At 41.7% G+C, this 115,343-nt stretch carries 117 protein-coding genes, 2 pseudogenes and 3 riboswitches (1 of these 122 cut by a window edge); of the genes and pseudogenes, 89 read left to right on the forward strand and 30 right to left on the reverse strand.

Annotation, left to right across the window (positions count from 1 at the left end; genetic code table 11):
• The 4 genes from B5354_RS03680 to B5354_RS03695 form a co-directional block, all read left to right on the forward strand.
• Positions 1-328, forward strand: partial view of an ArsR/SmtB family transcription factor gene (locus tag B5354_RS03680; RefSeq protein WP_079526020.1) — the 3' portion only. 20 nt of this gene lie to the left of the window's left edge; only the last 328 of its 348 coding nucleotides appear in the window; its start codon lies beyond the left edge, outside the window; the stop codon is at positions 326-328.
• A 10-nt stretch (positions 329-338) separates the two neighbouring features.
• On the forward strand, positions 339-1,637 hold the full coding sequence (locus B5354_RS03685; protein ID WP_079526022.1) for an arsenic transporter: 1,299 nt from the start codon (positions 339-341) through the stop codon (positions 1,635-1,637).
• A gap of 41 nt (positions 1,638-1,678) precedes the next feature.
• On the forward strand, positions 1,679-2,098 hold the full coding sequence (gene arsC / locus B5354_RS03690; RefSeq protein WP_079526023.1) for an arsenate reductase (thioredoxin): 420 nt from the start codon (positions 1,679-1,681) through the stop codon (positions 2,096-2,098).
• A 243-nt stretch (positions 2,099-2,341) separates the two neighbouring features.
• Positions 2,342-2,662, forward strand: a complete 321-nt coding sequence (locus B5354_RS03695) for a M28 family peptidase (protein ID WP_139377047.1) — start codon at positions 2,342-2,344, stop codon at positions 2,660-2,662.
• 158 nt (positions 2,663-2,820) lie between these two features.
• Here B5354_RS03695 and B5354_RS03700 read toward each other — a convergent pair whose 3' ends face one another.
• A complete protein-coding gene (locus tag B5354_RS03700) occupies positions 2,821-4,155 on the reverse strand; it encodes a sugar porter family MFS transporter (protein WP_079526027.1) in 1,335 nt (444 codons plus the stop codon).
• A 274-nt stretch (positions 4,156-4,429) separates the two neighbouring features.
• Positions 4,430-6,469: a bifunctional metallophosphatase/5'-nucleotidase gene (locus B5354_RS03705; RefSeq protein ID WP_079526029.1), complete on the reverse strand. Its 2,040-nt coding sequence runs from the start codon at positions 6,467-6,469 to the stop codon at positions 4,430-4,432.
• Between the two features lie 261 nt (positions 6,470-6,730).
• On the opposite strand from B5354_RS03705, the gene B5354_RS21035 reads away from it, so the two are divergent.
• From B5354_RS21035 to B5354_RS20195, 6 genes are all read left to right on the forward strand, one after another.
• On the forward strand, positions 6,731-6,853 hold the full coding sequence (locus B5354_RS21035) for a nucleoside triphosphate pyrophosphohydrolase family protein (RefSeq protein WP_425432087.1): 123 nt from the start codon (positions 6,731-6,733) through the stop codon (positions 6,851-6,853).
• Positions 6,854-7,005: 152 nt separating this feature from the next.
• Positions 7,006-7,767: an SDR family oxidoreductase gene (locus B5354_RS03715; RefSeq protein ID WP_079526031.1), complete on the forward strand. Its 762-nt coding sequence runs from the start codon at positions 7,006-7,008 to the stop codon at positions 7,765-7,767.
• 97 nt (positions 7,768-7,864) lie between these two features.
• Positions 7,865-8,389, forward strand: a complete 525-nt coding sequence (locus B5354_RS03720; protein WP_079526033.1) for a hypothetical protein — start codon at positions 7,865-7,867, stop codon at positions 8,387-8,389.
• A gap of 58 nt (positions 8,390-8,447) precedes the next feature.
• Positions 8,448-8,666 (forward strand): hypothetical protein, encoded by a 219-nt coding sequence (locus tag B5354_RS03725; protein WP_139377048.1) that lies wholly within the window; start codon positions 8,448-8,450, stop codon positions 8,664-8,666.
• Between the two features lie 41 nt (positions 8,667-8,707).
• Entirely contained in the window at positions 8,708-9,217 is a 510-nt protein-coding gene (locus B5354_RS03730; RefSeq protein ID WP_079526037.1) for a GNAT family N-acetyltransferase, read from the forward strand.
• A gap of 103 nt (positions 9,218-9,320) precedes the next feature.
• Positions 9,321-9,752 carry a YmaF family protein gene (locus tag B5354_RS20195; RefSeq protein ID WP_176142399.1) on the forward strand — a complete coding sequence of 144 codons (432 nt, stop codon included), beginning with the start codon at positions 9,321-9,323 and terminating at the stop codon, positions 9,750-9,752.
• A gap of 230 nt (positions 9,753-9,982) precedes the next feature.
• Here the strand turns inward: B5354_RS20195 and B5354_RS03740 are convergent, their stop codons facing one another.
• Both B5354_RS03740 and B5354_RS03745 read right to left on the reverse strand, forming a co-directional pair.
• Positions 9,983-10,390 (reverse strand): hypothetical protein, encoded by a 408-nt coding sequence (locus tag B5354_RS03740; protein WP_079526759.1) that lies wholly within the window; start codon positions 10,388-10,390, stop codon positions 9,983-9,985.
• Between the two features lie 40 nt (positions 10,391-10,430).
• Entirely contained in the window at positions 10,431-10,889 is a 459-nt protein-coding gene (locus B5354_RS03745) for a CBO0543 family protein (protein ID WP_079526041.1), read from the reverse strand.
• Positions 10,890-11,303: 414 nt separating this feature from the next.
• On the opposite strand from B5354_RS03745, the gene B5354_RS03750 reads away from it, so the two are divergent.
• Together B5354_RS03750 and B5354_RS03755 are read left to right on the forward strand one after the other, a co-directional pair.
• On the forward strand, positions 11,304-11,399 hold the full coding sequence (locus B5354_RS03750) for a YjcZ family sporulation protein (protein WP_079526043.1): 96 nt from the start codon (positions 11,304-11,306) through the stop codon (positions 11,397-11,399).
• An 89-nt stretch (positions 11,400-11,488) separates the two neighbouring features.
• Positions 11,489-12,022, forward strand: coding sequence for a hypothetical protein (locus B5354_RS03755; protein ID WP_079526045.1), 534 nt, complete (start codon positions 11,489-11,491; stop codon positions 12,020-12,022).
• Positions 12,023-12,201: 179 nt separating this feature from the next.
• Here B5354_RS03755 and B5354_RS03760 read toward each other — a convergent pair whose 3' ends face one another.
• Complete coding sequence (locus B5354_RS03760; RefSeq protein WP_079526047.1) at positions 12,202-13,080, reverse strand: pirin family protein; 879 nt, start codon at positions 13,078-13,080, stop codon at positions 12,202-12,204.
• A 220-nt stretch (positions 13,081-13,300) separates the two neighbouring features.
• Between B5354_RS03760 and fosM the strand changes: the two genes are divergently transcribed.
• From fosM to B5354_RS03795, 7 genes and pseudogenes are all read left to right on the forward strand, one after another.
• Positions 13,301-13,723, forward strand: a complete 423-nt coding sequence (fosM, locus tag B5354_RS03765; protein WP_079526049.1) for a FosM family fosfomycin resistance protein — start codon at positions 13,301-13,303, stop codon at positions 13,721-13,723.
• A gap of 214 nt (positions 13,724-13,937) precedes the next feature.
• The gene (locus tag B5354_RS03770; RefSeq protein ID WP_079526051.1) at positions 13,938-14,168 is read left to right on the forward strand and encodes a spore coat associated protein CotJA; all 231 of its coding nucleotides are present in this window, start codon (positions 13,938-13,940) and stop codon (positions 14,166-14,168) included.
• Complete coding sequence (locus B5354_RS03775; RefSeq protein WP_079526053.1) at positions 14,161-14,424, forward strand: spore coat protein CotJB; 264 nt, start codon at positions 14,161-14,163, stop codon at positions 14,422-14,424. The genes B5354_RS03770 and B5354_RS03775 overlap by 8 nt, the downstream gene beginning before the upstream one ends.
• Before the next feature lie 29 nt (positions 14,425-14,453).
• Complete coding sequence (locus B5354_RS03780; RefSeq protein ID WP_079526055.1) at positions 14,454-15,023, forward strand: manganese catalase family protein; 570 nt, start codon at positions 14,454-14,456, stop codon at positions 15,021-15,023.
• Between the two features lie 143 nt (positions 15,024-15,166).
• On the forward strand, positions 15,167-15,364 hold the full coding sequence (locus B5354_RS03785; RefSeq protein WP_079526057.1) for a DUF2197 domain-containing protein: 198 nt from the start codon (positions 15,167-15,169) through the stop codon (positions 15,362-15,364).
• A 23-nt stretch (positions 15,365-15,387) separates the two neighbouring features.
• Positions 15,388-15,917: pseudogene (locus tag B5354_RS03790) on the forward strand (GNAT family N-acetyltransferase).
• 153 nt (positions 15,918-16,070) lie between these two features.
• Entirely contained in the window at positions 16,071-16,775 is a 705-nt protein-coding gene (locus B5354_RS03795; protein ID WP_079526761.1) for a polysaccharide deacetylase family protein, read from the forward strand.
• Positions 16,776-16,912: 137 nt separating this feature from the next.
• Here B5354_RS03795 and B5354_RS03800 read toward each other — a convergent pair whose 3' ends face one another.
• Positions 16,913-18,709 (reverse strand): glycoside hydrolase family 13 protein, encoded by a 1,797-nt coding sequence (locus B5354_RS03800; protein ID WP_079526059.1) that lies wholly within the window; start codon positions 18,707-18,709, stop codon positions 16,913-16,915.
• Between the two features lie 186 nt (positions 18,710-18,895).
• A complete protein-coding gene (locus B5354_RS03805; RefSeq protein ID WP_139377068.1) occupies positions 18,896-20,986 on the reverse strand; it encodes an alpha-amylase family glycosyl hydrolase in 2,091 nt (696 codons plus the stop codon).
• A 411-nt stretch (positions 20,987-21,397) separates the two neighbouring features.
• On the opposite strand from B5354_RS03805, the gene B5354_RS03810 reads away from it, so the two are divergent.
• The 6 genes from B5354_RS03810 (at position 21,398) to B5354_RS03835 (ending at position 27,605) form a co-directional block, all read left to right on the forward strand.
• Positions 21,398-22,678: a sugar ABC transporter substrate-binding protein gene (locus B5354_RS03810; RefSeq protein ID WP_079526063.1), complete on the forward strand. Its 1,281-nt coding sequence runs from the start codon at positions 21,398-21,400 to the stop codon at positions 22,676-22,678.
• A gap of 406 nt (positions 22,679-23,084) precedes the next feature.
• A complete protein-coding gene (locus tag B5354_RS03815; protein ID WP_079526763.1) occupies positions 23,085-24,332 on the forward strand; it encodes a carbohydrate ABC transporter permease in 1,248 nt (415 codons plus the stop codon).
• Positions 24,332-25,171 (forward strand): sugar ABC transporter permease, encoded by an 840-nt coding sequence (locus tag B5354_RS03820; protein WP_079526065.1) that lies wholly within the window; start codon positions 24,332-24,334, stop codon positions 25,169-25,171. Before B5354_RS03815 ends, B5354_RS03820 begins: the two co-directional genes overlap by 1 nt.
• A gap of 92 nt (positions 25,172-25,263) precedes the next feature.
• The gene (locus B5354_RS03825) at positions 25,264-26,286 is read left to right on the forward strand and encodes a LacI family DNA-binding transcriptional regulator (protein WP_139377049.1); all 1,023 of its coding nucleotides are present in this window, start codon (positions 25,264-25,266) and stop codon (positions 26,284-26,286) included.
• Between the two features lie 58 nt (positions 26,287-26,344).
• Positions 26,345-26,821: a glutathione peroxidase gene (locus B5354_RS03830; protein ID WP_079526067.1), complete on the forward strand. Its 477-nt coding sequence runs from the start codon at positions 26,345-26,347 to the stop codon at positions 26,819-26,821.
• A 157-nt stretch (positions 26,822-26,978) separates the two neighbouring features.
• A complete protein-coding gene (locus tag B5354_RS03835; protein ID WP_139377050.1) occupies positions 26,979-27,605 on the forward strand; it encodes a hypothetical protein in 627 nt (208 codons plus the stop codon).
• A 447-nt stretch (positions 27,606-28,052) separates the two neighbouring features.
• Here B5354_RS03835 and ald read toward each other — a convergent pair whose 3' ends face one another.
• Positions 28,053-29,183: an alanine dehydrogenase gene (gene ald, locus B5354_RS03840; RefSeq protein ID WP_079526071.1), complete on the reverse strand. Its 1,131-nt coding sequence runs from the start codon at positions 29,181-29,183 to the stop codon at positions 28,053-28,055.
• A 106-nt stretch (positions 29,184-29,289) separates the two neighbouring features.
• Positions 29,290-30,540, reverse strand: coding sequence for a PucR family transcriptional regulator (locus B5354_RS03845; protein WP_079526073.1), 1,251 nt, complete (start codon positions 30,538-30,540; stop codon positions 29,290-29,292).
• Positions 30,541-30,746: 206 nt separating this feature from the next.
• Here B5354_RS03845 and B5354_RS03850 point away from each other — a divergent pair, with 206 nt between their 5' ends.
• The 3 genes from B5354_RS03850 (at position 30,747) to B5354_RS03855 (ending at position 33,559) form a co-directional block, all read left to right on the forward strand.
• Positions 30,747-32,417, forward strand: a complete 1,671-nt coding sequence (locus tag B5354_RS03850) for a peptide ABC transporter substrate-binding protein (RefSeq protein ID WP_079526075.1) — start codon at positions 30,747-30,749, stop codon at positions 32,415-32,417.
• 245 nt (positions 32,418-32,662) lie between these two features.
• On the forward strand, positions 32,663-32,761 hold the full coding sequence (locus B5354_RS21040; RefSeq protein ID WP_163528826.1) for a putative holin-like toxin: 99 nt from the start codon (positions 32,663-32,665) through the stop codon (positions 32,759-32,761).
• Positions 32,762-33,259: 498 nt separating this feature from the next.
• Positions 33,260-33,559, forward strand: a complete 300-nt coding sequence (locus B5354_RS03855) for a TIGR04104 family putative zinc finger protein (protein WP_079526077.1) — start codon at positions 33,260-33,262, stop codon at positions 33,557-33,559.
• Between the two features lie 65 nt (positions 33,560-33,624).
• Here the strand turns inward: B5354_RS03855 and B5354_RS03860 are convergent, their stop codons facing one another.
• Complete coding sequence (locus tag B5354_RS03860; RefSeq protein WP_079526079.1) at positions 33,625-34,923, reverse strand: ArgE/DapE family deacylase; 1,299 nt, start codon at positions 34,921-34,923, stop codon at positions 33,625-33,627.
• Between the two features lie 279 nt (positions 34,924-35,202).
• On the opposite strand from B5354_RS03860, the gene B5354_RS03865 reads away from it, so the two are divergent.
• Together B5354_RS03865 and B5354_RS21045 are read left to right on the forward strand one after the other, a co-directional pair.
• Positions 35,203-35,817, forward strand: a complete 615-nt coding sequence (locus B5354_RS03865) for an NUDIX hydrolase (RefSeq protein ID WP_079526080.1) — start codon at positions 35,203-35,205, stop codon at positions 35,815-35,817.
• A gap of 301 nt (positions 35,818-36,118) precedes the next feature.
• Positions 36,119-36,196 (forward strand): putative holin-like toxin, encoded by a 78-nt coding sequence (locus B5354_RS21045; protein WP_425432090.1) that lies wholly within the window; start codon positions 36,119-36,121, stop codon positions 36,194-36,196.
• A gap of 201 nt (positions 36,197-36,397) precedes the next feature.
• Here the strand turns inward: B5354_RS21045 and B5354_RS03870 are convergent, their stop codons facing one another.
• Positions 36,398-37,084 (reverse strand): DNA-3-methyladenine glycosylase family protein, encoded by a 687-nt coding sequence (locus B5354_RS03870; protein ID WP_079526082.1) that lies wholly within the window; start codon positions 37,082-37,084, stop codon positions 36,398-36,400.
• 166 nt (positions 37,085-37,250) lie between these two features.
• On the opposite strand from B5354_RS03870, the gene B5354_RS03875 reads away from it, so the two are divergent.
• Complete coding sequence (locus tag B5354_RS03875) at positions 37,251-37,757, forward strand: DUF1643 domain-containing protein (protein ID WP_079526084.1); 507 nt, start codon at positions 37,251-37,253, stop codon at positions 37,755-37,757.
• Between the two features lie 68 nt (positions 37,758-37,825).
• Here B5354_RS03875 and B5354_RS03880 read toward each other — a convergent pair whose 3' ends face one another.
• A complete protein-coding gene (locus B5354_RS03880) occupies positions 37,826-38,695 on the reverse strand; it encodes a thermonuclease family protein (RefSeq protein ID WP_079526086.1) in 870 nt (289 codons plus the stop codon).
• 265 nt (positions 38,696-38,960) lie between these two features.
• On the opposite strand from B5354_RS03880, the gene B5354_RS03885 reads away from it, so the two are divergent.
• The 3 genes from B5354_RS03885 to B5354_RS21050 all read left to right on the forward strand — a co-directional run bounded on the left by B5354_RS03885 (position 38,961) and on the right by B5354_RS21050 (position 40,340).
• Positions 38,961-39,662: a TVP38/TMEM64 family protein gene (locus B5354_RS03885; RefSeq protein ID WP_079526088.1), complete on the forward strand. Its 702-nt coding sequence runs from the start codon at positions 38,961-38,963 to the stop codon at positions 39,660-39,662.
• A gap of 158 nt (positions 39,663-39,820) precedes the next feature.
• Entirely contained in the window at positions 39,821-39,913 is a 93-nt protein-coding gene (locus B5354_RS20850; protein ID WP_281252721.1) for a DUF2071 domain-containing protein, read from the forward strand.
• Positions 39,903-40,340 (forward strand): DUF2071 domain-containing protein, encoded by a 438-nt coding sequence (locus tag B5354_RS21050; RefSeq protein WP_425432091.1) that lies wholly within the window; start codon positions 39,903-39,905, stop codon positions 40,338-40,340. The genes B5354_RS20850 and B5354_RS21050 overlap by 11 nt, the downstream gene beginning before the upstream one ends.
• Before the next feature lie 322 nt (positions 40,341-40,662).
• Here the strand turns inward: B5354_RS21050 and B5354_RS03895 are convergent, their stop codons facing one another.
• Positions 40,663-42,399 (reverse strand): ABC transporter ATP-binding protein, encoded by a 1,737-nt coding sequence (locus B5354_RS03895; protein WP_079526091.1) that lies wholly within the window; start codon positions 42,397-42,399, stop codon positions 40,663-40,665.
• A gap of 256 nt (positions 42,400-42,655) precedes the next feature.
• A riboswitch (purine riboswitch) is annotated at positions 42,656-42,759 on the forward strand.
• Positions 42,760-42,924: 165 nt separating this feature from the next.
• On the opposite strand from B5354_RS03895, the gene B5354_RS03900 reads away from it, so the two are divergent.
• From B5354_RS03900 to B5354_RS03935, 9 genes are all read left to right on the forward strand, one after another.
• Positions 42,925-43,812, forward strand: coding sequence for a 5'-methylthioadenosine/S-adenosylhomocysteine nucleosidase (locus B5354_RS03900; protein ID WP_139377052.1), 888 nt, complete (start codon positions 42,925-42,927; stop codon positions 43,810-43,812).
• A gap of 190 nt (positions 43,813-44,002) precedes the next feature.
• The gene (locus tag B5354_RS03905; protein ID WP_079526768.1) at positions 44,003-45,544 is read left to right on the forward strand and encodes a BCCT family transporter; all 1,542 of its coding nucleotides are present in this window, start codon (positions 44,003-44,005) and stop codon (positions 45,542-45,544) included.
• A 159-nt stretch (positions 45,545-45,703) separates the two neighbouring features.
• A complete protein-coding gene (locus B5354_RS03910) occupies positions 45,704-46,609 on the forward strand; it encodes an ABC transporter ATP-binding protein (RefSeq protein WP_079526093.1) in 906 nt (301 codons plus the stop codon).
• Position 46,610: 1 nt separating this feature from the next.
• Entirely contained in the window at positions 46,611-47,351 is a 741-nt protein-coding gene (locus B5354_RS03915; protein WP_079526094.1) for an ABC transporter permease, read from the forward strand.
• Positions 47,352-47,457: 106 nt separating this feature from the next.
• Complete coding sequence (locus B5354_RS03920; protein WP_079526096.1) at positions 47,458-47,859, forward strand: DUF4181 domain-containing protein; 402 nt, start codon at positions 47,458-47,460, stop codon at positions 47,857-47,859.
• Between the two features lie 75 nt (positions 47,860-47,934).
• Positions 47,935-48,123, forward strand: coding sequence for a hypothetical protein (locus B5354_RS03925; RefSeq protein ID WP_079526098.1), 189 nt, complete (start codon positions 47,935-47,937; stop codon positions 48,121-48,123).
• A 78-nt stretch (positions 48,124-48,201) separates the two neighbouring features.
• Positions 48,202-48,366, forward strand: coding sequence for a hypothetical protein (locus B5354_RS20415; protein WP_176142401.1), 165 nt, complete (start codon positions 48,202-48,204; stop codon positions 48,364-48,366).
• 136 nt (positions 48,367-48,502) lie between these two features.
• On the forward strand, positions 48,503-48,826 hold the full coding sequence (locus B5354_RS03930) for a hypothetical protein (RefSeq protein ID WP_079526099.1): 324 nt from the start codon (positions 48,503-48,505) through the stop codon (positions 48,824-48,826).
• A 373-nt stretch (positions 48,827-49,199) separates the two neighbouring features.
• Positions 49,200-51,119 carry an LTA synthase family protein gene (locus B5354_RS03935; protein WP_079526101.1) on the forward strand — a complete coding sequence of 640 codons (1,920 nt, stop codon included), beginning with the start codon at positions 49,200-49,202 and terminating at the stop codon, positions 51,117-51,119.
• A 114-nt stretch (positions 51,120-51,233) separates the two neighbouring features.
• Here the strand turns inward: B5354_RS03935 and B5354_RS21055 are convergent.
• Positions 51,234-51,617, reverse strand: a pseudogene (locus tag B5354_RS21055) (DUF2254 family protein); the annotation flags it as partial.
• A gap of 212 nt (positions 51,618-51,829) precedes the next feature.
• Here B5354_RS21055 and B5354_RS03945 point away from each other — a divergent pair.
• The 7 genes from B5354_RS03945 (at position 51,830) to B5354_RS03975 (ending at position 55,555) form a co-directional block, all read left to right on the forward strand.
• A complete protein-coding gene (locus B5354_RS03945; RefSeq protein WP_079526106.1) occupies positions 51,830-52,039 on the forward strand; it encodes a hypothetical protein in 210 nt (69 codons plus the stop codon).
• 221 nt (positions 52,040-52,260) lie between these two features.
• On the forward strand, positions 52,261-52,446 hold the full coding sequence (locus B5354_RS03950) for a hypothetical protein (RefSeq protein ID WP_079526107.1): 186 nt from the start codon (positions 52,261-52,263) through the stop codon (positions 52,444-52,446).
• Between the two features lie 157 nt (positions 52,447-52,603).
• Positions 52,604-52,909, forward strand: coding sequence for an antibiotic biosynthesis monooxygenase family protein (locus tag B5354_RS03955; protein WP_079526109.1), 306 nt, complete (start codon positions 52,604-52,606; stop codon positions 52,907-52,909).
• Positions 52,906-53,271: a hypothetical protein gene (locus B5354_RS03960; protein WP_079526111.1), complete on the forward strand. Its 366-nt coding sequence runs from the start codon at positions 52,906-52,908 to the stop codon at positions 53,269-53,271. Before B5354_RS03955 ends, B5354_RS03960 begins: the two co-directional genes overlap by 4 nt.
• A gap of 5 nt (positions 53,272-53,276) precedes the next feature.
• Positions 53,277-53,930, forward strand: a complete 654-nt coding sequence (locus B5354_RS03965) for a cobalamin B12-binding domain-containing protein (protein WP_079526113.1) — start codon at positions 53,277-53,279, stop codon at positions 53,928-53,930.
• Positions 53,917-54,678 (forward strand): STAS domain-containing protein, encoded by a 762-nt coding sequence (locus tag B5354_RS03970; RefSeq protein WP_079526115.1) that lies wholly within the window; start codon positions 53,917-53,919, stop codon positions 54,676-54,678. Before B5354_RS03965 ends, B5354_RS03970 begins: the two co-directional genes overlap by 14 nt.
• A 178-nt stretch (positions 54,679-54,856) precedes the next feature.
• Positions 54,857-55,555 (forward strand): DnaD domain-containing protein, encoded by a 699-nt coding sequence (locus tag B5354_RS03975; protein ID WP_079526117.1) that lies wholly within the window; start codon positions 54,857-54,859, stop codon positions 55,553-55,555.
• Positions 55,556-55,749: 194 nt separating this feature from the next.
• Here the strand turns inward: B5354_RS03975 and B5354_RS03980 are convergent, their stop codons facing one another.
• Positions 55,750-56,190 (reverse strand): YaiI/YqxD family protein, encoded by a 441-nt coding sequence (locus tag B5354_RS03980; RefSeq protein WP_079526119.1) that lies wholly within the window; start codon positions 56,188-56,190, stop codon positions 55,750-55,752.
• A 253-nt stretch (positions 56,191-56,443) separates the two neighbouring features.
• On the opposite strand from B5354_RS03980, the gene B5354_RS03985 reads away from it, so the two are divergent.
• The 5 genes from B5354_RS03985 (at position 56,444) to B5354_RS04005 (ending at position 61,269) form a co-directional block, all read left to right on the forward strand.
• Entirely contained in the window at positions 56,444-58,027 is a 1,584-nt protein-coding gene (locus tag B5354_RS03985) for an ATP-binding protein (protein WP_079526121.1), read from the forward strand.
• Positions 58,028-58,037: 10 nt separating this feature from the next.
• Positions 58,038-58,718 carry a response regulator gene (locus B5354_RS03990; RefSeq protein ID WP_079526123.1) on the forward strand — a complete coding sequence of 227 codons (681 nt, stop codon included), beginning with the start codon at positions 58,038-58,040 and terminating at the stop codon, positions 58,716-58,718.
• Positions 58,719-58,958: 240 nt separating this feature from the next.
• The gene (locus B5354_RS03995; protein WP_079526125.1) at positions 58,959-60,281 is read left to right on the forward strand and encodes a CitMHS family transporter; all 1,323 of its coding nucleotides are present in this window, start codon (positions 58,959-58,961) and stop codon (positions 60,279-60,281) included.
• 103 nt (positions 60,282-60,384) lie between these two features.
• Positions 60,385-60,594 carry a biotin/lipoyl attachment domain-containing protein gene (locus tag B5354_RS04000; RefSeq protein WP_079526129.1) on the forward strand — a complete coding sequence of 70 codons (210 nt, stop codon included), beginning with the start codon at positions 60,385-60,387 and terminating at the stop codon, positions 60,592-60,594.
• Between the two features lie 414 nt (positions 60,595-61,008).
• Positions 61,009-61,269, forward strand: a complete 261-nt coding sequence (locus tag B5354_RS04005; protein ID WP_079526131.1) for an alpha/beta-type small acid-soluble spore protein — start codon at positions 61,009-61,011, stop codon at positions 61,267-61,269.
• Positions 61,270-61,309: 40 nt separating this feature from the next.
• Here B5354_RS04005 and B5354_RS04010 read toward each other — a convergent pair whose 3' ends face one another.
• Positions 61,310-61,501, reverse strand: a complete 192-nt coding sequence (locus B5354_RS04010) for a gamma-type small acid-soluble spore protein (protein ID WP_079526133.1) — start codon at positions 61,499-61,501, stop codon at positions 61,310-61,312.
• A 135-nt stretch (positions 61,502-61,636) separates the two neighbouring features.
• Between B5354_RS04010 and B5354_RS04015 the strand changes: the two genes are divergently transcribed.
• The 7 genes from B5354_RS04015 to B5354_RS04050 all read left to right on the forward strand — a co-directional run bounded on the left by B5354_RS04015 (position 61,637) and on the right by B5354_RS04050 (position 66,721).
• Complete coding sequence (locus B5354_RS04015; protein ID WP_079526135.1) at positions 61,637-62,188, forward strand: uracil-DNA glycosylase; 552 nt, start codon at positions 61,637-61,639, stop codon at positions 62,186-62,188.
• Between the two features lie 117 nt (positions 62,189-62,305).
• Positions 62,306-62,458 (forward strand): T7SS effector LXG polymorphic toxin, encoded by a 153-nt coding sequence (locus B5354_RS04020; protein ID WP_079526137.1) that lies wholly within the window; start codon positions 62,306-62,308, stop codon positions 62,456-62,458.
• Positions 62,459-62,507: 49 nt separating this feature from the next.
• Entirely contained in the window at positions 62,508-63,389 is an 882-nt protein-coding gene (locus tag B5354_RS04025; RefSeq protein WP_079526139.1) for a pre-toxin TG domain-containing protein, read from the forward strand.
• 2 nt (positions 63,390-63,391) lie between these two features.
• The gene (locus B5354_RS20975; RefSeq protein WP_139377053.1) at positions 63,392-63,559 is read left to right on the forward strand and encodes an HNH endonuclease; all 168 of its coding nucleotides are present in this window, start codon (positions 63,392-63,394) and stop codon (positions 63,557-63,559) included.
• 3 nt (positions 63,560-63,562) lie between these two features.
• Entirely contained in the window at positions 63,563-64,033 is a 471-nt protein-coding gene (locus tag B5354_RS04035) for a DUF6985 domain-containing protein (protein ID WP_079526141.1), read from the forward strand.
• A gap of 579 nt (positions 64,034-64,612) precedes the next feature.
• Positions 64,613-65,389 (forward strand): 3-hydroxybutyrate dehydrogenase, encoded by a 777-nt coding sequence (locus B5354_RS04045; protein WP_079526143.1) that lies wholly within the window; start codon positions 64,613-64,615, stop codon positions 65,387-65,389.
• A 42-nt stretch (positions 65,390-65,431) separates the two neighbouring features.
• On the forward strand, positions 65,432-66,721 hold the full coding sequence (locus B5354_RS04050) for a GntP family permease (RefSeq protein WP_079526145.1): 1,290 nt from the start codon (positions 65,432-65,434) through the stop codon (positions 66,719-66,721).
• A gap of 121 nt (positions 66,722-66,842) precedes the next feature.
• On the opposite strand, the gene B5354_RS04055 is transcribed toward B5354_RS04050, so the two are convergent.
• The 6 genes from B5354_RS04055 to B5354_RS04080 all read right to left on the reverse strand — a co-directional run bounded on the left by B5354_RS04055 (position 66,843) and on the right by B5354_RS04080 (position 74,377).
• Positions 66,843-67,664 (reverse strand): carbohydrate ABC transporter permease, encoded by an 822-nt coding sequence (locus B5354_RS04055; RefSeq protein WP_079526147.1) that lies wholly within the window; start codon positions 67,662-67,664, stop codon positions 66,843-66,845.
• Between the two features lie 12 nt (positions 67,665-67,676).
• A complete protein-coding gene (locus B5354_RS04060; protein WP_245804723.1) occupies positions 67,677-68,519 on the reverse strand; it encodes a carbohydrate ABC transporter permease in 843 nt (280 codons plus the stop codon).
• 199 nt (positions 68,520-68,718) lie between these two features.
• The gene (locus B5354_RS04065; RefSeq protein WP_079526151.1) at positions 68,719-70,008 is read right to left on the reverse strand and encodes an ABC transporter substrate-binding protein; all 1,290 of its coding nucleotides are present in this window, start codon (positions 70,006-70,008) and stop codon (positions 68,719-68,721) included.
• 34 nt (positions 70,009-70,042) lie between these two features.
• Positions 70,043-72,154 carry an amylo-alpha-1,6-glucosidase gene (locus B5354_RS04070; RefSeq protein ID WP_079526153.1) on the reverse strand — a complete coding sequence of 704 codons (2,112 nt, stop codon included), beginning with the start codon at positions 72,152-72,154 and terminating at the stop codon, positions 70,043-70,045.
• 73 nt (positions 72,155-72,227) lie between these two features.
• On the reverse strand, positions 72,228-73,244 hold the full coding sequence (locus B5354_RS04075) for a LacI family DNA-binding transcriptional regulator (RefSeq protein WP_079526155.1): 1,017 nt from the start codon (positions 73,242-73,244) through the stop codon (positions 72,228-72,230).
• 251 nt (positions 73,245-73,495) lie between these two features.
• Positions 73,496-74,377, reverse strand: coding sequence for a glycine betaine ABC transporter substrate-binding protein (locus tag B5354_RS04080; protein ID WP_079526157.1), 882 nt, complete (start codon positions 74,375-74,377; stop codon positions 73,496-73,498).
• A gap of 442 nt (positions 74,378-74,819) precedes the next feature.
• On the opposite strand from B5354_RS04080, the gene betB reads away from it, so the two are divergent.
• The 4 genes from betB to B5354_RS04100 all read left to right on the forward strand — a co-directional run bounded on the left by betB (position 74,820) and on the right by B5354_RS04100 (position 79,217).
• Complete coding sequence (gene betB / locus B5354_RS04085; RefSeq protein WP_079526159.1) at positions 74,820-76,313, forward strand: betaine-aldehyde dehydrogenase; 1,494 nt, start codon at positions 74,820-74,822, stop codon at positions 76,311-76,313.
• Positions 76,314-76,463: 150 nt separating this feature from the next.
• Positions 76,464-78,149, forward strand: coding sequence for a choline dehydrogenase (gene betA / locus B5354_RS04090; RefSeq protein WP_079526161.1), 1,686 nt, complete (start codon positions 76,464-76,466; stop codon positions 78,147-78,149).
• A gap of 534 nt (positions 78,150-78,683) precedes the next feature.
• Entirely contained in the window at positions 78,684-78,776 is a 93-nt protein-coding gene (locus tag B5354_RS20655; protein ID WP_245804699.1) for a hypothetical protein, read from the forward strand.
• Positions 78,777-79,217: an SMI1/KNR4 family protein gene (locus B5354_RS04100; RefSeq protein WP_079526163.1), complete on the forward strand. Its 441-nt coding sequence runs from the start codon at positions 78,777-78,779 to the stop codon at positions 79,215-79,217.
• A gap of 475 nt (positions 79,218-79,692) precedes the next feature.
• Here the strand turns inward: B5354_RS04100 and B5354_RS04105 are convergent, their stop codons facing one another.
• From B5354_RS04105 to B5354_RS04115, 3 genes are all read right to left on the reverse strand, one after another.
• Positions 79,693-79,968 (reverse strand): substrate-binding domain-containing protein, encoded by a 276-nt coding sequence (locus tag B5354_RS04105; protein ID WP_079526165.1) that lies wholly within the window; start codon positions 79,966-79,968, stop codon positions 79,693-79,695.
• Between the two features lie 95 nt (positions 79,969-80,063).
• Positions 80,064-81,107 carry a thermonuclease family protein gene (locus tag B5354_RS04110; RefSeq protein ID WP_079526167.1) on the reverse strand — a complete coding sequence of 348 codons (1,044 nt, stop codon included), beginning with the start codon at positions 81,105-81,107 and terminating at the stop codon, positions 80,064-80,066.
• Positions 81,108-81,118: 11 nt separating this feature from the next.
• A complete protein-coding gene (locus tag B5354_RS04115; RefSeq protein WP_079526169.1) occupies positions 81,119-82,237 on the reverse strand; it encodes a PH domain-containing protein in 1,119 nt (372 codons plus the stop codon).
• 431 nt (positions 82,238-82,668) lie between these two features.
• Between B5354_RS04115 and B5354_RS04120 the strand changes: the two genes are divergently transcribed.
• From B5354_RS04120 to B5354_RS04150, 6 genes are all read left to right on the forward strand, one after another.
• Positions 82,669-82,992 carry a nucleoside triphosphate pyrophosphohydrolase gene (locus tag B5354_RS04120; RefSeq protein ID WP_079526171.1) on the forward strand — a complete coding sequence of 108 codons (324 nt, stop codon included), beginning with the start codon at positions 82,669-82,671 and terminating at the stop codon, positions 82,990-82,992.
• Complete coding sequence (locus B5354_RS04125; RefSeq protein ID WP_079526173.1) at positions 82,989-83,186, forward strand: phospholipase D-like domain-containing protein; 198 nt, start codon at positions 82,989-82,991, stop codon at positions 83,184-83,186. The genes B5354_RS04120 and B5354_RS04125 overlap by 4 nt, the downstream gene beginning before the upstream one ends.
• Before the next feature lie 326 nt (positions 83,187-83,512).
• Entirely contained in the window at positions 83,513-83,785 is a 273-nt protein-coding gene (locus tag B5354_RS04130; RefSeq protein ID WP_079526175.1) for a hypothetical protein, read from the forward strand.
• 329 nt (positions 83,786-84,114) lie between these two features.
• Entirely contained in the window at positions 84,115-85,098 is a 984-nt protein-coding gene (locus tag B5354_RS04135; protein WP_079526177.1) for an HNH endonuclease domain-containing protein, read from the forward strand.
• A 409-nt stretch (positions 85,099-85,507) separates the two neighbouring features.
• Entirely contained in the window at positions 85,508-85,744 is a 237-nt protein-coding gene (locus B5354_RS04145; RefSeq protein WP_079526179.1) for a hypothetical protein, read from the forward strand.
• Between the two features lie 461 nt (positions 85,745-86,205).
• Entirely contained in the window at positions 86,206-87,741 is a 1,536-nt protein-coding gene (locus tag B5354_RS04150; RefSeq protein ID WP_079526181.1) for a malate:quinone oxidoreductase, read from the forward strand.
• 295 nt (positions 87,742-88,036) lie between these two features.
• Here B5354_RS04150 and B5354_RS04155 read toward each other — a convergent pair whose 3' ends face one another.
• Positions 88,037-89,374, reverse strand: a complete 1,338-nt coding sequence (locus B5354_RS04155) for a GTP cyclohydrolase IIa (protein WP_079526183.1) — start codon at positions 89,372-89,374, stop codon at positions 88,037-88,039.
• A gap of 166 nt (positions 89,375-89,540) precedes the next feature.
• Between B5354_RS04155 and B5354_RS04160 the strand changes: the two genes are divergently transcribed.
• From B5354_RS04160 to nhaC, 4 genes are all read left to right on the forward strand, one after another.
• Positions 89,541-90,656, forward strand: coding sequence for a mandelate racemase/muconate lactonizing enzyme family protein (locus tag B5354_RS04160; protein ID WP_079526185.1), 1,116 nt, complete (start codon positions 89,541-89,543; stop codon positions 90,654-90,656).
• Positions 90,657-90,686: 30 nt separating this feature from the next.
• Entirely contained in the window at positions 90,687-91,400 is a 714-nt protein-coding gene (locus B5354_RS04165) for a hypothetical protein (RefSeq protein ID WP_079526187.1), read from the forward strand.
• A 3-nt stretch (positions 91,401-91,403) separates the two neighbouring features.
• On the forward strand, positions 91,404-92,525 hold the full coding sequence (locus B5354_RS04170; protein ID WP_079526770.1) for a M20 peptidase aminoacylase family protein: 1,122 nt from the start codon (positions 91,404-91,406) through the stop codon (positions 92,523-92,525).
• Between the two features lie 61 nt (positions 92,526-92,586).
• Positions 92,587-94,017, forward strand: a complete 1,431-nt coding sequence (gene nhaC, locus B5354_RS04175) for a Na+/H+ antiporter NhaC (protein WP_079526189.1) — start codon at positions 92,587-92,589, stop codon at positions 94,015-94,017.
• Positions 94,018-94,110: 93 nt separating this feature from the next.
• Here the strand turns inward: nhaC and B5354_RS04180 are convergent, their stop codons facing one another.
• A complete protein-coding gene (locus tag B5354_RS04180; RefSeq protein ID WP_079526190.1) occupies positions 94,111-95,493 on the reverse strand; it encodes an LLM class flavin-dependent oxidoreductase in 1,383 nt (460 codons plus the stop codon).
• 112 nt (positions 95,494-95,605) lie between these two features.
• Positions 95,606-95,709, reverse strand: a riboswitch (SAM riboswitch).
• A gap of 373 nt (positions 95,710-96,082) precedes the next feature.
• Positions 96,083-96,191, forward strand: a riboswitch (SAM riboswitch).
• Positions 96,192-96,409: 218 nt separating this feature from the next.
• Between B5354_RS04180 and B5354_RS04185 the strand changes: the two genes are divergently transcribed.
• From B5354_RS04185 to B5354_RS04200, 4 genes are all read left to right on the forward strand, one after another.
• Positions 96,410-97,912, forward strand: coding sequence for a sodium:solute symporter family protein (locus B5354_RS04185; RefSeq protein ID WP_079526192.1), 1,503 nt, complete (start codon positions 96,410-96,412; stop codon positions 97,910-97,912).
• 41 nt (positions 97,913-97,953) lie between these two features.
• On the forward strand, positions 97,954-99,414 hold the full coding sequence (locus B5354_RS04190) for a CoA-acylating methylmalonate-semialdehyde dehydrogenase (RefSeq protein WP_079526194.1): 1,461 nt from the start codon (positions 97,954-97,956) through the stop codon (positions 99,412-99,414).
• 463 nt (positions 99,415-99,877) lie between these two features.
• Complete coding sequence (locus tag B5354_RS04195; protein ID WP_079526196.1) at positions 99,878-100,330, forward strand: thiol-disulfide oxidoreductase DCC family protein; 453 nt, start codon at positions 99,878-99,880, stop codon at positions 100,328-100,330.
• Positions 100,323-100,808, forward strand: coding sequence for a hypothetical protein (locus tag B5354_RS04200; RefSeq protein WP_245804700.1), 486 nt, complete (start codon positions 100,323-100,325; stop codon positions 100,806-100,808). The genes B5354_RS04195 and B5354_RS04200 overlap by 8 nt, the downstream gene beginning before the upstream one ends.
• Before the next feature lie 421 nt (positions 100,809-101,229).
• Here the strand turns inward: B5354_RS04200 and B5354_RS04205 are convergent, their stop codons facing one another.
• Positions 101,230-102,435, reverse strand: coding sequence for a metallophosphoesterase family protein (locus B5354_RS04205; protein WP_079526200.1), 1,206 nt, complete (start codon positions 102,433-102,435; stop codon positions 101,230-101,232).
• Positions 102,436-102,651: 216 nt separating this feature from the next.
• Between B5354_RS04205 and B5354_RS04210 the strand changes: the two genes are divergently transcribed.
• The gene (locus B5354_RS04210) at positions 102,652-103,560 is read left to right on the forward strand and encodes an endonuclease/exonuclease/phosphatase family protein (RefSeq protein WP_139377054.1); all 909 of its coding nucleotides are present in this window, start codon (positions 102,652-102,654) and stop codon (positions 103,558-103,560) included.
• A gap of 59 nt (positions 103,561-103,619) precedes the next feature.
• On the opposite strand, the gene B5354_RS04215 is transcribed toward B5354_RS04210, so the two are convergent.
• Positions 103,620-104,831, reverse strand: a complete 1,212-nt coding sequence (locus B5354_RS04215) for a PLL family lectin (protein ID WP_079526202.1) — start codon at positions 104,829-104,831, stop codon at positions 103,620-103,622.
• Positions 104,832-105,160: 329 nt separating this feature from the next.
• Between B5354_RS04215 and B5354_RS20420 the strand changes: the two genes are divergently transcribed.
• The 6 genes from B5354_RS20420 (at position 105,161) to B5354_RS04240 (ending at position 111,799) form a co-directional block, all read left to right on the forward strand.
• Positions 105,161-105,313 carry a hypothetical protein gene (locus B5354_RS20420; RefSeq protein WP_163528907.1) on the forward strand — a complete coding sequence of 51 codons (153 nt, stop codon included), beginning with the start codon at positions 105,161-105,163 and terminating at the stop codon, positions 105,311-105,313.
• Positions 105,314-105,366: 53 nt separating this feature from the next.
• A complete protein-coding gene (locus tag B5354_RS04220) occupies positions 105,367-105,807 on the forward strand; it encodes a DUF5392 family protein (RefSeq protein WP_079526204.1) in 441 nt (146 codons plus the stop codon).
• Between the two features lie 584 nt (positions 105,808-106,391).
• On the forward strand, positions 106,392-107,762 hold the full coding sequence (locus tag B5354_RS04225) for a sigma-54 interaction domain-containing protein (protein WP_342742962.1): 1,371 nt from the start codon (positions 106,392-106,394) through the stop codon (positions 107,760-107,762).
• Between the two features lie 155 nt (positions 107,763-107,917).
• On the forward strand, positions 107,918-109,294 hold the full coding sequence (locus tag B5354_RS04230) for a YjiH family protein (RefSeq protein WP_139377055.1): 1,377 nt from the start codon (positions 107,918-107,920) through the stop codon (positions 109,292-109,294).
• 18 nt (positions 109,295-109,312) lie between these two features.
• Entirely contained in the window at positions 109,313-110,617 is a 1,305-nt protein-coding gene (locus B5354_RS04235; protein ID WP_079526208.1) for an aspartate aminotransferase family protein, read from the forward strand.
• Positions 110,618-110,659: 42 nt separating this feature from the next.
• Complete coding sequence (locus tag B5354_RS04240) at positions 110,660-111,799, forward strand: alpha-hydroxy-acid oxidizing protein (RefSeq protein ID WP_079526210.1); 1,140 nt, start codon at positions 110,660-110,662, stop codon at positions 111,797-111,799.
• A gap of 89 nt (positions 111,800-111,888) precedes the next feature.
• On the opposite strand, the gene B5354_RS04245 is transcribed toward B5354_RS04240, so the two are convergent.
• Entirely contained in the window at positions 111,889-113,283 is a 1,395-nt protein-coding gene (locus tag B5354_RS04245; protein ID WP_079526212.1) for an FAD-binding oxidoreductase, read from the reverse strand.
• 270 nt (positions 113,284-113,553) lie between these two features.
• Here B5354_RS04245 and B5354_RS04250 point away from each other — a divergent pair, with 270 nt between their 5' ends.
• Positions 113,554-114,528 carry a cation diffusion facilitator family transporter gene (locus tag B5354_RS04250; RefSeq protein WP_079526214.1) on the forward strand — a complete coding sequence of 325 codons (975 nt, stop codon included), beginning with the start codon at positions 113,554-113,556 and terminating at the stop codon, positions 114,526-114,528.
• A gap of 191 nt (positions 114,529-114,719) precedes the next feature.
• Positions 114,720-115,196 carry a ribonuclease E activity regulator RraA gene (rraA, locus tag B5354_RS04255; RefSeq protein WP_079526216.1) on the forward strand — a complete coding sequence of 159 codons (477 nt, stop codon included), beginning with the start codon at positions 114,720-114,722 and terminating at the stop codon, positions 115,194-115,196.
• Positions 115,197-115,343: the final 147 nt, after the last annotated feature.

Raw genomic sequence — 115,343 nt, forward strand, 5'->3', positions numbered from 1 at the left:
GCTAGAAAACGCTGCCCAAACATTGAAACTTCTGGGTGATAGAACACGCTTAACCATTATGGGATTAATAAAAGATGGAGAGTGCTGCGTGTGTGAATTTGTGGAAGTACTCCAAATGAGTCAGCCTTCCATTAGCCAGCATTTAAGAAAGCTTCGCGATGCTGGGCTTGTGAAGGAACAACGGAGGGGGCAATGGATCTTTTACACAATAAACACTGCTCATCCAACATCTCCGATCGTTCAACAGATTTTAGAGCAGATTCCAGATCAAAAAGAGAAATTACGCGCATTGGAAGAAGCGGGTTTACGTATACAATGCGGTTCGTAGGGGGATTCAATTGAACTTAGCTATTATAGCAACAATTATTTTTATACTTACACTAGTGTTAGTGATTTGGCAGCCGAAAAACTTGGGGATCGGCTGGTCTGCATGTGGTGGAGCGATTCTGGCGTTACTTTTCGGTGTGGTTGATTTTCAGGATGTCGCAGCGGTAACGGACATTGTGTGGAACGCCACTTTAGCGTTTATCGCCATTATTATTATTTCACTAATCTTGGACGAAATCGGCTTTTTCGAGTGGGCTGCTCTTCATATGGCTAGAGTAGCCGGTGGAAATGGGAAGAAGATGTTTGTGTATGTCATTCTTCTAGGAGCGGTTGTTGCTGCATTGTTTGCTAACGATGGAGCTGCACTGATCCTTACCCCGATCGTGCTGGCGATGGTGAGAAATTTGAATTTTAAGGAAGCGATGATTTTGCCATTTATTATGGCAAGTGGATTTATCGCGGATACGGCTTCGCTGCCGTTAATCGTGAGTAACCTGGTTAACATCGTGTCAGCAGATTTCTTTGGCATAGGATTTATTGAATATGCAACGCGGATGGTTGTTCCAAATTTCTTTTCTATAGGTGCGAGTATCCTCGTTCTTTATTTGTTTTTCCGGAAAAGCATTCCAGAAAATTATGACCTCAATCAGTTAAGGGAACCGAAGCAGGCGATTCAGGATCATAAAATGTTCCGGTTATCCTGGGCCGTGCTGGCGATTCTGTTAGTTGGTTATTTTGCAAGTGAACCTTTAGGCATTCCAGTGTCGATTATCGCAGGAATTGTGGCGATTTTCTTCCTCCTGATGGCCAGAAGAAGTACCGCGGTAGAGACGACAACAGTAATAAAAGGTGCTCCATGGGCAATTGTCTTTTTCTCAATCGGGATGTATGTCGTTGTTTACGGACTTCGCAATGTCGGGTTAACGGATGTGCTTGCAAATGTTATTCAATATACTGCTGAACAAGGGTTATTTGCAGCGACTATCTCGATGGGTTTCATTGCAGCCATTTTGTCATCGATCATGAATAATATGCCGACGGTGATGATCGATGCGCTTGCGATTGCCGAAACGAACACCTCTGGCGTGATGCGTGAAGCGCTAATCTACGCTAACGTCATCGGTTCTGATTTAGGGCCGAAAATTACACCGATTGGTTCGTTAGCGACACTACTATGGCTGCATGTTTTAGCAACAAAAGGGTTTAAGATTTCATGGGGCTACTATTTTAAAGTGGGTATTTTGCTCACGATTCCAACACTGTTCATTACGTTAACAGGACTGTACCTATGGTTAGGGCTCATTTTATAACGATGAAAAATAAGAAATTCAAGCGAAAAAGGAGAACTTACATGGCTAAAAAGATCATTTACTTTCTATGCACAGGAAACTCTTGCCGAAGTCAAATCGCTGAAGGCTGGGCGAATAAACATCTAGGAGAAGATTGGGATGTCAAAAGCGCTGGAATCGAAGCCCATGGATTAAATCCAAATGCTGTTAAAGCAATGAACGAGGTAGGTATCGATATTTCAAGCCAGCAATCGGATGTGATTGATCCTGATATTTTTAACAAAGCCGATTTAATCGTCACGTTATGCGGGGATGCCGCAGATAAGTGTCCAGTCACACCTCCTCATATTCAACGAGTACACTGGGGTTTTGATGACCCTGCTAAAGCTGAAGGCACGGATGGGGAAAAATGGGCGGTCTTCCAGCGTGTTCGCGATCAAATTGGGGAGCGAATTCATCGGTTTGCAGAAACAGGGGAATAAGAACCATAAGAATAGCCAGAACGCTAAGGTTCTGGCTATTCTTAGTATGGTTGGGAAAAGTGAATTACTTTTCTCCTTCCCAGGCGATTAGGACTTTGCCGAATTCTTTTTCAAGAGTTTCTAATTTTTCTCGTTCAGTCTCTGAAAGAGTTGCCAGCTGGTAGTCATTCTTCATAGTAAAACCTCCTAACTAAATTCTTTTTTTAAGTATTCGTTACTAAGCAAAAACTATTCTGTGCTGCTGTGTTTGCTTATGAGAAATTATTGAAGCCAGAAATCAATCACATAAAGGCCATGATTAACTTGGACAGTCTTGCCGCGGGAGATAGGAGATACGTCCATGGAAACGCTGGTAAAAAAGGATGGGTCAGAGAACTAGCGCTAGATATCAGTAATGAGTTAGACCTCGATCTCCAAGTGAATCCCGGACTGAATCCGCATTATCCCAAGGGAACAACAGGAGACTGGAGCGATCATGCTGCTTTTAAAGAAGCGGGGATTCCGTTTGCAATCCTATTCTCATATTTTTACAGAACTTGTTCAGCGAGTTCAGCCGAACAGTAAAGGACAGTATATACCGCGGGCAAGTGAGCAATAATTTTTATATTAGATTGAGTTGTCTTACAAAAAGGAATTAAAAGAGCCTTTCCTCCAGTGCTTAAAGGCACGTAAAGAAAGGCTCTTTTAATTCCTAGAAAAAACTGATAGAAGGTCCTGGTTCCTTAATGGCTTCCTCGCAGATCACGCTCAATGTCCTCCAAGCTTCTTCCTTTCGTCTCAGGTACGTATTTCTTGACGAAAGTAAAGGCAAAAACACCAATAATCGCAAAGAGTACGAATACCCATGCGGTGCCAATTGCACCTAGCAAAACAGGGAAGAAGAGGGAGACAACCAGGTTGGCCGCTGATAAAAGCAAGGTTGTAAACCCTGTGGCAGCACCTCTTGCCTTCAATGGGAAAAGCTCAGGGAGCATGACCCAAACGACCGGCCCCCACGTCGCCGAGAAAAACACGATAAACAGGCCGAGGAATAATACGATCAGCCAAGCGATGGTGGTCGTCATTTGGAACGTGAACAAGATGGTCGCCAAAACGGCTAAACTCAAGGTCATTCCCACATTTCCAATCAACAGCAGCTTCTTTCTGCCCAATTTGTCAATCGTGGCAATCGCCACCAGCGTCATTAAAACGTTGACAATCCCAATGCCTAACGTCCCAAGAATGGAAGCAGAATTTCCTAATCCTGCTTGCGTGAAAATGGTAGGCGCATAGTAGATGACTGCATTGATCCCGATTAACTGTTGAAAAACCGCGATACCACTGCCTATCAGAAGCATCGGTCGAACCCACTTTGACTTCAGTACATCCATCGTACTTTCCTCTACTTCTTCAATCTTTTTCATTTGCTCAATTTCATCGTCAATTTCATTTTGTTTCCTCGTTAATGCCATAATATCTCGGGCTTTTTTTTCTCGATTATGTTTAATTAAGAATCGAGGACTTTCAGGCATAAATAGGACGCCAATCATTAGAATAATCGCCGGTACTGCGGCGAGGCCCAACATCCAACGCCAGCCTTCCATAGAGGAGAAAGCGTAATTGACTAGATAGGCGAGCACAATCCCGATTGTAATCATCAGTTGGTTGAGAGAGGCAAGTGCCCCTCTCGATTGAGTGGGAGCCATTTCAGATAAATACACGGGTACAATAGCTGTCGAGCCCCCAACGGCAAGGCCTAAAATAATTCTACCTGTAATCAGAACCCAAGCGTTTGGGGAAAAGGCTAACACGAGGGAACCAATCAGGTAGATGAGAGCGATCACGAAGACCACACGTCTTCGGCCAAATTTATCGGCTACATAACCACTCATCCCGGCACCTACAATAGCACCACCCAGTAAAGAACTGACGACTAGTCCTTCAAGAAAATTAGAAAGAGGGATATCCTGGCCGATAAACAGCAAGGCACCAGAAATAACCCCCGTATCATATCCATAAAGGAGGCCGCCGAGAGCCCCAAAGAAAAAGATCCATCCTTTATGTAAATTTTTATTCATGATTATTCCCACCTTTGAAATACAACATCTGTCTAATCATTTTCCCACTTATAAGGGAAGCGCAAACATGAAGGTTTTCTCAGGCAGGAGGCTTTTTAGATGTTTTGTTGTAGATGCGGGGGAGGATTGTTCTCTAACTAAAATCGAGCGTGTATGTTCGAATAGGGTGCTGGTCTCAGATGTCAACCCTCATGCAACTTAGCGGCATTATCAAATAATCCACAGAAAAAGCCAGCAGAATCCCCACATTCTGCTGGCTTTCATGATCAATCTATTATTTTTCAATCAAACGACCGTCAAACGCATCAGCAGGATCAATCGTTTCACCATTAGCTTGCTTCTCACGCAAGTAATCAGCAAACAGCTCTCGCTGGAAAGCAGGCTGTGACGTCCATTCTACTTCACCAAATGTTGTGTAGCCGTCGCCTTCGCCTGTAGATAGGAAGTTGTTCGTCACCACCGTAAACGTTTGATCAGAGAACTCGCCATTTGTATAAACAGGCGTTCCATCCGTTAACTTAATCGAAGTGACGCGTTCACCATCTGATTTAGCAGGATTATAGACAACATCCATGCCGGAGAACTGAATCTTCATGAAGTTCCAATCATCGGGTGCCGGTCCTTCAAGGATTTCTTTGATTTGCTGACCAGTCATCTGGGCAGTTACGTTATAGTTGTCAAAAGGAAGCACTTCGAATACTTCTCCATAAGTAATTTCACCAGCGTTAATGTCAGCACGAATCCCGCCGCTGTTTTGAAAAGCAATATCCGCATTCGCGCGTTCACGCATTGCATCCGTGATCATATTTCCAAGCTGGCTGACACCAAGCTCGCCATATTTACGATCACGAGTCAGCGGTCCTTCGGTCGTAGATACGACTTCACTTTTTACTTCTTCAACTTGTTCCTTATAGTAATCTACAATCTCTTGAACACTTTCATCCTTACCAGCGAGATGCTCATATGTTTCTAGCATATCGACTTCAGAATCATAGATTTCTTCTGTTTCGGGATCGACAAATAACTGAATGTGTCCCATGGCATTGGTATAACGGCTTGCTTCAACAACTGGGATATCGTTGACATGCCCGGCCACTCGCTCATGTGAGTGCCCGCCGACAAGGGCATCAAGTCCACCTTCAGAGGAATTTGCCAACTGAGCAAGTTCACCCATAATTTTTTCGGTTTCTTTTTCATGCCATCCAGGAAGGTGGGACGTAACCATGACCATGTCAGCACCTTTTGCCTCAAGTTCTGCCGCCAGCTCTTCAGCAATTGGAGCAGGGGTAGGAAATTCTAAACCTTCCACATGAGTCGATAAGGTTGTTTGTGGTGTTTGCGGTGTCGCAAAACCGATAATTCCAATTTTATAACCGCCTTTTTCTACAATCGTATAAGGCTTGGCCCACTCAGGACGCTCTCCTGTAGTTTCTTCGAAAATATTCGCGCCAAGTATAGGATAGGAGGCATCATCTAAGCGCTGCTCCAGCACATCGATTCCCCAATCAAACTCATGGTTCCCGATTGCCCCTGCATCATATTGAATATCATTTAACGTTTCAATAGTAGATTTTCCGTCAAAAGAATTAGAGATCAGCGTTCCTTGCATTGTATCGCCGCCATCGACAACGACCGTTCCATCAGCATTAACGGAGCGAAAATCTTCAACAATACCGCCGATTATCGCCATACCGCCTTGCTGGTATTGTTGATTTTGAGTAATATGACCATGAATGTCGTTAGTAGAAAGAATATCAATCACATCAAAGACGAGTGGTTTGAATGTTTTGGCCACTTCTTCAAGTGTCATTGGCTCATTTGGATGGAATGCTTCCTCAAAAGTAATGTCGAATCCGCCAGCCAGAGTGGCATAGGCTACATATGGCTTCGCTTCTTCAGGAATGGAATCTACATCCGTGAAATTATTTAATACTTCAAGATCTACTTCGGGAATCTCGCCATTATTCATGGCAAGTGTAAATACTTTGGCCATATCAATACGTGTAATTGGTTCCTTAGGACTAGCGCCTTTGGACTTATTCGATGAATCGGAGAAAAATATATCTTTCGGATTTAATCCCTTCATCTCATCCGCACGCTTCAACATTTTCATCACTTCGAGGCGCGTCACATAAGGGTTATTATGTATTTGAACCTGCTGTTTCTGCTTAATAATGTCTTGCTCGATCAAAAGCTCTGTATCACTTAACTGGGTCATGTCGAAATTCGTTTCTGCTGATACCTCATCTGCCTGAAATAACGAGAAAGCCATGACTGGAGCGGCTAAAACAGTTAACAACTGTCTTTTCTTCATCCGTCTTTTTCCCCCTTAAAATTGTAATAGAACCGTATACAATGTACCAAATTGGAAGAATATTTTAAATCATGCAATCTATCTATTTTTTTACTAATGATAGGAGGATTTTGATAGAAAAATGTCTAATTATGTATTTAATATGGTTTGGGAGTGAGAAAACGTGCCCGTATACCATAAACTCGTTCGTGATCGAATTCCTGAAATTATCAAAGAATCAGGGAAGGCGTTTTGCACACGTGACCTAAGTGAAAGTGTTCTTTGAAAGATAAGATTGAAGAAGAGTTAAACGAATATTTAGCCGCAGAAAGCGACCACGAAGCGTTGGAGGAGTTAGCTGATTTACTATTCATGCTGCTTCGAAAACCCATGGATCTGCGTTAAAACTAGTGGAAAGGATACGTCGTGAAAAGTGTAAGCAGCTAGGAGGATTTGAAGGAAGAGTTTTTCTAGTTGAGGTTGGGGATTGAGATGTTGGGGAAGGAGAAGGACAACAGTTTAATTTTTCACAGAATCTCGTAATAGGAGGAACTTTGATGAAACTTCAGGATAAAGTTGCAGTAGTAACCGGAGCAGCATCTGGCATGGGGAAAGCCATTGCAGACTTATATGCAAAAGAGGGAGCAAAAGTTGTTGTAGCCGACCTAAATAGTGAAGGAGCTGAAACGGTTGCAAGAGACATCAATAGTCATGGTGGAGCGGCTAAGGCAGTAAAGGTGAATGTTGCAGAATTGGAAGATATCGAACATATGATTGATACAGCTGTAAATGAATATGGAACGCTGGACATATTGGTTAATAACGCGGGAATTATGGATGGGATGGAGCCTGTCGGGGATATTGAGGATGAAAAGTGGGACCTCATTTTTGATATTAATACAAAAGGTGTCATGCGTGCGACACGTAAAGCGTTGCCGATTTTCCTGGAGAAAGAAAGTGGGGTTATCGTGAATACAGCATCTTCGGGCGGATTAAATGGTGCTCATGCAGGGGCAACTTATACAGCATCAAAACATGCGGTAATTGGACTAACGAAAAATACCGGTTATATGTATGCAGAGAAAGGAATTCGCTGCAACGCGATTGCCCCCGGCGGCGTGGAAACAAATATTGCTTCATCGATAAAGAATTTCAATGAGTTTGGAGCCAGTCGTACAAGAGCTGCCCAGTCTGTCATGCCGCGCACGGGTAAACCAGAAGAGATTGCGAAGGCTGCCCTATTTTTAGCATCTGATGACTCAAGTTTTGTAAACGGTACGGTAATAACAGCCGATGCGGGCTGGACTGCTGCTTTTTAACATTACTCATTTCTATTAGACAAAAATCGTTAGTCCTATTGAAACCAACATGACTCATGTTCGTAGTTATAGTGAGGTTTACTTGGGAGGTGCTATTTTGATAGCAGAAATGTATAAACGTAGAGAAAAGCTAGCCTATGTTCTTACAGGGCTGGTTGCTCTGGTTGTAGCAGGATATTTAGTATTGGAAAGGCCTGAAACTACTAGTAGTTGGGTGGAGGCATCCGCTTTCCTGGCCCCGTTGGGATTTTTGGCAGCTATAGCCATAACGAGCCGACAGAAGTATAACAAGGTTAAAGATTTTTCAATCCCTTATTCCAATACATCTATTTTGGAGATCGATCATCTTGTCTTAAAGCAAGATGCTGCGCTAATACCACGATTGCTCAGTTTTGAGAAAAACGGACATTTTGTGGGTGCATATAAACCTGTACACATACCCTGGTATCTTTACCCACTATTAACTTATAAAAGTTCCTTATTAACGGTGCTCCCGTTAACCATCGCATTCATTTCACATAAAGGGGAAACCATGTTTACGTTTAAGCGCCGTGGGTTCAAGGAGAGTGTAATATCCGTCTATGACAGTGAGGATCAATACTTGGGTCCAAGAAGAATTTAAGAGCCTTTTTCATATAAAAGGTGAGCTAATGAACAGCCATGATGAGGTGGTTCTACCTGTGAAGACCTCGGGGTTCTCGGGTGATTTCAGCTTGAAAGATACCAATGATCACCGTTGGGCTTACTTTTTTAACGGTCGGTTTCCACATGAGTATACGGGAATTTTCCGGGATGTCGATAATGATATTGTAGAGCTATCTGATGATCTATCTATAGAACACAAGATGCTTTTGTTAGGAATGATTGGTTATTTGTTCATAGCTAGGAATAATAGATGAGTTAAAGTGAGCTCAAACATTTGACCCGCGGAGGGAGAAAAATGGTTCATGTTGTAAAAGCACAACCGAATCACGTACAAGGAATAGCTGACGTGTGTTCAAGCGCTACACGGGCAACATATAAAGACATATATACTCAGGAATATACCGACAGGATCATAAAAGAGTTTTACAACCCGAAAAGAATTCTAAAGGAAGTCAAGCATGCCACTAAGCAGTGGGGAGGGTATTTTGTAGCTTTGGAAAACAGGGTAGTAATTGGAGCGTGTGGAGGCGGAATGGTTAGCGAAACGGCTGGAGAAGTGTTTGTGCTCTATTTAGATCCTAACAGGCGTAATGAAGGAATTGGCACAAAGTTACTAGAAGCAGTCACCACTCAGCAAAAAGAAAGCTTCCACGCCACTGAACAATGGGTTTCTGTTCAAAAAGGGAACTTAAAAGGTATTCCTTTTTATGAAGCTAAGGGATTTGTCTATAAACACGAACAAAATGGGTACGCGAATAAAGAGTCTGACGACTATAGATCATTAAGATATTATCGGAAATTATAAAACATGTACTTTTCGATTAAAACAGATTCGGTGAGGGAAAATAGTTCTGATGCAGCGACCGTTACATACCTTAATATGGAATATCCAAAAAGGAGATGAACGGATGTATAACAGGTATGTTCCTCACCCTTATGTTAGTCCGTCTGGAGTCCCTTATTCACCTGGAGTGGGATATCCTCACCTGCCCCAAGCACCCAATCCGAATTATAGACATACAAATCAAAATTCCATGAGTCCAAATGAAAGAAGTGGTCATACCCACGGACATGGTGGGGCAACGACATGTCAGGATGAGCATGTTCACTTGCACCCGGGAGTAACTGGTACGCCGATTGAGACAGAAGGGGGCCATGTCCATAAAATGTGGGGGAACACAACCTTTGATGACGGTCACATTCATTATTACGAAACTTTTACCAGTACGCCAATTGCTTTACCTAATGGGTACCACACCCATTATGCAGAGGTGAAAACAACAGAGGATGATGGTCATATTCATATCATCAAAGGATTTGTGGATCCTTCTATGAGTTAAATGATTGTCCTATTCATATTATCGTACAACAATAACCACCATGACGTGAATACGTGCAGGTGATTATTTTATGTAGGAGAGATTTTATATTGTGTCTAGTATGAGCTTAAAGCAGGGATGTGGAGTGTTTACATCTTAATTAGAACGCAAGATTCCACAACAGATCTTGCATTTTTAATCTGGATAGTTATAACTACAATTAGTAACTACTCAGACAATATAAAAAAAGCTCATCTGCTATCCAATATATCTTCAATAATAGCAATGTGAAAAGAAGCCCACGCTTTTTCACGAAAATGAAGAATGACACTTAAAGTAAGGACAATGATATAAGCAACTGCGAACACAATACCCCATGTCATACCTTTAGTGAAAATGAATTCTTGCAGCTGATCCGAAAACAAGAATAGCAGCCACGGCCCCGTGGAGACAAAAATGGGAATCATTCCTGAGCCGTTCTTTTCTTTTATCATGCGGTATGAAATTTTCTCCAATGTATTTGAATCAAGATCTGAATAAAAGGACTGAACTTCTGTAACTTCATTAATTTCCTCCAATTCACCAAAAGGAATATCGGCTTCACGCGTCTTTTTTAATTTTAAGTATAATTTATGTGCATCACCACGAAACAAATTCATTGCCCCCTCCATTGGATTTCTTCCCTGAAAATTTTAACTTTTATGGTGTCCGGGTACGAAGCAGCTGCAATAGAACTCGTATAAAGATCATAAAAATAAGGACACTAAAAAATGTATGGATTCCCGTCCATGTACTATACTCAACTAGGCTTGTGTATCTCTCAATTGTTAATTCCATAGCGGTTAAAGCAACTGAATATAAAGCAGCTTGTAACAAAATTCCGATACGAGAAGAGTGATAGGATGTTCGGTAAAAGAATAAGCACACGACTGGAAACAGCAGATACTCAAATAGCAGGCTAGAGTCAAAGTGATTTTGTAAGAACTTATCAGGGTAGTCAATCATTTTTTCTTCTACTACAAGTACTCCAATGACAATGGCAAAATAGGATGTTAGTAAATACCCGAAAAGAAACTCCTTAAAGGGTAATTTTGTCATAATGAAAACCAATAAGGTTAATCCAATGATTAGTAAAAACCATAATATAATGGGTTCCATAGTCATGCCCCTTCACTAGCCTAATCTACTCCATACGTTTTCATTTGTGCAGCGTTTTTGCGTTATAAGCAGTACTCATATTTTTTGCAAGCTTGTCACATTTATTCAATGGATTAGTATTTAATCGGCATTTGATCTGGCAGATAAAAAAGACAGACCATATGTCATAGACCGTTTAAACTAGTATCTGCCCGTGAGGAAACATACGGAATGGGGTATTTATTGCGCTAAGCCAGACGTCTTTCTATTTAGAAGGGCGTCTTTTTCATTATGCTTTAGGGCTGTTTTCCATTTAGCATCCTGATTCTCCTCATAAATCTATGAATTTTTAGCAAAAACTCAGCGGATTTCCTCTCCAAAGTTCGACCTTCCTGCATAGGATATCTTAATGGATATACAGGGAGGTGGGTTGTAATGGGATATGGACATAGAAACAATTTTGCATTGATCGTGGTGCTGTTTATTTTGCTCATTATTGTGGGAGCAAGCAGCTTCGGAAGACGCTACTAAGATTAGTTTATGGAGAGTACAAAATGAGTCAGGACAGCAGCTTTCGTCCTGGCTTGTTTAAGAGTCGCGCTTCTAAGAGGAGGAGCTTTATGAGACAGATGTCCAAGGGGAATACACATTCTATTTTAACCGACAAGGAATGGCGATCGATTGAGCATTGGTTATCCATAATGGAAAAATACGGACATTATAATGATGAAAGAATTGCGAGAAAGGCAAAGAAGAAAATGGGACTCAGCTATGACGTGCTTGGTTATGGAACCTTCCGAATTGTTTTTGATCTTAACAATGGATATGTGTTAAAAGTGGTCACTCGTAGAATGGGTTTCCTTTCCAATGAACTTGAAGTTAATTTGTTTCGAGACTGTCCTAACCATTTACGGAACTATTTATGCCCTGTGAAAGAATTTGGACATGGCTGGATAATCATGAGAAAAATGACTCGAAAAGTATCGATGGAGGAGCGAGACCATAGGAAAAAGCTAGTGAAGTTGGAGGATGCCTTCTTGAAAGAAGGCATACATCCGGGGGATTTAAATGAAGAGAACCTGGCTTTATCGCATAAAGGTGATCTCGTTGTCATTGATTACGGTCATTTTAGCAGAGCTGATTTCTGGTGGTAGACTCATTAGTACTCAATGTCATAACTTCAGCTTGAGGTAAAATGAGTCGCCAACAGCTTCATTAAATATGTACATACTTAATGTTTAAAAAGATGACTTAAGCCACTAAAAAAGATGACCGGATCCATACTTCGGTCATCTTTCTCCTTTCCGTAGCACGCCTTATCCTAACGTTGCCTTTAGATTGCCGGCGGACCAAATTTCCCGTCATGGAAATCCTTGAAAGCTTGTTTGATTTCTTCCATTGTATTCATCACGAACGGACCATAAGGAACAATGTGTTCTTTTATTGGAGCTCCTGAGTAAACGAGGATCTTGGTTCGGCGTTTGTTAGATTTTATGTTTAGCTCGCTGGAGTTTGCCTCGTCGCCATCGTCATTAAACGACAATGTGGCCGCCCCATGTTTCTTCAGATTGATTTTATTTTTCCCGACGTCAAGATCTCCAGCTAACACATATAAAAATGCATTATGGTTTTCCGGTAACGGAAGCACGTACTCGGCTCCCTCAGATAAGGTGATCTCGGTAAGGGTGATCGGGACGATGGATTCCAACGGACCCTGGACACCGGCAATTTTCCCGGAAAATACTTTAACAGATCCTCCTTCAATAGGAACGACCGGGGCTTCTTCTGAGTACACATTCTGATACATCGTTTTTGTGTTTCGTTTGTCTTTAGGAAGGTTCAGCCACAATTGGAGCGTGTGTGCAATATCATCCTCGACACCATCTTCTGCATGGCGAGCCGCCCATCCAGCATTCATATATTGGACATCTCCGGGCTCAAGGATATCGCGCCCGCCTCCATTATCGATATGTTCTAATCTTCCGTCCACCACATACGTCACGGTCTGAAACCCACGGTGAGGGTGATCTGGAAAAGTCCCCTTCTTGAACCAATCTTCCGCCATTAATATGAAGGGATCAAATTCAGCCCAGCGATCAACTGGTAAAACCCATCCCTTCTGTATCGAAGGAAATCCCATTTCATTGTACGTTACATACCAGTGGTCTTTGACTTCTCTTTGTAAGGGTTGATATTTATCTTCTTTTGCCATATGAACTCCTTGCTTGACCATTATTTTTATGATGCAGCCTGTTTTTCAACAGTCTGTTGCACATAGGATTTAACACGACCTAAGTATAGACAGTTGGTGAAATGAGTGTCAACAAACTGAACTTATTCTAAACATCGAACCTTTTCTGGAACCAATCTTCAGGAAGGATGATTTTGTTGTATGATGGAAATATTAACTAATTTATAGGTGAGGTGGTAATGTGACGATTAAGGGAATTAATCATTTCTTATTTTCAGTCTCTGATTTGGAGAACTCGATCGCTTTTTACCAGGAGGTGTTTGATGCGAAGCTGTTAGTAAAAGGGAGGAGCACCGCCTATTTTGATGTAAATGGAATGTGGTTTGCTTTGAATGAGGAAAAAATGATTCCGCGAAATGACATCTCGCAATCTTATACCCATATTGCTTTTTCAATTGAGGAAAACGACTTTGATAAGATGTATGAAAAACTCCAGAAATTAAACGTAAATATCTTGTCGGGAAGGCCAAGGGATAAGAAGGACAAACCATCGATTTATTTTTTGGATCCAGATGGTCATAAATTTGAATTCCATACAGGCACACTGCAGGATAGGTTAACCTATTATAAAGAGGATAAGCCGCATATGACATTTTTTGACTGAAAGGACCGCGAAACCTCGATATTTAAGAATCCTAAATAGTTATTTAAGAATCACTTAGAAAACACGAGTAAACAATCATCACGGACGCTGTCTTGAAAAAGGCAGCGTCCGTTTTATTATGGATGCGCTCATTACAAGATGTAGGTGTGAATAGGAATAGGGTTGGTCTCATATATATGAGGTGATGCATTTATCAATGGGAAGGAGGGTGTTTATGTACACACAGTATAAATATTGGAGGCCCTATTACAGTCCGTTTGATCCGTGTCCGCCCATGAAAATAAAGAGTTACTCCACCCCGCCTCAGTTGTACATGGGATTCCAGCCATATGGATTAGCCCAGTACCAAACGCCTAAAGAGGCTCTGTTCAGTGGAACTTTATGGCCGCAGCTTTTTAGTCCGTATCCAAATCCACACAAGAGGGGGAGTGAAGAGAATGAGTAAGAAGATGCCTCCTGAATACTATCAGCAGCTTGAGGAAATTCAGGCCATTGATTTCGTCTTAGTCGAATTGAACCTTTACTTAGATACACACCCCAATGATTATGATGCCATTCATCAATTTAATGAATTTACCAGGAAATCGATGGAACTTAAGGCTCGTTTTGAGAGCAAGTTTGGCCCGCTGATGCATTTTGGCAGAAGCTTCGTAAGCTATCCTTGGAACTGGGATGATACACCCTGGCCGTGGCAGGTTTAAACAGAACGAACTGATGGGAGGAATAGTGAATGTGGTATTACGAGAAGAAACTTCAATATCCCGTAAAGGTACGGGATTGCAATCCAATGTTAGCAAAATTCCTGATTGAACAATATGGCGGGGCCGACGGGGAATTAGCTGCGGCACTACGGTATTTGAATCAACGGTACACGATCCCTGACAAGGTCGTAGGTCTGCTAAATGACATTGGAACAGAGGAGTTCGCCCACCTCGAAATGATTGCGACGATGGTTTATAAGCTCACGAAAGATGCCACAGCTGAGCAAATGAAAGAGGCGGGTCTTGGAGCTCATTACGCTGATCATGATAAAGCACTCTTCTACCATAATGCAGCGGGTGCACCATTTACAGCGACGTACATTCAAGCAAAAGGTGATCCAATCGCCGATCTCTATGAAGATATCGCAGCGGAAGAAAAGGCGCGGGCAACCTACCAATGGATCATTAATTTGTCGGATGACCCTGAATTGAATGACAGTTTGAAGTTCTTGCGGGAAAGGGAAGTCGTCCATTCGCAACGCTTCAGGGAAGCAGTAGAGATACTGAAAGACGACCGTGATCAGAAGAGGGTTTTTTAGTAAAGGTTTTTTATAAAAAATGCTTTAAGGCGCTGGTCCGAATTACCCCGGAAGGCGTCTTTTTGTATTCAATAAAAAGGGTTATAGAATAAGTTGGAGAACTATTACAGTATAGAGATCGTAAAGGTAGGAGGAGAGACGTAATGCTGAAGACGATTTGTTTTTTCTGTAAAAAGAACTATACAATTGATCGCTCAGATACTCAGTATCAAAGGATTCTTAAAAATCCTGAAACGCGTTATGTGTGTAAAAGCTGCAACCAATCCATGCAAAAAGAAGCCCAGGCAAGCAGCGGGTTAAATCCGGATGATCTTGATAAATATGATAAGTATTTGCGCTAGAATATGAGAAATAGGTGATGAGGATGTTCAGTAGTAACAGAATAAACTTAAGGAAAGTAACTGAAGACGATGCGCCCATTTATTATAAATGGAGAAATAATCCAGTGGTAATGGAGAACACGAGTCCAAACTTAGATGTTTACACTCAAGAAGAGACGGAAGGTTTCATAAGGGAGATTATAATTCCATCGATTCAAAATGTTACATGATTGAACTAAAGGATCAAGATCATTCGATAGACATTGTCTCTTTAATTAATATCGATTATAAGAATCGAAACGCAGAGTGCATAATTGATATTGGAGAGAAAGATTATTGGAGTAAATGATATGGTCGGGAAGCTATGGAGCTAGTGTTAAACTATAGCTTTACAGAAATGAATCTACATAAAGTGTATTTGAGATTCTTTTCGTTCAATCATAGAGCGATGAAGTTGTACGAGAAGTTAGGATTCGTGAAGGAAGGGGAGCAAAAAGAACATATATTCAGGAATGGACAGTGGCATGGGGTTACCTTTATGGCTATTTTCCAAGGAGATTATTTGAAAAGCTGAGGGTCAAAACAGAAAAGACATAGGAAGGATAACAGTCCTAACCTTTCTAAACATATATATCCCTATATCAGCTGCCTGCTTTAGCTAATCATAAACTAATAGAGTACTCTTAATAGGAATTGTTCTCTATTTTTGCAAGTGAGGGGGATTTTTATTAAAAAGAAATGGGTCGTAGCTGGGATGATTTTAACAGCCCTCCTATTTTCCCTGTATGGGACTTATAAGCTGATGAATGCAAGGACGGTTCAGTTATTTGGAGGGTTAACAAACAGAGTAGTAACAGATGAGAAAGTGGTGGCTCTAACGTTTGATGATGGCCCCACAAAGAATGTAGAAGACATTCTGCCTCTACTCGACAAATATCAGGCCAAAGCTACCTTTTTTGTAGTAGGAAAAGAATTGGAGAGCAACCTTGATATAGGAAAACAACTAGTGGAAGCGGGTCATCAAATTGGAAATCATACCCATTCTCACGAACGCATGATCTTCAAAAGGTACTCCACGATAAAAGAGGAGGTTGAAAGGACTAACCAAGCCATACGGGCAACGGGCTTTAAAGGCGAGATTGATTTTCGTCCCCCGTATGGTAAAAAGCTTGTCGTCCTGCCATATTATCTAAATCAACATCAGGTAGAAACGATCATGTGGGATCTTGAGCCGGATACTTATTTCTCTTCAGTGGAGGATAAAGTGAATTACGTAAATGAAAATATCCAGCCAGGTTCAATTATTCTGCTGCATCCTATGTATGACCAGACTAGGAATGAATGGAGAACGATTGAAGGGATACTGCGTTCTTTGACTCAAAAAGGATATGAATTTGTTACGGTTAATGAATTGCAAGCTATGGGTGAGTAATTGAAAACCATAGATTTCCTGTTTCAAAAAGATTAAGGAAGAATCTATGGTTTTAACTGACTGGTAACGCCAACGAACTAGTACTTATTTGGTTGTAACTTCCATTCGTTGCAGGAAAGAAGGTCTGTGCTCACTTACTATAATTTATTAGCCTGTTTCAGCTCAAAAATCCGAAATTCATATCGTTGAAGTTCTATTTGTGATAAGTTAGCCTTCATTTTTTTATTAAGTGTCGATCCATCGGCTATCGTCCACTCTGTTAGTTGCTCATAATTGGTAGAGAATACTTGTTTACTGGACAGTACTTTAGCACTTTCACTATTGTTTATTATAAAAATAAGACTGTGTTCCGAATTGAATTTTTCATAAGCGATACAGTTCTGCTCATCATCTGAAAAGATAAACCGGAACTTGCCGCCATTTCCAAACACAGGGTTATTTTTACGGAGATTGATAAGCATGTGTACATATTGAAGCATTTCCCTGTCCTGATTCTGTTCATCCCATTCCATGCACCCTCTGCAGCCGGGATCATGTCCGCCAGCCATTCCAATTTCATCCCCATAATAAATGCAAGGTGTGCCGACAAAGGACATCTGGAACAAATAGAGAAGCTTCACCCGTTCTCGTTCCGCATTTGCGAGTGTAAGAATTCTTGGTGTGTCGTGACTATCAAGTAGATTAAATGAAACCTCATTCACATTAGCTGGATACATGTGGAGAACCTTAGTGATGGAACTCATGAACTCCGAAGCCTTAATTTCTTCCTTCGCAAAAAAATCAATAGCCCCATTTGTGAATGGGTAGTTCATAACGGCATCAAATTGATCTCCTTGAAGCCAAGGCATAGAGTCATGCCAAATTTCACCGAGAATATAAGCATCAGGCTTTACACTTTTTACCGCTTGTCTGAATTCCCGCCAGAACGCGTGATCCACTTCATTGGCAACATCTAAACGCCAACCATCTATATCAAATTCTTCGACCCAATACTTTGCTACCTTCAGTAAATAATCCTTCACATGGGGGTTTTCTGTATTAAGTTTCGGCATCGACGGGACGAATCCGAATGTGTCATAATTCGGTTGGCTCCCTTCAGGTGATGTCGGGAAATCCCATAAATGGAACCAATTCTTGTATTCGGACTGCTCCTGTTTTTTCAATACATCTTGAAATGGTGGGAAATAATAGCCGCTATGGTTAAATACTGCATCCAGCATAATACGAATTCCGCGTTTATGGCATTCTTGAACTAAACGCCGGAACGTTTCCTTATCCCCAAACTGAGGATCTATTTCCATGTAATCGATCGTATCGTATTTGTGATTGGAATACGCTTTAAAAATAGGAGTAAAATAGATTCCGTTAATGCCAAGCTCCACTAAATAATCCAGGCGATCGATCACACCTTGGAAATCTCCCCCGAAAAAGTTTGTGGGTGTTGGTTGATGGCTGCCCCAGGGTAAAGTACCTTCAGGGTTTAGGTTGGGATCCCCGTTCTCAAAGCGTTCCGGAAATATTTGATACCATAATGTGTCTTTCACCCAGGAAGGGGCATGAAATACATCAATAGGGTTTACATACGGGAAACAGAAGTAGTTTGCAATCTCCTCAGGCAGGGAGGAGAATATGCCGCCCTCTGTATAAAAACACGTTTCAGAATCATTCGTACACTTAAACCCGTATCGAAGCCGATGGAATTCTGGTTTAACGTCGATAAACCAATAGTCATGAAGACTGGTCGACCCGGATTTTATCATGTTTCTGCTCGCTGTCTGCCATTGTTCATTTTTCCAGTCATATGGATCGCCGAACACAAGTGACACAGCGTCCATATCGTTTTTCTTTGTCTGTAGTGTAATGTGAAGGGTATTGGCGTCATACGCATAGGCGAAGTTATCTTTTGGACGATGGTAAATGGCTTCTTTTATCATGTGAAACTCTCCTTTCATAAGTACAAAAGCTTCTGAATGTTATAGTGGAATGTTGCTTGATCACATAGAAGATAGAAAAACACCCCGCTTTCCAGACAGGAAAACGGGGTTGTTGTTACAACAAAGCATTGCCCTCATATTAGATACTATTAACTTAGTGAAAGCACTCTATCTTGTCAATGAACTTTATTGCCAATTTACGATGACTGTATCCGTTCCTTTGGCAGGTGTTGTGTAGGTATGGTTTGAACCGCTCTCCCAAACTACATTCCCAGAGCTATCTTTTTTAATAAATTTGTATTCTATTTCTTTACCGGCTGGGACACTAATATCGTAGTACCAAGTAGGATAGTTATAAACTACTTGATTAAACATTGGCCCGATTGCTTTATCAGGATCCCAATCGCCTAGCTCGTTAACATTACCAACTATATAAACATTTTCTCCAGGCTCTGTATAAGCATTATTTACACCAAATCTTACGGCTATTTGTTTGCCTGTTAATACTTCAAATTCGTCGTACTTGTTGCTGCGAATATCATTAGCACTTGTCACAGTAATAGGATACTTTCCTGCGGTTACATCTGGAACACTAACTTTAATTTCTGTATCAGACCAGGATAGGATGTCTGCATTTGTAGAACCAAATTGAACACTGCCTTCTGATGAGCCAAAACCTTCTCCACTAACTGTAATTGTGTTTCTTGCTTTTCCTGTCATCGGTCCAACATGTCCAATGATTGGAGTTGCAGAGGGATCTTTAAATTGCCAAACGGCTACACTTTTTGGACTTAACTGAAACGAATCAACAGCACCATCTTGATTCACTGAAATAGCATTGCCGTCTAATATCTGGTCAAGTTCATCACTATAAGTACCCTCGGGTAAAGAGGTCTTTAAATTAGTGATGTTTTGAGGGGAATCTCCACTGTTTACAGCCGTTAGTACAATGTTATTGCCAAATTGTCTTTCATAAATATAAACATTAGAATTGATCCAACGTTCTTCGGTATCCCCATAGCCAAGTGCAGGGTTTGATTGTCTCACCTGTGCTAATTGGCTGATGATTTCATAGGAACTTGTGGATCTGTCGAAATTCTTCATAGGCTTTCGGTTATTAGGATCATGACTGCCTGTCAAGTACTGTTCAGTCCCATAATAAATGGTAGGTACGCCGCGGGATGTCAATAAAACTGCTAAAGCCATATCCGTGGATCGGTTTGAGGAATTTTCGTCAGAAAAACGACTCATGTCATGGTTATCAATAAACGTTACCTGGTCAATAACCTCATCATAATTTTCTGCTGTATTCTGAATCATTGAATTAAAATCATACCAATTGGCTGAACCATTTTTTAATACCTCTCTAATAGTTTGCCCATATCGAAAGTCAAGCAGGCTCATTCCGCTTTCATTAGCGAAATAATGATTTTGTTGAGAGACTTCTCCTTTGCCTAAAAACCATTCACCGAAAGTGAATACAGGACGGTGGCTGTAGATTTCGCTCATCAATGATTCTTGCCAACCTTGTGACATGTGTTTAACTGCATCTACTCTAATTCCATCAATACCTCTGTCCAGCCAGAGCTTAATAGATTCTTTTAAATATTGGTCGACTTCTTCATTATTTAAATTATAATCTGCTAAATCGTATAAGTTTCGATAAATACTGTCTTCATAAGAGGAGAAATCAGTTCCGCCATTATGATGAAAAAAATTCTCATTATCGTTTGAATAGGAAGCTAGTAAATTTCCGTTATCATAGACGGCTCCGTTTTCTGCATAAGCAGGGTCTGTCTCAAGAGCCGGAGAAGAGTGGTTCGGGGTGAAATCCATAATCACCTTAATTCCATTTGCGTGCGCTGTGTCAACTAATCGATCAAAATCGGAAAGGCTTCCAAAATACGGGTTTGATTTTTTGTAGTCCCTTGCCCAGTATCCATGATAAGATGTATAGCCACTTGGGTGTAAGGCATAAACGTTTTCTACCGGCTGGGATATCCAAATAGCTGTAATTCCCATATCTGTTAAATAGCCGTCGTTTATTTTTTCAATGATTCCTTGCCAGTCACCACCGCAATATTTATGAAGATTACTGCAATCTTCACTGTAAATATCACCCGTAGGATTATTCTCTGGATTACCATCATAAAATCGATCCGTTACAATTTGATAGATTACATCGTTAGAGTAGTCGACATCACTTGATGCTTCGGCATGGATGGACGACAACATAAACGTACTGAGGAATAAAAAAGTTAGAGCAAGCGATTGCATAAAAATGCTGATTACTTTAGCCAACAGAATCTCCTCCTTAATTAATGTATCCTTTTTTGGTTAATCCTCCTTTCCATAAAATAAACCCCGACTTTTAAATTAAAAGTCGGGGTTGTTTGCAGAGAACAAAAGCATGGCCCTCGGATTTTATAAATGATTGTTCTGATAATTCTATTAATACGCGAATTTGACACGATTGTACATAGGTTAATATACCTATTTATTAAATGTCCGAATAATAACCCTACAACACAGCGAATCTTTTCAAAAAAATCAGATATTTATCTGAAACCGCTTGCAACTAAATTGGATTAACTGTAAAATGATTTTCAAATTGGCAGGCAAGCGATTGCACAAAACTTTCGCAAGTTCTGCTTAAGGTACAAATCTATTTTTAAAAGGAGAGATCGCATGGGAGGAAGAAGGTCATTTATTTCGTTTTTTGCATTTCTATCATTACTGTTTTTGTTAGTGGCGTGTGCGCCAGATCGTGAAGAGGTAACAAGTGAGCAAGACACAAGTTCCGATGGGACTGCTGAAAAACCTGAAGAGCTGACGATTTGGGCAAATGATGAGGAGAAACAATTGGCAGCTATTGAAAAGATTGCAGCAGATTACGAAGAGCAGGAAGGAATTAAAGTAAATGTCGTACCAAAATCAATGCTGGATCAAGTGCAGGAATTATCGCTGGCTGGTCCAGAGGGGAACGGGCCGGATTTATTCTTCCAGCCTCATGATCAAATTGGAAATATTGTAGCGCAGGGGCTTGCAGAACCTCTTGATTTATCAGACGAAGAGTTGAGTGGATACAGTGACGTGGCTGTTGAGGCTGTTAGTTATAAATATGAAGGTGAAACCGCTATTTATGGAGTTCCGGCTGTTCTAGAAACGTATGGTGTTTTTTACAATAAAGACATCGTATCGGATGCACCTGAAACGATTGATGATTTAAAAACGATTCTTGAAGAGCATACCAATCCATCAAAAGACGAATATGGATTCTTAATGAAACCTAATGATCTATATTTTGCTTTTCCTTTCTTTAAAAACTTTGGGGGGTATATATTTGGCGGTGATACGGGTGAATTTGATACGACAGACATTGGTTTAAACAACGAAGGATCCGTAAAAGGCGGTAAACTGTTCCAGTCCTTTTTTGGATCAGAAAAAATTCCACCAGGAACAACGACAGATGTTGTAGATGGTCTTTTCACGGCTGGAAAAGTAGGTGCAGTGATTAATGGACCGTGGAGTATCGCCGGATATAAAGAAGCTTTGGGTGACAGTCTTGGCTTTGCACCATTTCCAAAAATAAATGGGGAGACTGGTAAGACATTGGTAGGAGTGAAATCATGGATGGTTTCTTATTACTCTGAGAATAAAAATTGGGCTCAAGATCTGGCTCTATTTATGACCAACGAAGAAAATCTCCAATACTATTTTGAAACGGCTGGTGAATTGCCAACCAATACCAATGCCCTTGAATCGATTGAGGATCCAATCTATAACGTATTTGCGGAACAAGTGAAATACGGCGTACCTATGCCTAGTACACCGCAAATGTCTCAAGTGTGGGAACCAATGAATAATGCATTACAGTTCATAGCAGAAGGAGAAGATGTACAAGCTGTTTTGGACGAAGCTGTGAATCAGATTAACACCAAAATACAATCTAGCGGGGCAAGTCAATAAATCTATGTTGAAGAAGGAGTGGCTGGGACAAAAGTGTTTTATCAATTGAAAATCCGAACTAAGCAGAAACTACGATTGCGTGTAAAACTTGCTACGAAAATATACTTCGCTTTCCGCGGGCGGCTGTTGAGTCTCCTCGTGCTGGCGCACTGCGGGGTCTCACCTAGGCCTTTCCTCCCGCGGGAGTCTTCGTATATTTTCTCCGCTAAACCATTACACCGTTCGTCTTTCACTTAAAAAGTAAAGTGATGTCCCAGCTCCTTTCTTTTCAATCTTCATCAAAGTAGATAGTATTCCAGACGTATGAAAGGAGGCCTATTCATTGGCTATACCAGATCTGAAAGAGTACGAAGATAAATCAAAGAGAAAAAGTCCGAGGAAAAAACAACATAATCCCAAAGTGGCCATGATTTTGTCCATACTATTTGCAGGGCTGGGACAACTGTATAACCGCAGATTATTAAAAGGGTTCACTTTTGTTATCGTTGAATTGGCTTTTATAGTAACGCTGCTAGAATCGATAAATTATGGACTATGGGGCTTACGTACCCTGGGAACCATTCCGGGGACTGATCATTCTATCCGGTTATTAGTTTTCGGGGTTCTTTCTTTAATTGGTGTTTTCTTTGCTTTATCGCTTTATATTTATAATGTGGTGGATGCAAGGAACCAGGCGCGTAAGATTCAGAATGGCTGGAAACCAATGGGCTTGAAAGAGAGTATGAGGACGTTTTATGATCACGCGTTTCCGTATTTAATGACATTCCCTGGGTTAGTCCTCATGATTTTTGTCGTGATTTTTCCGTTGCTATTTTCAGTGTTATTAGCGTTTACGAACTACAACCTATATAATTCTCCACCTCGAAACTTAGTAGATTGGGTAGGCTTCGAAAACTTTGTGAATTTAGCTACCGTACCTATTTGGCAAGACACGTTCATCAGTGTATTTTCATGGACAATTGTCTGGACAGTGGTAGCCACTACACTTCAAATTGGTCTTGGTCTATTTCTTGCTTTGCTTGTTAACGATCCGCGCATTAAATTTAAAAAATTGATTCGTACGATTCTAATTCTGCCATGGGCCGTACCTGCATTTGTTACGATTCTGATCTTTTCTGCTATGTTTAATGATGATTTTGGTGCCATAAACAGGGATATTATCATTCCCCTCCTTGGTGGTGACGGCCTCCCATGGCTAAGTGACCCGTTTTATGCCAGAATTGCGATCATTATGGTACAGACGTGGCTGGGATTTCCATTTATTTTTGCATTATTTACAGGTGTTCTGCAAAGTATTTCGAAGGATTGGTATGAAGCAGCAGATGTAGATGGCGGTTCCCGTTTGCAGAAATTCAGACATATTACACTTCCACATGTCATGTTTGCAACGGCACCATTACTCATTATGCAATATGCCCAGAACTTTAATAACTTCAACGTGATCTACCTGTTTAATGAAGGTGGACCTCCTGTGCGAGGGCAAAATGCCGGCGGGACAGATATCCTCATCTCCTGGGTGTATAAACTAACTTTTGACACCAACAATTACAGCATGGCAGCAGCTATTTCCATCATTATGGGCTTATTTGTTTCGGGATTTGCGTTTTATCAGTTTAGACGAACGAGATCATTTAAAGAGGAGGGGGAAATATAATGAATCAAAAAAAGAAATCAGTTTGGGAAGTTACAGCCATTTATATCATACTCGCGATCGTGGCTATTATTATATTTTACCCTCTGGCATGGACAGTTGGGATGTCCTTTAACCAAGGAAGTAGTTTATATTCTTCCTCGATCATCCCGGAATCCTTCTCTTTAGACCATTATGAGTGGCTGTTTAGTGAAGAAAGTGATTATTTATTATGGTACAAAAACTCTCTGATTGTCTCTTTAGCAACTGCTATAGGCAGTGTGATTCTGACATCACTGGTTGCCTATGCTTTTTCCCGCTATCAATTTGTAGGAAGAAAAAATGGATTATATGTATTTTTGCTTTTACAAATGTTTCCTGTCATGATGGCGATGGTTGCTCTATATATTTTCTTAAATATGATTGGCTTGCTTGATACACTTACAGGCTTAATCCTTATCTATTTGGGCGGACAGATCCCTTTTAACGCTTGGCTTGTTAAGGGGTACTTTGATACGATCCCTCGCGAACTGGACCAAGCTGCCCGGATAGATGGTGCTGGTCATTTAAGAGTGTTCTGGAGTATTATGCTTCCGTTGGCCAAGCCGATTTTGGCGGTTGTTGCCTTATTTAACTTTATGATGCCTTTATTTGACTTTCTGCTTCCAACCATAGTGCTTTCAAGCGCGGACAATTATACATTGGCGGTTGGACTGTATAATTTTATTAACGACCAGTTTGCTAACAATTTTACGAGATTTGCTGCAGGATCGATTCTAGTGGCGGTTCCTATCGCGGCTGTGTACCTTTACCTTCAGCGATTCCTTATCTCCGGATTAACAGCCGGAGGGTCAAAGGGATAAACTTATACATGAGAAGCATGTCTAGGTTATTAGAAGGTCAGAATGGTATAATAAATCACACATATATAGAAAATTTTTAGTAGAGGGTGAGAATGTTGGTAACAATTAGTGACGTAGCAAAGGCAACGGGTGTATCATCCTCTACTGTGTCCAGAGTCATTTCAGATAATCCAAGGATCAGTTTGGCTACTAAGAAGAAGGTGCGTAAAGCGATGAAGGATTTGGGGTATTATCCCAATATTAATGCGCGCAACCTTGTCGTGAAGTCAACAAAGGCCATTGGAGTGATCATGCCAGCATCGGCTGATAAAGCTCTGCAAAATCCATTTTTCCCGGAGATTTTGCGTGGAATCAGTTCTGTGACACATGACATGCAATATTCCCTTACCCTTTCAAGTGGGAAAACGGAAGATGAAATATTTACTGAAGTTCAGCGAATGGTATATGGAAGTTACGTAGATGGTGTCGTCTTGCTGTATTCACGAGTTAATGACAGGGTAATGAATTTCCTGCGGGAAAAGGACTTTCCTTTTGTTATGGTAGGAAAACCTTATGAACACAGTGCTGAAATTACACACGTTGATAATGATAATCTAACAGCGGGGAAAGAGATTACAGAACATTTGATTGAGCAGGGCCATGAGCGGATTGCTTTTATTGGCGGTTCAAAGGATTTATTTGTAACGATGGATCGTGAAACAGGCTATGAGGAGGCCATGGCCAACCTCGATATTCCAAACTTAGAGGAATACAAAATCCATACTGAATTTCTGAAGTCAGGTGGACGCGAAGCTGTTGAACAATTATTGTCGCTTAAGGTGCGGCCAACTGCTGTTGTGGTTAGTGATGATTTAATCAGCCTCGGTGTTTTAAGTACACTGGAAGAATACGGTCTTCGTATTCCACAGGATATGTCGCTGGTTAGTTTTAACAATGTTTATTTATCTGAAATTACCCGGCCTGCTTTAACTACGGTTGATGTGAATATTTATGAACTCGGTGCCCAATCTGCTAAGGCATTAATCGAGAAAACAGTAAATAAACAAGAGCCTGCGAAGCGAATCATAATTCCTTACAAGTTTGTTTACAGGGATTCGGTTAGTAAACTTACGTGAGATGGGTTTTGTCTGTTACAAAAAAAGGAATGATGGAACTAAAGAGGAGGAGAGTCCATTGTCTACTGTATATGACTATGAGGTGAAAAAAACGGATGGTGAGATGAAATCATTGCTGGATTTTAAAGGCAGGCCGATGATTATTGTGAACACCGCGAGCAAATGCGGTTTTACACCTCAATTTAAAGGACTTCAGGAACTGTATAACGCCCACAACGATGAAGGGTTGGAGATTTTAGGGTTTCCTTCCGATCAATTTAATAACCAAGAGTTTGATTCGATGGATGAAACGATGCAATTCTGCCAGAGAAACTATGGGGTCAGTTTTTGGATGTTTGATAAAATCAATGTAAAAGGGGAAGAAGCAGATCCGTTGTTTACATTTTTAACGAACCAGCAAAGGGGAATTCTCTCATCGACCATCAAGTGGAATTTCACCAAATTCCTGATTGACCGTAATGGGCAGGTTGTGGAACGCTATGCTCCTACGACTGACCCGAAGAAAATCGAAAAGGATTTGAAAAAGGTATTATAGCTGAATGAGAACCACACAAATGGAGTGTGGTTTTTTATATTTTGAAGCATAGGGAAAAGGTGAACAAGGAATCTATTAGAAAGTGACTGGCTGACTAAAAAATAGCGAAAAGGTGATCACTTTGGTCTATGAACTATTCAGCTTTTATAAGGAGAACATGTCTTTTTGGAATGTGTATTTTAAACATATGAAAAAATGGCTGTTTATTCTTTTATTTTTAATGGCTGTCGTAGTGTCGCTGGGATTACTTTATGTTTCCTATTGGCTGGGGATAGAGTGGTTAGTGCTGTTATCCTTTATTCCGATTGTGTTATTTATGCTTTACGTAAGGAGTGAAAAAAGCAGGATTGCGAAGGAAGTCTACCATCAGAAATCACCTTTAGATGTTTTCTATAAAAGGAAAGAAGATTTCGCAGAGCATCTTCAACAAAGCGGTATTGTGGAACCGTATCAGTTCGAGTATTTGATACAGTTAGTTGATAAAAAAGCTCAAGATTTAAAGGTCCCTTTTTTAATCAATTGGGGTATTATGGCGGCCATCGCAGCTCCCGTCTGGATCCAGTATATTCAGTATGTATTTTCAAATGAGATTACCAGTCTTGAGGAAGCTACGGGGACCATGGGGATTTTAGTATTGTTTATTATAGTTTTGCTGTATGTTGGTTCCCTTATCAGGTCTTTCGTAGTGGGTGAGCTGCTCAATGGCGAATATAATCTGATGCGGCAAATGGGAAATCTGGTGAGAGATATTTATCTTGTTAAATTAAGCAAGGGAAGGAAATAAGGGTTGCTGTGCAATACACTATTTGGAAAACAGCCACTATTTCAGTTATTACGGAATAGAAATTTTTGCTATAATAGAATAGTGTAATAAGGCTTGTTCATGGGTGGAGGTTCACTTCCTTTTTTGAAAGGGGGTGATGCCGCATGACAGTATTCGAGACCTTGTTTCTTATGATCTCGTTTGCAAACCTTGGTTGTTGCCATATTGTCAAACAAAAAATAACCACCCTAGCCTAGCAAGCGATTAGGTGGTTATCTTTATCCCTAACGTGAGCCGCCCTCTTGAAGGGCTATTGCACACTCAGGCTGAATGGTGTTCCAGCACCGTTCAGTCTTTATTATTATATAGTTATCTATTTATAGTGTACCTCATTTTCTGTAATTATTAACATAAACAAATCAGGGGTTTTTGATTAGAAAGGACTGTCCATAGAGACAGCCCCATTCCTTATGCGTGTGTAAATTCTTTTAATGCGTCTTTAACAGGCACATAGTCATAACCGAGGTCGCGGGCTACAGCTTCATACGTAAGGTTTCCGTTTACGGTATTTAATCCTTGTTCGATCGCTTTGTTTTCCTCAATGGCCTTGACAACGCCCTTAGAGGCAATTTGTAACGCATAAGGAGCAGTTACGTTTGTTAATCCAATGGTAGCTGTGCGCGGAACAGCCCCTGGAATGTTGGCAACCGCATAATGAAGAACGCCGTGTTTTTCGTAAATTGGATCGTCGTGTGTTGTGATGTGATCAACGGTTTCAAAGTTACCGCCCTGGTCGATCGCTACGTCTACGATAACAGAGCCTGGTTTCATGGATTTGACCATATCTTCTGATACCAGTTTAGGTGCTTTAGCTCCTGGGATCAGGACAGCGCCAATAACGAGGTCGGAATCTTCCACTGATTCAGCAATATTGAATGGATTAGACATCAGTGTCTGCACGTCAGAACCGAACAGATCATCCAACTCGCGTAAACGATTCGGGTTCAAGTCGAGAATGGTAACGTGTGCGCCCAGTCCAACAGCAATTTTGGCAGCATTTGTACCAACAATTCCGCCACCGATGATTGTTACTTTTCCACGATTAACACCAGGGATGCCGCTTAAGAGGATTCCTTTTCCGCCGTAAGATTTCTCAAGATATTGGGCACCGATTTGTGAAGCCATGCGTCCCGCTACTTCACTCATTGGTGTCAGCAATGGAAGGGTATTGTTAACGGTAACTGTCTCGTACGCGATGGCAGTTACTTCATTTTCGACTAAAGCTTTCGTTAATTCAGGCTCTGCTGCAAGGTGCAAATACGTAAATAAGATGAGGCCTTTGCGGAAATAGACATATTCAGAAGGAAGAGGTTCCTTCACTTTCATAACCATTTCTGATTTTGTCCAAACGTCTGAAGCGCTTTCAATAATGGTGGCGCCAGATGCTTTATATTCTTCATCTGTAAAATTACTGCCAACTCCTGCATTCGTTTCAACTAGAACTGTATGCCCAGCCTTCATGATGTTGACGACACCTGATGGGGTGATGGCCACGCGGTTCTCATTGTTCTTAATTTCCTTCGGGATGCCAATAATCATCTCTATTCCCCGCCTTTCATAGTACATGTTACAGCTAGTATATCTCGCGTTTTCGTTTTTTGATTTAGGAAGATTACACAAAATAAAAGAGATGGTTTGTGTAAAATCACAAATCATCTCTTTCCATTTCGTGAATAAGTAAATCTAAATATAAGGTGGTTTTCTGATTAGGATCTTTTAAATCAATCGCGCCGATTTCTTTGATCCTTTTCAGTCGATAATTCAATGTATTGGTATGAATGTGCATGTCTTCGGCAGCCTTATGCACATTGCTGTTACAGTCTAGAAAAACTTTCAGCGTTCCGACAAGTTCCGACTTGTGCTTGCGATCATAGTCAAATAGTTTTTCAAGAAAAGCATTACGATACTGCTCGCGGCTGCGGAGGGAGGCTAACTCATTTATAAATTGATAAATCCCAAGCTCCTGATAACTGGAAACGTGCTGCAGGGCCCGAGGGAATTGTTCTTTCAGCTCGAGAACTTTCAGAGCTTGCTTGTAGCTGTCACTAACGTGTTCCGGCGAATCGTAAATGATCCCAAATGATCCTTTCACGTCTTCAAATTGTAAGCGTTCCTTCATCTTCTGTGTAAAATCATGAATAAAGGTATCACAGATACGGGCAGCGTCTTCCGTTTCGTCAGATCGTACTAATAAGATCAACTGATTTTCGTCAAAAATTCGGCTGACGATTCGGGTTTGTTGAAGGGTTTCCGTTAAGTAATACGCGTGACGTTCGACTGACTGAGTCATATTCTCATCGAATTCAAATACAGCCACACAAAGCTGCCCTGATACTCTAGTTCCAAATCGTTTGGCATGACGAATAATTTCCGGCTTGTAGCGAAGAGTGCCAGTCAAAAGCTGCCAGAAAAATTCCCTCTGATTTTCTTCGGACTTTCTTTTTTTAACTTGATGATGAAGCAGGTGGCGACTGACTAGCTTAGCAGCGTCCTTGATCAACTGTAAGTGGTGGTCGGTAATCGTCACCTCATTCGCCTGGGCCCAAATAAACCCGAGCACATCTTTATTTTTTCGAACAGACACAGCAATCCGGTTCCCGAGACCAATTTCATCTATCGGGTCAACTACAATCGGTTCTCCGCTTGCGAATAATTGCGACATAACCCCATGCTTCCACAATCCATTAATGACACGTTCTGGAACCTTGCGCCTCATGATGGTAGCCGTTCTCGCTTCATCCACATTATGTTCATGCTTACTATAAGAAACGATTCGATGGTTAGGGTCCTCAATGGTGACAGGACAGCCAAGAATCTCTGCGATTCGATCGGCCAGGCCGTCTGGTGACTCCGGTCCATCTGAAAATCCGGTTAATTGACTTGATGAATGGCTCATACCTGTGGCTCCTTCACTACCTGATTACTCTCATCTTACCATGGTTTTCGGGTGGGCAAAACATCTGCCTTAAGAACCAGTCTTGCGAATGTCCCGCTTTTTGAATTTAACGACTTATTATCTGACCGTGCTCATAGGGCTATCAAAATAGTTAGAAAATTAGTATAATTACTGTTGGTAGATAAATATTTTTGGGGGTTTTTTTCATGATAAAAACAAGGTGGTTGTGGTTAGCGATGTTAGTAATGCTGACCATGATTCTGGGAGCATGCAGTAGTGGTGAAGAAGAGACGAGTTCAGGCAGCGGCGATGGCGAAGGTACCGAAGGGTCTGGTGAAAGTGAACAAGTTCTAAACATTATAGAAAGTGCGGAAATACCGACGATGGATTCATCATTGGCCGCTGATGCTGTAACTATGCAGTGGCTGGCGACGACAATAGATGGATTGTATCGGCTAGGGAAAGGTGCCGAACCAGAGCCGGGAATTGCTACAGAACACACTGTGAGTGAAGATGGCCTGACTTGGACGTTCACATTGCGTGAGAATGCAACATGGTCCAATGGAGATCCCGTTACTGCGCATGATTTCGTGTTTGCATGGCAGCGGGCGGTTAATCCAGATACGGGATCTGAGTATGGCCCTTACATGATGGGCGGCGTGATCAAGAATGCTGCTGAGATCTCTAAAGGCGAGATGCCAGTGGAAGAACTAGGGGTTAAGGCTTTAGATGATTTTACCTTGGAGGTAACGCTAGAAAAACCGACACCGTATTTTGAATCAATGACTACATTTGGGACGTTTCTTCCTTTAAACCAGGAGTTTGTTGAAAAACATGGAGATGATCATGGTCTTGAAGCGGACACAGTCCTTTCTAACGGACCATTTAAGCTTACTGAATGGAAGCATGGACAGAAATTTGTACTCAAGAAGAATGAAGATTACTGGGATGCTGATCAAGTTAAATTGCAAAAAATCAACGTTAGCATTGTTAAAGAAACAGCATCAGCAGTTAATTTATATGAAACAGGCGAAGTAGACAGGGTGAATTTAACCTCGGAATTCGTTGATGAGTATCGTACTTCAGAAGAATTTCGTATCATCGAAGAGCCGACTGTCTTTTACCTGAAATTAAATCAAGAGCATGAAGTTCTCTCTAACGTCCATGCACGAAAAGCTCTGCAGCTCGCTATTGACCGTAAAAGTATGGTGGAAGTTATTTTGAATAATGGATCGATTCCAGCGGGCGGAGTAGTCCCGGCAAACTTTGCCAAGCATCCGGAAACAGGTGAAGATTTCCGTGAAATAAACGGCCCTCTAGTAGAATCAAATTTAGAAAAAGCACAAGAGCTGTGGACTAAAGCCAAAGAGGAATTAGGTGTTGAACAAGTAGAACTGGGTTATATTGGTGGAGACACAGAAGTATCCCAAAAGCTCGACGCTTATATTAAGAATCAACTCGAACAACTTGAAGGGTTAACGATTAACGTAGAAAGCCTTCCTTTTCAAGTAAAACTAGAGCGTGACAAAACGATGGATTATGACATCCAAAGTACCGGGTGGGCACCGGATTACATGGATCCGAACACTTTCTTAAATATATGGATGACTGGCGGTGGAAGCAACAAAACAGGCTATGCTAGTGAAGAATATGATGCGTTAATAGAAAAAGCAGGAACAGAACTGGCTCAGAAGCCTGTGAAACGCTTTGAAACCTTCCTTGAGGCTGAGAAAATGCTTATTCAGGAAGACGCCGTCCTTGTACCTCTATACCAACGTGCTATGGCTCAGCTTAAAAAACCTTATGTAAAAAATGTTACAGCGAATCCAATGAGTCCGGATTATACGTACAAATATGCGTATATAGAAGGTGAATAGGAAATTTTCCAACTAAAAGGTCCCGGTTATGCCTTCATAGCCGGGATCTTATTGTTTTATTGGCAATGGAGAAGAAGTTGAAACGCCACAAAAGCTTTTATACGGTGTTAATAGTACTTAACTGCTTAACTTCAGTTTCTTTAATAACGCAACTCTGTTATATGGTATATTTATAGATAGGTAGTTGTTCAAAATTGAATAGGGTGTCGGCTAGCCCCATGTCAGAGGAAAAAGGGGGTGACGCCATGAGTGTATTTGAAGCTTTGACGGTAATGATCACTTTTAGTTCTCTAATTGTGAGCATAATTGCTGTTGTTGTAGCGATTATACACCAAAAAAAATAGACTCCCTATTCTTGGCAGAAACGGGGTGAGTCTATTTTTTCTTAGCTGATCCCTATTGGACACTATCTACATGGGGGCACAGTCGCAAGCTGTGGTCCCTTTTCTTATGTGTATCCTATTTCTAATCGTATTATACCATGATTTTAACAAAAGATAAATTAGTTAGAAATTACACAGCTTGGGAAACGATTTCAAACGTTCTTAGAATAATTGCCTATACATGAAGGCGCAGTCCTCATACTAATACAACAAAAAGTTCTCGGTTATGATTCTATAGCCGAGGTCTTTTTGTTAGCAATGGAGAAGAAGTTGAAACGTAATCGGCTGACAATCGTATAATGAGTAATGAGAGATTAACTGTTCGGAAAAGGGCTACTATAAACAGGCTTAGGGAAGAATTCGGCGGAGTTAGGGAAGAATCACTAGTCGTTAAGGAACACTCCTGCCGAGTTAGGGAACAATCATTCAGAAATGTAGCTGAAAGAGGGGAGAATGATCATGCCGAATTGTCAAAATTGTGGTCGTCACTGGAGCTGGGGACAAACATTCAAGAGGTCACTTTCATTCAGAATGTCTATGGAATGTCCATACTGTAAGGAAAAGCAATACATAACGTCTAAAGTAAGAAAAAGGAGTAGTCTCATCCCATTCCTTACTGCACCAATTATTATGCTCTCCGTTTATTTGGACTTTTCTGCGGTTGCTTCATTTCTTATCCTAGCTGGAATGCTAATCTTACTGATAGGTTTTTACCCATTTATGATCGAACTATCGAATGAAGAAGAACCCCTTTGGTAGGTTAAGACATATTCTAAGAAAGAGCCCCAGGCTACATCAGTAGAACAGGGCTCTTATCTTTTGGTTCAGCTCTCTTTTTCATTACACCATTGCAAAATAAACGCCGCAATCGTTTTAGTCGTCGTTTTAAGGCTGGCTAAATCAACATATTCATTCGGTCCATGCATGTTAGCGCCGGATGGTCCATAACAAGTTACCGGAATTCCGAACTCTTCAAAGGCACGAATATCGGTGGTAGCGGTAAAGGCAATAGATTCTAACTCTTGATTGGTCGTGAATGTATGACTTGCCGCAAGTCTATGGAATAGGTCGTTGTCCGTGGAGGTGGAAGACCCTGGTGCACTAAATCCGTAAAAAGATACGTCTGGAGGGGTTTCCCGCATCCAGTCATCCTTTTCAGCAGCTGTCATGATCCACTCTTTGACTTCCGCCTGAATATCAGCCGGATTCTGGTCGGGGTAGAAACCAACCCTAGCTTCGAAGGTACATTCAGAAGGGACATTTGAAGCCCAGTCTCCCCCTTGGATGACGCCGGTATTTACGTTTAACGGGTGGGGGTGATCGGCGAAATCATGATGTTTAGGCCGAGCATTAATATACTCCCTGTATTCGTCAAGCGACTGGATTAAATAAGCAGCTTTGTTAATGGCGTTATGAGCTTTCTCAGCTCGCTCTACGTGGGCGCCTGCTCCTTGAACGGTGATTCTCACCCATAGCACGCCTACTTGTCCTTTAATGGCACGTTGCGCTGTCGGTTCGGGAATGAGTGCACCATCAGCCGTGAATCCCGCGTCCAGCAATGCTAAAGCGCCATTACCTGTGCATTCTTCTTCAATGACCGTTTGAATTTGAAGGTCTGCTCCCAGTTGAATTCCAGCCTGCTGAAGCGCTTTGACAGCATAGATCATCGAAGCCACACCGCCTTTCATGTCCAGCACTCCACGACCATACATGCGGTCATCAACCGTTACCGGGGAATAAGGGTCATGCTCCCATAGATGTTTAGGTTCAGCACTGACGACATCAATGTGGCCCTGAAGGATTAGGCTTTTACCGGTTTTAGGCTGATCCGTTTTCCATTCTCCAACCACAGCAGGCCGTCCATCATATGGCCACTCTGGACGACCATAATTTTTATAGGAAGATAGTTTCTCAGGGTCTGGTTCAATAGAGGTCGTTTCCAAGTTCATTTCCTCTAAATGCTTCAGGATAAATGATTGAATCTCTTGCTCGTTCCCTAACGTGCTCTTAAAGGAGCCGAGGGTTTTTAAAAAGAGCTGTGCCTCGTTCCATAACTCATCAATTGTTTCATGAACTCTTTTCACTGATTCTGCTTGTACTTGTGCAATTTCTTGTTCTTTCATGCAAAACTCCTCCCTTTCATCGGATTTATTTTCACGAATAATATGAAATTTCACACTACTATTCTATCTTACATGTGTTGACTATTAAACTAGAATCTTACTTGTTTTATTTAAAAAAGCCACTTTTTGCAGTACCTGTTGTGCACATGTTTCAAAAGCAAATCACATACGCTGATTAATAGGGAGATCGCTAAATTAGCAGACAGGACGAATCAATTTGGACGAGTTTTCTATGAGAACCTGTTATTATAATAAAAGAAATAAGTTTGAGGTGAAAATATGGATGCAAAAACAATCCTAAACAGAGTGCAGCAACATACTCCTGCTATACTTGGCAGTCAGAATTTTGCCAAGTTTTCTATCTTACTGCCCTTGATTCAAAAAGATAACGAAACGCATGTCCTGTTTGAAGTTCGTTCCAGGCAGTTACGCAGACAGCCAGGTGATATTTGTTTTCCTGGAGGAAAAATTGACCGGCAGGATACCTCAGAGGAAGCGGCTGCCCTAAGGGAGACGAGAGAAGAATTGGGAATTGATGAAGCGGATATATCTGATATTTTCCCATTAGACTATATGGTTTCTCCGTTTGGGATGATTGTCTATCCTTATGCCGGATGTATTGATAATCTTGAATCGATTGAGTTGAATCTGGCAGAAGTGGAAGACTACTTCACAGTTCCTCTTTCTTTTTTCATGGAGAACGAGCCGCAAATTCACAAGGTGGACTTTGAAGCGAAACCGGGGGAAGATTTTCCGTTTGACCTCATTGTCGGGGGAGAGGACTACGATTGGCGTACAAGGCAAATCGATGAGTATTTCTATCTTTATGAAGATAAGGTAATTTGGGGGCTGACTGGAAAAATTCTTGCTCATTTTGTGGAGATGGTACGGTAAAAAAATCTCCCTTGCCAGAGAAGCTTAAGAGAATGCTGAGACGGTATTCAATACTTTGAATAGGTTGTGGAATAGAGAAAAGGTGACTTCCATGCAGTGTTGAAGTCACCTTTTCTAAGTTTTGAAAATGGTTTTCATGAATGGAGGGATGATGTACCGCTGAATTATTGATGGTTTGTCTCAAGAATCAATTGGAGATGTCCAATTGTACTGAAAATTTTGATATAATCAGAGGACAGTGTAATAAGGCTAATTCATGGGTGGTGGCTCACTTCCCTTTTTAGAAAGGGGGTGATGCCTGATGACAGTATTTGAGACTTTGTTTCTTATGATCTCGTTTGCGACGTTAGTTGTTGCAATATTGTCAAACAAAAAATAACCACCCTAGCGCCTAGCAAGCATTTAGGGTGATTATTTTAACACTCCAATGTGAGCCGCCCCCTTGAAGGGCTATTACACTTAGGCTGAATGGTGTTGGTAGCACCGTTCAGTCTTTTTTATTGTATGATTCTCTACACTTAGTATACCTTATTTTGCAAAGTAATTAAACATGTAGTTTCAAAGCCTCAATTGTATTCAACTATGGTTTAGGCGGAGGACTTTTAACCATCCCCGAATTAATTGCTTCCCACAAATAAAGGGAAACGATGGAGTTATAGGGCGTCCATTTTTCGTAAAAATAATCTAAATTCAAGGACTCATCCTTATCTAACTCATACAGCCATCTGATCGAATTCTGAATGCTGACATCTCCATACGATAGAACATTCAATCGTCCCAGTGTAAAAATGAGAAACATTTCGGCTGTCCATTTACCAATTCCTTTTATATTGGTGAGAATCGACACCACTTCCGCATCTTCGAGGGTGTGAATATGGGAGAAGTCTACTTCCTTCGTTAAATGTTTTTGAGTTAACTCCCTGATATAGCGTATCTTCGGCCTGGAAACCCCAGAACTTCGTATTTGATCGTCATTAAGGCTGTCTAATAACTCCGGCTGCAGATTTGGCCAGACGTATTCGAGTTGTGTGTTGATCGTGTGGGCTGCTTTTAGGGATAGCTGCTGACCAACGATTTGTTTCACAATGGATTGGTAATAATCTTGCTTTAATGGGATTTTAATCGAGTTTATTTTTTTCATCAAACGGTGTAATCTTGGATCGATTTGTGATAAGTGTTTGACTCTTTCATCCTCTGATGTAAAGTACAGTACATCGATCGTAACCATCCCCGTTCTATTTGACCTGCTCGTGCTTCTATTATCCATTATACATATTTCACGAGGGGCAAACCAGGTTGGTGGCTGTCATTTATGATCTATCTGAATTAGTAAAATGGGATTGGTCGAAAATGAATTTGGGCTGCCTTGCATACATTGAGTATTAGCAGAGATATTGAAGACCAAAATTCAATGATAAAGGTGGGGGCTGCCTATGAAGTCAGGTTATCGTTATTGGAGAGAAGAGGAACAAGTCAAGGCCATTTTCGATCGAACCATGAATTACAGGTATGTGTTGGAATGTGTGTTTGATGATAGCAAGGACAGGATCATGTTTGTGATGCTCAACCCTAGCACCGCTGATTCAGATATCTGTGATACTACACTAAACAGGTGTGTTAATTTTACGAAGAGTTGGGGCTATGGAGGTATGTATATCGTCAATTTGTTTGCATTGGTTTCTAAGAGTCCAGAAATCCTACTCACCCATAGGGACCCTGTAGGTGTCGAGAACGATCGATACATTCTGGAAGCTGCTGGGAAATCGAAGACGATTATTTTGGCGTGGGGAGAAAAATTCACGTCGATTAGAAATCGGAAAGTCAAGGTTCTGCAGATGTTACAGGGATACAATCTCCACTGTATTAAAAAAACGAAAAACGGCAAACACCCACGCCACCCTCTGTTTCTTAAAAAAGACCTCACTCCCATTCCATTTTAAAAAGCAAAAGACCAGTTCCCAAGCATGGCTCCTTTAGGATCTGGCCTTTTCGAATGTTTTTAAGCAGGCTATAGTCCTTCACAAACCAGACCGTCTCCTTCACCGTCCAAACGGTGGGGATCAGCATCGGGCCCTCCGGCAGCTTCGAAAAAATTCTGTGCTTGCTGCCGGCTCGTAAAATCACCACAATCACGGTCAGGACCATTAGGATCGTAGTTCAATTCTGGGTTCGGTTCTGCTTTTTCTGTTGATTCTTCATAGTGATATCCGTGATTATGATCAACATGCGCGTATCCAGGGATTGACCATACTCCGATCCCCGCCGTTCTTGCCGGCTTCTGGGCTTCGTGAAACTCGTCGAGCATCGTAAGGTCATTGTACAGATAAGCTGTTCGTGCGAGCCCTTTCCGCAAAAGCTTCTCCTGAATCGTTTCCCCGTTGATAAATACGTAGGCGAGCAGCCGGCCGTAATGATCACGTTCTTCTTTACCGACTTCGATTCTAACCTTTTCTCCGGTAAGTTTTTCTTTTACAAACTGGGAGGCCTCGGGTCCGAACGGTTGGACAGGCTTTGAAGGATGAACGGTTTCAGGCGTGTCGATCAACAGTAGTCGGACATCTTCGGTTTTTCCATTCATAGAGACTTCAAGTGTATCTCCGTCTACCACCCGGGTAACGGTAGCGTTCGTTTGAGTAGACTGATTATTGTTGTTTTCTTCAGGGGTAGGAGTTTGTTTTTCTTTTTCCTCATCACTGGTTTGGACAGCTTGTTGAGCCTTCGCATCGCTTGAGGGCTCCTCCGATGTTGGTGTGCATCCAATGAGTGAGACAGATAATACAGCCATGATTGCAACTCTTTTGCACGAAAGTGGAGTCGTCAAAACGGCAGCGCTTCCTACTATAAGAGTGAGCAGTAAAGTAAGCGAGATATGAGACATGCTGATCCTCCTTGTCTTCCCAAATAATAATAGATCCGCAAAAGATATTCCTTTTATGTAAAATTGATAAGGAAGGGCAATGCATGAACTAGAATACCGTAAAAAGACACTGCGGTAAATGCTGCAGCGGAGTGAAATACTTTTGACGAAGAATGAAATGAAACATATGATATAGAATCAGATGGTTTCAAGACACCAAAGAGGGTGTCTTTTTCTGTATAATTGAAATGGAACCGAAAAAATTTGCGGATAGAAGGTATTCACATTGAACAGTAGTAAATTTAAAAGCTTTCTAATCAAAATCGCGATTCTTCTAGGGATAGCTGGCTTCTTATTGCTTATAAATAAATTTTATTTTCATATCCAACCAAAAGATGTTAAAAGCTGGGCAGACGAGCTAGGGGGGTGGGGGCCCTTTGTATTCATGCTGCTTTTTCTCATTCGTCCGTTCACTTTGATTCCGTTATCCATTATTGCTGTCACATGCGGGGTAACGTTCGGTCCTGTTTGGGGAACGGTGTATATCCTTGTGGGAACTACCCTGGGTGCTTTGGCCTCTTTTTATGTGTTAAGGCGGTTCGCCACGGAAATTGATATTGAAGGGCAAGGCAGGGAGAACTTGAGGCGGTTAAAGGAAGATGTAGAGAAACAGCAATTTAAAGCGGTATTGATGCTTCGCCTCCTGCCCGCTATTAACTTTGACTTGCTGACTTACATTTGTGCAAAAACACGCATAAAGGGATCTAAACATCTAATAGCGACAGCAGTAGGGATGTTGCCTAGTTCTATTATGTTAGGAGTATTCGGCTCAGGACTCCTGGCCTTTAAACCTGTAAATTTGCTTGTCCTGGCCGGGATTATAATCCTCTTGACTATTTTGGCCCTTCTGATGAAAAGGAATATTGGCGATCGCTATGACACGGAAGAGTTAAAAGCTGAAGTGAAAGAGCTAAGGAAAAGCTTTTAATGAAAGAGGGCCGGGAGTACAGCCTCTTTCTTATTTACCCGGAACGTTCCATGCGATTGAATTGATCATTAAGACGACCGGTTTCACGTAGGAGCCGGTCTTTTTTACAGAATTAAAATTACATATTATTTATAAAAAAGTTAAAATAAGGTAAATAAGTGCCGCCCATCCCCTTTTTGAAATCTTACTTAGAACTAAATGTGCGAACTTATGTAAAGCATAACGGGCTTTCCGGTATTTATTTTTTTTAGTCTCGATGCTGATAAAATTCTTGCTGTATTAGGGGCCAGGTTAACCACACTCCCCTCCTATTGTGCTAACATGACACTGAACGAAGAAAGGGAAGGAAACTTTCACATTCAAAGTGTCCGTAAAGGTGAGTCTAATGTTGCTTTTAAAGGGAGCTATCGACCCAATTCGACGTCTTATTACCCGGGAAATAAAAGTTTGTCGTTTTGGCTGTTGGAAAGATACTATTTATGGACCGTGAAAAATGAGTCGCTTTTCAGAGGTGGCATTCATCATCGGCGGTGGAAGGTACACAACGCAGAGGCAGCTGTGGAGGAGTTTTATAACTTGTTCTCCTTTCTGCCCAAGAGTGTTTTGAGTGAAAAACCTCTTTTTCATTATGCGCCCTCCCAGCGCGCGCTATTTTGTCCTGTTAGAAAAATCGAGTGAAGGAGCTCCCGTAGTTCAAGGGGGTAGAAGCTCTTTTTTTATTGGGAAATAAATGTGTGTTGAGTGGGTTCCGGTAAGGTGAGATCGCTCGCCGATACAGGGGAACGCTCATCAAAGCAGAGGAATCGCTTGGCGATACAGTGGGTCGCTCATCAAAGCAGAGGGATCGCTCGCCGATACAGGGGAACGCTCATCAAAGCAGGGGAATCGCTCGGCGATACAAGAAGATGCTCCTCAATAGAGAGAAATCGCTCCTCGATACAAAGAAGAGCCGCACCCATACTTAGCGAATAGCACGGAGGCGGATCAAGCTTCAATGTCTTTATCTTAATTGCTGCTCGGCGAACTCACGGTACAAGTTATGAGATTGAACCAGTTCATGATGGGTCCCGATCCCCGTAACTTTTCCTTTTTCGATAAAAACGATTTGATCAGCGTTAACAATCGTTGATAAGCGGTGAGCAATAATGAAAGTTGTTCGTCCTTCCATGAGTCGTGTTAAAGCGTGTTGGACCATTCTTTCTGACTGACTGTCGAGGCTGGCCGTTGCTTCATCCATCATCAGGATTTTCGGATTTCTAAGAAAAGCGCGGGCGATGGCTATTCGTTGTCGCTGGCCGCCTGAGAGCATGATCCCTCGTTCGCCAACTTCGGTATTCAGCTTTTCCGGAAATTCATTAATAAATTGTTCAGCAAACGCCATCCGAGCCACTTCCCACAATTTCTCATCGGAAATAGCATCAGGATTTTCTAATCCGTAACAGAGGTTTTCACGTATCGTCCCTGCCATCATAGGGCTGTCCTGGGAAACATAACCGATCTGTCTCCTCCATGAATTCATTGATAGTTCCTTAATGGGGGTAGTGCCGATTGTGATATCGCCTGATGTTGGTTCGTAAAAACGTTCCAGTAAACCGAAGAGCGTCGTTTTGCCGCCACCGCTTGGTCCGGCGAAGGCCACCATCATGCCTGGCTGTACATTGAAAGAGATGTCTTCTAATATTTGATCTCTGTCGTTATAGGAAAAGGAGAGGTCCTTAACATGAATGGGAAGGTTAGTGATGTCGATTGATTTACCCGTTTGGCCGACTTCCACATCCTCCTCCAGAATCTCAATGATTCTTTCAGTAGCGCCTGTCGCTTTTTGCAGCTGAGTGAAGAACATTGTGAACGACGTGATGGGAAAAATGATCTGAAACAGGTAGAGCAGGAAGGCTACCAAAGATCCGGTTGTCATCGTTCCGTCGGCCACTCGAATGCCGCCGTAACCGATGATTACAACCATTACAGCCATGATCACGAGGTACATGAGAGGGCCGATCAAGGCAAATATTTTTCCCTCTTTTAACCCAAAGGAAAGCAGTGTGTTGATGCCAGTTATTCCTTTTGTTTCATCGAATTTTTCCGCATTAGAGGCCTTCATTAACCGAATTTCACTAAGAGTTTGCTGAATGCTGCTTGTAAAACTGGCTGTTTCATCTTGCAGGCCGCGGGATATTTTCGCCATCTTGCGGCCAAGCGGGATCATAATCAGCGTTGTAACCGGAACCGAAATCAGCATAATTAAGGTCATTTTCCAGTCCATAACAAGGAGAATAGTAATGGCACCGATAATTGTAATGATGCCTGTAATAAACTGCGGGAAGTGCTGAGAAATTAAGTCTTTCACAATCCCTGTGTCATTCACAACTCGGCTGACCGATTCACCGCTTGTTTTTCTATCAAAATAACCCACTGGCAAGCGAATCAGCTTAAACCACATCTTCTCCCTTAATTTCGCCACGATCGTTTGCCCCACATAAGCTAGGGCATATGTAGAAAACCCATCGATCACCGCCTGAATTATGAAAACGGCGCCAATGAGGAGAATAAGGGTGATACTTAACGAATCTACGGAAAAGCCATCGACCATTTCCCGAGTTAGAAGGGGGATAGTGAGGCCCACCACTGTCGTTAGAAGGCTTCCGATCAACCCCATCGTCAAGGCCAGTTTTGGAATTTTAGTTGAAAGAATGAGGGATATAAAAGGTTTAAGACTGCTCGTCTTCTCTTGTTTCATAACATAAACTCCTTTAATCAAAAAATCGAATATGGACTCTTTCTAAACAATGTCCATTGTTGATCTTCATGTATTCTTCATGTATACATCACTACTATACCATTCATAGCGATAAATGAAGATATAACATACCTCGCCAGATATAATAGTGGGAATAGACCTAATAGCCCGAAACACGAATGTTAAATGTAAATTTATAAAAAATGTTCATGTTTTCGTTGATTACAGCTTCGGTATTTGCTATAGTAATACCGTATTCATCTTAAATATCATTACTCGTATATGCTCGGTAATAAGGTCTGAGCGTCTCTACCACGTTCCCATTGAAAGAACTGGACTACGAGTTAAAGTAGTTGGCAGCGCCGTCTTGCTGCCGCTGAACATTATGGTGTAATGGCCACTATGTTCAGTTATACATGCTTTGACTCTCAAAGGTCTGGAAGGTAGAAGTTATTTACCTTCCAGACCTTTTTTATCAGGGACGAAAACGTCGAGTAGATCAAACACCAAGAGGAGGAATCGTTTATGAACAACAACATGCTGTATAAGTACGTGAAAGGGGCACTTATCGCTGCCTTTATAGTAGTGGTCCTGGCAGGCTGCTCATCTTCTTCACAATCTACAGCTGCTCAGCAGGAGGAAACGCAGCAGCCGATTTTAATTGAAGGACCGATGCCAATCGAGATCGAGAAACTCCGCGAGAAACTGGACAATGTGGAAAAAGAAACATCTGGGACGTTTGAATTTTATAAAGGTACAATCGATGATTATCCTGTGATCCTTGCGAAAACGGGCAAAGGAATGGAGAATACAGCGGCCGCTACTGCTGTAGCCATTGAAAGGTATAACCCAATTGCTATCATCAATCAAGGAACATCTGGTGGTCATGATCCGGCCTTACATGTGTTTGATATAGTGCTAGGAAAAAGAACGGTAAACATTGGCTCATTGAAGACAGGTCAACGAGAAGATGGGGAAGGAATCGCTCCGAAGGAATGGAAGCCGATGGACTTAATGGCGTCTGAAGGAAGTGCAGGGGAAGACCCTGATGCAGAGAATATCCGTTACTATGAAGGCAATCCGGAGCTTTTGGCAGCGGCTAAGGCTGTGAAAGACCAATACACGAAAGGGAAAGTGGTCGAGGGGACGATCGGCTCTGCAGACGTTTGGAATAATGAAGTGGACCGGATTCAATGGTTCCATGAGAAATACGGAACATCCGTAGAGGAAATGGAAAGTGCTTCAGCTGCCCAAATCGCGAAAGCTTATGAGGTTCCTTTCCTGGCGATCCGAATCCTTTCTAATAATAAAACGAATGGCGGGGAATACAACCCGAATACAGCTGCGGCTAATCAAGGCTACGTTTTGGAAGTAGTGAAACAATATATATCGACACGATCAAGTGGAAAATAGTGTGACGATTGCCTTTAGCTTTGCTTGGGTGTAAAAAACGTAATCATCATTATGAAATCAAAGGGCTTTCCCAATAAGTTGGGAAAGCTCTTTTTAATTTTACGTAACTTTCTCTGTTATAACCTCTTCCTAAGCGGGTAAACGATTTGGAGGCACCATGAAGGTAGAGAAACAAACAGAGGAGGATTTGATGAAAAGCAAGAAATTAATAGATTATAAAATATTTGTACCCGCATTGTTGATTATTATCGCAATCAGTATACCTTTTGCCTTATATGAGGAAGAATCATTAGCCCTGCTGAATTCTATTTTCGCCTATATAGTAGAAGTATTCAGCTGGGGATATCTTTGGTATGGAATTATTCTCGTTGGTGCAGGGTTGTATTTATCTTTTTCTAAATATGGTCAAGTCGTGCTCGGGGACCCGAACGAAAAACCTGAGTTTTCATTCTTTGAATACGCGTCAATCCTGATTGCGATGGGGCTCGGTTCGACGGTAATGCGAACAGGAATGCTGCAATGGACGTCGGTCGCAAACGATCCTCCCATTGGGGTAGAACCAGGTTCCGCAGAAGCATTGCTGTGGGGGAACGCCTACAGCATGTTTCTATGGGGATTCCAGGTTTTCGCTATTTTCGTAATGGCCGCTCCGGCAATGGGATATATTCTTCATGTTAAAAAACGACCGTTAATGAGAATATCTGAAGCTTGTCGAGTCATCTTCGGTGATCGTTTTACAGATGGATGGGGAGGAAAAGCACTCGATATCCTATTTTTAATTAGTATCCTGGCAGGAGCAGCCGTAACGTTAGGGCTGGGTACGCCGATCATTACCCATAATTTATCTAACCTGCTAGGCATAGAAGTGAACTTTGGCATGACTATCATTGTCACAGTCATTTGGGTGTTATTATTCTCAATCAGTGCTTACTTAGGCATTGATAAAGGGATCAAACGGTTAAGTACACTTAATATGTATTTAGCAGGACTTTTCGCTTTATTTATTCTAGTAGCCGGCCCTGGTGTGTTTATATTAAGCTATTTTACGGACACTGTTTCATTTCTATTATCGAACTATGTAACTATTTCTTTAAACACAGAGTCTGTGCACCAAGGTCAAACTACTCACATGCAGAGCAATACCGTGTTCTGGTTTGCCTATAGTGCCACATGGGCCATGCTTCACAGTGTATTCGCTGCGAAAATTTCAAAAGGCAGAACGATCAAAGAAATGATCCTCACCTATCTGCTGGCACCAACACTGCTTTCCTGGGTAGCTACAGGCGTACTCGGCGGCTTAGGGGTGCACAGATATCTCACGGAAGATGCCTCAATCTTGCAATTTGTTCAGGAAGAAGCACGAATGGCAGCCATCCCAGAGATCCTCTCGACCCTGCCATTTGGGGCGGTCTCGATTGTGATCTTTATGATCGTTGCCCTTATTTTCTTAACGACTACACTTGATTCCACTACGTACACGGTAGCGGCTTATACCAGCACGCGGGATATGAGTAAGCATGAACCCTCGAAAACGCTCCGTGTTGTGATTTCTGCCGTGATTACAGTCGTTGCTCTCGTTCTGATGCGGATTGGCGGATTAGCACCGTTAGAAGTAGTTTCAGGACTGATGGGACTGCCGATCATCTTTATTCAATTTCTCTTGATTTACGCGGCGAAGCGGATGATGGATGAAGATCAGGCCTGGAAATATAATATTAGAAAAAAAGAATAAGAAGCATAGCCTCTCATTAGTGCTGACTGGTGAGGGGCTTTATTTTTTTGAAAAATTACGAAACTTTCTCACCCCTCGAACGTATTACTAAAAAAGCTGTACGTCAACCGCTGCTAATTGTATGAAAAAATCTTAGTCACATTGTGGGGAGAGGGAACTATGGAACATGTAATCACCGTCGAACATGTATCGAAGTCCTTTGGACAGGTGCAGGCTGTGCAGGATATTTCGTTTTCGGTACAAAAAGGGGAAATCTTTGGGATTATTGGTCCGAACGGTGCAGGGAAAACGACAACGCTCGAAATGCTTGAAGGGATAAGTAAGCCGACACAGGGAAACATTGATGTTCTTGGGCTTAACCCCAGCAAACATCTCAGGGAGTTAAACAAACGGATTGGCGTGCAATTTCAGGCTACGGCGATCCAGAAGAAGATGCAAGTAAAAGAAGCATTAAACCTGTTCTCATCTTTCTATGAAACACCCACCCAGAAAGATTACCTCATTGAATTATTAGGTTTAGATGAAAAGATGGACGGCCGCTTTGAAGATCTATCTGGCGGCTGGCAGCAGCGTGTGACGCTTGCACTGGCGACCTTGCATAAGCCAGAGCTGCTATTTCTGGATGAGCCGAGTATGGGACTTGACCCTCATGCGCGCAGGGAAATGTGGTCTTTGATCCGATTGCTGAGAGAGCAAGGATCAACCATAGTGATGACGACTCATTATATGGAGGAAGCAGAGAAGCTTTGTGATCGTGTCGCTATGATTTATCACGGGCAGCTGAAAGCATTGAATACACCTGAAGCGTTATTACAGCAAATCGCAGGGCAGTCCCTCGTTGTAGAAAGCGATAAGCTAGTCTATGACGACTTGCTTGCATTGCCCGATGTTGTGCGGGTTGAACAAGAAGGCGAGCGGTTTACTCTGTTTAGCGATAGCCGGCAGCAGACCGCCTATCACTTGTTTCATTACTGCCAGGATAACGAGATCCCGCTTTCAGACTTCAAGTTTGAAAAAGGATCACTAGATGATTTGTTTATTCATTACTTGGAAAAGGGGCAATGAGATGAAAGCCATTATCAGACTTTCAGCCATAGAAACCAAAATGTTTTTCAGGGATCGACTTAACGTGTTCTGGACGTTTTTATTTCCGGTCGCCATGATTTGGCTCTTCGGTTCTATGTTTGTGGGAGGTGAAATGAGCGGCCTGGCTTTCGCAGAAATGTTTGTTCCTTCATGGATTGGTGTTAACATCGTTACCACCTCGTTCTTTACCCTTGGCACCGTATTAGCAGGGTACCGTGAAACAGGTGTGCTGAGACGCTATCAGTCTACCCCGCTCCAGCCCTGGAAAATCCTTGCCGCACATACGTTTCAGGGCACTGTAATTTTCTTTATATCGGCCTTGCTGCTCATGGTGTTCGGCATGCTCATGTATGATCTTACCCTTCCGGACTATATTTGGAGTACGATCCTTGGGTTGGTCATTAGTATTCTGGCCTTTTTCCCATTTGCACTGTTTGTGACCTCCCTTGCTAAAAACACACAGGCTGCTGCAGCCATCAGCGCCTTATTTCTGAACTTGATGCTATTTTTATCTGGAGCGACGTTTCCACTGGAATTCATGCCCACTGTCCTTCAATATGCCGCCAAGGCTTTGCCGCTTTACTATGTCATTCAATTATTGCGCGGAACATGGAATGAAGCTCCCATTATGGAATACGGCTTGGAAGTCAGCGTTCTGATTGGGATAGGGGTTGTTTCTACCATCCTGGCCTCACGTTTTTTCCGTTGGAGCGAAAAGTAATCAGGGATTCACTGATTACTAGTTATGAATATTTCGAAATTTTGAAACCTCCTGTGGTCTAACTTCGTATGAAACAGTAGACATAGAAATAGGAGGCTATTGTTTTATGGAGCACTACGGACTGCCGCCCTGGTTTTGGCTGAAATTGATTACGATCCTTGGTGGCGTTGCGATGATTATCGGGGGAATTCCAGCCATCCTGCGATGGAAAATGGACGCCGATAAAAAGAAATGGTTTTCCTATAATCACCTTAACGAGTTTCATGAAAAATGGGATTGGACATTACGAATTGGTTTTGTAATGTCCTTGATTGCATGTTTTATCATATTTCCGGGTCAGAACCTACTCTTGTTTCTAATTTCGATGTTGTTGATCATAAGTCAGTTTGGTTTGCAGGCCTATGTGGAGTGGAGGTTTTTGGAAAATCGAGCCAATTTCAAGGTGTCCCTTGTAGAGATTTGTTTAAGCAGTATGGTGGTTATTGGAGTATTGCTTTGGCTTGAATAGGAATTATTTGGATATTAGTGTTTACTTCATGCTATACTAAATGTAGAACAGGATTTTCCAAATGGGAGAGTCACGATGGGTGCTTTCTCAGCTTTCTTACTTATTATAGTAGCTGTAACAGTGGATTTTTTCTGGGTTGATGTTGATCGAAAACGCTGGGGCTGGATGAAGAATTGGTCTAAGTTTAACAAGGTACTATTTTTCTCGGGGTTTATAGCCGTTTCCCTCATCATTTATGTTGGGATAAGTCTCGAATACTTTTAACGAAGGTATTATCTTTGATAATGCCTTTTGTATTGTTGAGCTCAACCAGTACACTGGTATGGAGCGGGAGGGATTTGTTTGAGTTGGTTATTGTGGTTGACGATTGCTTTTGCAGGAATAGGAATTATTGTTCACTTGGCAACAAGAAAGGTTCAAAATAACTCAAAACAAGGTAAAGTACAATCTTCTATATGGGCCACGGTAGGTGTGATCTTATTTGGTGTTTGGTTTTTTACCAAATAATCTTTATAAATTATGAATGTGAAAGAGATGCATGATCAGCATTCAATTTCTACATAATATAGTTTCTAATCATGATTATTGCCTGGTTTTCTGTTAAATTGGTAGAATAGTACGTGCTGTAAGTGGAGGTGGTAGCATGAACAGTGATATTGTATTTTATTCGACAACATTCATAGGACATCTAGTTGCTTTTAGTTTAGCATTAGTGATATTTTCTACGACATTCTTTCAAAGAAAAAAAAAAAGCTACTGGATATTATCTGCTATTATAGTGTTTAATCTATACACATTGATCATTGGTTTTGAATTTTCAGCTTTGATGGGTATCGGATTCTTAATTATTGATTTTTGCATAGGAGTCGTGACATATGGGTCAATGCGAATGAAAGTAGCGAAAGCCCGTCAAAGGAAAAGAGAGCGAACGGCTAATAAAGCACGTTCGTCAAAAAGGAGCTTGTAGATCAAGCTCTTTTCTTATGAGCAGGAAGGGAATCAAGAAGCAGTTGAAGCGATTCAAGATGAGTTTTATGCGAATCGTTCAAAACTCATTGATTGGTTTGAGAAACAAGGATATGCTGTTGAAACCTTGCAATTAAATGCTATTTTGCATGTTTTGTATGCGGAAAAAAGAAACATATAATATGACAAAGGAATGATACTGCAAGATAGGGGTGCGATTCTAAAATAGTAAATCGCGCCCTTTCTTCAAAAAAATCTATCATTGTAACAAATATTTAACAAAATGGTAGCCAAATGTAATGTACTTCACGACAATTCCCTGTTAAATTGTATAATTGTTATCCCAACTTCACAGCTGCATTAGGAGGTTTATTATGTTTAATCAACAACAAGACCTATTAAAAAAGGGTTGGTTTTTCTTTACAGTAGCTGCAGTTTTATTATGGGCAAAAACTTATTTCGCCCTTCATATAGCATTTACACTAGATATTGAGAATGCAATTCAACAATTTATTATAATCATTACGCCGATCAGTTCTATCCTATTTTTCTTAGGGCTTTCGCTCTTTTTCAAACCGAAGCGTCGAAATAAAGCGTTCATGACGATTTATTTCTTAATGTCCCTGGCTCTTTATGCAAACGTAGTGTATTACAGATTCTTTAATGACTACATTACACTTCCCGTTCTTATGCAATATAAGAACTTCGGTGACTTGGGTGGAAGTACCAAGGCGTTGATTCATCCAATGGACTTGCTTTATTGGATTGATATTGTCATTTTAATCACATGGTTGGTCGCTAAAAAGGTTCGTCCAGCTATGGAATTCCGTAGAAAAACAATAGCCATGATTTTTGCTGCATCTCTAGGATTTGCCGTCGTAAACTTAGGCTTAGCTGAATTGGAACGGCCACAATTGCTTGTAAGAACGTTCGATCGTGCAAAACTTGTTAAATTGCTAGGAATCTATAATTATCATATCTATGATACGGTCATGACTGCAAAAACGTCCTCCCATCGTGTCATGGCAGACAGTAATGAACTGTCTGAAGTCTTAAACTACGTGAACTCACAACAAGGTAAAATGGGAGCCAAAGGGAAGTACTTTGGAAAAGCGGAAGGAAAAAATGTTGTGCTTATTTCCCTTGAATCTACCCAGAATTTTGTCATCGATCGTAAATTAAATGGACAAGAAATCACACCATTTTTAAATGACTTGAAAGAGGATAGCTTTTACTTTAGTAATTTCTATCATAATACAGGCCAAGGAAAAACATCTGACTCAGAGTTTATTATTGATAACTCCATGTACGGACTAGATCGAGGAGCCGTATTTACAACGAACGCCAATAACGAGTTTAATGCGACTCCTGAGATTTTGAAAAATGAAGGGTACACACCTGTAAGCTTCCACGGTAACCACGCAAGTTTCTGGAACCGTGATGTGATGTATCAAAGCCTTGGGTATGACCATTACTTCTCTAAAAAAGAGTATAATGTGACCGAAGAGAACTCCGTAAACTATGGGTTGAAGGATATTCCTTTCTTCGAACAATCCATGCCGATGCTGAAAGGTTTAGAAGAACCCTATTACGCGAAGTTCATAACGATGACGAACCATTACCCTTATATATTAGATAATGAAAATATGAAAATGATTGACCCTGCCAATACAGGTGATGGGTCTGTCGATCGCTATTTCCAGACCGTTCGCTATATGGATGAATCGATTAAGAAATTCTTCCAGATGATGAAAGAACAAGGCGAATATAAAGATACCATTTTTGTCCTTTACGGAGATCACTATGGGATTTCCGAAAACCATAACCGTGCAATGAGCAAGATTCTTGGAAAAGAAATCCGTCCATTCGAACACATTCAATTACAGAAAGTGCCTTTGATCATTCATGTTCCAGGAATGGAAGGAAAAGAGATGGATACTGTTGGCGGACAGATAGATGTGAAGCCGACCATCTTAAATCTTCTCGGGGTTGAACAGAAAAATGATGTCCAGTTCGGTACAGATCTGTTAAATAAAAACCGTAAGAGTGAAACAATCCTTCGTGACGGAAGTGTTGTAACGGACAAGTATGTATATGCCGCACAACAAAACGTCTGTTACGAAAAAGAAACGGGAGAAGAAATCGATTCTAAGACTTGTGCACCATTAAAAGAAAAAGCCGAAACAGAACTTGGCTATTCTGACAAAGTTGTTTATGGTGACTTGTTGAGGTTCAAGGATAGTGAAAAAGAGGAAAGTAAGAAAAATAAAGATAATGAGGATGCGTCTTATTAACACAGTTGTGTAAACAAGGTCAGGGTATAGCTCTGACCTTGTTTTTTTTTGCCTGAATGTAAAAGGATGACTAAACCGATATATGGAGTTTCGTTCATCTGGGAAAAGTAAGCTGCCTATAAAGATTCCGATTGTTCGCTGTGTTCCTCTCGTCATCATGAAATTCTTAAGTATTCTCGGTAAAAATTGGGAGGCAAACGTGGTTAGAGCCGTTAAGACACCATAAAAAGTAAAGGAAGTCAGCGATAACAGCCCTGCTGTTAAGGTACTAAGGAAAGTACTAGTTAATTGAAAACTTGCACTAAACACAAAGGGCATCATTTCTCCAAAGTCCATTTTTAAGTCGGCCCAAACCGTTATGACAAAAAGCATCAAAGCGATACCTGCATAGATGATGGGCGTTACCCAAAGGTTAGAATAAATTTGGTGCCGTTTCTCCCGCTTGGACATATTTTGGTATTTTTTTATTATGGATTGAATTTTATTATTCATCTTCATTTTGACACCCCTATATGATGTTGTGTATATTCCCTACTATACCCTCTCATCTTGATCTTCTAATCTTACGTAAAGTGTAAATCTAATATTATGTATAGTCTGTTAACTTTTCCTTTAAAATGTAATGAAACTGTTAGCAGATAGACATGTTAATCACCAGATTCTCATGTTATTATTCAAATTGAGTCCACCTAATCTGGAGGCGATAAATAATGAGAGAATATCGAGCAGGAGACTTGATACAGAAGCGGTGCAGACAATGCTTCCATGATGAAGCGAAGATTTTGAAAGTGGATCGTAAAGATTTTCATGACAAAAAGGCAGCTTATCTCTGGTGTCAATGTCCCGAGTGCGGGATGAATGACGGGGAACTTATTCCAGAAGAATACCAACATGAATCAGATGTACTTCAAGAGAAGTAATGTCCATACAAAAGAAACCAGAACAGCCCGTGCATGGATGTTCTGGTTTTTTATTCTACATATGTAATAGGAAAAGGAAGGTCCAGGAATGATCTGGCCCTTCCTTTATTAATGCGATAAAGTGTCCTTTTCAACGGTTTTAATAGGAGAAAATGGGATAAGCTAGAGACAAGTATCGATTCAGGTTGCTGTACAGCAAAGCCTGTGAAGGGACGGTTGGAATGGAGTATTCAAATAGTCAAAAGGCGATGGTGGGGTTTTTTATAGGCATTATGCTGGCCGTAGGGTTTCAAGCGGGATTATCTCTCACGGATCATGTTGTTATGAGTATTATCACGGCATTGGCTGCAGGTTTGATCGCACGGTTCGTATCTAGAGTGTTCATTCGGGCGCTGAATCATCGATAGCTGTCAGTGAATAGGCTCATCATTCAAAAAGCTCTTCGCCAGGACCTGACGAAGAGCTTTTGTTGAGGGAAGCGTTAAACGGTATGACTTTACATAAGTACTTCTGACCCTTTAAACTTAAATTTAGAGAAGATGCAGGAATTGGAGGAAGGCACTTGTGTTTGTAGTAGACTCAATGGTTACGGTTCCCGATCATAAAGCTGATGATTTAATTGCTATCTACCAGAATCGTTCCCGGTTGGTGGATCAGGCCGAGGGTTTCCGTTCTTTTCAACTTTTACAAAATGAGCGAAAACCTGGGGAAATCACTGTTCATATGGAATGGGAAGATAAGCAATCCTATTTAAATTGGGCACGCAGTGAAGAATTTAAGAAAATTCATGAACTTGAGAAGAAATACCCTGACGAGGAACTGCAAGGAATTGTTCCGAAAGTCTCGAAATACATGGTTGTGGCGACATGAGAAAACAAGTAAGGGACGAAATAGTTTCCACCTCGGTGGAAGAAATCTATCAGGCGTATCCGAACTTGTGGGAGCGCTTTGGCGAGAATGGCCATAAGCGTACGGAAGAGGATAATTACCATCATCTCGATCACTTAACAACAGCCTATGAGATGAATTCTGTTTCCTTTTTCCTTGACTATACAGAGTGGTTGAACACTATTCTTACATCACGAAATGTAGGGACGGCGCTCATCATTGATAACTTTGAGCGGTTACATCGTTTAATCAAACAGGCAGAGATGGAGAGTCGTGAGGAGCAGGATGCCTACCTTTCTTATTTGCAGAAGGCGCTTGCTAAACTTTCTTCTATAGAGAGGTGATGACTATGGAACACTACCAACAACTGGCACACTTTTTCCTCGATGGGGATGAAGAGAGGGCCCTCCAGTATATTGATCAAGTAATTGAAGCTCATCCTAAGCTTTATTTATTTGAAGATTTGCTAACACCGGCCATGTACTATATCGGTAAACTTTGGGAACAAAATAAAATAACTGTCGCCGATGAACACCTGGCTACAGCCATTTGTGACTTTGTGTTGACAAAAATTGGAAGTTCCTTGGCGTCTAAAGACCTTGGCGGAATGAAGGATAAAGTCTTATTGTTTGGCGTCGAAGAGGAACAACACTATTTAGGGTTAAAAATGGTTGCAGATACGTTCAAAGAGAAGGGGTGGCAAGTCCATTATTTGGGTCCCAATCTGCCCGCAGCCCATGCGATGAAACACATAACCCGATACAAGCCGCAAGTGATCGGGATATCAGCAGCTCTAAGTTATCGACTGCCATCGTTGAAAAAACAATTACAAGATTATCTCGCGTTGGATTGGAAACCTACCATTTTGATTGGTGGAAGAATGACACGAAAACTCGGGCTTGAGGAGTTTTTGTCAGAACAAGTCATTGTGATTAAAGATTTAAGTCAGTTGAATCATTGGCTTAGTGAAGGAAGGGAAGGCATATTTAATGAATCAAGTTGATCCGGCTTTTCCTTTGCCTCAACTCATAATCAATAAGAATTATAAGATTCAATCTTTTACAGAAGAAGCGAAAGAAATATTCGGACAACCATTTGATTTACTAGAGTTAGTAGATGAGGACAGTATCCTAAAGGTAAAGCAATGGGTGACCCCGGAACACGCAAAGGCTTCCTTAGAGGTGCTTGTACGCCCTCCGAGCTATTCCTCCACTCCTCTTACAGTTGACATGCATGTAGTATGGGAAGGAGAACTGTATGCTCATGTTCTCATTATTCTCAAAGACGAAAAGCTGACGAAAATTACTAACACCTTAAGTCAACTGCGTACGAGGTTGAATGATACCAATCTTGAACTATTGGAAGAGAAAGAAAAGCTTGAAGAAGCTATGCATCAGAATAATCGCTTATCTGCTCCTTTTATAAAATTAACTGAGGAGTCAGGGTTAGTCCCGTTATTTGGAGACATCAACAACGATAAAATACGAGCTATTGAAGATAGTCTCCTATATACCGTTCGAACGAAAGATGTCGACCGTGTACTTATTGACTTCACAGCTGTAGGCGATATGCAGCAAGAAGGAATTGCAGGGTTAAAACAGATTATGACATCGCTTTTCTACATGGGGACTGAATTAATTATTATTGGGATTCAACCACGTCAAGCGATGCTTCTTCATAAGATGGATGCTGCTCTTGAGGTTATTTACATGAATAGCCTGGAACAAGCTTTAGACAAATACGATATTTAATCATTAATTTACGAGAGAAGCTGCAATTGGGCAGCTTCTTTTTTGTGTTTAAAAAATTTTCAACCTCAAAGACACCTATTCTGCGCGGCACACGATTATAGGTATAGAAGGAGTTATTCACTCAGAATGAAAAAGAGTGCTGGCTGTCTTCAACACCATATCAAGGAGGAATTAACAAATGAACTATCTAAAGGAAATCAATGCATTTTATAACCAACTCGAGGTTAACCCGCTGTCTGGCGCAGCAAATTCGTTATGGCATGCGCTGTTGCACATTAATAATAAAGCTGGATGGAAGAAGGAATTTACAGTTGCTGCATCCGTGTTAAGTTCAAAAGCCGGATTGAGTGATGGAACCTTCAAGCGGGCACGAAATGAGCTGAAAGAAAAAGGCTATATCATCCATAAAGCAAGAGGGTCAAACTTGAGTGCGGTCTATCAGATGATCTCCGTGCAGACAATAATGGACTACAGCAATTTCCATAAGGATTCCCCATTAGTTAAACAGAAAAAGAAACAGAAAGAAGTAGTACTAGTAGTCAGTCCAATTCTTCATTCTTTTTACGACCAAAATATCGGACCAGTGACTCCGTTCATTGCAGAGAGCATGAAAGAATGGTGTGAGGAACTGTCGGAAGAATTGGTGATGGAAGCACTGAAAATTGCGGTACGTCAAAATAAATTATTTTTCCAATACATTGACGGAATTTTAAGGCAATGGCAGCAGAAGGGTGTAACGAGGTTAGCTGAGGTGAAGGAGGGCGTGCAAAGCCATAATAAGGAATCTTTACGAGATAGAAATAAGAGTATCTTTGACAAGCTGAGAGAAAAGGGTGACCCATGGATTACCGTCCCAGGCACAGAACTGAACAATTAATTCGTTCATGGGAACTAGAAAAATTAATCTAGAGGGAGATCTTGAATGAAACTTTTCCTATTATTACATGCAACTATTCAATACGACCGTTTATTCTCACTTGAAGGCACATTAAAATAATTATTGTGATTAAAAAGGTCCTCTATAAGTGTCATACACTAGTGAGGACCCTGGTTTGTAAGATTAAGCACCTTTTACTTTGTAAGGACGGTTTTAAAAACCTCTCTAAACTTCTCCTTATCCGCCGAGGAAAATGGCTTTGGACCCTTTGTACGCTTTCCGCTTTTTCGAGCCATCGCACTCAAATAACGTGTTTGTAATAATTGGTCGATGTTCTCGTTGGTATAAATAAACCCTTTATGGTGAAGGACTGTACAACCTTTTGCTAAGGCTAGGGAAGCAAGGCCATAATCTTGGGTAACAATGATGTCTTCCATTTCTGCTAACTTCATAATTCGATAATCTGCAGCTTCTGGCCCAGAATCAACATAAATGGTTTCCACTCCTGATTGTTGTTCCGCATTGGAATAATGAGAAAAACTAGTAACAAGGATGACAGGAATATCCTCATTCGTAACTTCAGAGATAATAATATCTTTTACCGGACAAGCATCTGCATCAACATAAATTTTCATCTTTATCTCCCCGTAATTAAGTTCGAATTGATAGTGATCATACTGGCCGACCAGAGGTTTGTCAAGGGATGAAGCGAATTCACCAATATTTTATTTGCTAAGACAGTAGCAATTTTAGCTCCCGGATCTCCCCTTTTTCCACGTTGCAATGTCTCTCTCAGTTCATCATCTATGATAGTATGAACAAGAATACAGGGTTCTTTCCCTGAAAAGGTACTTATACGAAGGTAAATGTAGGAGGATGTTGTAATCTTTGAAACTATCGCTGCAAACTAAAATACTGGTTCTCGTTTTATCCCTTGCCTTTTTGATTATCATTCTATTGACCGCATCCTTTACTTATTTGGAAGCGAAAGAGATTGAAAAGCAAAAAGCCCAGTTGGCCTTAAAGATCTCGAAGACCATTTCGTTTATACCTGAAGTGAGCAGTGCCATTCAAACAGATGACCCTGCTGAAACGATTCAGCCTATAGCCGAAAGAATCAGAAAAGAAATTGGAGCAGAATTTGTTGTGGTTGGCAGTAAAGAAGGCATTCGCTATTCCCATCCTATACCTGAACGAATCGGCGAGAAAATGGTTGGTGAAGATAATTATCGAGCTCTGGTTGAGGGGAAGTACTACACTTCACGAGCTGTAGGTTCATTGGGGCCTTCACTGAGAGGCAAGTCGCCGATTTTTAATAACAATGGTCAAATTATTGGGATTGTGTCTGTTGGTATTCTAATAAAGGATATCAAAGAGCAGATTTTTCAAAATGTACTTAGGGTTTCATTTAAATCACTAATCGTGCTCCTTATAGCTGCTGGCGGAAGTGTCTTGCTGGCCAAGAATATTCGTAAGGATACGATGGGATTAGAACCTTACCAGATCGCTACTTTGTACACGGAAAAAGATGCTATTTTACAATCGATTAGAGAAGGTTTGTTGTCATATGACGATACGGGAAGGGTCATGATGATGAATCAGACCGCGCGAAAACTATTGAATATTAAGGGAGATTTCCGTCACTTAAACATTGAAAAACTTATGCCTGACTCTCATCCATATCAGATTTTCGAAACAGGAGAAGCTCAAATGGACCAAGAGCTGCTGCTGGAGGATAAGACAATCATTGTAAATCGGGCGCCAATTTTTCACCAGAATCAGGTGAAAGGGGTAGTTGCTTCGTTTCGTGATAAAACGGAAATCGAGGAAATGCTCAATACCATTTCTGAAGTTCAACGTTATTCGGAAGACCTACGGGCTCAAACCCACGAATTCACGAATAAATTGTACGTGTTGTCAAGTTTGCTGCAGCTTGAAGAGTATGATGAAGCGTTTGATATGATTCAGAATGAAACGACAAACGTTGAGGTGAAAAACCGTATTCTTTTTAATCAAATAGAAGATAGCAGGATACAGGCTATTTTACTTGGGAAAATTGGGAAGGCTTCGGAAAAGAAAGTTACATTTGAAGTGGATGCAAATAGTTCCCTGCAGAAGCTTCCTGATCATATTAACTTGACACACCTCATTGTGATGATTGGCAATTTGGTAGATAATGCGTTTGAGGCTGTTGCGGATCGTGATAAAAATCCGACGGTAACATTCTTTGCAACGGACATAGGCCATGATATTATTTTTGAAATCCATGATAATGGAAATGGCATTCCTATCGAAGACCATGCCTTTCTCTTTCATAGAGGATTCACAAATAAAAGATCTCATGAGCCGAGAGGATATGGGCTGGCTAATGTGAAGGAAACCGTCAATCAACTTGGTGGGATGGTTGAATTTCATAGTGAACCAGGAAGAGGTACAGTGTTTACAGTATACCTTCCCAAAGAACATTCATAGGAGGACAAAGATGGAAACTGTCAAAGTGGCGATCGCAGAAGATGACTTTCGCGTAGCCGATATTCATGAAAAATTTCTTATGAAAATACCTGATGTTGAAGTGGTGGGGAAAGCATTAAATGCTGAGAAAACTCTGGAACTTTTACGCACTCAGCAAACTGATCTTTTATTGCTTGATATTTATTTGCCGGACCAGCTGGGAACCGATATTCTAACGACGATACGACAGGAATTTGAAGACCTGGATGTGATTATGATCACGGCAGCCACAGATAAAGCCTTTCTTGAAAAAGCGATGAGAAACGGTGTAGAAAATTATTTAATCAAACCTATTACCATGGAACGCTTTACAGACATGATTCACAAATATATTCAAAGAAGGCATTTATTACTGAACGAGGATGAGATCAATCAAGGCGTTGTGGACAGATTATTCAAGAATTCGGAAGAGGAGAAGGAAGAGGTCATGCAGGAGCTGCCGACAGGTATAGATGGAGACACCCTAGATAAAATTTTGGAGGTTCTCAAGCACAGCCAGGAGGGTCTGTCTGCAGAGGAAATTGGAAAACGGATGGGAGCCTCACGAACGACTGCAAGAAGGTACTTAGAATATTTAATTTCCATAGACAAGTGCCGCTCAGGAGTGGAATATGGATCAGTCGGACGCCCCGAACGTAAGTACCATAGTTAAGCGTTAAATAGCACTACATTACTTGCACAATGGATTCTGCCCATTGTGCATTTTTTGGTGGCCAAAATTAACAAAAAATAAGTCGGAAATTTTTAAAAAAACAATAAACTTAAAACAGTTACAGAGCAAGAACGATGATTTATGATGTTCCTAAGCTTTGAAAACGGTACCAACCATTCGGAAAAACTGCAGTTATTTAACTTTTCGAAAATGAAAGCGCTTAGAATAGGAGTGGAAACGATGCTAGCTTTACTTGGATTTTTAATGATTGCTGTGTTCATGTATTTAATCATGACAAAGCGGCTCTCTGCACTTATTGCCTTGATGGTTATACCAGTCATTTTCGCATTAATTGGCGGTTTTGGAGGAGAAATTGGCAAAATGATGCTGGACGGTGTGAAGAGTGTGGCACCGACAGGCATTATGATTATGTTTGCGATTTTGTTTTTTGGGGTCATGATTGATGCTGGATTATTTGATCCAGTCGTTGAAAAAATCGTTAGAATTGTAAAAGGCGACCCGTTGAAAGTAGCAATGGGAACCGCTTGTCTCATTCTTTTCGTATCCCTGGACGGCGATGGAACAACAGCTTATATGATTACGGTTTCGGCCATGCTGCCATTGTATAAACGGGTTGGCATGAATCCGCTTATCCTGGCCGGTATTGCAGTACTAGGGTCTGGAGTTATGAATTTACTTCCATGGGGAGGACCAACTGCCAGAGCTATGAGTGCTTTAGGTGTCGGTGTATCTGAATTGTATGTTCCTGTCATTCCGGCCCAGATCGGCGGAGTCCTGGTGGTCTTACTCGTTGCCTTTCACTATGGACGGAAAGAGAGAAAAAGGTTAGGTGTCATTCACATTAGTCAAGATGCTATTGATGAAGTAGCAGCCGGGGAAATGGCAGCGGCTTCTGCAGCAGTCGAACAAGATGATAGTATAAAACGTCCGAAATTAATATGGGTGAACTTTGCTTTGACGATTGCTCTTCTGGTCTCGTTAGTCGTCGGAGTACTGCCCACGCCCGTCTTATTTATGGTAGCCTTTGCGGTTGCGATTATGATCAACTATCCACATATGGATCAGCAGAAAGAAAGAATTTCAACATACGCAGGTAATGTGCTATCAGTTGTGTCATTGATATTTGCTGCAGGTATTTTTACGGGGATCCTTACAGGGACGGAGATGGTCGATGCCATGGCCAATTCATTAATTTCAGTCATTCCAGAAGAATTAGGACCATATTTTGCCGTGATCACAGCGCTTGCAAGTGCACCATTTACCTTCTTCATGTCAAATGATGCATTTTATTTCGGAGTACTCCCGGTGCTTGCGGAAACCGCCGCTACTTATGGGCTGGATCCAGTAGAAATCGGACGAGCCTCTCTGCTCGGTCTGCCAGTTCACTTACTAAGTCCGCTCGTACCTTCAACTTATCTGCTAGTAGGTATGGCTGGAGTTGAGTTCGGTGATCTCCAGAAAATGATGTTAAAGTGGGCGAGCCTTGCCACTATCGTTATGACGATTGTGGCCGTGTTGACAGGAGTTATTTCCATCGGATAATCATTCATTTTAAATCAGTGATGGGAAATGTATTAGCACTTAAAGAGGAGGATATGTTTTGAGACAGCATGTATAAGCGGTTTATAGTCCTTGTCATGGTAAAATTGAAGAAATCTTAATTCAGAAAAATGATTATGTGTATGAATGGGAGAAATTATTTTTAGTTAGAAATCATGATGGTCTATTGGAGGAAATAAGGATAGGTACCAGCGGCCTTATTGCTTCTTTGGAAGTGCTTGAGAATCAGGAAGTAAACACAAATACGGTCTTAGCCATGGTGGAAGATGATCTCAACATAACCGGAAGTGATTGATTTATACTGGATAAAGATTTACATGAGATAAAGGAAAAGCACCTCTTGAAACGCAAGTTTGCGGTTGAGCACACCTCAGGTCATCCTTTCATTTCCATTTTCATTTAGTTTTTTCAAAAAGGAGAACCGCGTCGTCTACACGTTACTTCTTATGTTAGAGTATTTTTTTATAACACCTTAACGTGAGGCGATAACGTCCTGTCTCATAGCTATAGCGACCGTCTCAAAACTTATAACGTCCCAACTCGAGGCGATAGCGACTTAACAGAGTAACATAGCGCCCTAACGTAATAAAAGAGGATTTTTTTTCGTTTGCCTAGCTGTAATAATGGCAGTCGCTTGTCCACTCATCGATAAGATCTCTACATCACTCTGATGATTTTAGGAAACCCTATGAGATATGGAGGCGATAACATGGCGAGGAATAAAACTTTAGTGCCAGGAGCCCGCAAAGATTTGGATTTATTAAAAGCGCGGGTCATGAAGGAAAAAGGATATAATACAGATCCTACTAACGTAAAGTACGAGGTGGCAAAGGAACAAGGCGTTCCCTTGAAAAAAGGATATAACGGTCAACTGACTTCTGAGCAAGCTGGAAAAGTTGGTGGACCGATTGGCGGAAATATGGTCAAGGAAATGGTCAAAATGGCTCAAGAAAATATGAAGAAAAAATAAATGAGCTCCGCTGGTTTAAATTTACCAGCGGAGCTCAGTATTATTTCTTATTTTGATTCTTACTTTTCACGTCTTCAATGTTAGTATCACTATATGCGCTCGTACCATGGCCTCTTGTTGTTTCAGCCATAAATGCTTTGGCTTCATTGTAGGACATACCTGACTGCTCATTTTTCCTTTTGACCTCATCGATATTTGTGCCTGCTGTAGTAAAATTATCGTTTTCTTTCATAAAAGCATCTCCTTATTTGTTTCTCCTACTTTCTCCTGGTTAGAGATTTTCTAAACAGTAAACCTTATACCATAAGTAAGAAAACTGCATCCTGGACATCCTAAGCTTATTAAGGTTAGGTAGGAGGGAGAAGCATTGTCCGATTTTTGTTCCACCCCATGGCCGGAAGAACCCACACCGGATAACCAAATAAAATGCACGGACTGCGGTCTTTATGAACAAGGATCGAGAATGATTTGGGGCGAAGGCAACCCCGAAGCTCCTATCATGATTATTCTCGATAACCCAGGAGCACGCGAAGACCGCGACGGGAATCCATTTGTGTGTGGCACGCGGCAAACCTTACAAGAAGCCTTGTATGTGACATTTATCTTAAAAAGAAAACCTGTGCGCAAATATGATAAAGAGGATGCGCGCCGCATCTGCATGCGTCATCTTTACCGGCAGCTTCAGGCAAAACAACCCGATCTGATTTTCTGCTTGGGAAATGTCTCCGTCCAATCTTTTTTTCAAGACACTGAGGTTGATGTAAAATCATTGCGTGGCAAAGTCCATGAAGTGAAGGGGTATCCGACGGCAGTGGCGTACCATCCGCTAGCTGTGAGACGTCGTCCTAATTTAAGATCGTTATTTATAGAAGATTGGAAGCTACTTGCCGATCAATACTACAAAAATAATAAGGAGTAATGGATTTCACCCGTTGTTGAAGTTTTCCGTTTCAAAAGAATAAATCTGGAAGTATTTCTTTATAAGCCAAATTTCTATATACTTAATGGTAATAAACTGGAAAGAGGTTTTACTTACATGAAAGTGTTGGACGTTTCGGATCTGCAGAAGGGTGGAGAAGAAACCAGACATATGTTGGCTAACTTGAGAAACTCCATCCATCACGTGAAGACCAGTATAAAAGCCATCGTTGACTTAGAGGGATCCCTTAACGGACAGGGCGGCAGTTAGTGGCGTACAAGATATCGTATCCTTCCCACCCGTTGATGACAGTGCATTTTTGCAACAGATTCAGCAGGCAAGGAATAAAAAGGAGCAGACAGGCGAGCAGCTGCATGAATTTGATCAAACCCAATCAAATCAGTTGGCAGACCTGAAGCAAAGTCTCTCCACTATGCATCAATATATTCAATCGATTGCTTCTCAGTTTGAGGCCGGTGATATTAGTATTGATCATTATCAATCAGGACAGCTTCAATCAGTGGAAGAATGGAAATCTATCAATCAAGCAACGGCCAAGTCATTAGCTGCTCCGAATGAAGTGGATCGTTTTATTTTAGAACAGAAGAGTCTATCACCTGTGTCCTTGGAGTATGAATTCACATCAGGAGGGGTATGTACAAGGGAAGAAGTAATGGCTTCGGCGGAGGAAGAGGATGTCGTCTGGTGGAAAAAGACGCTCTCCTTTGGTCTTGATTTTATCCCGATCGTTGGAAATATCAAAGCAGCGATAGAGACGAAGACCGGGGAGAACCTGATTACGGGCGTGGAGTATGAGGGCTGGGAACGAACGATACTGGCCGCCTCTATTATAGGTGGGGGATATGTTAAGCTGGTCGGGAAAGGTGCTAAGGGTGTTAAGAGTTTTGTTAAGGTTGATGATACTGAACTAACTATGCCTAAGAGTACTTATGAAGAACGCTTAGCTCAAACTCCTGTAAGTAATGGAAAATGGACAGACCAAAGAGGAGAGTCAACATTTATATCTTATGATGGTGGCGCTCGCGAGATTTTAAACGGAATTGGAAAAGATGGAATAGATTATTCGGATGCTATACCTGATTTCTCTGTAGTTTCAAGAGGGGATGTACAAATTTCTAAAATGTCTACTGACAGAAGAATAAACTTTAGAAAAGCGGATGAATTGCTAGCTGAAAATTAGGAGTGACAAGGAAAGAAATTGTTAAAATAAGAAAAACAGAAAAGTTAACATGGCATGAATTAAATGATATGACATCTATGCAACTGGTTCCATCTACTATCAATAGTAAGTTCGGGCATTTAGGCGGAGTAGCAGAGGTCAAAAAGTTATTAGATAAAAAAGGAGAATAGATTATGGAGAAAGAAATTAATCATTCTGTATTTGGTACATTATACTACAACTACGGCTGGGTAAAAAAAATTGAGCTGGAAATGTTCGGAGAAAATATAAATATTCAGGTTATAATCGACGCTGAGTTTGAAGATGCACAAGTAGAAGCGTATAAAAAGTTTTTTGAAGATATTAACGTGAAAGTTAGAGAGGCTGAAGAGGCTACTTTTAATTATTATCAGGAGGTTATTCCTCAATATAGAGAGCAATTTAGTGATGTAGAAAAGAATAAAAACGCTCCTCTAATCTCTGAAGTTCCAGAATTAAACAAATTAGTTACTCCAAAACAAATTTTGTTTCCGATGGTTTTTGATGAAGATGAAAGAGAGGCAGGTTTTATTTGTGATTGTACTTGGGAAATCGAGCATGGGTTAGGAATAAAATTTGAAAATGAGAAATTAGTCGAAGTAGGTTTTCAAGACATTTTATTGTAATAACTTGAGTAGTGGTCGTAGGAAAACAGGTGAAATGAAAACAAACTATGGATATAAGGATATTTCACAGCTTGATCCAGTTGAAAAACAGGAAAATTGGGAAGAAGAGTATTTAAGCTAAAAGGATTTTCTTTCTTTTAAAAAAAGTAACTTTAGCTGGGCTAAAAAGTAATATGCTTCAAACACCTATCACTTATAAGCTAACAAACAAAATTCTAAACCATTCCGATAATCCGGAAAACCATTCCGCGATATCGGAATGGTTTATTTTATGCGGCGTAAGTAGGGGTTTACATGAATGGTGGGGCAGAGTTTAATCCGTTTTTCCAGAAATCCGTACTCTCTCCACGAACTGTAGAAAAGTGAACAACCCTTCATTGTTGCTCTTTTCTGAAAACTAAAAGTTGGCACGGTACTTGCAATATAACAGGGAGAAGGACTGAGCAGATTTAACTGGACAGAAAATTGAAAGCGGTTACTTATAAGGGGAGGTGCCACTCAATCATGAGCAACGAACAGTCCAGTCCAGCAAAGAAAGACCTACGAGTAGAAACATTTTTCAAGGAGAGGTGACAAGCGATGGTCGAGAATAAAGTTGTGTTCATTACAGGAGCAGCAAGTGGAATTGGCTACGAAATCGGCGTTGAGTTTGCGAAAAATGGAGCCAAAGTCGCGCTCAGTGACATTAATGAAGAAAAAGTAAACGAAGCGGCCGAGCAATTAAAGCGGGAGGGATATGAATGCATCGGGCTGACGTGTGATGTGACCAAAGAATTGGAGTTGCAGCAGGCGATTGATCACACTGTTGAGAAGTATGACAGGTTGGATGTCTTGATTAATAACGCAGGGTTGCAGCACGTCGCGGCAATCGAGGAGTTTCCAACCGAGAAATTCGAGTTGATTACGAAAGTGATGCTCGTGGCCCCTTTTATGGCGACCAAGCATGCTTTCCCAATTATGAAAAAACAAGGATCAGGACGCATCATCAATATGGCATCAATTAACGGGTTAATCGGGTTTGCAGGTAAAGCCGCTTACAACAGCTCGAAGCATGGTGTAATCGGCTTAACGAAGGTGACGGCATTAGAAGGAGCGGAACACGGGATCACGGTAAACGCCGTATGCCCGGGCTATGTCGATACGCCGCTCGTTCGCAATCAATTGGAAGATTTGGCGAAGAACCGTAATGTATCACTTGAAAAGGTACTAGAAGAAGTCATTTATCCATTGGTTCCGCAAAAACGGCTGTTGTCTGTCCAGGAAGTCGCCGATTACACCCTATTCCTTGCTGATGATAAGGCGAAAGGGGTCACAGGCCAAGCTGTCGTTATTGATGGCGGATATACGGCCCAATAATAAAGTAAGGAAATAATCTAGTAAACGATTGGAGGAAACATCATGTTTGGAATTTTACTAGGTCTCGTCGTGTTAATGGTGCTGGCCTATCTCGGCTGGTCGATCATCTGGGTAGCCCCAATCGCAGCAGGGGTAGTGGCGCTCACAGGCGGCCTCGATTTATTAGAAGCCTATAAGGACTCTTATATGAGCGGGTTCGTCGGATTTGCGAAAGACTGGTTCCCTGTCTTTATGCTAGGAGCGATATTTGGAAAGCTTATGGAAGATACCGGCATGGCCAGATCAGTGGCTGTTGCTTTTACAAAAGTTATCGGCACAAGTCGGGCGATTCTCGGCGTGCTCGTCTCTGCCGCCGTCCTTACTTATGGCGGAGTCAGCTTGTTCGTTGTGGTTTTCGCTGTGTATCCACTTGCCCTATCCCTTTTCCGGGAGGCGAACATCAGCAGGAAACTAATTCCAGCCACTGTCGCATTAGGGGCTTTCACATTTACGATGACCGCCATTCCAGGCACACCACAAATTCAGAACCTGATCCCCATGGAATATTTCAATACGGATCCGATGGCCGCACCCGTGATGGGGATCATCGCCGCGATCATTATGGCAGTTGGAGGATATTTATATTTACGCTGGCAAGAGAAGAAACTCACGGCCAAAGGTGAAGTTTTTACAGAACCGAAAGATAAGAAAATCGTTGAAAAGGTCGAAGACGAAAAAGATCCACACTTTCTCTTGTCGATCCTGCCCTTATTAACCGTACTTATTACGCTGAATGTGTTCAGCTGGGATGTGATCACCGCACTTGTTGCCGGAATTATTTTGATCATGCTGTTGAACATCGACAAATTCAAACGCTTTATCAAATCCATTAACAGCGGTGCGAACGGCTCAGTTATCGCCATTATCAATACCAGTGCGGCCGTCGGTTTCGGTACCGTTGTAAAAGAAGTTCCTGGCTTCCAGCGCCTGACTGAATTACTAATGGGGATTAAAGGAAACCCACTGATCTCAGAAGCCATCGCCGTCAACATTCTCGCAGGGGCAACAGGCTCCGCTTCCGGCGGGATGGGCATCGCCCTCGAAGCCCTCGGAGACAAATATTATCAAATCGCACAGAACACTGGCATCAGCCCGGAAGCCTTCCACAGAGTTGCTTCGCTGTCATCCGGCGGACTGGACGCCTTGCCGCATAATGGTGCCGTGCTGACGTTGTTCGCAATTACCGGTATGACTCACAAAGACAGTTACAAAGATATCTTTGTTGTGGCTGTACTGATTCCAGTTATTTCTGTTGCGGTAGTGATTCTATTATCATCGATTGGAATTCTATAAATTTATATAGGGAAAAGTTAGAGGCAGGTGGATAGTTTCAGACTTAACGAAAATGTAACTTAAACTGAAAAAAAGTGAGTCTTTTCTAAATAGAGAAGACTCACTGATAAGTTTGAGTATTTCATTTTCCTCCAGTAAAGGTTACCCCTTTTATAAAGTACCGGTTAAAAAAGGCATAGATTAGAAGTGATGGAAGAGTCATAAGGGCTGATGCTGCCATTATTAAATTCCAAAAACTAATATATTGTCCTTTAAAGCTATTTAGACCGAGAGTCAATGTAAACATTTCCTCTTCTGACATAATAATTAAAGGTCTCATGAAATCATTCCAAGAAGCCATAAAGATGAATACAGCCTGGGCTGCAAGAGCAGGCTTGGCGAGGGGCATAACGATTCTGAAGAATGTCCCAAATCTGCTCAGGCCATCCATTTGAGCTGCTTCTTCTAATTCTTTTGGGAAGTTGATGAAGAATTGACGCATCATAAAGATAAATGTAGCATTCACCATCCCTGGTACAATCAACCCCTGATATGTGTTTAGCCATCCCAGTTCCTTTAAGATCAGATAGCTGGGAATCAAAGTGACTTGAAATGGAATCATTAGAACTAGCAGAACTAAGAAGAACCAAAACTTTCGACCGGCAAAACGAATTCGTGCCAATGCATAACCTGCCATGGAGTTAAAGAAGATATTTAGCAAAACCATACATGTTGTGATAAAAATACTGTTGAACATCCACCTTAGGAAAAGTGGCTCTCTTGAGAAAACTTCCAAATAATTATTGAATGTAAAATTTTCAGGGAAAAAAGTTATGTCGGCAGCTACGATCTCAGATAATGGTTTAAAAGATGAAAGAATGGCCCATAAGAAAGGGATAAACGTGATGACGGCGTACAAAATTAATATAGAGTAAACAATCGTTTTTGTTAGCTTTTTCTTCATTCCGATCCCCTCCTAGTCGTGTAGTTTCTCTTCTCCAAAAAATTTCTTCTGAATTATCGTTACAACCATAATTAAAACGGCAAGTGCCACAGCTAGAGCTGAAGCGTAGCCCATATCAAGTGATCTGAAGGCGTATTGATAAATCAATAACACAATGGTTAAAGTTGAATTGTTCGGTCCCCCTGAACCACCTGAGAAAATGTAGGACTGGTCAAATAATTGAAAGGTTCCAATTACCCCCATGACGACAACAAAGAAAGTAACAGGCTTTAGAATAGGAACGGTAATAAAGATGAATTTTTGCCACCAGTTAGCCCCGTCAATGGTCGCTGCTTCATAAATGGAATCTGAAATATCCTGCATAGCTGCTAAATAAATGACCATAAAGAAAGGTGCTGTTGCCCAAATATTCATAATCATAATAGACTTTAAGGCGATTTCTGGATTTGATAACCAATCATAAGTCGGAAGATGGAGAAAAGATAAAAATTGGTTGATTAGGCCGTCAGGGTAGTACATCCACATAAATATCAAGGTCAGAACTGCGGATGATGTAACGGTTGGCAAAAAGAAAATGATCCGAAATATATTTTTCCCTTTAATATTGGAATTTAGTGCCGCTGCCAGCAGTAAAGCTAAAAAAGTCTGAATCGGTACGACAATCAGAACGTATTCGGCAGTATTTTTCAGAGCAATAATGGCGCGTTTATCATCCGCAAAACGGGTATAATTTTCTAATCCGACAAATTGATAACTCGTGCCGCCAAGCAGTTGAACATCATTAAAGGAAAGGAAAAGTGCGTAAATAATAGGGATGACGATAAACACTCCGATCGTGAAAATCGTCGGCGACATGAATAAGTATCCGGAAAATGATTCCTTTAGTTTTTTGCTGAAGGCAGGTTTTTTTATTTTTTTCGCATGTTTCCGTTCAGGGGGGGTAACCCTTTGTTCTTTTGAATGCGTAGGTTTTCTAGCAGGTTCCATATTAATTCACCTCTTCATCCTTAAAATATATGGTGAGAGGAGGGGTACCCTACCCTCCTCTCTTTAATCAGTTAGAGGCCTCAATTTCATCATTAGCGGTTTTTTGAGCTTGCTCAAGTGCTTCTTTTAACGATTGTTCTCCTAAAAGGGCACTAATAAATTGGTTGTTAAAATTGTTCATAATAATTGGCAAATGTTTACCAGCCTGCCATGGCTGAGCATACGATGCACCTTCAACGAATGGAGCACGCAATTTAGAATCAGCGAACCCAAGCTCTTTTGCCACAGATTCCCTTGTTGGCAGAGCTAGCCCTTTACTTGTCCAAATTTTCATACCTTCTTTTCCAGTAAGAAATGAAATAAGCTCCCAAGCGGCTTCTTTTTTCTCTGATTGTTTATTCATAACGTAGGCAACAGTAAAAGCTGCGGTTGCTTTTTTCCCATTAAGGGTAGGGAGCTGGGCTGTGTTATAGTTCAAATCTTTAAAGTTATTTTCTAGAAATGGAATAGTCCAGTTTCCTTCAACTACCATGGCAGCTTTACCTGTGCCCAGCATATCGCCTCCCCAATCAGCCCCTACATCAGATGGAAGCGCGGCTGTTTTGTCATCCTGATACATCTCAACAAGAGGGGTGAGTGCTTGCACGGCGCTGTCCGTAGCAAATGTTGCTTTTCCTTCCTCATTTGTTAATTGAGCACCATAAGGTTTCAACTTAAAGAATTGTCGAGCTAACTCTTTAGAAATGCCAAGTCCATATTGTTCAGGATCACCATCACCATTTTTATCGACGGTCAGTTTTTCAGCATATTCTCTCAGTTCCTTCCAACTCTCAGGAGGGCCTTCTAATCCGGCTTCCTTAAATGCCTTTTCATTATAGAATAAGGCAAGGGTAGAGAAGTCTTTAGGAAAACCGTAATATTTCCCGTCATGCTTAAATGCGTTGAGCAATGGATCTTGAAAGTCTTCTATATCAAACTCATCTGTTACATATTTATCAAGCGGCTCAAGAACCCCTTTGCTCATTAAAGCGGGTGCTTCTAATGCATCAAGGAAGAAAACATCTGCAGCTTGTCCTCCAATAAGGCGTGTCTTCAAAACATCCATGTATTGATCAGCAATCACGTCGAATTCCACATTAATATTTGGGTGCTCTTCTTCAAAAGCAGCCAAGGTTTCATTTAGTAATTCTTCTTCGATTGGAGTCGATCCCCATCCGCTCATTTGTAGGGTTACCTCTTCACTAGAATCTCCAGAATCATCATTAGACGAGGATGCACCATTACTACAACCTGTTAACACCGTTCCTAATAGCACACTGAATACTCCTAGATAGACGAGCCATTTTTTAAAATTCATTCTTTCCATCTCCTTTCAAAAATGAATGATAGACCTAAACTGTCGAACACATATGATTCTGTTTAATGCTGAAGCCAGTTGAATTCTTCTTAATATCAAGGGTAAATTCATTAGACCCGCGAATAACTGAAAAAGACAGTTTTCCTTCGCCTAATGGCAAATCTTCTATGTGCAATTCATTCATACCATCCATAAGTGCAGGAGCCAGTTCCAACTCTTTTGAAAAACGATCTGGAAATAGCCCGAGCATCGTTTGGATAAAGGTTAACGGAGCGCCAGCTGCCCAAGCTTGTGGAGAGCAGGCGACAGGGTAAGGAACCGGCTTTCCGAGTGATTGATTGTACCCGCAGAAAAGTTCAGGAAGCCGATCATACTCAAAGTGTCCAGCGGCTTTGGCCAGCCCTTCGATTACTTTCATCGCTTCTTTCTGCTTGCCAACCTTACCCATTCCTAAAAGGATCATGCTATTGTCGTGAGGCCAGACACTCCCGTCATGGTAGCTCATCGGATTATATCCAGCTTCACCTTCTCCCATGGTGCGAATTCCAAATCCTGAGAACATGTTACCTGAAGTCAGTGAATCAACCACACTGTTGATCCGATTATCCTTAATCAAACCGGAAAATAGAGCATGCCCAGGGTTAGATGTAAGCGTTCCAACTTGTTTTTTTTCTTTGTCCAGAGCAATAGCATAGAAGTTTTGGTTCTCCATCCAAAATTTTTCGTCAAAATTTTGTTTTAACTGGACCGCTTGTTCCTTGAGTTGTTGAGCTTCCTGGTGTTTGTTAATCGCTTCGTAAAAATCAGCCATACCCGTTTTAGCATGATATACATAGCCCTGTACTTCCGCTAAAGCAATCGGGGCATGCGCTAAATCCCCATTTCGGTGCACAATAGAATCTTCTGAATCTTTCCAGCCCTGATTGGCTATCCCTTTGCTCGAACCTCGGAAGTATTCTACAAATCCATCACCATCACGGTCACCATACTCATCAATCCAAGACAAAGCTGCCTCTATATTAGGAAGCAACTCTTCTAAGAATTTGATATCATCAGTCCATTTTAAATATTCAGACATCAAAACTAAAAAAAGGGGTGTAGCATCAATTGTTCCGTAGTATGGATTAAATGGAATCTGATTCGTGTTAGCCAATTCACCGTAACGGATTTCATGCATAATCTTACCTGGCTCTTCATCACGCCATTCATCCTTCACTTTACCTTGATAATGGGCCATAGTTCGAAGTGTCCCTTTCGCTATTTCCGGCTGAAAAGGGAGTAGTTGCAAAGCGGCAATTAAACTATCTCTGCCAAAAGGCACCCCAAACCATGGAAGACCTGCAACAGGGAATTTACCTTGACCCACATCAGTTAGCAAGGTGTGCAAATCATTGAACCCGCGGTTAATTAAGCGCTGAAAAGGGAGGTGGTCCGTTTTAATGGTCGGAAGCTGCTTATTCCAGTCACGGTGTACTTGAGCCGATTGAGCCAAAGCATCTTCAACGCTGTTGTTAGGTATCGGGTCGTTATTGATGCTGGGACAAATTTTAAATGTAATTTGCTTTTCTTCTTGGTGGGAGAGGGAAAACGGAATGGTCACTTTGTTATCTACTACAGTTGTATCCTGATCGGTTTCCCAGCTGATGTTAGTTTCTCGCTTATTCTCGTCAGAACCTTCATAGGTCAAGGTGATCGAATTGTCTATTGTGGTTTGTCCAGTTTTTTGACCAACTTTCCCATTCTGGAATCCGCGTACTATGAACATATCCGAGAAATCTGCTTCAAAGGAAAGGCTGATTGAGAAGTCAACAGACTTAGGATGGTAGCTTTTTACTTTAATCGTTTCATAAAAAACATCATGATAAAGGAATCTGACCCGTTTTATTTCAATGGATTCACGCCACAATACTACCTTGTCGCCATTTGTTATATGGGGGTTGGTTAACAATACACTGGAGATATAATTGCTGTCGGCTTCAGAAGAAAGCAGAATAGGTTTTTCTCCATTGATCGTAAGGCTTAAATCACTTAGAAAGCGTGTATCTTTTTTGTATAGTCCCAAACCATATGAATGGTTGGGAGGGATATCTCCTGCTTTATCCGTTAAAAGAAAAAGCTCATTGTCTTTCATAACACGATAATCCATAGTTGTATTCCTCCTTTTCCGAAACGTTTTGGAAAAATAGTAAAAAAAGAAAATTAAACGGAAGTGTTTAATTTTAATGACGGTTTGCTGCGGTCGTTTCCCGAACAATCAACTCATTGGGCAGTAGGGTACTTCTTCGGTTATCTTTCTTCTCTAACAATTCAATTAGTAACTTAGCTGCTTCAACCCCGATCTTGTGGGTATCCTGACTGATCGTCGTTAAAGTGGGTGTCACATACGAGGATAAAACGATGTTATCAAAACCAACAACTGAAATATCCTTAGGGATTTCATACCCAAGTTTCTTGGCAGCATGGATGGCACCAAAAGCCATTAGATCACTTGCACACACGAGAGCGGTAATAGAAGGATCTTCTGTAAGCAGTTGTTGTGTTACTTTTTCAGCCGCCTCCTCTTCAAACTCACCGTTTACCACCCAATCCTCGCGCATGGGTATTTGGTGCTTTTTAAGCCCGGCGTGATACCCTTTTAAACGTTCTTGGCTGACAAAAGCCTGGTCATGTCCATTAACCATAGCAATGTTTTGGTGCCCTAGACTAACTAAATAATCAACGGCTTTTAGAATTCCGTTAATATTATCCGTTGTGACATAGCCGACAGCATCTTCTTCGATAGGGATATCAACCAATACACACGGAATTTGATTTTCAATGATTTCAATTAAGTAGGGGTCATTCTTTTTGATTCCCTGAACAATAACACCGTCGACCCTGCGTTCACGACAAAGTTGGGCATATGTTTTTTCCTTTTGCTTCGATGTTGTTGTGTTAAAAAGGACAATATCGTAGTCATTTTCGCCGCAATAGTCATTAACTCCAGTAAGCACATCGAAGACGATGTTATCTTTGGCTCCGCTTCGAGTCAAACCGGAAACGAGTAACCCGATGGTTTTGGTCTGGTTCATTACCAGACTGCGAGCAACTGCATTGGGACTGTAATGCAGATCTTTTGCAACTTGTTTAATCTTATTCCTTGTTTTCTCATTTACATCTGAATAACCATTGAGTGCCCTTGAGACAGTGGTGATGGAAACGCCGACTGTTTTTGCGATATCTTTAATCGTTGTCATTCACTTTTCCCTAACCTTTCCCAAAACGTTTTGGATCCTATAATGTAGAAGTATAAAACAACTTGGAAGCGATAACAACCCCTTATTTTTTGTACGTGTTAATACTGGTATTAGTGCGGATGCTTTACAACGTGTCGCTTCGCTGTCTCCAACTTAAGGGCACGTAAGATCAAGGGAAAGCAATTTCTACCTCAATAAATGATAAAGAAAAGAACATTCCCACATGAGAATGCCCTCTTTACGTCTATATTTTATTTCACCCATTCACCAATCAATTTCTGATTCTCTTCTACCCATTTCTTAGCTCCAGCAATAGGCTCCTCGCTATTCTCTACATACTCAATAAGCTTACCGATTTGTTGATCATTCATCTTCCAATTTTTCAGCCATTGGCTCACTTCTGGATAATCTTCCCCAAATCCTTCTCTTGTCGCATGGTGAATTTTTTCTACACCACCGTATGTTTTCTTCGGATCTTTCAAGAATTTTAGGTCATATTTGGAGAAGACCCAGTGCGGGCTCCAAAGTGGCGCTACGATAGGTTCTTTGTTTTCTATTGCCTTCCCAATTTCAGCTAACATCGCAGGTTCAGAACTTGATAGGAGTTCATATTCCAGATCATAGTCCTTGATTAATTGCTGCGTTACTTCCATTGTACCTGCGCCAGGGTCAAACCCAACAATTTCGCTATCGAACATTTCTTTATGTTCGTTCAAGTCTTTGACACTATCCACTTCTTCTACATAGGTTGGCACAACAAGTCCTACTTTGGCATTGTCATACCAGGTAGCCTCTGAGAAATTAACGGTATCTTTAAATTCTTTTAAATAGTTAGCATCCTGAACGGGTAACCATATTTCTAAACTAGCGTCCAGGTCGCCGCTTTCTAGCGCTTGCATCGTGCTGCCCATGTTCAGATTTTTTAACGTCACGTCATATCCCTTATTTTCTAAAATGACTTTCCACATATTTGTGACCGCAATGTTTTCAGCCCAGTTGATCTGACCGATGCTTATTTCATTATCGCTTTCTTCTGATGCTGTAGCTTCCTCATTAGAGCTTCCGCAGGCTGTCAGAACAGTAACCATTAAGATCGCTAAAATAAAACCAAATTTTCCTTTCCACTTGTTCATGTTGATAAGCTCCCTCTATTTTTATATTTATTCCAACACATCTAAATTAAATGTATTAAGAATAGATTTAACAAAAATTGCAAAATGAAGCCCGCTCTTTTATATGTAAGATTGGGGCAGAGATGGATCCAAGCAGTCTTCAACAAACTACCTGATCACTACTTGTTAAGCTTTTTCTTTTTGACCACTCCTTTTCTAAAAAGTAAAACGTGTTAAATTTTTATCAAACGTTCTTTCTGAACTTTATGATAACGTGTTCAGATTTAATGTCAAATGGAAATCTTTCAAAGATGTCATTTGTAAATGATCCCGTTTCGTATATCACCTTAATTACTTTTCTATATTTCTGTTCTTTATCTTTAAATACTTTGACATCCATAAAAAGGCATGCTAATGTTAAAAACGTTAAATAAATTATTAATAAAATTAACATACATCGAAAATGGAGTTGATAAAATTGGATCATAAACTTCAGCTGCAACATTATATTAATGGGAATTGGGTTGGTGCGGACGCTGAGAATACGCGTACGATTATTAATCCATTCAATCAGGAAGTGATCGCTGTTGTTCCTGAAGGCGATGAATCGAATGCAAAAGCAGCAATCGCTGCGGCTAGAGAAGCTTTTGATAACGGGGAATGGGCTGCTACTCCAGCAACCGAGCGAGGGGCTGTCGTAAGGAAGATTGCTGAATTGATTGAGAGAGATAAAGAAGAACTTGCTTACTTAGAATCATTGGATACCGGCAAGACCGTAGAAGAAAGCCGCGGCGACATGGATGATATCGCGGGAGTATTTCGTTATTTTGCAGAACTTGCGGATAAAGACGGCGGGGAGCTGATCGACTCTCCGATATCAAACTCGATCAGTAAAGTGGTGCACGAACCCGTTGGTGTTTGCGGGCAAATTACGCCATGGAATTATCCTTTACTGCAAGCGTCCTGGAAATTGGCTCCAGCGCTTGCGAGCGGAAATACGTTAATCATGAAGCCAAGTGAAATTACACCGCTTACTACTATAAAAGTATTTGAATTGATGGAAGAAGCTGGTGTACCTGCCGGTGTGGCTAACTTAGTTCTTGGCGCGGGCCATACAGTAGGTGCAGAGCTTTCCAATAACGAAGACGTCGACTTGATTTCTTTCACAGGCGGCATTGCGACAGGGAAGAAGATTATGCAATCGGCAAGCACAAACGTAAAGAATCTAGCTCTTGAGCTGGGCGGGAAAAACCCGAATGTCATCTTTGCTGATGCTGACTTTGAAACAGCTGTCGATCAAGCATTAAACGGAGTTTTCTTCCATGCAGGGCAAATCTGTTCCGCTGGTACAAGGTTGATTGTAGAAGAAAGCATTCACGATAAGTTCGTTCAGGCGCTTGTAGAACGAGTGAAAAAATTCAAACTGGGAAGCGGATTTGACGAAGATACCCAAATGGGGCCGCTTATTTCAGCTGAACATCTTGCAAAAGTAGAGAACTATGTAGAAAAAGGAATCGAAGAAGGAGCAACAGTTGCTATTGGCGGCGGACGCCCAGAAGATCCTGAACTGCAAGAAGGATTTTTCTACCTGCCTACGATCTTTACAGACTGCACAACAGACATGAGCATCGTTCAAGACGAAGGATTTGGTCCCGTTATTACGGTTGAAAAATTCATTGCCGAAGAAGAGGCCGTAAAGCTTGCGAATGACTCGATCTATGGACTGGCTGGTGGCGTGTTTACAAATGATATTGCAAAAGCGGAACGCTGTGCAGCGAAGATGCGGATGGGGACGGTTTGGATTAATGAATTCAACCTTTATTTCCCACACGCCCCTTGGGGTGGATTTAAGCAATCTGGTATTGGACGCGAGCTAGGCAGACTAGGTATGGAAGAATATACAGAAACCAAGCATATCTACCAAAATCTTAAACCAGAGCCGATCAACTGGTTCTAATCGTATTTATTCTATTGAATTAAGCTTTATCCGGTTTTAGAAATAGTTTTATAGATACACTGAATCGAATCAATACATGAAAGAAGGGCATTGCTGCTCCTATTGTCTGAATCCCTTCTTTCCATTCTCAACATCAAGGAGGAACAATAGATGACTGAAACCTATGACATTGTAATCGTGGGCGGCGGGAGTGCGGGTTCCGTACTCGGCGATCGTCTAAGTGAAGATGGAAAAAAAAGCGTGCTTGTCTTGGAGGCTGGACGCAGTGATTATTCATGGGATTTGCTGATCCAAATGCCGGCAGCTTTGCCGTTTCCAGCAGGCAAAAGCCTGTACGACTGGAAATACGAATCTGACCCTGAGCCATATATGAACGGCCGGCGGATCAAGCATGCCCGAGGAAAGGTACTTGGAGGTTCCAGTTCGATCAACGGGATGATTTATCAACGCGGAAATCCTATGGACTATGAACGCTGGGGATCCGACGAAGGTATGGAATCTTGGGATTTTGCGCACTGCCTTCCCTATTTCAAACGTTTGGAAAATGCGTTAGGATCACCAGATGATGACCTTCGCGGTCACGACGGGCCGATCAAATTGGAACGCGGTCCGGCTAAAAATCCTTTATTCCAAGCCTTTTTTGACTCGGGAGTAGAGGCGGGTTACTCAAGAACTCCTGATGTGAACGGCTTTCGCCAGGAAGGATTCGGGCCGTTTGATAAACACGTGTACAAAGGCCAGCGGTTATCCGCTTCACGTGCCTATCTTCACTCAGCCATGAAGCGTGAGAACCTGACAGTCAAGACTCGTGCTTTCGTGACAAGTATCGACTTTGATGGTACACGAGCTAAAGGATTGACCTATCAACGCAATGGGAAGACTCATCAAGTTCAAGCAGGTGAAGTGATTCTCTCAGGCGGTGCCATCAACACGCCGCAGCTGCTTCAATTGTCAGGTGTGGGAGATGCTGAACACCTGAGCTCTCTTGGCATTAAACCAGTTGTGAATCTTCCAGGTGTTGGAGAAAACCTTCAGGATCACCTTGAAGTCTATGTCCAGCACGCTTGTCCAGTTCCCGTTTCCGAACAGCCGAACTTAAGTAAAGCGCGCATGCCTTGGATCGGTTTGCAGTGGATGCTCGGACGTACGGGGCCGGCAGCAACGAACCATTTTGAAGGCGGAGGATTCGTCCGTTCAAACGAAGAGGTCGACTACCCGAACTTGATGTTCCACTTCCTTCCGGTAGCAGTACGGTACGATGGACAAAAAGCACCAACAGATCACGGGTTCCAAGTACACATCGGACCTATGTACTCTGATGCTCGCGGGTCCTTAAAGATTCGCTCAAAAGATCCGAAAGAGCATCCGAGCATGGTCTATAACTATCTTTCTACGGAACAAGACAAACGCGAGTGGGTAGAAGCCATCCGAATTACTCGTAACATTATGTCTCAACCAGCTATGAAAAAGTACAATGCAGGAGAAATTTCCCCTGGCCCTACCGTACAATCAGACGAAGAGATTTTGGAATGGGTAAGAGAAGATGCAGAGACGGCCCTTCACCCGTCTTGTACGGCCAAAATGGGACCAGAATCAGATCCTATGGCTGTCGTAGATCCGCAAACCATGAAGGTTCACGGACTTGAAAATGTACGAGTGGTCGATGCATCTGCCATGCCTTACGTGACGAACGGCAATATCCATGCACCAGTATTGATGTTAGCGGAGAAGGCAGCGGACCTTATCCTTGGACGTAAACCGCTCGATCCTGATCATGCTGATTTCTATCGTCATAGAGTACATTCGGCTGATGCAGCAGGTACAGGAACTAAATAAAAGCTTTCCTTATTATGAAGGCCTCTTTCAAAATGTATTTGCCCTTGAAGCATAACATTTATGATAGAGAGCCTTCTCTTTTTTGGCAAATTCAAAGACACGTACTTATTTCATAATAGAAAAGTAGTTAGCAGGTAAAGGTGCCAAGGGTGTTAGTAGTTTTGTAAAGAATGGTGATGAAGTTGTAGGGGATGTTGGGAAGCGACAGGAGATAATATACCTGAAGTAAAGTTTACAAAGGAACAACTTGCAAATAAACCTAAAAATGCACCTAATCCAGAAAGGTGGCTTAACAAAGGGGGGAACTATTAAAATTGATGAACAAGATACCTGGAGATATACTGACTGGGAGGGGAATTCTGTAAGCTATCCAGGTGGCTACCCAGACTTTAAATCGGCTGGAATGGTAAAACAAGAGGTTCAAATAGGCAAGTTTGAACATTAAGATAAAGATTTTGCTAAAGCAGATAAACTTGCTCCAAATGGACCAAAATCTAATAAAACACATGGCATCATCATGAGAATTTAACCACAATGCAGGAGGTTAATAAGGTGCAACACAGGAGATTCCGGCATAAGGGCGGGATGTCACTCGCTAGAAATTCAAAAGTTAATGGGAGTGATTAGATGAATATAAATTCTTTTGGAAAAGCGAATGAAGATGAAGTTCAAAACCTAGAAGGTTATTTAGGTTTTTCTCTACCAGATGATTATAGAAATTTTTTGAAAAATTATAATGGTGGGACTTCAAAAGTACGATATAGTAAGTTCCGTGTGAAGGAATTAAATGAGAATATTCCTTTAGATGTCTTATATGGTATAAACGTAGATCAAACATTTAACCTGGCAGAGTGTTATGAAGAGTTTGGGGAAGATTTATTACCAAAAAGTTTAATAATTGGGGACGATCCGGGCTCAGGGTTGATCGTCTTAATTCATGATTCAGAAAATGATGGTGTTTACTATTGGGACCATGCATTTTTCTTTGACCAGTCAGATGAGGATGGAAATATTTATAAGATCGCAGGTAGTTTTAGTTCTTTTATTAATGGTTTAGAGCATCCGTAAATTTATTCTAAATGGACCTATACAGATACTCATGTTTCCTTATCAATTTTCAATTACTCTCCCTGAGAGAATAATGATTATGAAATTGTAATATGTAAGCCACTCCGAGTTACTGGAATGGTTTATTTTTTCGTTTTACAAGTGGATACATATCCATTATTTCACCCACTAATGATTATCAATCATAGGTTATAAATTAGGGTCTGTCTCCCGGTACTTTAAAGTGCCGAGGAACAGATCCCAATTTTCGTAAAGACTGATCCAATGGCCGCACCCGTGATGGAGTTCATCGTCGCGATGGTTATGGCTCTCGGAGGATACTTGTATTTACGCTGGCAAGAGATGAAACTCACTGCCAAAGGTAATGCCAGTTAGTTCTGTTGCAGTAGTGAATCCTATGATCATCGGTCGGAATTTTATAAAAAATAAGAGCCTCATAGCTGTCTAGTGAAAAGGATGGCTTGTGAGGCTTTTTTTATAACTTTTTCGGAAACGACTGCGTTTTGTACTTTGAACCCTGGACAGTCCTTGTTGTAGGAATAATAACCTGACGGCCCGTTACATCTTTGTTTTTAATAATCTTAAACAAGTGTTTCGTTGCCGTTTCTCCAAGCTCGTCTGTTGGGTTTTCGATCTGGATGATAGATGGGAACAAGAAAGATGTAATCTCCGTATTACTGTAGCCTCCTATAAGAATATCCGATGGTGTCGAAATACCATGCTCATCTAAGTTCTTATATAAGCTAAGCAGAGTTTCAAATCATGTGAAAAGGTCTGTTCCCATGCCATTAAGCAGCTGGGAACAGACCCTTTGGACATTTACTATATAGTAGTAAAGATAAGAAATTATAAGCTTTCACAAACAAGACCGTCCCCTTCTCCATCTAAACGATGAGGGTCAGAAGCGGGGCCTCCAGTAGCTTCAAAAAATGCTTGTGCTTGCTGGTGGGTACTAAAGTCACCACAATCCCGATCAGGGCCATTAGGATTGTATTTTAATCCTGTGTTTGAGTCCTGTTTAGGTTCCGGATCTGGTTCTGGCTCTGGTTCAGGTTGTGTTTCAGGTTCTTCTTTGTAGTGATAGCCATGGTCATGATCAACGTGAGCATAACCAGGAATTGACCATACACCAATACCTGATGTTCTTGCTGGCTTTTGTGCCTCATGAAACTCATCAAGCATCGTTAAGTCATTGTATAGATATGCTGTCCTTGCAAGTCCTTTTCGCAAAAGTTTCTCCTGGATTGTTTCACCATCAATAAATACATAAGCAAGCAAACGTCCGTATTGATCACGTTCTTCCTTCCCGATCTTTACTCTGACTTTTTCTCCATGGAGTTTTTCTTTTACAAACTGAGAAGCTTCAGGACCAAACGGCTGAACAGGCTCTGAGGGGTGAACAGTTTCGGGTGTATCAATGAGAAGTAAGCGAACATCTTCTGTTTTTCCATTCATGGTTACTTCAAGGGTATCTCCATCGATAACACGTGTAACAGTGGCATTTGTCTTATTGGACTTGTTCTGTTTTAGCTCAGAGGTTTCCGGTTTTTGCTTGCTACTTGATGTATCTCCGTTTGTTGGATGGTTCATGGCTTCCTCAGTTTTAGGGTTTTCTTCAGAAACTTCCTCATCTGATTCTTGTTGATCCTGCTCACTTTTCTTTTCATCATCTTGATCTTTGACAACTTCTTCTGATTTAGTCTTTCCTTGAGAACTTGAGGGCTCTTCTGAACTAGGTAAGATACCAATAAAGATCAATGAAATGATGGTTATGATTGCAGCAACTTTTCTGTTTGGGATTGGAACTTTTAAAAAGTACAGATGCCCTCTAAACAATGCAATTACACCCATGAATAGGGCAATTAATAAAATGAGTTGAATGAAAAACATTCTTAGCCTCCTTAACTATTTAATATTTTTTGCTTTTCAGACTGAAACTCATCTTCCGTGAGAATTCCTTGTTCTTTTAGTTTGCCGATCTTTTCTAGCTGTTGATACTTATCAGGTTGTTTTCCTCGGTTAGATGTTTTCTTTTTCTTTGGTTGAGGTTGGTTTATTTTCTGTTCAACAATACTTAGAAACTCTTTTAGGTTATCGTCTTTTTTAATATCATCAAACTTTTTCTTTGAACGGCCAATTTCAAAATATAATTCCCACTTAAATCCATCCGGTTTAAGGTGAAATCCTTTTATCTTTGAGTAATCCCAATCCTCGACGTATTGTTCATACTTATATTTATAAGCGAAAATTAACCGTTCAGTGGTAGCAACGAGTACGCCGTCAATTTCAGTATTTTTCCTTTTGTCGTATTCAACGAAAATAGCTTTTTGAGGCTTTTCATTCTCAACAAAGACCTTATTTCTCAAGTGTTTAAAGGCTTCGCGATTAACGGAGTATTTAACTTCCTGTGTGGTTGAAGGGGAAGAGCCGAACCAATAAGCAAGTTCTTTACGTAACGCTTCTTTTTTATCAGCCTTACGTTGCTTGTGTTCAGCATCTTTGCGTTTCGCTTCTTCAACAGCGTTATCCCAATGGTGCTTCGCTTTCTGGAAGAAGCCGCTCTGAGTTGTAGAGACATCACTGGTTTGATTTGATGTAGTTTCTACTTTTTCAGAAGGTTCCAGGGGGTCTTGGCACTGAGGACATTTCGAGTAAATGAAATCAACAAAGGTTGACATTTGTTTTTTATCAACGTTTTCTATCTTTGCTTTTCTTGTGGAAGAAGTGACAACGATTTTTCCAAACATAACACCGAGCTTTGAGTCGATTGATTCCAGTTCACTAAAGTTGAAATCCCCAACTTTTAGTTTTCCAAACATTCCTTTGTCAATGAAGATAATTCTCTGTTCTGTAGCAACTGATATACCATTTCCATTATCGTAGCTTCCTGTAATCATTCTTTCAATTTTCTCGTTCTCATGCAGAATGTTCGGGAGTACTTTGATTTCCTTTCCGCCAAACAACTTCTCCATTCCATCAAGATGTTTAATTTGCTGTTTTACTTCATCTAATGTAGGCAAATTAGATTCCTCCTTTATACAGAGATAAGAACATGCCAGTTTTACTGCTACATGTCTTTTGATATCGCTAATTTATGATTAAGATCTTAATTGAAGGTATTATAATTTCATTAGCTGCAGTTTAAAAGCATTGAAAATGCATTAACCTTTCATTAAAAAAGGAATTTAAGTACGATTTTGTTACATAATCTATAAAAATATTAACCTAATGTAACATAATTGTAAACTATTGAATTATTTTTGTAACAAACCCACAAATCATTATTTTATACTGTTAATAAATATATGGATATGTTTTCTAAGAATCTACTTTTGTGCGGCTATAGAAAAAAGCCATGAGGAGGGATCCTGAATAGGGGGAATGTCTAAATAGCTACATATGATTTATAATAAATTTAGCAGAACCATAATCCATGTAAGGAGAGAATAATATGCCAGTTTATAACAAGCTTGTACGTGATAGAATTCCAGAAATTACAGAAAAAGACAGGAAAGAATTTGAAACAAAGATTCTAGATGATAAGGAATACATAGATTCACTGAAGGAAAAACTTCAGGAAGAGCTAAACGAATACCTCATAGCGGAAAATGATGAGGAAGCATTAAAGGAAATGGCTGATTTACTAGAATTAATGCATGCTCTGGCAAATGTTCATGGAGAATCTATGGATAAGGTGGAGGAGATTCGTAAGGATAAAGCCGAAAAAAGAGGGGCTTTTAAAGAACAAATTTATCTTGTTGAGGTTCAGGATTGAGTAACGAAGTAAAACTCCATACAGGACGACTTCTACAGGAAATTCTAGACCATATTAATCATTCTAAAACCATTTATATTATGACCTCATTTGTCATGAAATCAGGGGTAGGAGAAATTTATTCAGCATTAGAAGCGGCTGCACTTAGAGGCGCTGATATCAAGATCTTAACAGGTGATTATTTGTTGACTTAGCCCAAACCTGGACAAAGCAGGAAGAGCTAAATATGACAATAGGACAAGAGCGAAATGATGGATCCTATCAGGGAGTAATCGGGGAGAAGAAAAGTACATATCAGTCCAAACCAGAGCCAAGGTTGCACAGCCAGAAGCCATAGAGGCCGTTTTGAACATACTCCATGTTACTTGTTGAAGATCGGGTTCAAACGACCTATCAGCGAGGACGAGACTATTTACAACATACAGGGCTTGATTCGCTCTAAAGTTTTGAATATCAACTATCGGAACACCTCTCAAATCATTCAGTTTGCGTGGGTTTTCTACCAGGCGCATCCAAGAAATTGGTGACAGGTTCTGTTGAAGAACAGGAAATTACCCCGCCTCAAAGCACGCGAAGAAAAGGTCCGGACCCTGTTTTACTACGTGCCAAGAGTTGGTCCCCTGAAGCACAAATTGTTGCCAAGACAATAAAGAATTTACATAGCGAAAAGCTTGTCCCATATGATGATATGCTTATATTGTATCGCGTTAAACACACCCATATAGTCGGTGTGGTCGATACATTGAAGTACATTTTAAATAAATATGGAATTCCTTTTACATGGGTAACATAGAGCCAGGAGTCGAAGCGTCTCTATAGTAAAAAAGACGGAAAAGTTAAACTATCTACTTTGGATAGCAGTAAAGGATTATATTTTCAGGAGGTATTTAATGTGAATGGCGATAATGCCCCTTTGCATTGGAAGAACATAAGAACAGGGGAAATGCGCTTATGTTGGCATGACACGGGGTATTGAGTATTTAATGATATCTTACAGCGGGGTTCAGAGTACACGACCTATTTTGATAACTTGTTGGAAGAAAAGCAGACAAATAAATCGACTCAAATTGTTAATAAATAAAAAAGTTAGAGGCAAACAGTTCTTTAGAGAAGGAGTAATTTATGAGCCACAAGTTGCGGGTAGGAGAACTCCAAGCCCTCTATTTAACAGAAGAACAAATTTGGAGAACCTTCACAACTATTTTAACTACAAGATCCAAGAAGTCTGCAACTTATAAATATGGTTTATTGAAGGCTATGATTGAAAATTTGTATCAAGTGGATGATAAAGCAGTGGTAACTTATGATCAGCTTGCTTATTCTTTTGCAAAAATCTATTGGAACCTTGTTATTCATCATGGATTAGAGCAGGGAACAAGCGGATCAGCTGTTGTGAATCGACTGATTGAAATTCAACGAGAAGAAGGTATTCCAGAAGATATAACTTTTGATAAACTTGATGTCACTATCCAAGTGAAGGTAACTACGAGAATAAAAGCAGTAATGAAGACAAACGTATTTGGAGCTCTTTATGGAGATACGCAAGGTTCCTTTTATGCTTTTGACCATAAAGAAGAAAGGTTCCAGTTTAACAGGGCTGTTTTGACATTCATGAGGAAGTACCAGCTCTTAATGATAGATCTCGTAAATTACCATATGGCTAAAATGATAGAGAAATTAAACGATGTTCCGCACATCAATTACTTGCTGGAAAAGGTAGAAAGTATTGCGAAGCGTTCTACTTTAAAGCCATTTGAACGTTTACTACTTCAATATTGTGAAAACAGGTGTTTCTATTGTGGGAAGCACTTAAATATAGGGCAGGCCAAAACTCATGTGGATCATTTCATTCCATGGTCATTTGTGCAGTCGGATCAATTATGGAACCTCGTCTTAACATGCAGTCACTGTAATACATCGAAAAATGATAAGTTGCCCGTTCGCGATTATCTTAGCTTGGTCGTGGAGAGAAATGAAGTTTTATTGGGACATCAGGAGATTGTCACGCAGAATCAACACCTGATGAATTATAGAGAAGAGAAAATGATTCACCTATATGATTATTCAATTCAGAATGGATATGAAAACATTTGGTTGCCTGGGTGATGTCAAAAAAACTACAATTATTGATAGAAGAATACCTATAAAAGTAATCGCCCTTATTTTGTTTGAATAGGCATAAATATTATGAATTAATTATAGATAACTTAGACTTATATAATTATATAATCAAGTATGAAATATCCGTAACGAAAATTTCCTTCTGAATATATTGAGTATCATTGATGAGCTTAATCTATCTAAAGTTCTGAAAGCAAAAGTAAAGGGAAGAGAAGATTTAGGAGATGATGAGCGTGTAGGAAGGCGTGTTATCTTCGAATTTAATAAGAGCTACCCTGTTGTTATGTCTCCTATGTTAAATAAAGAGAATTTAAAAGAACTTTTTATAGAATATTTAAGTTACTATCATTAAATAAGCAATGATGAAGAGACGACTGTATCCCCAGGAGAAAGAATGAAACAGGAAGAATTGGTCTCGGTGGGCCCAAGTAATGAGTACTCACGCGATAAAGGGGCTTTGGTTACTGGCGGTATGCCGACTAATTCTTCCCTTTCCGTTGCAGAGGGGATTGCGGAAGAAAGTGATGTACAAGATATGAAACAAGGTGATAATCTTCTTGCTTACATAGATAATCAATTAGAGTATATGGATCATCGTATCAAAGGTGGATCTCTTTGGGGTGATTGGTGATCGAAGTATTGAGGCGTATTTGAAGACATTAGAAATAGAAGGAATACGGTTTCGGTTTAAACCCACAGGAGGGAAAGCGTCGAAAAACCGACCACCTTGGTTTTGGTATGGAAGATAGATATATGTAGTTTGGTTGTATAAGGATAAAACTTATTAATAGAAAGTGCTGACCCCTAGTGCGTTAACGCTATAGCGAAGCTGGGTCAGAGGAAACCGGATTAAGGTTTTTTGTGTTCCTAGGGATCTGTGAACGAACTTCTTACCAACCTTTTATAGCCTATTGCAATTAAATAATGGCGGATATATAGTTTTAAATTTTAAAACAATAGTGATACACTAGGGTATAGTGAGTCAAAAAAGATATGCGTAATTAGGTTGCTCCCTGGATGATTGTGAAGCCTAAGTAGGAGCGCCTATATACTTTTGCTTTTTACAAATCTTAGTGAATAAGGATGGGAAAAATGAGCCACAGCCAGAGTAAAACAGACGTTATTTTAATTGGTGCAGGAATTATGAGTGCAACGCTGGGAGCATTGTTGAAAGAACTAGTGCCGGACTGGAATATTCGCGTGTTTGAAAGGCTTGAAAGTGGAGGGGAAGAAAGTTCAAACGTATGGAATAATGCAGGTACGGGACATGCTGCTCTGTGTGAGCTGAACTACACGAAGGAACAGCCGGACGGTTCGATCGACATGTCTAAAGCAACCAAAGTGAATGAACAATTTCAGGTTTCTAAGCAATTTTGGTCTTATCTTGTAAACAGTAATCTGATTCGTAATCCTCAAGAGTTCATTAGACCATTGCCTCATATGAGTATGGTGCAAGGGGAGCAGAATGTTAAGTTTCTAAGAAAGCGTTTTAATACGATGGTGGACAACCCTTTATTTGAAGCGATGGAGTTTTCCGATGATCCGGAAACACTGAAAGAGTGGATTCCGCTGATCATGAAAGACCGGACCTCAAATGAAGCGATCGCGGCTACAAAAATCGATGCGGGAACAGATGTTAACTTTGGGGCGTTAACGCGTAAGTTGTTTGACACGTTGGAAAGTACAGACCTTGATGTCAATTACAAGCATAGTGTGCAGGATATCAAGCGGACCAGCGACGGTGCGTGGGAAGTGAAGGTGCAGGATCTCACGAACGATAAGCTTGAAACCCATACGTCTGATTTCGTCTTTATCGGCGGGGGCGGCGGAAGCCTGCATTTACTGCAAAAGACTGGTATTCCTGAATCGAAACATATTGGAGGCTTCCCGGTTAGCGGACAGTTTATGGTGTGTAACAATCCAGAAGTGATCGAACAGCATCATGCCAAAGTGTACGGCAAAGCCAAGGTGGGAGCTCCGCCAATGTCTGTGCCGCACTTGGATACACGTTTTATCGACAATAAAACATCACTGCTGTTCGGACCGTTTGCCGGTTTTTCACCGAAGTTTTTAAAAACAGGCTCCTTGCTTGATTTGATTACATCCGTACGCAAGGATAATCTCTTTACGATGATCGCGGCAGGCGTGAAAAACGCTTCCTTGACGAAATACTTGATTGAACAAGTGATTTTATCTAAAGAAAAGCGTATGGAACAGTTACGTGAATTTATTCCAACCGCCAAGAGCGAGGATTGGGATTTAGTCACAGCGGGCCAGCGTGTACAAGTGATCAAAGATACGAAAGAAGGCGGCAAAGGAACCCTTCAATTTGGTACGGAACTTGTCCATTCTGCTGACGGCTCGATCGCGGCATTGCTCGGTGCCTCTCCAGGTGCTTCGACAGCCGTTTCTGTCATGCTTGAATTAATGGAAAAATGTTTCCCGCAGCATATCAAAGAATGGGAACCAAAAATCAAAGAAATGATTCCTTCTTATGGCAAGAAGCTAGTGGAAAACCCTGAACTAATTAAAGAAATTCATACTTCCACAGCGCAGGCGTTGAACTTAGTGGATCAAAAAAAAAATGAATCTGCGGAAAGCGATTCGCGGGTCTTACAAGAAGCATAAATAGCCATTTTGGCTGTTTATGTTTCTTTTTTTAAGGATAAAAAAATAACCACCCATAGGCCTGGCAAGCATGTGGTTGGTTATTCCTATAAACTCTATGTGAGCCGCCCTCTTCAAGGGCTATTGTACCTGACCGTGGTGTAATAGCACCACGGTCTTCTTTAGTATATGCTTCATTATAACCTGTTTTTTAAAATTGTAAAATTGACTTGCCCTTTTATTATCAACTATAGAATTCAATAAAGGAACTCTTTCTCTCAGGAAGGGTTCCTTTTTCTATATTAACGAGACTCAATTAACTGAATTGATCAATCGGTAAGTTGATTTCATAAATTGCCCTTGGCCGCCCCTTTTGATAGGTTTTCTCTTCTCCGACAATCTGTAAATAGTGATGGTCGGAGAACTTTTTTAATATCCTTTCTGAGGTGCGGCGGCTGACTGCTAAATACTCAGACAGGTCATATGAGGTGAAACGGTGCGAGTTCCTCGATTTGATGAATTGAATCACTTTATCGACATTGGTTGTACTCAAATGCAACGTTTTAGCGAGAGTTTGTAACTGATGGTTTTCTGTTTTTAATCGATGGTACTTTTTATTTTCGTTTAAAGGACCGATTACTTTTTTATCCTCTGTGACAATAAATGCACTGCTGTTTGTGAGTGCCTTCGCTTCGTTTAAGGCAATGGCGGCATGGTTTTCTGCTTCCTTTGTCGTCAAACCAAACCCAAATCCTGCACTGATTGACGTTTGCATGTTGTTTTCAACTTCAGAAAGGAGAGGCATCGACTGGAAGTGTTCCGTAATGAACTCTATTCCCCCCTTTGTACCGTAGATGACGAACCGGTCTTTTTGGAGGTGCTGAACCGATGCGTTAATTTTTCTGGCAAACTGATCGAGTGGTTGACGAATCTTTGTGACGTATTCTTGCTGATACACGACAGGCACATTCTCAACCAACCTGTCATAGTCATTAATGGAAATCAGGCCTACAGCGATTTGTGAGGATTCACTTTTTTGCAATTTACCAGCGGTCTTGGCTTTGATGAGGGAATCGGCAATCTGCTTTTCAGACTCGATCATTTTCATACAGTTGATGCCTTGTTCCGTTAAACGGTCATATACGGCGTGGATACTGGTCAGAACGATCTCAACTTCTCCTGCGTGCCATAGATTGGTATGGAATTGAATGATTTCCTCTAAATCAAAGGAGCTGGCATCGTCTTCTAGAATCCCTTGATAATTTTTTATATGAAGAGGTTCTGCTGGAATGTCTACATAGTTTAATACGTTATACACATCTTTTTTATCGGTTAGATCAATGGCTATACGACTAATTGGGATGTGATAATGATGCTGAATATAGAAAAGAGACAAGCTCAGAGAGATTTCGTCTAAGCCTGCATAAACCACGGGGGCATCTAACTTATCAAGTTCAACTTTTGAGAAAAAGTAGGGTAAAAAACCTGAGAAATAAAACACATCACAGTATGCAGCCTGTTGAATCAATTGTAAGGATTCACGGGGATGATTGTAGGAATATGGAATGAGTTCTATGTTACTGATGTCTTTTTCATATTTTTTTATGTGGTGAATAAAGTCTTTGGAGCCGAATACAGCGATTTTCACTACCATTATGTAACCCCTCTTGAGAATAATACCATCATTATAACTTACCCCATCATCTGTTTCAAAAATGTTGATTGACAAATCTGAAAATTCAAGATAAGGTGTTTATTACAAATAAACGTCTACCAAGCGACATGTAATATTTTGTCGATCAAAAGGAGATAGGGTGGCCATGAAAATCACATCGATCAGTATTTTTGGCATAAAACTGCCATTGATAGATCCATTCATTATTAGTTACGAAACGTACACAACGATGCCAAGCGTTATCGTCAAAGTGGAGACAGATCAAGGCGTTGTCGGTTATGGGGAGGGAGTAGCCGATGAACATGTAACCGGCGAGACGTGGGAAAGTATCTTTCAGGTACTCAAACATACACTGGCTCCGGCTGTTGTAGGAGAAAATCCCTTTCATCTTGAGAAAATCCATGAAATCATGGATCGAAGCATCTATCAGTCTCCTACAGCGAAGGCAGCGATTGATATTGCCTGCCATGACATAATGGGTAAAGCAGTCAATCAACCAATCTATAATCTATTAGGTGGAAGATATCATGAAAGGTTCCCCTTGTCTCATGTATTAAGCATCCAAGAGCCGGACGTAATGGCCGAAGAAGCGGCTCAAGCTGTTGATAAAAGCTACCAGATTCTGAAAATGAAAGTAGGGATCGATCGAGAGAAGGATGTTAAACGGATTAAAAGTGTACGCCAAAGAGTCGGAGAGGATATCCGGATTCGAATTGACGCCAACCAGGGCTGGAAAACTAGTGCTGATTCGCTAGACATCATCAAACAAATAGAAAGCGAAGGTGTGGAATGGATTGAACAGCCTGTCGTTGCTGATGATATAGAGGCTTTAGCGGAAGTGAAACAAAAAGCCCACCTCCCATTAATGATCGATGAAGGTCTTAAAGGAACGAGGGAGATGCGTGACGTGATCAGCAAGCGTGCAGCCGATAAGGTAAATATTAAACTAATGAAATGCGGTGGTATTTATCCAGCCGTAAAACTTGTTCACCAGGCAAGTATGGCAGGGATGAGCTGTCAGGTTGGATCAATGGTTGAGTCTTCGGTTGGCTCGGCGGCAGGTTTTCACGTAGCTTTTGCGAAAAAAGACATAACCAGTGTGGAGTTAACAGGTCCGTTAAAATTTGCCAAAGATATTGGGTCACTGCCGTATGATGTTCCTTTTATTGAACTACGCGACCGTCCGGGGCTGGGCGTTGAGGTCGATGAGAGAATACTAGAAGAATTAACAGTAATGTATGACAAGGTTGAGTCAAGGTAACGTTATAGATTTTGAAAAGAGGGGAAAGGCATGGACGTCTTGTACCAAGGAGAATTAACGAACAGGTTCAATGGAATGCGGGAAGGTTTTCAAGTGAGCAGGCTAAAGTCAGAGCATTTATCGCATATTTCACAAGTCCAGGATACTGTTTTCGAACAGCTGCAAGTCAAAGAATCTTTGCAGGCGTTGACCCAGGAAGAATTAACCCAGCTGTTTCACGGCAAAGGGCTGGTCCTTGGCGTGTTCGTACAGGAGCGGTTGGTCGCCTTTCGTGCGCTTCTTTATCCGGGTGATGATGAGGAAAATTTAGGACGCGATTTAGGTTTATCTAAAGCAGAGCAAATGAAGGTCGTACACCAGGAAATAACTTGTATTCTCCCCGAATACCGGGGGAATGGCTTGCAGAAGAAATTGGCTAAATGGATTATGACAGTGTTTAATCAAACTTCGAATGAGTACCGCCATCTTTGCTGTACCGTTTTTCCTACAAATTATCCGAGCTTGAAAGATAAATTGGCTCAAGGAATGATGATTGCCCAAATCAAAGACATGTATGGCGGCTTACTACGGTATGTGCTCTACAAAGATTTACGAAGAGACATGACCATAGATGGGCGTACATATTCGGCAGCAGCAGTCGAAGATTATCAGCAGCAAAAGCGGCTTTTGGAAAATGGCTGCTATGGTTATGGATTAAAGGAAATGGACGGAGACATGATGATTTTGTTCGGGAAGGTGCTATAAATGATGGTAAAGCAGTTTGTCGAAAAGCTCCAACCAGATATCCAGAACGTTTTTGACCATCTTCATACAAATCCTGAAGTCAGCTGGAAAGAAGAAAATACAACTACCTATCTTAAACAATTGCTAGAGGAAAAAGGAGTAAAGGTTACTACTTTTCCAGACTCAACCGGACTTATTGCAGAAATCGGCAGTGGTAAGCCGGTTGTAGCGGTACGTGCGGATATGGATGCTCTTTGGCAGGAAGTAGAGGGAGTTTTCCAGGCCAATCATTCCTGTGGTCATGACGCCCATATGAGTATGGCTGTTGGAGTCCTGCTTACGCTTCTTATGAAAGGGCTTCCAAAAGGGAGTGTTCGATTTATTTTTCAACCTGCTGAAGAAACAGGAAATGGTGCATTAAGAATGGTTGAAAATGGTGTAGTTGATGATGTTGATTATTTGTATGGTGTTCACTTGAGACCTGTGCAGGAAATGAAAGGAGGTCAAGCTTCACCGGCGATCATTCACGGTGCAGGACTGTTTATGGAAGGGAACATTGCAGGTGAAGATACACATGGGGCACGTCCGCATTTAGGTAATAATGCCATTGAGGCTGGTTCCGCCATGGTGGAGTTACTGAAAGGAATTTACCTCGATCCAATGATCCCTTATTCAGTCAAAGTAACTAAATTTCAAGCTGGAGGGGACAATCCAAATATCATTCCAGGATCTGCTGTATTTACCCTTGACTTACGTGCGCAAACCAATGAGGCTCTTCAGCAGCTTCGTGAACAGGTGGAAGGCAAAATTGAAGCGGTGGAAAAAGCCTACAATTTTCCTGTTTCGCTTCGAGTGATGGACTATGTACCGGCTGCGGAGACTGACAGTCAAGCTCAAGGCTATATGGAAGAGGCGATTAAAGAGGTGCTCGGAAATGAACATACGATGGAACCCATCGTCACATCTGGAGGAGATGATTTTCATTTCTATACCATTAAGCGTCCCCATTTAAAAGCAACGATGCTAGGGTTAGGGGCGAATCTAAAGCCTGGTCTCCACCATCCGCAGATGACATTTGATCGGGAAGCCATTTTTTCTGGAATTGAGATCCTTGCTCACACAGTAGTAAAGACGTTAGATCAGTAAGAAGAATGATTTCTTGCGCCTTATATTTTTGCAAACATAAAAATATAGAAGGGGAGTTCGTATGGTTGAAACACGTAAAAAAGAAATGACGTTTGGACTTGCTGTTATCCCACTTGTTCTTATGATTGTCGCTATGCTTGTTACGATTGTTGTACTGGAAGGAAGCCCTCATACCCCTTTAATTTTCGGGACAGCTGTAGCTGGTTTAGTTGCTTGGAAAAGTGGTTATCAATGGAATGAAATTGAAGAAAGCATGTATAAAGGAATTCGATTAGCTTTGCCTGCTGTTGCCATTATCATGTTGGTCGGTCTGACCATTGGCGTTTGGATTGGCGGCGGCATTGTGGCAACGATGGTCTACTACGGATTAAAGTTAATTACACCGTCCATGTTTTTGGTAGCGATTACAACCATTTGTGCTGTTGTTTCGCTTGCGATTGGTAGTTCATGGTCTACAATGGGAACCATCGGTGTGGCCGGTATGGGGATAGGTGTCAGTATGGGAATCTCTGCTCCCATGGTTGCGGGGGCGATTATTTCAGGTTCCTATTTTGGTGATAAAATGTCCCCATTGTCGGACACAACAAACCTGGCATCAGGACTAACAGGAACCGATTTGTTTGAACATATTCGACACATGCTGTACACTACTGTTCCTGCTTTAATCATTGCTCTTGGAGTGTATTGGTTCTTGGGGAGAGGATTTGGTTCCCAATCCGTCAATATGGAAAATATTCAACAATCTATGATGGCTATGAATGAAAACTTCGTCATTTCACCGTGGCTGCTTCTTGTCCCATTAGCTGTAATTGTGCTGGTAATCCGGAAAGTTCCTGCAGTCCCTGCACTTATAGTTGGTATTCTATTAGGTTTTTTATGTCAAGTCATTATTCAGGGTGACACGATGAGCAGTACGGTCACTACGCTGCAGGCAGGTTTCTCTATTGATTCAGGAAATGAAATGGTAGATAACCTCTTTAATCGTGGCGGATTGGATTCCATGATGTACACGGTCTCCATGACCATCGTTGCCATGACATTTGGAGGAATTCTGGAGAATACAGGAATGCTAAAGGCGATTGTTGATCAAATTTTGAAATCAGCAAAATCTGCGAGAAGTCTTGTCCCAACAACGATTCTATCGTGCTTTGCGACAAATCTCACCTGTTCGGAACAATATATTTCCATCGTCGTTCCAGCAAGAATGTATGCCAAAGTCTATACAAAGAAGAAGCTTCACTCTAAAAATCTATCACGCGCTTTGGAAGACGGAGGGACATTAACATCTGTCTTTATCCCCTGGAACACATGTGGAGTCTTTATCCTTGGAACATTAGGCGTTCATGCTTTTGAGTACGCCCCTTACGCGATTTTGAATTTTACTGTTCCTATTTTATCGATGATTTATGCGGGGATCGGATTCTCAATCGTCAAGTTGTCGGATTTGGAACAGGAGGAAATGGAAGAACAGTTGGAGCGCAACACAGTGTGACCTCACTTTTTCCCTAAGCATCTTACGAGATTGTATAGTGTATTCATGAAGTACCTGTTCCCTGCTGAAGTGAGGGACAGGTACTTCATGAATTTAGGTGAGAGAATATCTGTATTTACTCCCTGGATGATCCTCAGGCAGCACACTTTCCCCATGTGGAAACAGCTTCTCTCTTAATGTACCATCCTGATAATCCTTCTTATACAACCCGCGCTCTTGCAGTTCAGGTATCACCAGGTCCACAAAGTCCTCGAGGTCCCCTGGGGTTACTAAATGGTTTAAGTTAAAGCCATCCACTCCTGACTCTTCAAACTGGAATTGAATCGCGTCGGCCACTTCTTTAGGATTTCCGACGATAATGCTATTACGGTCTGGTGATTCAAATCGGTTCAGCACTTCACCGACGGTTAGTTTTTTAGGAGCATCCTTCGTCAGTGTGGCCGCTTTATAGTGACCGCCTTCAGTTGACTTCGTGTATTCAAAAGGAAGGTCTGGGTCCATTTCTTCATACTCGCCGATGTCGTACCCGCTGGCCCCGTATTGGGCTTTCGCGGCGTCTGGACTCCAGTGGCGCGCGTATTCTTCAAACTTTTGTTCCGCTTCCTCTGTCGTTTCGCCAACAATCACACTAAGGAAGGAGAAGATTTTAATGTTGTCTGGGTTGCGACCGTGGTTTTCCGCTCGCTCGCGAATATCATCGGCATAGTAGTGAATTCGCTCAGGTGTCGGTCCGCCGACAAAGATGCACTCAGCGTGTTTAGAGGCGAATTCGCGTCCGCGTTCGGATGTGCCGGCTTGATAGAGGACAGGTGTCCGTTGTAAGGATGGTTCACTCAGGTGCGGTCCTTCCACGGAAAAGTATTTTCCTTCGTGGTTAATTTCATGAACTTTGTCGGGGTCAACTAGTGTGTTGTTTTCGGCATCTTCCACAAACGCGTCATCTTCCCAGCTCGTTTCCCAGAGCTTATAGGACACATCGAGATATTCATCAGCGATATCATACCGTTCATCGTGCTTGATCATATTTTCTAAGCCAAAGTTACGTGCCGCGTTTGGCAGGTAAGAGGTCACCACGTTCCAAGCGACGCGCCCTTTTGTCAGGTGATCGAGAGTAGAGAAGCGACGGGCATTTCCGAATGGAGCTTCATAAGTCGTACTGACCGTCATCGCAAAGGACAAATGCTTGGTCACGCTGGCCATCGCTGGGATCACGAGGGCAGGGTCATTTAACGGCACCTGCAGCCCATCGCGGATCGAGGGATCTTTACTTTTTTTATACACGTCATAGATTCCCAGCACATCGGCGAGGAACACGGCATCAAATTTGCCTCTTTCTAATAGTTTTGCTAAGTCCATCCAATAATCTAAGTCTTTATAGCGGCGGTGGCGCTCATTTCTTGGATGCTTCCACAGTCCGTGGGAATTGTGCATCGCGCTGTTCATTTCAAAAGCATTTAGGATGATTTGTTTCGTCATTGTGATTCCTCCTTAAGTTCTTGCTCTATGTAAATAGCTTCAAGTACATGAAAAAGCCTCTTCTTTTAAAAGAAAAAGAAGAGGCCGATAACCGTACATGTTTGAGAGCTCTTCCTTATCTTTCAAGCGTTCCCGCTTGCTGGAATTGGCACAGTACTTGATCAGTCTGTTGCCGAGGTTTCTAAGGGCCAGTCCCTCCACCTCTCAGGATAAGAAATATCATTAACTATTAAGTTGATGCAAAATATACAGCATATCCGAAAAGGTGTCAATCACTACTTTGTAAATATTCTGTAATTTACCCTGCTGTGGTGCAGGTTAAGAAAATTTCGATCATTTAAGTTAATAATGGTATTTCATATTAGCAGTTGACATACACGAAGACTCCTATGGGAACAGCGTCCAAAGGGAGACCCCGCAGAACGGAACGTAGTGACGTTCGAGGAGGCTCGCTGGTCACCCATGGAAAGCGAAGTGTATGTCAACTGCGGATTCGGAACTTAAAGCTAATGTTAGTGTTGACAGGGAATTCTTACCTCTGCTATGATGCTGGTTATCAGATTATTTGAACAACTCAATAACGAAATCACTCTTATCAAGAGTTGGCTGAGGGATTTGGCCCTATGACGCCCGGCAACCACCCTATTAGGGGAACGGTGCTACTTCCAACAGACAGATGGATGTCTGGGAGATAAGAGGTTGGAGCAGTGTACATATTTCAGCCTCTTTCTTTTGAAAGGGGCTTTTTTATATGGTCCCGGAAAAAGTGTTGTGGAACAGAAGACTATTATGATTAATGAAAAGGGGAGAGAAACATGTTTACGATCTATTGGATTGCTCTAGCAGCTTTCTGGGGAATTGGCTTACTGATCTGGAACAGAAGCTATAGAAAATCTACGAAAGGGGGGCGTCGTTAATGCAGCTCGTTACGGGACCGCTATTTTGGACACTTGTCAGTCTGCTAGTCTTGTATTTCGTTTTTGTCACATGGATTGGGAAAAAGGGTAATAAGTTTAGTAAATCGATGAACGGTTTTGCGACAGCGAGAGGGAAGGTGAATCCGTGGCTGGTCGGGGCAAGCTATGCCGCGAGCTTTGCCAGTGCCAATTTATTTATCGGAGTGCCGGGGTTAGCTTATGAGCATGGCGTATCCGTGTTATGGTACACGCTCGGCGGCTTCGGGGCTGGATGGATTGCACTGCTACTGTTTGCCAAAAAGTTCTGGAAATATGGCAAGAAGTTTGGCGGGGTGTCGACCCTTCCTGAATGGCTCGGGAGGAGATACAACAGCAAAACCTTGCAAGTTCTCGTTACGTTTCTAGTCCTGTTTAATGTGTACTACATCGTCGGTCAGAATGTCGGATTAGCGACAATCTTTGAAACGGTTCTCGGCATTCCATATTTCTGGGGAATTCTCGCCGGGGTAACGATTACGATTCTCTATATTGGCCTTGGCGGTGCTTTTGCCCAAATCGTCACGGATGGCATTCAAGGGGCTCTGATGGTGATTACGTCGATCCTGATTTTTGCCTCGTTATTTTGGACGATAGGCGGAGGATTGAATTTATTTGGTGAACTTTCCTCCCAGCTGAAAGCGATCGATCCAGAACTCGTGGCGCCGTTAAACGGTCCGTACAACAGTGTACTGGCTATCCTGTCGGTACAGTTTTTACATATTAGCTTTGTGGTTATGCCGCATTTGCTGAATAAGGTATTGTCCCTGGAAACGGAGGAGCAGCTGCGGCCGTTTACCCTGTCGGCTGGGCTAGGCATGTTTTTCATTACCGTTCTGATGGTGTTAGGTGGACTGGCGGCTCGCGTGATCGCACCCTCCCTTGGCAGTGCGGACTCTGCCATTCCGGCTTATGTATTAGAAGCGTTTCCGCCGATCATTGGCGCGATCATTATCGTTGGGATCATTTCTGCGATTTTATCGAGTACCGACAGTCTGTATTTGAGCATCACTTCAAGCATCGGCAACGATCTCTATAAGGTGTTAGCACCCATTTTGTCAAAAACAAAGCTATCCCAGCATCAGCTCGATCTGCGTTCTGTGAAAGTAGCAAAAGGCTCACTGGTGTTCGTTGGATTGGTCACCTTTTACCTATCACTCGATCGGCCTGATTCGCTGGCGATTCTGATACAGTTCAGTTTTTCAGCGATTATCAGTGGCTTACTGGCGCCGATCGTTCTCGGCTATCTTTGGGAAAAGTCGAACGGGTATGGCGCGATTGCCTCACTGCTTTCGGGCACAGGGCTCTATGTCGTATTCACAAGTCTGAACGTTTTTGAAAACATTTATATTTCCTTGTTCCTGGCTGCGGCGGCTGGATTCGTGGTAATGATTCTTACCTGCTTGTTCACTACAGCGAATGTAAGTCAGGAAGAACGAGATGTTTTTCTAAAAGATGTACTATAAGGCAGTAAACCAGACAAATTAATTGAAGGAGGATGAGAGTTTTGACACAAACAGAAGTAAAGTCCATTCAAAATTATGTAGGTGGAGAATGGATTACACCGAAATCAGAGCAAACGGAAGAGGTGCTGAATCCCGCTACAGGGGAAGTGATCGCCCGTGTCCCGATTTCGTCAGACGAGGACGTTGACTATGCTGTAGAAGCAGCGGCTGAAGCTTTTGAAACATGGAAAGAGGTATCTGTTCCGAAGCGGGCGCGTATTTTATTTAAATACCAGCAATTGCTCGTCGACCATTGGGATGAGCTGGCCGAACTGATTACTATTGAAAACGGAAAAAGCTTTAAAGAGGCTTATGGAGAGGTTCAGCGCGGGATTGAATGCGTGGAATTTGCCGCCGGAGCACCGACATTGACGATGGGCTCGCAACTGCCATCGATTGCGTCGGGGCTGGAGTCTGGGGTTTACCGTTATCCTATCGGTGTGGTAGGCGGAATTACTCCTTTTAACTTCCCGATGATGGTTCCAGCCTGGATGTTTCCGCTTGCGATTGTGACAGGAAATACGTTCGTATTAAAACCTTCAGAACGCACACCGCTTTTGGCCAATCGTCTAGCAGAACTGTTTGAGGAGGCTGGCCTGCCTGAAGGGGTGCTGAACATTGTTCACGGTGCTCATGATGTCGTCAATGGTTTATTAGATCATACAAAAGTTGCGGCGATTTCCTTTGTTGGCTCGCAGCCTGTTGCCGAGTACGTGTACAAACGAGGGACTCAAAATTTAAAACGTGTGCAGGCACTGTCTGGCGCGAAAAACCATTCGATTGTATTGAGAGATGCCAACATTGAAAATGCGGTCGATCAAATTGTAGCGGCGGCCTTCGGGTCAGCAGGGGAACGTTGTATGGCCTGTTCTGTAGTAGCTGTGGAGCATTCCATCGCTGATCAAGTAGTAGAGGGTCTTGTCCGCAAAGCCAATGAACTTAAAATCGGCAATGGACTGGACGAGGACGTCTTCTTAGGTCCGGTGATTCGTGAACAGCATAAAGAGCGCACACTGCAGTACATTGAAACAGGCGAAAATGAAGGAGCTAAATTGGTGCGCGATGGTCGGGAGGATCAGAACCTTCCGAATCAGGGCTATTTTGTAGGACCGACGATTTTTGATAACGTAACGAGCGAAATGAAGATCTGGCAGGATGAAATTTTCGCCCCGGTGCTGTCGATTAGTCGTGTGGAAAATCTGGAAGAAGCAGTAGAACTGACGAATCAGTCTCGATTTGCTAATGGTGCCTGTTTGTTTACGAATGACGGTGGACATGTTCGGACGTTTCGGGAAACCATTGATGCCGGGATGCTAGGCGTCAATATTGGCGTACCCGCACCGATGGCTTTCTTTCCGTTCTCAGGCTGGAAGGATTCCTTCTATGGGGATCTCCATGTGAACGGAAAAGATGGCGTGGAATTTTATACACGTAAGAAAGTGATGACTACTCGTTGGGTGTAAGGTACAACTACCTATTACTCCAAATGCAGGTCTTGTTAATGTCATTGTCGAGACACCAATTTTATAACCCAATGTAACTAAAAAAATCAAAACCATGCATTCCATTTGGCTAGTTACAATAATTGCGCGATTATTTCATTTGTCGCCGGGTTGACAACATCAATTTGTTCCAATTCTTTTCCCAACCATTAAATAGTATAATTCGGGCAGCTGTGTCAGTAAATAGGCAGCTGCTCTTTTGTTATTTTTCAATTGTTGCTAAATGGATCACATTCACCTTCTGATTATCTTCTCGCGCGAACACTTCAACCATTACCTGCTCAGTAATCCTCTGCGACTTAGTGGAAATTCCTAATAAAAGGCTTATTCAGGGGTTTAAACCAAATTTAAAGTCCATTTAAACCAGTTTTATAAGTGAAGGGTTAAAATAATAAAAGAACGTAACAACTAAGGAGGGAGAAGGATGAACGAAAGCTTGGTGGATACACACAATCATTCTCTTATTATATTTGACGGCGTCTGTAACGTTTGCAGTAAAACTGTACAATTTATTATTCGCCATGATCGCCAAAGACATTTCCGCTTCGCTTCATTGCAGTCGGATATAGCGTCATCCCTATTGACAGTGCACTTTCCTAACATGGAGCTAGATTCTATTGTTTTAATCGAAGGAGACAAAGCCTTTTCAAAGTCAACAGCGGTTCTTCGAATTTGCAGAAAACTAGATGGTTTCTGGAAAGCAGCCTATGTATTGATTTTGATCCCTAAACCGCTCCGAAATGTATTATATCGATGGTTTGCTAAACGGCGGTATCAATTCTTTGGAAAACAGGACACCTGTATGACAATCACACCGGAAATTCGCAACAGATTCCTAGAGATCGATGAAAGGAAAGGGGAGAGGCCTAGTGAATAGGGGTAGAATTTTTCGCGTGCTCAAGCAATCCATACCTGCTACATTTCGACTTTATTTAGGGATTACTTTCTTAATTTATGGAGCAGCTAAGTTAGCTATGGGGCAGTTCGGTGAGCCATCGTCTGAAGTTGAGGCTATAAGGGGAGAAGGCTTCGTGCTGGCCTGGTCCTTTTTTGGATATTCTCGAATGTACGAAATATTCATCGGACTAGGCGAGGTAATCGCTGCTATTTTAATTATGATTCCCAGAACTGCAACCTTAGGAGCCATCATCTACTTTCCTATTATAGTCAATGTGATGATGGTCAATTACTTTTTTGACATCGGTGTGCAGGATTTGAGTACGGTTCTTACAGTCTTGTGTGCTTTCTTACTCTGGGTGGATAGAGAAAAATTGTTCCTGATTTTTTCCAGTACACCACAGTTGGAGTCAAATGCACGTGAAATGCATGTTCGATCGACCAGACATGTGAAGTGACGGGTTTTCATTGGATGAAAGTTAGATTTTTAGAAGGGATGGGAACACTAATGACAAGTTTTATGTTGATTATGATCCTCGGGTTATTCGTTATGACGATGGTCTATTATTATATGAAAGATGTTAGAAATGAAAGGAAGGGGGGGTCGTAGTAACTCGCTCCCATTTCTTTCCGTTCTCGGGCTGGAAGGACTCCTTCTATGGGGGTCTTCATGAGAATGGTCAGGAGGGCGTGGAATTTTATACACGTAAAAAAGTGATAACTACTCGTTGGGTATAAGGTGATAGACCCCAGCACGTTCATACATGAACGCGCTGGGGTCTTTTATCAATTTGCGGAAGGATTCCAAATATAGATTATGACCTCATGGATGTATTTACGGACAAGGTTGAGCAAAATCATAAAGACCCATAAAGTTCACTAATGATTTACCTTACCTTTATTCTTTTCTTCCTTAAGCGGTGCTGGATCAATACTCTGGTCATTAGCAGTTAAGTCGATTCCATAGTCTTTAGCAAAAACCATATGAGTGTCCACGAGACCCTCTTCTGTACTTTCATCTAAATGAAAGACCCTGGCACCACGCAATCTATTTTTTTCAGAACCTGATAGGCCATATGCGCCAAACCCTGCGCTGCCGGCATAGCCGAGCATGATGCCGTAATAATTGCCTGCGTATGTATTGATGTGGTCATGGCCGCAAAAGACTCCCTTGACATCTCCTCTTTCAAGCATTGCTGAAAACATGCCGCTATTAAACGGACCAGGACACTCATCTTCATTCCTTTCACCTGTGATACTGTGCTTTTCCACAGCTTTGGCATGGTGATCAGCGGTTCTTTCGTCAACACTTGCGAACCACATGTACCTATGTTCCCAGAGGGGGATATGGATGAAGACAAGGGAAGGCACCTTACGACCCCATTGCTGTTCAATTTTCTTTGATGTTTCATAGTACCAGCTTACCTGGTTGAAACGGATCCAGTCCCATGTTGGGTAACCTGAAAAGTCCTGTCCGGCAATCGTTTTTGGAGCGTATCTGCCACTGTCTAGCAGCCAAAGGTTAAAAGCCGCCTTATTGCCTTTAGAGTTTTTAATAAGAAGATTCATATTCCCGGTTCCGGTAGTGTCTTTTGGACCGCGCGTATTCACATTATGTTTGTAGGATATGTAAACGTTCAGCATGTCTTCTTCGTCAAGACCGGTTTTTGGAGTAGAATCTTCATCATGGTTACCAAATGTCACAGCCCATTTGATTTCACGATGCTCCATCGGTTGGACAACATTATTCATTGCTTGCTTCATTTCAGTAGGTGTCTCACAACCAATGGAAATATTGTCTCCATTAAGGATGACAAGGTCTGGTTTTTCTGCATCCAACACTTTTTCCATAAGCTCGATTGTTCGGCGGTCTATGCGTTCATCATCTTGGGTGTCGTTAAACTGTACAATTTTGAACTTTCCATCTTGGTTAAATCGAAGCTTTGCATTATCATTTTTTGCAGCATAAGCCGTGTTACCACTGAACAATCCTGTTGCCGTACCTGTAGAAGCAAGTGTTAATGCCAGTGTACTCATTCCCCCTAGTTTTATAAAATCCCTTCTGTTGAAATCTTTTTGCTCCATCTTATGACCTCCATTATAGTATTTGAATCTTCCTCTAATAGAATAGTTGGAGAAAATTAAAGGAGTATGTATTGGCTGTAAACGATTGCTATAAAAAGAGTTCTCTCTAGAAACTTAATTTCAGATTAAAAAGTTTTTTACATCGGTTTATCAAAGGTTTTACATCGCTTTGGTACCTTTTCTATGTAATAAAAAATATAGAGGAGGTCGTTCAAAGTGAAGAAAGTATGGAATGTTTTTATGTTACTGCCAGTTTTATTTCTAATGATGGCCAGCTTACTATCCAGTCCCTTAGAGGCTTTTGCTTCTGAAAAAAGTAGTCAAGCTGATGAAACAGAGTTGAGGGTGATGACGTTCAATTTAAGATATTTAAATGATAGTGATCCCTCTCCACATACGTGGGAGGAAAGACGTTCAACAGTGCGCCAGGTCATCAGAATGGAACAGCCTGGTATCATTGGGACACAAGAGGCTGTCTATCAACAGGTTAAACAGGTTGGTTCTGATTTAGCGAACTATAAATGGATTGGGTTAGGCAGAGAGGGAGGCAGCAAAGGAGAATTCATGGCAGTATATTATAATGAGAAACGGTTTACGCCACTGGAATATGACCATTATTGGTTATCAGATACTCCGCATATTGTTGGTTCTACTTCTTGGGGAAACACGATTCCACGGATGGTTACATGGGTGAAATTTCACGATACAAAAACAGATCAGTCATTTTATTTTGTTAACACACACTTTGACCACATATCTGAAGAAGCGAGAGAGAAGAGTGCAGCATTAATCAATCAAAAAGTAAAAGAGTTTGACTCTGAGCTGCCTGTTATCTTAACGGGAGATTTTAATGCCAGTCCTGGTAGTAAGCCTTATGAAATCCTTACAAATGAGGGGCCATTTGTAGATACTTGGACTGCAGCAGATAATAGAATGAACGAACACCTTGGTACATTTAATGGATTTAATGATCCTACCGGCGGAGGACCAGACAAACGGATTGACTGGATTCTATCAACTGAGAATGTAACAACCCAATCTAGCGAGATTGTGAACTTCCGAAAAAATGGTCAATACCCTAGTGACCATTATCCTGTTATTTCAGATTTAACTCTACAATACTAGAAAAATTTTGGGCAGCTCTTTCAAATTTGAAAACAGCTGCCCTTCATTATTTTATAAAACTACTGCCCACGATAAATGTGGATCAGTTCACGATTATCGCCTCGCGCAAATACATCAGTCCGGTTTGGTCCCCAGGACACCGCTGCCGGCTCCGAATTCAGTGAACCGCCAAGGTTTTGCCAGTTCGACCACGTCGAACCGTTCCATGTGCGCATATAAAGGTTTCGGTTCGTGCCACGGACGAATACTTGCAGTCGATTTGGTCTTGTGGAGGAAACGGCCGGGCCTGATGTCAATGTGCCGCCAAGACTTTCCCAGTTACTCCACTGGCGGCCGTTCCACCATTTGTGGATTAAGTTTTGATTTTGGCCTCTGGCGAAGACGTCAATTCGGTTCGGTCCCCACGATACGGCTGCTGGTGCTGAGGATAGGGAGCCGCCAAGGTCTTCCCACTCTTCCCAGCGCGAGCCGTTCCACGTTTTCTTGTACAGGCGATTGTTAGTTCCTCTGACAAACACATCTAGCTGGTTTGAACGACGAGAAGAAACAGCAGGGGCGCTCGTTAACGTACCGCCGAGGCTTTCCCAATCGCTCCACTGACTGCCATTCCACCATTTGTGGTAGAGCGTATCATCGGTACCTCTTGCGAAGACGTCAATTCGGTTTGGTCCCCATGATACGGCTGCTGGTGCTGACGTTAACGTGCCGCCGAGATTCTCCCAGTCGCTCCATTGACGGCCGTTCCACCATTTGTGATACAAACGATCTCCGGTACCTCTTGCGAAGACGTCAAGTCGATTCGGCTGCCACGATGCTGCTGCAGGTCCTGATGTCAGCGTTCCTCCTAAGCTTTCCCAGTTGGACCAGCCTTGGCCCGGACCTGGCTGTGGCTGTCCTCCGCCGCCAATTGCATCTAAGGTAATTTGAATCACTCTTATCAAGATCCTCTCGGCGACATTTGGAGCAATCCCAAATTGTCTGAAGAACAAGTTCAGCCATGGGATCCTCGCTTGGAATTGGTTATAAATTTGTCTGGCTGATTGGCTGGTGTCAGCCTGATTCAGCGTAAAACTAACAGCAAGAGAAAATACATAATCAATAATTCCGCGGTTCATACCGGCTTGCTCAAGCTGTGCGTATAAGTTGTTGTGCTGCGTACGAAGCAGCTGCATCATTTCCTGTAAACTTGGCTGCTGGCGCATATAGGCTTGAGGCGGGGCGTAGTAATAAGCTGGGACGTATGGGGGCTGCTCATATGGATGTCTAAACATCGATCTACCTCCTTTATTCATACAAAATCAGTATATGCAGAGATGGGCGGATGTGGGAATCCTATCCCTGTTAGCCGCCTGATAGTGCTCATATTGCCAATCAGCAGCGATTGTGATAAAATAAATCTATAACATTTTCTATAATTCACCTATGTATATAAGGGGAGTAGCATTGGAGGTGGGAGACCAGCTCCAAAATAAAGTCGTCATGACATGGTTTTATTACCATCGGCTTTATTGACAAGCGATTGTTCAGCGAGACCTTTGCCATCAACGGCAAAGGTCTCGCTTTTTTTAACAAAAAATGACCATAATGGAGAGATGCTACAGTGAAAGTGAATCAATTATCTCTAGAAAAAATGAAGCAGTTTGCTGCGATGCTGCAAAAGCAGGGAGTAAAGGTTGAACTATGCAAGAAACCGAAATCTTTTACTGTTTTTCAAAAGGAGCAATTGACTGTCATGATAGACCCAAAGTCATAATAACTTATAACGATAGACAGTTTGTGTAGATCACTTAATAAAGGAAGGATCCTATGAAACTTATCAAAACGGATATGCCGGGTTTCATCAATAAAGAAATGGAACAACTGCAGAAAACCGTAGCACCTTTTATGAAGAAAATGTCTAAGTATACGTTGTTTTCACTGCCGTTCATTGCCGTTTCACTCATAAATTTAGTTTATTTACTATTTGTTGTGCCAGGTCACACCAGCTCCCTGTTTACCATCGGATTTTATGCACTGCTTGGAGCTATCGGCCTCGCGCTATCAAAAGAAGCCAGGTTTCAGAAGAAAGAAATGGCCAAACGGAGCAGGGACTACATCATTGAGCGTATTCACAAGAGTGATGTGATGTCTGACCAAAGCAAAATGGAATATGTGTCGCTCATTAACGGCCAGCCTTTTCATACCATGAATTATTTTATTAAATTCCTGGAAGAGGAGAATCGGGAAAGCAGGTTACAAGCTTATTAGCAAGAGAAAGGGACTCAGAGAATGCTCTGGGTCCTTTTTTTTATGGGAGATAAGAGGCTGAGATAATTGTAAGCAATGAATTCCAAATATGAATGAAAAAATAAAATAGTATAAACGCAGAGCATTAGCGTAGTCAAAATACGTAGACTCTTGTGGGAACAGCGCGAGTCGAAGATCCCTTAGGAAAGCGTTCTTTGCTTTCTGAGGAAGCTGAGGCCGTGCCCACTGAAAGCGAAGTGTTTTGACGGAGCGATGGTAAAAAACTCTTTCACAGCACTCAAATAACCCTAAATAATCCGAATGATTCCAATAAAATCATTCGGATTATTTTATGCTTTATTCAGTTTCGTTTCAACATCTCCTGAACGAAATGCATAAATATAAATTAAATTAAATGTTTATAAACTATTTGAATTTATCGAATTTTGCGGTAGAATGTAATACATGCTTCAAAAATACCTCGGAAATTCAAAAGTGAATACATGCCGAGGAATTAGTCATATAAACAAATTCACCCTAAATACAGGTGATTCTATTCAATTATGAATAATTCTGCTCGTGTAAGATCCATGGGAGGGAAATACGTGGGAACAGATACTTGGAATGAATATCAAGCCATTCTTCATTCATTGAAAGATGACATTATTGTCACAAAGCCGGACGGAACGATTATGATCGCAAGTGAGGCTGCAGGAGAAATCTACGGGATGGAGGCTGATCATTTAGTTGGGCTGTCGGTGTTTGATTTAGAAAAAGATGGCGTGTTTACACCCCTTGCGACGCCGATGGTATTACGACTGAAAAAGCGCGTCACCTTCATTCAAACGGCTGCAAGTGGAAAGAAGTTGATGGTCACGGCGCTTCCTGTACAGGGCCCTGATGGTGAGATCACGCGTGTTGTGAGTTATTCACATGACATCACCGAGCTTAAGGAATTGAAGTCTTATATTGCTGACATGGAAGATGAAATGAAGCAGGTCCAGAACGAACTCGACCGTGTGAAACAAAAACAGCTTTTCAAAGAAGGCATTGTGTCAAAGAGTCACAAAATGCAGCAGATCATTCAAACCGCCGATCAGGTTGCGGATGTTGATGTGAATGTACTGCTGCTAGGAGAGTCAGGTGTCGGAAAATCGTCGCTCGCTCAATTTATTCATAACCGAAGTTCGCGAAAGAATGGACCATTTATTGAGATCAATGCGGGTGCAATTTCTGAATCGTTGTTTGAGGCTGAGTTATTTGGATATGTAGATGGTGCTTTTACAGGGGCTAAAAAAGGCGGCAGTAAAGGATTTGCCGAACTAGCTGAAGGTGGAACGCTGTTTATCGATGAAATTGGGGAACTTTCCCAGCAGAATCAAGTTAAATTATTAAAGCTTATTCAAGAAAAGCAATTTTACCGGGTTGGCGGGCGCGAGTTAAGGACAGCTGATTTCCGTTTAATTACCGCTACCAATAAAGATCTATCGGAGTCGATTGCTAAACATGAGTTTCGTGAAGATTTTTATTTCCGTATCAACGTTGTTCCAATTCATATTCCTCCCCTAAGGGAACGTCCCGACGATATTCCGGCTCTGATTGATCATATGATGGAGACCGTTTCCGATAAATATCGGAAGAAGAAAGTCCTCGACGGGGTAGTGTGGCAGGAACTGCTGCTGAATCGATGGACAGGCAATGTCCGAGAGTTGATTAATGTCATCGAACGCCTTGTAGTCACGTCTGTCGGGGAAGTGATTACGTTAGAGGATTTGCCGGCAGAGTATTGTAATAACACAGCGGTACGATTTGATAAACAGCCAGAGGAAACGTTGCCAGACACATTGGCTCGTGTTGAGAGACAAATTTTATTCGAAGCTAAGCAGCGCTATCAATCAACCGTAAAGATGGCGGAGTACCTGGGGATTAGTCAACCATCTGTATTTAGAAAATTACGAAAACATGAAATAAACTAAAAGTTTGGCATGATAATTGCACTATTATAGAGTAAGTACTTTTTCATCAGACTGCTGAAGCAGATGATCATGATCACATACACTGCTGTAGCAGGGCTGATCCCGGCTTATTCAAAAGTGAATAGCTGGATATAAAGATGGGGAGGGAGTTTATTATGGAACCAAAAAGAAGTACATTGATGTCAGAAGAACCCGCCGTAAGAAGAGCAGATATGTGGAAGTTTATCATTCCATCACTGCTCGGGTTGCTGCTGTTTCTCATCCCGATTCCGTTTGATGGCAAGATTACGATCGGGGTCGGCGTATTTGCTGAAACGTTTCAAGGAGCGTTTGAAAATTATCTTGTTGAAACGATGACTGTCGTCCTAGTTCTGTCAGCTGTTGGGGCTTTGTTCGCTAAACTTGCCCAGCCTGCTTTTATTGTGGACAGGCCTTTTATGAAAGGATTATTTGACATTGGCTGGGGCTGGGTGATCACACGGATTGTTGCTGCAATTTTTGCGATCTTAACTCTATTCCAACTTGGTCCGAGTGTGATTCATTCAGACTTAACCGGTGGTACGGTGCTGTACTCTTTAATTCCCGTATTGACGACCTGGTTCTTATTTGCAGGCTTTCTCATGCCGTTACTCATGGATTTCGGGTTGATGGATTTTTTCGGAACGATGTGCAGGAAAGTCATGCGTCCGTTATTCAGAGTGCCGGGCCGTTCTTCGATTGATGCCCTTGCTTCGTGGATGGGCGCTGGTACTGTCGGTGTCTTGATTACCACTCAGCAGTATGAAAGCGGCTATTACACGAAGCGGGAAGCAGCGATCATCGCCACGAACTTTTCGATCAACTCGATTGCCTTCAGTCTGGTTGTGATTAGTTTTATCGGACTGGAAGATATGTTCGTGCCCTTCTATCTGACGGTTGCGTTCTCAAGTATCGTAGCGGCGATTATCTGCCCGCGTATTCCGCCCCTTTCGAGAAAAGAGGATACGTATTATGAGGGAACAGGCCAGCAGATTTCTGAAGATATGCCTGAGGATACTTCACATGTGAAGTGGGGTTTTCAAAAAGCTGTCGAGCAGGCTTCTAAGGTTAAAAGTGGTAGTGATGTTGTAAAAAGCGGTGTGAAGACCGTGGCCGATATTTACTTAGGATTGCTGCCGCTCGTTATGGCTCTTGGAACAGTGGCTTTAATCATCGCGGAATTCACACCGATCTTTGACTATATTTCCTATCCGCTCATTCCGATTCTCGAGTTCATGCAAATTCCTCAAGCGGCTGAGGCGGCACCAGCGATGCTCGTTGGGTTTGCTGATATGTTCCTGCCGGCCGTTATTGGTGCAGGAATTGAAGCAGAACTGACGAAATTCGTTATCGCCTGTATTTCTCTAACCCAGCTGATTTATATGTCGGAAATCGGTATGCTGCTGATTAAATCAGAAATTCCGATTACCGTCGGCGAACTGTTCATCATTTTTCTACAGAGAACCGTTATTACACTACCAATCATCGTAGCCATTGCTCATATAATTTTTTAAAAAGGATGGATGTTCAACATGTCTACTAAACTGAAAGAATTATTCCCGCAAATGTCCAACTTGCTTGCCCCAAGCATGGCAAAAGATCATCCGAATCTGCCGGTTGTTAAAGAAGAAGGCTGCTATTATTACGGGGAAGACGGCAAGGAGTATCTTGATTTTACATCAGGGATCGCCGTAACTAACGTCGGTCACCGTCATCCTAAAGTGGTCCAGGCGATTAAAGACGGTGCGGACCAGCTGACACATGGTCCTTCTGGCGTAATTATGTATGAGTCGATTCTCGAGCTGTCCAAACGGCTGGGAGAGAGGCTGCCTGGTGAACTGGATTGTTTCTTTTATGGAAATAGCGGGGCTGAAGCTATTGAAGGAGCCCTTAAACTGGCGCGTCATGTAACAGAGCGTCCTTATGCGGTCTCTTTTACCGGAGGATTCCACGGCCGTTCTATGGGGGCTCTTAGTGTCAGTACTTCAAAAAGCAAATACCGTAAATTCCAGCAGCCGAACGGGCTGACCTATCAAATTCCGTATGCTGATCCAAAAGAGGGGGCTGAAGAACAGTGTATCGAGCAGCTTGAAGCGGATTTCGAGCGGTTGTTTGATCATCAGGTGACCCCGGAGGAAGTGGCTTGTGTCATTGTCGAACCTGTACTCGGCGAAGGCGGTTATGTTGTCCCGCCAGCTGGCTGGTTGAAAAAAGTACGAGAAATTTGTGATGAACACGGCATCTTGTTGATTTTTGATGAAGTGCAGACTGGCTTCGGCCGTACCGGTGAATGGTTCGCCGCCCAGACCTTTGGGGTCACCCCTGATATCATGGCGATTGCCAAAGGAATCGCAAGCGGGATGCCGCTAAGCGCCACCGTGGCCTCAAAAGAACTTATGTCCCAGTGGCCGCTCGGCAGCCATGCGACAACGTTTGGCGGTAATCCGATCGCCTGTGCGGCTGCGCTCGCTACGCTTGATGTTATAGAGGAAGAAGATCTGCTCGACAATGCCCGTACTCAAGGAGCCTACGCCATCGAGAAACTGCGTGAGCTCAAGCAGAAGTATTCATGTATTGGCGGCGTTCGTGGTGTTGGTCTGATGATCGGTTTCGATATTGTTGATCCGGAAACAGGAGAACCTGACAGTGACGGGATGATGAATATTCTTAATCTTGCACTTGAAAAAGGGGTATTGTTCTATCTCGGAGGCAAGCATGCCAACGTGATCCGGATGATTCCGCCATTGATTGTGACGAAAGATCAAATTGATCAGGGACTGCAGGCTTTAGAAGCAGCGGTTATTGAGCATGAGAAGGAATTGGTGATGAATAAATAACGCATTACCATTAATTTTTCTAATTGAGATGGGGGTGTTAAGTTGGTTAATCATCTTTCGGAAAATGATACTTCTTCACTTGAAAATTCGTTTGAGGAATGGGAAGAGAGTGCAGAAAAATGCCTCAGAAATGAAGCCTTTGATTATATTGCAAGAGGATCGGGAGCGGAGGAAACGATGAAGGCCAATGTTGAAGCGTTTCAAAAATGGAGAATCCGTCCTCGTGTATTGCGTGATGTGTCTGAAAGAGATTTATCCGTATCTTTATTCGGTCATACTGTTTCTTCCCCTCTTTTGTTCGCACCCATCGGTGTTCAGGCAATCGTTCATCCACAAGGAGAATTGGCTTCTGCAAAGGCTGCCTCAGAAATGGGGGCGTTATTCATTACGAGCAGTGCTTCTTCTTTTTCAATGGAGGAAATCGCCGCTGAGATGGAGGACAGCCCCAGGTGGTTTCAGCTGTATTGCTCCCTTGATGATAGTGTAACAAAAAGCTTAGTTCAACGGGCGGAAGCATGCGGGTATTCTGCGATTGTAATTACTGTCGATACACCGATGCTTGGGTTCCGCGAAGCAGATCTTAGGAATGGCTACTCTCCTCTTGAGGAAGCGAAAGGGATTGGCAACTATATAACGGATCCTGCCTTTTGCAAACTGTTAAAGAAAGTACCTCAGGAGGATTTGTCTGAAGCAATCCAAAAACAAATCGACATCATCGACAAACCAGGTCTTACGTGGGAGGATATTGAGAAAGTAAGGACCTACACACATCTGCCCATCTTACTAAAAGGCGTTGTTCATCCCGACGATGCCAAAAAGGCTGTGGACTATAATCTTGATGGTCTTATTGTTTCTAATCACGGTGGTCGTCAGCTTGACAGCGCTATTTCTTCACTGGATGCACTCGTTCAAATACAAAAGGTGGTATACGACAGAATTCCTATATTAGTTGATGGAGGAGTTCGACGGGGAACCGACGTAATCAAAGCACTTGCCTTAGGTGCCAAGGCCGTACTAGTAGGACGACCTTATGTTTATGGATTAACCAAAGGAAAAGCGGGGGTTAAGCGAGTCATTCAGCATATTCTTAATGAAACAGATATTACGATGGCGCTCTCGGGTGTACGATCTGTGAAGGAAATAGATTCTTCGCTGCTTGTAAAAGTGAATGAAGAGATGTAGGTGTAATATTACGGAAAACAGCTCTGGAGGATTTCCAGAGCTGTTTTTTTGAGCAATTATAAATTATTATTGACTGCCTTCTAGAAATTTTATAAATCCGTCTTTTTCTGATGGACGAGCTTATGAGGATTAAGAATCTCTTTCTCATCTAAAGCCGACTTGATTTTTTTCATGACTCGTAACGCTTCGCCATGTTCTCTTTGCTGGTATTTCATTTTACCAACACCTACTCCATGTTCACCTGTACAAGTGCCGCCGCGTTGCAAAGCATAGTCAACAATTTGCTCATTTAACTGTTCAGCTTTTTTCACTTCATTTGGGTCATCCATATCCATCATAAGCAGAATGTGATAGTTTCCATCTCCCACATGACCCGTAATTCCCCCGTTAAGCCCAAGTTCATTCACTTTTTCCCTGGCGTGCTCAATCGCACCTGCAAGTTCAGAGATGGGCACACAAACATCGGTTACCATTAATTTTTTACCTGGATTTCCATGTACATAAGCATAAGCGAGGTTGTGTCTTGCTTCCCATAAGCGATTTCTCACTGCATTATCTTGTTCAAAAAGAATCTCTTCACACTGGTGATCCGCTACGATTTCTTTCGTAAACTCTACGTCATAATTAAGCCCTGCTTCGTTTCCGTGAAATTCTAAAAATAAAGTAGGCTGCTCTTTATAATGTGTTTCACTGAACATGTTCACTTGCTTCATGGATGGCTCATCGACGAGCTCTACTCTTGCAATCGGAACCCCAGCCTGCAAAATTGATACAACGGCTTCCACTGCATCATTGACGCTAGGAAAGGAAGCTCTCGCTGCCACAACATGCTCGGGAATTCCGTACACCTTTAACGTTAGTTCGGTAATGCACCCTAACGTTCCCTCTGAACCTACAAAGAGACTGTTTAAGTTGTAGCCTGATGAAGACTTTTGGGCAAGGCTGCCCGTATGAATGAGTTCCCCATTAGCAAGAACGACTTCTAAATCACGTACTTGATCCCGCATCACCCCATACTTTACCGATGTCGTACCACTGGCGTTGGTCGCAGCCATGCCGCCTAACGTAGCGTCCGCACCTGGATCAACGGAGAAGAAAAGTCCGTATTTTTTAAGTTCTTTATTCAATTGTGACCGCGTGACGCCTGGCTGAACTTTGACGAGAAAGTCTTTCTCCCGGACCACAAGGACTTTGTTCATTTGTGAAAAGTCGATCGTAATTCCATGATCATACGGAATAACATGTCCCTCTAGACTTGTGCCTAAGCCATAAGGAATGATCGGGGTCTGATAAGCATTTGCAACGTTAACGACTGCGTTCACCTCGTCAGTATTCTCAGGAAACACAACCAAATCTGGCGGACTCACTTTGTGATACGATTCGTCATGACTATGCTGTTCGATTTGGGTTTCATTTTTGGAAACTTGATGTTCTTTTAAAAATGTTCTTAATTCCTCATAAAGATTGCTGTCTGTTAAGTTCATATCGAAGTCCCCTTCTAAAAATGTTTGTTCATAACTCATCAGATTAAGGTCTATTAAATGTAATTATACTAAATAGTCAAAACATTACAATCAATGGGAAGAAGACGTTATAGCACATTTGGCATCCTGGTCCACTCCGGGATGTTTCTTTGGGTTTTTTTGTATGAAATTCCACGAACAGCGATTTTTTTCATCGATCTAAGGAAGGCTAAAGAGTAGTTCTTCGACGGAATCATGGACTTAAAAGTACAACCTGAAAGGAGTATAACCATGACGGAATTCCTGGGGTTATTAAAAGAAGGTAATAAATCTGCTCTAATGGCGAGCATAATGAACGCAATTATAGCTATAATCAAAGCCATTGCTTTTTTTATAACAGGCAACGTGGCCATGTTTGCCGAGATGATGCACAGCATTGGTGATACAGCTAACCAATCTTTTGTATTTATTGGATCTGCTTTAAGTAAAAAAGCTCCAACTGATCGTTTTCCGGGTGGCTTTGCGCGATTAGTGAACTTAGTATTACTTGGGGCCGTATTGATTGTCGGCATTTTAGCGTATGAAACAGTAAAAGAAGGAATCCACCATATTATCGATCCTCCTGAATCTAACTCATGGTTTTGGTTAAATATAGCTGTTCTAGGGGTTGCGGCTATCTTAGAATCTGTCGTTTTGGTTAAGGCGATGAAAGAAATAACCGCAGACATGGCAGGTGAAGAGATAAAAGGGTTTAGAGTTGTCATAGAGAGTTTCAAAAATATAGGCGATGCAAAACCAGCCACCAAGCTTGTGTTTTTAGAAGATATGGTAGCTACAGGTGGTGCGCTCATCGCCATCTTATCAATTGTTATTGGAACCTATACACCATTTCATGAAGCAGAAGGGTATGCGTCAGTCATTATTGGGCTCATGTTGTTTTACGTCGTGGGGAGAGTTTTCCTCGATAACGCTGCAGGTGTGTTGGGCGTTTCTGATGAAGAAATGGAGAAAATAATAGGGGAGCTTGTTTTTGCAGAAACCCATGTGAAAGATATACAAGAGATAATGGTAATTAAAGAAGGCGAGGAATTGCACGTTGAATTAAAAGTAGAATTCGATCCAGACATGTCCATCGCGAACGCTGCCGATATTCTGAAGAACATTGAGGAGAAGATTTTAAATGAGAAAGGGGTAACAGAGGTAATCATCGAGTCTGATCAGGATGATAAGGTGCAGAGTTGGAATAATCCAGACAAAGACACATAATATCCGCGGAAACGTATTGATCCCTCTATGATGTAAGGAAAGTTTTTATATAACAGGGTTAACTGCTATGATACAATTGTGAAAACGAAATGGAAGATTGTGGCGATGAACGCAATTTGTATCAGAGGCTGATTTTTACAGTGTTAAAAGCCTATGCACAAAACATTGAATGATAGGAGGAACGAATATCGATGAGCATTCAAACAGCGGATATTTGTGATACTCACCGTGAAAAAGTTCAAGTAGCAGATGGGGTGTTTAAACAATTCGGGAAAGTAAAATCCTTTTCCGGACCAGTTCATACCGTTAAGGTCTATGAGGATAATGTTCTTGTAAAAAAAGCGCTGCAAAGCATACCTGAAGGAAGTGTAATAGTCGTGGACGGAGGCGGTTCCCGCAAGTGTGCACTTCTAGGGGATAACTTGGCACATATAGCTATTACTAGAAAGCTGGCTGGGATTGTTGTTTATGGATGCATAAGGGACAGTGCCCAAGTCAATGAAATGGACATAGGAATTTTTTCGCTAGGAACAAATCCATTGAAGAGCAATAAACAAGGAAAAGGTCAGGAAAATGTTCCTGTACAATTTGCTGGGGTAAACATAGAGCCTGGTTTTCATCTTTATGCAGATGAAGATGGGATATTGGTTTCTGAGAATGAATTGTGAGCAGGAAACTGATGTAGATGAAAATATTTACGTGGAACTAAAATTTTTTGAGCACTGAAGAAAGAAGAAAATACAATCCTCTTTAAAAAGATATTACCATTTTAACTATATTTAATTTAAGACTTAAATGTAGTTAGTAACAGTATC

This window comes from Halobacillus hunanensis, assembly GCF_900166655.1.
Taxonomy (GTDB): domain Bacteria; phylum Bacillota; class Bacilli; order Bacillales; family Halobacillaceae; genus Halobacillus_A; species Halobacillus_A hunanensis.

Bases quoted from the DNA above. Each gene is read 5' to 3' on its own strand.
- B5354_RS03870 (WP_079526082.1), bottom strand. From the start codon at position 37,084: ATGGATAATAGAAGCACGAGCAGGTCAAATAGAACGGGGATGGTTACG.
- B5354_RS03930 (WP_079526099.1), top strand. From the start codon at position 48,503: ATGAACAGTGATATTGTATTTTATTCGACAACATTCATAGGACATCTA.
- B5354_RS03825 (WP_139377049.1), top strand. From the start codon at position 25,264: ATGTTGGTAACAATTAGTGACGTAGCAAAGGCAACGGGTGTATCATCC.
- B5354_RS04110 (WP_079526167.1), bottom strand. From the start codon at position 81,107: ATGTTTTTCATTCAACTCATTTTATTAATTGCCCTATTCATGGGTGTA.
- betB (WP_079526159.1), top strand. From the start codon at position 74,820: ATGGAGTTGATAAAATTGGATCATAAACTTCAGCTGCAACATTATATT.
- B5354_RS04080 (WP_079526157.1), bottom strand. From the start codon at position 74,377: ATGAACAAGTGGAAAGGAAAATTTGGTTTTATTTTAGCGATCTTAATG.
- B5354_RS03855 (WP_079526077.1), top strand. From the start codon at position 33,260: ATGCCGAATTGTCAAAATTGTGGTCGTCACTGGAGCTGGGGACAAACA.
- B5354_RS03950 (WP_079526107.1), top strand. From the start codon at position 52,261: ATGGAGTATTCAAATAGTCAAAAGGCGATGGTGGGGTTTTTTATAGGC.
- B5354_RS03915 (WP_079526094.1), top strand. From the start codon at position 46,611: ATGAAAGCCATTATCAGACTTTCAGCCATAGAAACCAAAATGTTTTTC.
- B5354_RS03715 (WP_079526031.1), top strand. From the start codon at position 7,006: ATGAAACTTCAGGATAAAGTTGCAGTAGTAACCGGAGCAGCATCTGGC.
- ald (WP_079526071.1), bottom strand. From the start codon at position 29,183: ATGATTATTGGCATCCCGAAGGAAATTAAGAACAATGAGAACCGCGTG.
- B5354_RS03750 (WP_079526043.1), top strand. From the start codon at position 11,304: ATGGGATATGGACATAGAAACAATTTTGCATTGATCGTGGTGCTGTTT.
- arsC (WP_079526023.1), top strand. From the start codon at position 1,679: ATGGCTAAAAAGATCATTTACTTTCTATGCACAGGAAACTCTTGCCGA.
- B5354_RS03730 (WP_079526037.1), top strand. From the start codon at position 8,708: ATGGTTCATGTTGTAAAAGCACAACCGAATCACGTACAAGGAATAGCT.
- B5354_RS04230 (WP_139377055.1), top strand. From the start codon at position 107,918: ATGGAACCAAAAAGAAGTACATTGATGTCAGAAGAACCCGCCGTAAGA.
- B5354_RS03745 (WP_079526041.1), bottom strand. From the start codon at position 10,889: ATGGAACCCATTATATTATGGTTTTTACTAATCATTGGATTAACCTTA.
- B5354_RS04155 (WP_079526183.1), bottom strand. From the start codon at position 89,374: ATGGTAGTGAAAATCGCTGTATTCGGCTCCAAAGACTTTATTCACCAC.
- B5354_RS03975 (WP_079526117.1), top strand. From the start codon at position 54,857: ATGAACTATCTAAAGGAAATCAATGCATTTTATAACCAACTCGAGGTT.
- B5354_RS03990 (WP_079526123.1), top strand. From the start codon at position 58,038: ATGGAAACTGTCAAAGTGGCGATCGCAGAAGATGACTTTCGCGTAGCC.
- B5354_RS03740 (WP_079526759.1), bottom strand. From the start codon at position 10,390: ATGAATTTGTTTCGTGGTGATGCACATAAATTATACTTAAAATTAAAA.
- B5354_RS03945 (WP_079526106.1), top strand. From the start codon at position 51,830: ATGAGAGAATATCGAGCAGGAGACTTGATACAGAAGCGGTGCAGACAA.
- B5354_RS04165 (WP_079526187.1), top strand. From the start codon at position 90,687: ATGGACGTCTTGTACCAAGGAGAATTAACGAACAGGTTCAATGGAATG.
- B5354_RS03875 (WP_079526084.1), top strand. From the start codon at position 37,251: ATGAAGTCAGGTTATCGTTATTGGAGAGAAGAGGAACAAGTCAAGGCC.
- B5354_RS03960 (WP_079526111.1), top strand. From the start codon at position 52,906: ATGAGAAAACAAGTAAGGGACGAAATAGTTTCCACCTCGGTGGAAGAA.
- B5354_RS04245 (WP_079526212.1), bottom strand. From the start codon at position 113,283: ATGAACTTAACAGACAGCAATCTTTATGAGGAATTAAGAACATTTTTA.
- B5354_RS03880 (WP_079526086.1), bottom strand. From the start codon at position 38,695: ATGTCTCATATCTCGCTTACTTTACTGCTCACTCTTATAGTAGGAAGC.
- B5354_RS03970 (WP_079526115.1), top strand. From the start codon at position 53,917: ATGAATCAAGTTGATCCGGCTTTTCCTTTGCCTCAACTCATAATCAAT.
- B5354_RS04135 (WP_079526177.1), top strand. From the start codon at position 84,115: ATGAGCCACAAGTTGCGGGTAGGAGAACTCCAAGCCCTCTATTTAACA.
- B5354_RS04035 (WP_079526141.1), top strand. From the start codon at position 63,563: ATGGAGAAAGAAATTAATCATTCTGTATTTGGTACATTATACTACAAC.
- B5354_RS03705 (WP_079526029.1), bottom strand. From the start codon at position 6,469: ATGAAGAAAAGACAGTTGTTAACTGTTTTAGCCGCTCCAGTCATGGCT.
- B5354_RS03860 (WP_079526079.1), bottom strand. From the start codon at position 34,923: ATGAAAGAACAAGAAATTGCACAAGTACAAGCAGAATCAGTGAAAAGA.
- B5354_RS04160 (WP_079526185.1), top strand. From the start codon at position 89,541: ATGAAAATCACATCGATCAGTATTTTTGGCATAAAACTGCCATTGATA.
- B5354_RS04180 (WP_079526190.1), bottom strand. From the start codon at position 95,493: ATGACGAAACAAATCATCCTAAATGCTTTTGAAATGAACAGCGCGATG.
- B5354_RS03980 (WP_079526119.1), bottom strand. From the start codon at position 56,190: ATGAAAATTTATGTTGATGCAGATGCTTGTCCGGTAAAAGATATTATT.
- B5354_RS21040 (WP_163528826.1), top strand. From the start codon at position 32,663: ATGAGTGTATTTGAAGCTTTGACGGTAATGATCACTTTTAGTTCTCTA.
- B5354_RS03820 (WP_079526065.1), top strand. From the start codon at position 24,332: ATGAATCAAAAAAAGAAATCAGTTTGGGAAGTTACAGCCATTTATATC.
- B5354_RS03850 (WP_079526075.1), top strand. From the start codon at position 30,747: ATGATAAAAACAAGGTGGTTGTGGTTAGCGATGTTAGTAATGCTGACC.
- B5354_RS20195 (WP_176142399.1), top strand. From the start codon at position 9,321: ATGTATAACAGGTATGTTCCTCACCCTTATGTTAGTCCGTCTGGAGTC.
- B5354_RS03755 (WP_079526045.1), top strand. From the start codon at position 11,489: ATGAGACAGATGTCCAAGGGGAATACACATTCTATTTTAACCGACAAG.
- B5354_RS03865 (WP_079526080.1), top strand. From the start codon at position 35,203: ATGGATGCAAAAACAATCCTAAACAGAGTGCAGCAACATACTCCTGCT.
- B5354_RS04145 (WP_079526179.1), top strand. From the start codon at position 85,508: ATGAAACAGGAAGAATTGGTCTCGGTGGGCCCAAGTAATGAGTACTCA.
- B5354_RS04205 (WP_079526200.1), bottom strand. From the start codon at position 102,435: ATGGAGCAAAAAGATTTCAACAGAAGGGATTTTATAAAACTAGGGGGA.
- B5354_RS04195 (WP_079526196.1), top strand. From the start codon at position 99,878: ATGAACGAAAGCTTGGTGGATACACACAATCATTCTCTTATTATATTT.
- B5354_RS03845 (WP_079526073.1), bottom strand. From the start codon at position 30,540: ATGAGCCATTCATCAAGTCAATTAACCGGATTTTCAGATGGACCGGAG.
- B5354_RS03900 (WP_139377052.1), top strand. From the start codon at position 42,925: ATGAACAACAACATGCTGTATAAGTACGTGAAAGGGGCACTTATCGCT.
- B5354_RS04100 (WP_079526163.1), top strand. From the start codon at position 78,777: ATGAATATAAATTCTTTTGGAAAAGCGAATGAAGATGAAGTTCAAAAC.
- B5354_RS04020 (WP_079526137.1), top strand. From the start codon at position 62,306: ATGAAAGTGTTGGACGTTTCGGATCTGCAGAAGGGTGGAGAAGAAACC.
- B5354_RS03760 (WP_079526047.1), bottom strand. From the start codon at position 13,080: ATGGCAAAAGAAGATAAATATCAACCCTTACAAAGAGAAGTCAAAGAC.
- B5354_RS03810 (WP_079526063.1), top strand. From the start codon at position 21,398: ATGGGAGGAAGAAGGTCATTTATTTCGTTTTTTGCATTTCTATCATTA.
- B5354_RS20655 (WP_245804699.1), top strand. From the start codon at position 78,684: ATGCAGGAGGTTAATAAGGTGCAACACAGGAGATTCCGGCATAAGGGC.
- B5354_RS04075 (WP_079526155.1), bottom strand. From the start codon at position 73,244: ATGACAACGATTAAAGATATCGCAAAAACAGTCGGCGTTTCCATCACC.
- B5354_RS04010 (WP_079526133.1), bottom strand. From the start codon at position 61,501: ATGAAAGAAAACGATAATTTTACTACAGCAGGCACAAATATCGATGAG.
- B5354_RS04050 (WP_079526145.1), top strand. From the start codon at position 65,432: ATGTTTGGAATTTTACTAGGTCTCGTCGTGTTAATGGTGCTGGCCTAT.
- B5354_RS04005 (WP_079526131.1), top strand. From the start codon at position 61,009: ATGGCGAGGAATAAAACTTTAGTGCCAGGAGCCCGCAAAGATTTGGAT.
- B5354_RS03895 (WP_079526091.1), bottom strand. From the start codon at position 42,399: ATGAAACAAGAGAAGACGAGCAGTCTTAAACCTTTTATATCCCTCATT.
- B5354_RS03800 (WP_079526059.1), bottom strand. From the start codon at position 18,709: ATGATAAAAGAAGCCATTTACCATCGTCCAAAAGATAACTTCGCCTAT.
- B5354_RS04065 (WP_079526151.1), bottom strand. From the start codon at position 70,008: ATGAATTTTAAAAAATGGCTCGTCTATCTAGGAGTATTCAGTGTGCTA.
- B5354_RS04235 (WP_079526208.1), top strand. From the start codon at position 109,313: ATGTCTACTAAACTGAAAGAATTATTCCCGCAAATGTCCAACTTGCTT.
- B5354_RS04150 (WP_079526181.1), top strand. From the start codon at position 86,206: ATGAGCCACAGCCAGAGTAAAACAGACGTTATTTTAATTGGTGCAGGA.
- B5354_RS03700 (WP_079526027.1), bottom strand. From the start codon at position 4,155: ATGAATAAAAATTTACATAAAGGATGGATCTTTTTCTTTGGGGCTCTC.
- B5354_RS03780 (WP_079526055.1), top strand. From the start codon at position 14,454: ATGTGGTATTACGAGAAGAAACTTCAATATCCCGTAAAGGTACGGGAT.
- B5354_RS04215 (WP_079526202.1), bottom strand. From the start codon at position 104,831: ATGTTTAGACATCCATATGAGCAGCCCCCATACGTCCCAGCTTATTAC.
- B5354_RS04185 (WP_079526192.1), top strand. From the start codon at position 96,410: ATGCAGCTCGTTACGGGACCGCTATTTTGGACACTTGTCAGTCTGCTA.
- B5354_RS03815 (WP_079526763.1), top strand. From the start codon at position 23,085: ATGATTTTGTCCATACTATTTGCAGGGCTGGGACAACTGTATAACCGC.
- B5354_RS03835 (WP_139377050.1), top strand. From the start codon at position 26,979: ATGTCTTTTTGGAATGTGTATTTTAAACATATGAAAAAATGGCTGTTT.
- B5354_RS03785 (WP_079526057.1), top strand. From the start codon at position 15,167: ATGCTGAAGACGATTTGTTTTTTCTGTAAAAAGAACTATACAATTGAT.
- B5354_RS03905 (WP_079526768.1), top strand. From the start codon at position 44,003: ATGAAAAGCAAGAAATTAATAGATTATAAAATATTTGTACCCGCATTG.
- B5354_RS04060 (WP_245804723.1), bottom strand. From the start codon at position 68,519: ATGTCGCCGACGATTTTCACGATCGGAGTGTTTATCGTCATCCCTATT.
- B5354_RS04250 (WP_079526214.1), top strand. From the start codon at position 113,554: ATGACGGAATTCCTGGGGTTATTAAAAGAAGGTAATAAATCTGCTCTA.
- B5354_RS03925 (WP_079526098.1), top strand. From the start codon at position 47,935: ATGGGTGCTTTCTCAGCTTTCTTACTTATTATAGTAGCTGTAACAGTG.
- B5354_RS03805 (WP_139377068.1), bottom strand. From the start codon at position 20,986: ATGCAATCGCTTGCTCTAACTTTTTTATTCCTCAGTACGTTTATGTTG.
- B5354_RS04045 (WP_079526143.1), top strand. From the start codon at position 64,613: ATGGTCGAGAATAAAGTTGTGTTCATTACAGGAGCAGCAAGTGGAATT.
- B5354_RS03965 (WP_079526113.1), top strand. From the start codon at position 53,277: ATGGAACACTACCAACAACTGGCACACTTTTTCCTCGATGGGGATGAA.
- B5354_RS04070 (WP_079526153.1), bottom strand. From the start codon at position 72,154: ATGGATTATCGTGTTATGAAAGACAATGAGCTTTTTCTTTTAACGGAT.
- betA (WP_079526161.1), top strand. From the start codon at position 76,464: ATGACTGAAACCTATGACATTGTAATCGTGGGCGGCGGGAGTGCGGGT.
- B5354_RS04220 (WP_079526204.1), top strand. From the start codon at position 105,367: ATGAAACTTATCAAAACGGATATGCCGGGTTTCATCAATAAAGAAATG.
- B5354_RS21045 (WP_425432090.1), top strand. From the start codon at position 36,119: ATGACAGTATTTGAGACTTTGTTTCTTATGATCTCGTTTGCGACGTTA.
- B5354_RS04055 (WP_079526147.1), bottom strand. From the start codon at position 67,664: ATGAAGAAAAAGCTAACAAAAACGATTGTTTACTCTATATTAATTTTG.
- rraA (WP_079526216.1), top strand. From the start codon at position 114,720: ATGAGCATTCAAACAGCGGATATTTGTGATACTCACCGTGAAAAAGTT.
- B5354_RS03770 (WP_079526051.1), top strand. From the start codon at position 13,938: ATGTACACACAGTATAAATATTGGAGGCCCTATTACAGTCCGTTTGAT.
- B5354_RS04120 (WP_079526171.1), top strand. From the start codon at position 82,669: ATGCCAGTTTATAACAAGCTTGTACGTGATAGAATTCCAGAAATTACA.
- nhaC (WP_079526189.1), top strand. From the start codon at position 92,587: ATGGTTGAAACACGTAAAAAAGAAATGACGTTTGGACTTGCTGTTATC.
- B5354_RS03935 (WP_079526101.1), top strand. From the start codon at position 49,200: ATGTTTAATCAACAACAAGACCTATTAAAAAAGGGTTGGTTTTTCTTT.
- B5354_RS03775 (WP_079526053.1), top strand. From the start codon at position 14,161: ATGAGTAAGAAGATGCCTCCTGAATACTATCAGCAGCTTGAGGAAATT.
- B5354_RS04170 (WP_079526770.1), top strand. From the start codon at position 91,404: ATGGTAAAGCAGTTTGTCGAAAAGCTCCAACCAGATATCCAGAACGTT.
- B5354_RS03995 (WP_079526125.1), top strand. From the start codon at position 58,959: ATGCTAGCTTTACTTGGATTTTTAATGATTGCTGTGTTCATGTATTTA.
- B5354_RS03920 (WP_079526096.1), top strand. From the start codon at position 47,458: ATGGAGCACTACGGACTGCCGCCCTGGTTTTGGCTGAAATTGATTACG.
- B5354_RS03910 (WP_079526093.1), top strand. From the start codon at position 45,704: ATGGAACATGTAATCACCGTCGAACATGTATCGAAGTCCTTTGGACAG.